96 protein-coding genes, 1 tRNA gene and 7 pseudogenes (2 of these 104 only partly in view) are annotated in these 115,343 nt (G+C 51.4%); 60 read left to right on the forward strand and 44 right to left on the reverse strand.

Annotation, left to right across the window (positions count from 1 at the left end):
- The 4 genes and pseudogenes from C1P89_RS02770 to C1P89_RS02785 form a co-directional block, all read left to right on the forward strand.
- Positions 1-624, forward strand: a protein-coding gene (locus C1P89_RS02770) for an IS1-like element IS1A family transposase (protein ID WP_094096600.1) whose coding sequence is annotated in 2 segments (ribosomal slippage) — positions 1-176 and positions 176-624 — 699 coding nt in all; it begins 74 nt to the left of the window's first position. Because the reading frame shifts where the segments join, the coding sequence is not laid out codon by codon here.
- Positions 625-639: 15 nt separating this feature from the next.
- A pseudogene (locus C1P89_RS02775) lies at positions 640-2,355 on the forward strand (alpha-2-macroglobulin family protein); the annotation flags it as partial.
- Positions 2,356-4,005 carry a YfaQ family protein gene (locus C1P89_RS02780; RefSeq protein WP_001104533.1) on the forward strand — a complete coding sequence of 550 codons (1,650 nt, stop codon included), beginning with the start codon at positions 2,356-2,358 and terminating at the stop codon, positions 4,003-4,005.
- A gap of 4 nt (positions 4,006-4,009) precedes the next feature.
- Positions 4,010-4,786 (forward strand): YfaP family protein, encoded by a 777-nt coding sequence (locus C1P89_RS02785; RefSeq protein WP_001225862.1) that lies wholly within the window; start codon positions 4,010-4,012, stop codon positions 4,784-4,786.
- 73 nt (positions 4,787-4,859) lie between these two features.
- Here the strand turns inward: C1P89_RS02785 and atoB are convergent, their stop codons facing one another.
- The 5 genes from atoB to atoC form a co-directional block, all read right to left on the reverse strand.
- A complete protein-coding gene (gene atoB, locus C1P89_RS02790) occupies positions 4,860-6,044 on the reverse strand; it encodes an acetyl-CoA acetyltransferase (protein ID WP_000786516.1) in 1,185 nt (394 codons plus the stop codon).
- A 30-nt stretch (positions 6,045-6,074) separates the two neighbouring features.
- Positions 6,075-7,397: a TIGR00366 family protein gene (locus tag C1P89_RS02795; protein WP_000580283.1), complete on the reverse strand. Its 1,323-nt coding sequence runs from the start codon at positions 7,395-7,397 to the stop codon at positions 6,075-6,077.
- Positions 7,394-8,044: an acetate CoA-transferase subunit beta gene (gene atoA, locus C1P89_RS02800; protein ID WP_000339067.1), complete on the reverse strand. Its 651-nt coding sequence runs from the start codon at positions 8,042-8,044 to the stop codon at positions 7,394-7,396. Before atoA ends, C1P89_RS02795 begins: the two co-directional genes overlap by 4 nt.
- A complete protein-coding gene (gene atoD, locus C1P89_RS02805) occupies positions 8,044-8,706 on the reverse strand; it encodes an acetate CoA-transferase subunit alpha (protein ID WP_000850540.1) in 663 nt (220 codons plus the stop codon). The genes atoA and atoD overlap by 1 nt, the downstream gene beginning before the upstream one ends.
- Positions 8,707-8,901: 195 nt before the next feature.
- Positions 8,902-10,287 (reverse strand): acetoacetate metabolism transcriptional regulator AtoC, encoded by a 1,386-nt coding sequence (gene atoC / locus C1P89_RS02810; RefSeq protein ID WP_000125280.1) that lies wholly within the window; start codon positions 10,285-10,287, stop codon positions 8,902-8,904.
- Positions 10,288-10,450: 163 nt separating this feature from the next.
- Between atoC and C1P89_RS02815 the strand changes: the two genes are divergently transcribed.
- Positions 10,451-11,578, forward strand: a complete 1,128-nt coding sequence (locus C1P89_RS02815) for an IS110-like element ISSso6 family transposase (protein WP_001063816.1) — start codon at positions 10,451-10,453, stop codon at positions 11,576-11,578.
- 258 nt (positions 11,579-11,836) lie between these two features.
- Here the strand turns inward: C1P89_RS02815 and atoS are convergent, their stop codons facing one another.
- Positions 11,837-13,630, reverse strand: coding sequence for a two-component system sensor histidine kinase AtoS (gene atoS, locus C1P89_RS02820; RefSeq protein ID WP_000559121.1), 1,794 nt, complete (start codon positions 13,628-13,630; stop codon positions 11,837-11,839).
- A gap of 166 nt (positions 13,631-13,796) precedes the next feature.
- On the opposite strand from atoS, the gene rcsC reads away from it, so the two are divergent.
- Entirely contained in the window at positions 13,797-16,646 is a 2,850-nt protein-coding gene (gene rcsC, locus C1P89_RS02825; protein ID WP_000876014.1) for a two-component system sensor histidine kinase RcsC, read from the forward strand.
- Positions 16,647-16,845: 199 nt separating this feature from the next.
- On the opposite strand, the gene rcsB is transcribed toward rcsC, so the two are convergent.
- The gene (gene rcsB, locus C1P89_RS02830; RefSeq protein ID WP_001061917.1) at positions 16,846-17,496 is read right to left on the reverse strand and encodes a response regulator transcription factor RcsB; all 651 of its coding nucleotides are present in this window, start codon (positions 17,494-17,496) and stop codon (positions 16,846-16,848) included.
- Positions 17,497-17,512: 16 nt separating this feature from the next.
- Entirely contained in the window at positions 17,513-20,185 is a 2,673-nt protein-coding gene (rcsD, locus tag C1P89_RS02835) for a phosphotransferase RcsD (protein WP_001249139.1), read from the reverse strand.
- 563 nt (positions 20,186-20,748) lie between these two features.
- Between rcsD and C1P89_RS02840 the strand changes: the two genes are divergently transcribed.
- From C1P89_RS02840 to mqo, 7 genes are all read left to right on the forward strand, one after another.
- Positions 20,749-21,446 (forward strand): IS1-like element IS1A family transposase gene (locus tag C1P89_RS02840; protein ID WP_094096600.1). Its coding sequence is split into 2 segments (ribosomal slippage): positions 20,749-20,998 and positions 20,998-21,446, totalling 699 coding nucleotides; the frame shifts between segments, so codons are not numbered across the junction.
- 253 nt (positions 21,447-21,699) lie between these two features.
- Positions 21,700-22,806, forward strand: coding sequence for a porin OmpC (gene ompC / locus C1P89_RS02845; RefSeq protein WP_000865610.1), 1,107 nt, complete (start codon positions 21,700-21,702; stop codon positions 22,804-22,806).
- Between the two features lie 111 nt (positions 22,807-22,917).
- The gene (apbE, locus tag C1P89_RS02850; protein ID WP_000406095.1) at positions 22,918-23,973 is read left to right on the forward strand and encodes an FAD:protein FMN transferase ApbE; all 1,056 of its coding nucleotides are present in this window, start codon (positions 22,918-22,920) and stop codon (positions 23,971-23,973) included.
- A gap of 73 nt (positions 23,974-24,046) precedes the next feature.
- Positions 24,047-25,111, forward strand: a complete 1,065-nt coding sequence (ada, locus tag C1P89_RS02855; protein ID WP_000786374.1) for a bifunctional DNA-binding transcriptional regulator/O6-methylguanine-DNA methyltransferase Ada — start codon at positions 24,047-24,049, stop codon at positions 25,109-25,111.
- Positions 25,111-25,761 (forward strand): DNA oxidative demethylase AlkB, encoded by a 651-nt coding sequence (gene alkB, locus C1P89_RS02860; protein ID WP_000884956.1) that lies wholly within the window; start codon positions 25,111-25,113, stop codon positions 25,759-25,761. The genes ada and alkB overlap by 1 nt, the downstream gene beginning before the upstream one ends.
- A gap of 75 nt (positions 25,762-25,836) precedes the next feature.
- Entirely contained in the window at positions 25,837-27,480 is a 1,644-nt protein-coding gene (gene yojI / locus C1P89_RS02865; protein ID WP_000422167.1) for a microcin J25 efflux ABC transporter YojI, read from the forward strand.
- Positions 27,481-27,697: 217 nt separating this feature from the next.
- Positions 27,698-29,344, forward strand: a complete 1,647-nt coding sequence (gene mqo, locus C1P89_RS02870) for a malate dehydrogenase (quinone) (protein ID WP_000758063.1) — start codon at positions 27,698-27,700, stop codon at positions 29,342-29,344.
- 308 nt (positions 29,345-29,652) lie between these two features.
- On the opposite strand, the gene eco is transcribed toward mqo, so the two are convergent.
- Entirely contained in the window at positions 29,653-30,162 is a 510-nt protein-coding gene (gene eco / locus C1P89_RS02875; protein WP_000712254.1) for a serine protease inhibitor ecotin, read from the reverse strand.
- A 113-nt stretch (positions 30,163-30,275) separates the two neighbouring features.
- Positions 30,276-30,440: a protein YojO gene (gene yojO / locus C1P89_RS25750; RefSeq protein ID WP_001296837.1), complete on the reverse strand. Its 165-nt coding sequence runs from the start codon at positions 30,438-30,440 to the stop codon at positions 30,276-30,278.
- Between the two features lie 108 nt (positions 30,441-30,548).
- Here yojO and napF point away from each other — a divergent pair, with 108 nt between their 5' ends.
- Genes napF through ccmH form a run of 15 tightly spaced genes read left to right on the forward strand, consistent with a single transcriptional unit; the run spans position 30,549 to position 42,688 of the window.
- On the forward strand, positions 30,549-31,043 hold the full coding sequence (gene napF, locus C1P89_RS02880) for a ferredoxin-type protein NapF (RefSeq protein WP_000686723.1): 495 nt from the start codon (positions 30,549-30,551) through the stop codon (positions 31,041-31,043).
- Positions 31,033-31,296 (forward strand): chaperone NapD, encoded by a 264-nt coding sequence (gene napD, locus C1P89_RS02885; RefSeq protein WP_000557378.1) that lies wholly within the window; start codon positions 31,033-31,035, stop codon positions 31,294-31,296. The genes napF and napD overlap by 11 nt, the downstream gene beginning before the upstream one ends.
- Positions 31,293-33,779, forward strand: a complete 2,487-nt coding sequence (gene napA, locus C1P89_RS02890) for a periplasmic nitrate reductase subunit alpha (protein ID WP_000778067.1) — start codon at positions 31,293-31,295, stop codon at positions 33,777-33,779. Before napD ends, napA begins: the two co-directional genes overlap by 4 nt.
- A gap of 6 nt (positions 33,780-33,785) precedes the next feature.
- Positions 33,786-34,481, forward strand: a complete 696-nt coding sequence (gene napG / locus C1P89_RS02895) for a ferredoxin-type protein NapG (RefSeq protein WP_000091291.1) — start codon at positions 33,786-33,788, stop codon at positions 34,479-34,481.
- Positions 34,468-35,331 (forward strand): quinol dehydrogenase ferredoxin subunit NapH, encoded by an 864-nt coding sequence (gene napH / locus C1P89_RS02900; protein WP_000013521.1) that lies wholly within the window; start codon positions 34,468-34,470, stop codon positions 35,329-35,331. The genes napG and napH overlap by 14 nt, the downstream gene beginning before the upstream one ends.
- Positions 35,328-35,777: a nitrate reductase cytochrome c-type subunit gene (napB, locus tag C1P89_RS02905; protein WP_000835174.1), complete on the forward strand. Its 450-nt coding sequence runs from the start codon at positions 35,328-35,330 to the stop codon at positions 35,775-35,777. Before napH ends, napB begins: the two co-directional genes overlap by 4 nt.
- 9 nt (positions 35,778-35,786) lie before the next feature.
- The gene (gene napC / locus C1P89_RS02910; RefSeq protein ID WP_000528376.1) at positions 35,787-36,389 is read left to right on the forward strand and encodes a cytochrome c-type protein NapC; all 603 of its coding nucleotides are present in this window, start codon (positions 35,787-35,789) and stop codon (positions 36,387-36,389) included.
- Between the two features lie 12 nt (positions 36,390-36,401).
- Positions 36,402-37,025: a cytochrome c biogenesis heme-transporting ATPase CcmA gene (ccmA, locus tag C1P89_RS02915; RefSeq protein ID WP_000525582.1), complete on the forward strand. Its 624-nt coding sequence runs from the start codon at positions 36,402-36,404 to the stop codon at positions 37,023-37,025.
- Positions 37,022-37,684, forward strand: coding sequence for a heme exporter protein CcmB (gene ccmB, locus C1P89_RS02920; RefSeq protein WP_000971730.1), 663 nt, complete (start codon positions 37,022-37,024; stop codon positions 37,682-37,684). The genes ccmA and ccmB overlap by 4 nt, the downstream gene beginning before the upstream one ends.
- Positions 37,685-37,725: 41 nt before the next feature.
- On the forward strand, positions 37,726-38,463 hold the full coding sequence (gene ccmC / locus C1P89_RS02925; protein ID WP_001295447.1) for a heme exporter protein CcmC: 738 nt from the start codon (positions 37,726-37,728) through the stop codon (positions 38,461-38,463).
- Positions 38,460-38,669: a heme exporter protein CcmD gene (gene ccmD, locus C1P89_RS02930; protein ID WP_000186540.1), complete on the forward strand. Its 210-nt coding sequence runs from the start codon at positions 38,460-38,462 to the stop codon at positions 38,667-38,669. The genes ccmC and ccmD overlap by 4 nt, the downstream gene beginning before the upstream one ends.
- On the forward strand, positions 38,666-39,145 hold the full coding sequence (gene ccmE / locus C1P89_RS02935; protein WP_001026410.1) for a cytochrome c maturation protein CcmE: 480 nt from the start codon (positions 38,666-38,668) through the stop codon (positions 39,143-39,145). The genes ccmD and ccmE overlap by 4 nt, the downstream gene beginning before the upstream one ends.
- On the forward strand, positions 39,142-41,085 hold the full coding sequence (gene ccmF, locus C1P89_RS02940) for a cytochrome c-type biogenesis heme lyase CcmF (protein ID WP_000982410.1): 1,944 nt from the start codon (positions 39,142-39,144) through the stop codon (positions 41,083-41,085). Before ccmE ends, ccmF begins: the two co-directional genes overlap by 4 nt.
- Positions 41,082-41,639 (forward strand): thiol:disulfide interchange protein DsbE, encoded by a 558-nt coding sequence (gene dsbE / locus C1P89_RS02945; protein ID WP_000824439.1) that lies wholly within the window; start codon positions 41,082-41,084, stop codon positions 41,637-41,639. Before ccmF ends, dsbE begins: the two co-directional genes overlap by 4 nt.
- Entirely contained in the window at positions 41,636-42,688 is a 1,053-nt protein-coding gene (gene ccmH / locus C1P89_RS02950; RefSeq protein WP_001211546.1) for a cytochrome c-type biogenesis thiol:disulfide oxidoreductase CcmH, read from the forward strand. Before dsbE ends, ccmH begins: the two co-directional genes overlap by 4 nt.
- Positions 42,689-42,722: 34 nt before the next feature.
- On the opposite strand, the gene narP is transcribed toward ccmH, so the two are convergent.
- The gene (narP, locus tag C1P89_RS02955) at positions 42,723-43,370 is read right to left on the reverse strand and encodes a nitrate/nitrite response regulator protein NarP (protein ID WP_001113637.1); all 648 of its coding nucleotides are present in this window, start codon (positions 43,368-43,370) and stop codon (positions 42,723-42,725) included.
- 319 nt (positions 43,371-43,689) lie between these two features.
- Here narP and C1P89_RS02960 point away from each other — a divergent pair.
- Positions 43,690-44,073: pseudogene (locus C1P89_RS02960) on the forward strand (autotransporter outer membrane beta-barrel domain-containing protein); the annotation flags it as partial.
- Positions 44,074-44,150: 77 nt separating this feature from the next.
- Positions 44,151-44,794: pseudogene (locus tag C1P89_RS02965) on the forward strand (transposase); the annotation flags it as partial.
- A 48-nt stretch (positions 44,795-44,842) separates the two neighbouring features.
- Here the strand turns inward: C1P89_RS02965 and istB are convergent.
- Both istB and istA read right to left on the reverse strand, forming a co-directional pair.
- A complete protein-coding gene (gene istB / locus C1P89_RS02970; protein ID WP_000544828.1) occupies positions 44,843-45,640 on the reverse strand; it encodes an IS21-like element IS21 family helper ATPase IstB in 798 nt (265 codons plus the stop codon).
- Entirely contained in the window at positions 45,640-46,812 is a 1,173-nt protein-coding gene (gene istA, locus C1P89_RS02975; protein WP_000952362.1) for an IS21-like element IS21 family transposase, read from the reverse strand. Before istA ends, istB begins: the two co-directional genes overlap by 1 nt.
- 92 nt (positions 46,813-46,904) lie before the next feature.
- On the opposite strand from istA, the pseudogene C1P89_RS02980 reads away from it, so the two are divergent.
- Together C1P89_RS02980 and yejO are read left to right on the forward strand one after the other, a co-directional pair.
- Positions 46,905-47,513, forward strand: a pseudogene (locus tag C1P89_RS02980) (integrase core domain-containing protein); the annotation flags it as partial.
- An 11-nt stretch (positions 47,514-47,524) separates the two neighbouring features.
- Positions 47,525-49,749: pseudogene (yejO, locus tag C1P89_RS02985) on the forward strand (autotransporter YejO); the annotation flags it as partial.
- A gap of 102 nt (positions 49,750-49,851) precedes the next feature.
- On the opposite strand, the gene C1P89_RS02990 reads toward yejO, so the two are convergent.
- From C1P89_RS02990 to C1P89_RS03000, 3 genes are all read right to left on the reverse strand, one after another.
- Positions 49,852-49,928, reverse strand: a tRNA-Pro gene (locus tag C1P89_RS02990).
- A 74-nt stretch (positions 49,929-50,002) separates the two neighbouring features.
- Positions 50,003-51,763, reverse strand: coding sequence for an LPS biosynthesis-modulating metalloenzyme YejM (gene yejM / locus C1P89_RS02995; RefSeq protein WP_000256193.1), 1,761 nt, complete (start codon positions 51,761-51,763; stop codon positions 50,003-50,005).
- Between the two features lie 19 nt (positions 51,764-51,782).
- Entirely contained in the window at positions 51,783-52,010 is a 228-nt protein-coding gene (locus C1P89_RS03000) for a YejL family protein (RefSeq protein ID WP_001135667.1), read from the reverse strand.
- Positions 52,011-52,191: 181 nt separating this feature from the next.
- On the opposite strand from C1P89_RS03000, the gene yejK reads away from it, so the two are divergent.
- A complete protein-coding gene (gene yejK / locus C1P89_RS03005) occupies positions 52,192-53,199 on the forward strand; it encodes a nucleoid-associated protein YejK (protein WP_000050796.1) in 1,008 nt (335 codons plus the stop codon).
- A 138-nt stretch (positions 53,200-53,337) separates the two neighbouring features.
- Here yejK and rplY read toward each other — a convergent pair whose 3' ends face one another.
- Both rplY and radD read right to left on the reverse strand, forming a co-directional pair.
- A complete protein-coding gene (rplY, locus tag C1P89_RS03010; RefSeq protein WP_000494183.1) occupies positions 53,338-53,622 on the reverse strand; it encodes a 50S ribosomal protein L25 in 285 nt (94 codons plus the stop codon).
- A 124-nt stretch (positions 53,623-53,746) separates the two neighbouring features.
- The gene (radD, locus tag C1P89_RS03015) at positions 53,747-55,507 is read right to left on the reverse strand and encodes a DNA repair helicase RadD (RefSeq protein ID WP_000578042.1); all 1,761 of its coding nucleotides are present in this window, start codon (positions 55,505-55,507) and stop codon (positions 53,747-53,749) included.
- Between the two features lie 149 nt (positions 55,508-55,656).
- On the opposite strand from radD, the gene rsuA reads away from it, so the two are divergent.
- From rsuA to C1P89_RS03030, 3 genes and pseudogenes are all read left to right on the forward strand, one after another.
- Positions 55,657-56,352, forward strand: a complete 696-nt coding sequence (gene rsuA, locus C1P89_RS03020; protein ID WP_001234851.1) for a 16S rRNA pseudouridine(516) synthase RsuA — start codon at positions 55,657-55,659, stop codon at positions 56,350-56,352.
- A gap of 27 nt (positions 56,353-56,379) precedes the next feature.
- Positions 56,380-57,500, forward strand: a pseudogene (locus C1P89_RS03025) (Bcr/CflA family multidrug efflux MFS transporter).
- Positions 57,501-57,832: 332 nt separating this feature from the next.
- Complete coding sequence (locus C1P89_RS03030; protein WP_000202791.1) at positions 57,833-58,177, forward strand: YejG family protein; 345 nt, start codon at positions 57,833-57,835, stop codon at positions 58,175-58,177.
- 3 nt (positions 58,178-58,180) lie between these two features.
- On the opposite strand, the gene yejF is transcribed toward C1P89_RS03030, so the two are convergent.
- The 10 genes from yejF to yeiP all read right to left on the reverse strand — a co-directional run bounded on the left by yejF (position 58,181) and on the right by yeiP (position 70,620).
- On the reverse strand, positions 58,181-59,770 hold the full coding sequence (yejF, locus tag C1P89_RS03035) for a microcin C ABC transporter ATP-binding protein YejF (RefSeq protein ID WP_000194920.1): 1,590 nt from the start codon (positions 59,768-59,770) through the stop codon (positions 58,181-58,183).
- A 1-nt stretch (position 59,771) separates the two neighbouring features.
- Positions 59,772-60,797, reverse strand: coding sequence for an ABC transporter permease (locus C1P89_RS03040; RefSeq protein WP_000088916.1), 1,026 nt, complete (start codon positions 60,795-60,797; stop codon positions 59,772-59,774).
- The gene (locus tag C1P89_RS03045; protein WP_000501604.1) at positions 60,797-61,891 is read right to left on the reverse strand and encodes a microcin C ABC transporter permease YejB; all 1,095 of its coding nucleotides are present in this window, start codon (positions 61,889-61,891) and stop codon (positions 60,797-60,799) included. Before C1P89_RS03045 ends, C1P89_RS03040 begins: the two co-directional genes overlap by 1 nt.
- Complete coding sequence (locus C1P89_RS03050) at positions 61,892-63,706, reverse strand: extracellular solute-binding protein (protein WP_005142955.1); 1,815 nt, start codon at positions 63,704-63,706, stop codon at positions 61,892-61,894. It abuts the gene before it with no gap.
- Between the two features lie 81 nt (positions 63,707-63,787).
- Positions 63,788-65,344: a cyclic di-GMP phosphodiesterase gene (locus tag C1P89_RS03055; RefSeq protein ID WP_000470573.1), complete on the reverse strand. Its 1,557-nt coding sequence runs from the start codon at positions 65,342-65,344 to the stop codon at positions 63,788-63,790.
- 180 nt (positions 65,345-65,524) lie between these two features.
- On the reverse strand, positions 65,525-66,091 hold the full coding sequence (gene mepS / locus C1P89_RS03060; RefSeq protein ID WP_000241011.1) for a bifunctional murein DD-endopeptidase/murein LD-carboxypeptidase: 567 nt from the start codon (positions 66,089-66,091) through the stop codon (positions 65,525-65,527).
- A 411-nt stretch (positions 66,092-66,502) separates the two neighbouring features.
- On the reverse strand, positions 66,503-67,216 hold the full coding sequence (gene lpxT, locus C1P89_RS03065; RefSeq protein ID WP_001296828.1) for a Kdo(2)-lipid A phosphotransferase: 714 nt from the start codon (positions 67,214-67,216) through the stop codon (positions 66,503-66,505).
- Between the two features lie 38 nt (positions 67,217-67,254).
- Complete coding sequence (yeiR, locus tag C1P89_RS03070) at positions 67,255-68,241, reverse strand: zinc-binding GTPase YeiR (protein WP_000198791.1); 987 nt, start codon at positions 68,239-68,241, stop codon at positions 67,255-67,257.
- Positions 68,242-68,358: 117 nt separating this feature from the next.
- A complete protein-coding gene (locus tag C1P89_RS03075; RefSeq protein ID WP_000848206.1) occupies positions 68,359-69,825 on the reverse strand; it encodes a mannitol dehydrogenase family protein in 1,467 nt (488 codons plus the stop codon).
- Positions 69,826-70,047: 222 nt separating this feature from the next.
- Positions 70,048-70,620 carry an elongation factor P-like protein YeiP gene (gene yeiP / locus C1P89_RS03080; protein ID WP_001136827.1) on the reverse strand — a complete coding sequence of 191 codons (573 nt, stop codon included), beginning with the start codon at positions 70,618-70,620 and terminating at the stop codon, positions 70,048-70,050.
- Between the two features lie 154 nt (positions 70,621-70,774).
- Here yeiP and C1P89_RS03085 point away from each other — a divergent pair, with 154 nt between their 5' ends.
- Positions 70,775-71,029 (forward strand): YkgJ family cysteine cluster protein, encoded by a 255-nt coding sequence (locus tag C1P89_RS03085; RefSeq protein WP_000389030.1) that lies wholly within the window; start codon positions 70,775-70,777, stop codon positions 71,027-71,029.
- Here the strand turns inward: C1P89_RS03085 and setB are convergent.
- The gene (gene setB, locus C1P89_RS03090; RefSeq protein WP_000551972.1) at positions 71,026-72,207 is read right to left on the reverse strand and encodes a sugar efflux transporter SetB; all 1,182 of its coding nucleotides are present in this window, start codon (positions 72,205-72,207) and stop codon (positions 71,026-71,028) included. The two genes, C1P89_RS03085 and setB, sit on opposite strands and share 4 nt — an antisense overlap.
- A gap of 367 nt (positions 72,208-72,574) precedes the next feature.
- Here setB and fruB point away from each other — a divergent pair, with 367 nt between their 5' ends.
- From fruB to C1P89_RS03120, 6 genes are all read left to right on the forward strand, one after another.
- Positions 72,575-73,705 (forward strand): fused PTS fructose transporter subunit IIA/HPr protein, encoded by a 1,131-nt coding sequence (fruB, locus tag C1P89_RS03095; RefSeq protein WP_000487258.1) that lies wholly within the window; start codon positions 72,575-72,577, stop codon positions 73,703-73,705.
- Entirely contained in the window at positions 73,705-74,643 is a 939-nt protein-coding gene (gene fruK, locus C1P89_RS03100) for a 1-phosphofructokinase (RefSeq protein WP_000091255.1), read from the forward strand. Before fruB ends, fruK begins: the two co-directional genes overlap by 1 nt.
- A gap of 16 nt (positions 74,644-74,659) precedes the next feature.
- Positions 74,660-76,351, forward strand: coding sequence for a PTS fructose transporter subunit IIBC (fruA, locus tag C1P89_RS03105; protein ID WP_000854444.1), 1,692 nt, complete (start codon positions 74,660-74,662; stop codon positions 76,349-76,351).
- 457 nt (positions 76,352-76,808) lie between these two features.
- Positions 76,809-77,750: a pseudouridine kinase gene (locus C1P89_RS03110; protein WP_001368055.1), complete on the forward strand. Its 942-nt coding sequence runs from the start codon at positions 76,809-76,811 to the stop codon at positions 77,748-77,750.
- Positions 77,738-78,676: a pseudouridine-5'-phosphate glycosidase gene (psuG, locus tag C1P89_RS03115; protein ID WP_001293148.1), complete on the forward strand. Its 939-nt coding sequence runs from the start codon at positions 77,738-77,740 to the stop codon at positions 78,674-78,676. The genes C1P89_RS03110 and psuG overlap by 13 nt, the downstream gene beginning before the upstream one ends.
- Positions 78,677-78,769: 93 nt before the next feature.
- On the forward strand, positions 78,770-80,020 hold the full coding sequence (locus C1P89_RS03120) for a NupC/NupG family nucleoside CNT transporter (RefSeq protein WP_000353871.1): 1,251 nt from the start codon (positions 78,770-78,772) through the stop codon (positions 80,018-80,020).
- 66 nt (positions 80,021-80,086) lie between these two features.
- Here the strand turns inward: C1P89_RS03120 and C1P89_RS03125 are convergent, their stop codons facing one another.
- Positions 80,087-80,785, reverse strand: a complete 699-nt coding sequence (locus C1P89_RS03125) for a transcriptional regulator YeiL (protein ID WP_000658575.1) — start codon at positions 80,783-80,785, stop codon at positions 80,087-80,089.
- 129 nt (positions 80,786-80,914) lie between these two features.
- On the opposite strand from C1P89_RS03125, the gene rihB reads away from it, so the two are divergent.
- Both rihB and C1P89_RS03135 read left to right on the forward strand, forming a co-directional pair.
- Positions 80,915-81,856, forward strand: a complete 942-nt coding sequence (rihB, locus tag C1P89_RS03130) for a ribosylpyrimidine nucleosidase (protein ID WP_000415433.1) — start codon at positions 80,915-80,917, stop codon at positions 81,854-81,856.
- Positions 81,857-81,955: 99 nt separating this feature from the next.
- Positions 81,956-83,206 (forward strand): NupC/NupG family nucleoside CNT transporter, encoded by a 1,251-nt coding sequence (locus C1P89_RS03135; RefSeq protein ID WP_000382943.1) that lies wholly within the window; start codon positions 81,956-81,958, stop codon positions 83,204-83,206.
- Positions 83,207-83,261: 55 nt separating this feature from the next.
- Here the strand turns inward: C1P89_RS03135 and C1P89_RS03140 are convergent, their stop codons facing one another.
- From C1P89_RS03140 to C1P89_RS03150, 3 genes are all read right to left on the reverse strand, one after another.
- The gene (locus tag C1P89_RS03140; RefSeq protein ID WP_000999819.1) at positions 83,262-84,350 is read right to left on the reverse strand and encodes a sugar kinase; all 1,089 of its coding nucleotides are present in this window, start codon (positions 84,348-84,350) and stop codon (positions 83,262-83,264) included.
- Positions 84,351-84,353: 3 nt separating this feature from the next.
- On the reverse strand, positions 84,354-85,211 hold the full coding sequence (gene nfo, locus C1P89_RS03145) for a deoxyribonuclease IV (RefSeq protein WP_000873890.1): 858 nt from the start codon (positions 85,209-85,211) through the stop codon (positions 84,354-84,356).
- Positions 85,212-85,284: 73 nt separating this feature from the next.
- A complete protein-coding gene (locus tag C1P89_RS03150) occupies positions 85,285-86,334 on the reverse strand; it encodes a YeiH family protein (RefSeq protein ID WP_000182058.1) in 1,050 nt (349 codons plus the stop codon).
- A gap of 98 nt (positions 86,335-86,432) precedes the next feature.
- Between C1P89_RS03150 and yieE the strand changes: the two genes are divergently transcribed.
- From yieE to cirA, 3 genes are all read left to right on the forward strand, one after another.
- Positions 86,433-87,314 (forward strand): DNA-binding transcriptional regulator YeiE, encoded by an 882-nt coding sequence (yieE, locus tag C1P89_RS03155; RefSeq protein WP_000548294.1) that lies wholly within the window; start codon positions 86,433-86,435, stop codon positions 87,312-87,314.
- A gap of 204 nt (positions 87,315-87,518) precedes the next feature.
- Positions 87,519-88,988, forward strand: coding sequence for a lysine-specific permease (gene lysP, locus C1P89_RS03160; protein ID WP_000534384.1), 1,470 nt, complete (start codon positions 87,519-87,521; stop codon positions 88,986-88,988).
- A gap of 291 nt (positions 88,989-89,279) precedes the next feature.
- On the forward strand, positions 89,280-91,271 hold the full coding sequence (gene cirA, locus C1P89_RS03165; RefSeq protein WP_000489296.1) for a catecholate siderophore receptor CirA: 1,992 nt from the start codon (positions 89,280-89,282) through the stop codon (positions 91,269-91,271).
- Between the two features lie 31 nt (positions 91,272-91,302).
- On the opposite strand, the gene yeiG is transcribed toward cirA, so the two are convergent.
- A complete protein-coding gene (yeiG, locus tag C1P89_RS03170) occupies positions 91,303-92,139 on the reverse strand; it encodes an S-formylglutathione hydrolase (protein ID WP_000425441.1) in 837 nt (278 codons plus the stop codon).
- A gap of 257 nt (positions 92,140-92,396) precedes the next feature.
- On the opposite strand from yeiG, the gene folE reads away from it, so the two are divergent.
- The 6 genes from folE (at position 92,397) to mglC (ending at position 99,306) form a co-directional block, all read left to right on the forward strand.
- A complete protein-coding gene (folE, locus tag C1P89_RS03175; protein WP_001139613.1) occupies positions 92,397-93,065 on the forward strand; it encodes a GTP cyclohydrolase I FolE in 669 nt (222 codons plus the stop codon).
- Positions 93,066-93,081: 16 nt separating this feature from the next.
- A complete protein-coding gene (gene yeiB, locus C1P89_RS03180) occupies positions 93,082-94,239 on the forward strand; it encodes a DUF418 domain-containing protein YeiB (protein ID WP_000440910.1) in 1,158 nt (385 codons plus the stop codon).
- A gap of 183 nt (positions 94,240-94,422) precedes the next feature.
- Positions 94,423-95,421 (forward strand): HTH-type transcriptional regulator GalS, encoded by a 999-nt coding sequence (gene galS, locus C1P89_RS03185; protein ID WP_000246891.1) that lies wholly within the window; start codon positions 94,423-94,425, stop codon positions 95,419-95,421.
- A 279-nt stretch (positions 95,422-95,700) separates the two neighbouring features.
- A complete protein-coding gene (gene mglB, locus C1P89_RS03190; protein ID WP_001036964.1) occupies positions 95,701-96,699 on the forward strand; it encodes a galactose/glucose ABC transporter substrate-binding protein MglB in 999 nt (332 codons plus the stop codon).
- Between the two features lie 60 nt (positions 96,700-96,759).
- On the forward strand, positions 96,760-98,280 hold the full coding sequence (gene mglA, locus C1P89_RS03195; RefSeq protein ID WP_000255017.1) for a galactose/methyl galactoside ABC transporter ATP-binding protein MglA: 1,521 nt from the start codon (positions 96,760-96,762) through the stop codon (positions 98,278-98,280).
- Positions 98,281-98,295: 15 nt separating this feature from the next.
- Positions 98,296-99,306 (forward strand): galactose/methyl galactoside ABC transporter permease MglC, encoded by a 1,011-nt coding sequence (gene mglC, locus C1P89_RS03200; RefSeq protein ID WP_001275118.1) that lies wholly within the window; start codon positions 98,296-98,298, stop codon positions 99,304-99,306.
- Positions 99,307-99,432: 126 nt separating this feature from the next.
- On the opposite strand, the gene preA is transcribed toward mglC, so the two are convergent.
- The 7 genes and pseudogenes from preA to C1P89_RS03235 all read right to left on the reverse strand — a co-directional run bounded on the left by preA (position 99,433) and on the right by C1P89_RS03235 (position 105,309).
- Positions 99,433-100,668, reverse strand: a complete 1,236-nt coding sequence (gene preA / locus C1P89_RS03205) for an NAD-dependent dihydropyrimidine dehydrogenase subunit PreA (RefSeq protein ID WP_000956071.1) — start codon at positions 100,666-100,668, stop codon at positions 99,433-99,435.
- A pseudogene (gene preT, locus C1P89_RS03210) lies at positions 100,662-101,900 on the reverse strand (NAD-dependent dihydropyrimidine dehydrogenase subunit PreT). The gene preA and the pseudogene preT overlap by 7 nt, the downstream one beginning before the upstream one ends.
- A gap of 193 nt (positions 101,901-102,093) precedes the next feature.
- Positions 102,094-102,333, reverse strand: coding sequence for a DUF2542 family protein (locus C1P89_RS03215; protein ID WP_000383096.1), 240 nt, complete (start codon positions 102,331-102,333; stop codon positions 102,094-102,096).
- A gap of 2 nt (positions 102,334-102,335) precedes the next feature.
- The gene (sanA, locus tag C1P89_RS03220) at positions 102,336-103,055 is read right to left on the reverse strand and encodes an outer membrane permeability protein SanA (RefSeq protein WP_000920066.1); all 720 of its coding nucleotides are present in this window, start codon (positions 103,053-103,055) and stop codon (positions 102,336-102,338) included.
- Between the two features lie 149 nt (positions 103,056-103,204).
- The gene (gene cdd / locus C1P89_RS03225) at positions 103,205-104,089 is read right to left on the reverse strand and encodes a cytidine deaminase (RefSeq protein ID WP_000553555.1); all 885 of its coding nucleotides are present in this window, start codon (positions 104,087-104,089) and stop codon (positions 103,205-103,207) included.
- Between the two features lie 129 nt (positions 104,090-104,218).
- Entirely contained in the window at positions 104,219-104,914 is a 696-nt protein-coding gene (locus C1P89_RS03230) for a CidB/LrgB family autolysis modulator (protein ID WP_000968208.1), read from the reverse strand.
- Positions 104,911-105,309, reverse strand: coding sequence for a CidA/LrgA family protein (locus C1P89_RS03235; protein WP_001295452.1), 399 nt, complete (start codon positions 105,307-105,309; stop codon positions 104,911-104,913). The genes C1P89_RS03230 and C1P89_RS03235 overlap by 4 nt, the downstream gene beginning before the upstream one ends.
- 238 nt (positions 105,310-105,547) lie before the next feature.
- Between C1P89_RS03235 and dusC the strand changes: the two genes are divergently transcribed.
- A complete protein-coding gene (dusC, locus tag C1P89_RS03240) occupies positions 105,548-106,495 on the forward strand; it encodes a tRNA dihydrouridine(16) synthase DusC (RefSeq protein WP_001264854.1) in 948 nt (315 codons plus the stop codon).
- Between the two features lie 372 nt (positions 106,496-106,867).
- On the opposite strand, the gene yohP is transcribed toward dusC, so the two are convergent.
- A complete protein-coding gene (gene yohP, locus C1P89_RS26385) occupies positions 106,868-106,951 on the reverse strand; it encodes a small membrane protein YohP (RefSeq protein WP_000691708.1) in 84 nt (27 codons plus the stop codon).
- A gap of 223 nt (positions 106,952-107,174) precedes the next feature.
- Between yohP and mdtQ the strand changes: the two genes are divergently transcribed.
- Positions 107,175-108,611, forward strand: coding sequence for a multidrug resistance outer membrane protein MdtQ (mdtQ, locus tag C1P89_RS03250; RefSeq protein WP_001078141.1), 1,437 nt, complete (start codon positions 107,175-107,177; stop codon positions 108,609-108,611).
- A 52-nt stretch (positions 108,612-108,663) separates the two neighbouring features.
- Complete coding sequence (locus C1P89_RS03255; protein ID WP_000079551.1) at positions 108,664-109,425, forward strand: SDR family oxidoreductase; 762 nt, start codon at positions 108,664-108,666, stop codon at positions 109,423-109,425.
- A gap of 129 nt (positions 109,426-109,554) precedes the next feature.
- Here the strand turns inward: C1P89_RS03255 and C1P89_RS03260 are convergent, their stop codons facing one another.
- Positions 109,555-110,133 carry a DedA family protein gene (locus C1P89_RS03260; protein ID WP_001296821.1) on the reverse strand — a complete coding sequence of 193 codons (579 nt, stop codon included), beginning with the start codon at positions 110,131-110,133 and terminating at the stop codon, positions 109,555-109,557.
- 169 nt (positions 110,134-110,302) lie between these two features.
- Between C1P89_RS03260 and C1P89_RS03265 the strand changes: the two genes are divergently transcribed.
- Together C1P89_RS03265 and pbpG are read left to right on the forward strand one after the other, a co-directional pair.
- Complete coding sequence (locus C1P89_RS03265; RefSeq protein WP_001295454.1) at positions 110,303-110,890, forward strand: Yip1 family protein; 588 nt, start codon at positions 110,303-110,305, stop codon at positions 110,888-110,890.
- 173 nt (positions 110,891-111,063) lie between these two features.
- Positions 111,064-111,996 carry a D-alanyl-D-alanine endopeptidase gene (gene pbpG / locus C1P89_RS03270; RefSeq protein ID WP_001295432.1) on the forward strand — a complete coding sequence of 311 codons (933 nt, stop codon included), beginning with the start codon at positions 111,064-111,066 and terminating at the stop codon, positions 111,994-111,996.
- Between the two features lie 38 nt (positions 111,997-112,034).
- Here the strand turns inward: pbpG and dld are convergent, their stop codons facing one another.
- Complete coding sequence (gene dld / locus C1P89_RS03275) at positions 112,035-113,750, reverse strand: D-lactate dehydrogenase (RefSeq protein WP_000097362.1); 1,716 nt, start codon at positions 113,748-113,750, stop codon at positions 112,035-112,037.
- A 195-nt stretch (positions 113,751-113,945) separates the two neighbouring features.
- Here dld and bglX point away from each other — a divergent pair, with 195 nt between their 5' ends.
- Positions 113,946-115,343 carry the 5' portion of a beta-glucosidase BglX gene (gene bglX / locus C1P89_RS03280; protein ID WP_000871512.1) on the forward strand. It continues 900 nt past the right edge of the window, so only the first 1,398 of its 2,298 coding nucleotides appear in the window; it begins with the start codon at positions 113,946-113,948; the stop codon falls past the right edge of the window.

Genomic DNA, 115,343 nt, shown 5'->3' on the forward strand with positions numbered 1-115,343 from the left:
CGGACATCAGCGCTATCTCTGCTCTCACTGCCGTAAAACATGGCAACTGCAGTTCACTTACACCGCTTCTCAACCCGGTACGCACCAGAAAATCATTGATATGGCCATGAATGGCGTTGGATGCCGGGCAACTGCACGCATTATGGGCGTTGGCCTCAACACGATTTTACGTCACTTAAAAAACTCAGGCCGCAGTCGGTAACCTCGCGCATACAGCCGGGCAGTGACGTCATCGTCTGCGCGGAAATGGACGAACAGTGGGGCTATGTCGGGGCTAAATCGCGCCAGCGCTGGCTGTTTTACGCGTATGACAGTCTCCGGAAGACGGTTGTTGCGCACGTATTCGGTGAACGCACTATGGCGACGCTGGGGCGTCTTATGAGCCTGCTGTCACCCTTTGACGTGGTGATATGGATGACGGATGGCTGGCCGCTGTATGAATCCCGCCTGAAGGGAAAGCTGCACGTAATCAGCAAGCGATATACGCAGCGAATTGAGCGGCATAACCTGAATCTGAGGCAGCACCTGGCACGGCTGGGACGGAAGTCGCTGTCGTTCTCAAAATCGGTGGAGCTGCATGACAAAGTCATCGGGCATTATCTGAACATAAAACACTATCAATAAGTTGGAGTCATTACCGGCGCTGAGATGCGCCAGACGCTGACGCTGCACAAAGGGGCGAATTATATTTCGCTGGCGCAGAACATTCAGCAATCTGGCTTGTTAAGCGCAGAACTGCAACAAAATGGGCAAGTGCAGGACAGCATTAGCACAAAACTGTCTTTTGTGGATAACAGCTGGCCCGTTGAACAGCAGAAAAATGTCATGCTCGGCGGTGGCGAGAACGCGCTGATGTTGCCCGAGCAGGCTAGCAATATCCGGCTACAAAGTAGCGAAACGCCGCAGGAGATTTTCCGCAACAATCTTGATGCGTTAGTCGATGGACCATGGGGTGGCGTGATCAACACCGGTAGCCGTCTGATCCCGCTCAGTCTCGCCTGGCGTTCGCTTGCCGATCATCAAAGTGCCGCCGCTAACGACATTCGTCAGATGATTCAGGATAACCGTCTGCGGCTGATGCAACTGGCGGGGCCCGGAGCGCGCTTTACCTGGTGGGGTGAAGATGGCAATGGTGACGCCTTCCTTACGGCATGGGCATGGTACGCCGACTGGCAGGCCAGCCAGGCGCTCGGCGTAACGCAACAACCGGAATACTGGCAGCATATGCTCGACAGTTATGCCGAGCAGGCGGATAACATGCCGTTATTGCATCGGGCGCTGGTGCTGGCGTGGGCACAGGAGATGAATCTGCCGTGCAAAACGTTGTTGAAAGGGTTGGATGAAGCTATCGCCCGGCGCGGAACTAAAGATGAAGATTTCTCTGAGGAAGACATCCGCGATATCAATGACAGCCTGATCCTCGATACACCGGAATCTCCACTGGCAGATGCGGTGGCAAACGTCTTAACCATGACGTTGCTGAAAAAAGCGCAGTTGAAGTCCACGGTGATGCCACAGGTTCAGCAATATGCGTGGGATAAAGCGGCAAACAGCAATCAGCCGCTGGCGCACACGGTTGTGCTGCTCAATAGCGGTGGTGACGCTACCCAGACGGCCGCTATTTTAAGTGGTTTGACCGCTGAGCAATCCACTATTGAGCGCGCGCTGGCCATGAACTGGCTGGCGAAATATATGGCGACAATGCCTCCAGTTGTTTTGCCTGCGCCTGCGGGCGCATGGGCTAAACATAAGTTAACTGGAGGGGGCGAAGACTGGCGTTGGGTTGGTCAGGGTGTGCCGGACATTCTCTCTTTTGGTGACGAATTATCGCCGCAAAATGTGCAGGTCCGCTGGCGTGAACCGGCAAAAACGGCTCAACAAAGTAACATTCCGGTGACCGTTGAACGCCAGTTGTATCGGCTTATCCCCGGTGAAGAAGAGATGAGCTTTACTCTGCAGCCGGTGACCAGCAATGAGATTGACAGCGATGCGCTGTATCTCGATGAAATTACGCTTACCAGCGAGCAGGATGCAGTTCTGCGCTATGGTCAGGTGGAAGTACCGCTCCCGCCGGGAGCCGACGTTGAGCGCACAACATGGGGCATTTCAGTCAATAAACCCAACGCCGCGAAACAGCAGGGGCAATTGCTGGAAAAAGCGCGTAATGAAATGGGCGAACTGGCCTATATGGTGCCGGTGAAAGAACTGACGGGAACGGTCACTTTCCGCCATTTGCTGCGCTTCTCGCAAAAAGGGCAATTCGTTCTGCCTCCTGCTCGTTATGTGCGTTCCTATGCACCTGCGCAGCAAAGTGTTGCGGCAGGGAGTGAATGGACCGGGATGCAGGTGAAATAAGTGAACTGGCGCAGAATCGTCTGGCTATTGGCGTTGGTTACTCTGCCAACGCTTGCGGAGGAGACGCCGTTACAACTGGTGCTGCGCGGTGCGCAGCACGATCAACTGTATCAGCTGTCGTCATCAGGCGTGACCAAAGTCTCAGCATTACCTGACTCGCTCACCACGCCGTTAGGGAGTTTGTGGAAACTGTATGTTTACGCCTGGCTGGAGGATACCCATCAACCGGAGCAGCCCTACCAGTGTCGCGGAAACTCCCCGGAAGAGGTTTATTGTTGTCAGGCTGGGGAGAGCATAACGCGCGATACCGCGCTGGTACGTTCCTGTGGGCTCTATTTTGCGCCGCAGCGGTTGCATATTGGCGCAGATGTGTGGGGGCAATACTGGCAACAGCGTCAGGCACCTGCGTGGTTAGCGTCTCTTACAACGCTGAAGCCAGAAACCTCGGTAACGGTTAAATCGCTGCTCGATTCATTAGCGACGTTACCTGCGCAAAACAAAGCTCAGGAAGTCTTACTGGATGTGGTGCTGGACGAGGCGAAAATCGGTGTCGCATCCATGCTCGGTAGTCGGGTACGGGTGAAAACCTGGAGCTGGTTTGCCGATGATAAACAGGAAATCCGCCAGGGTGGTTTTGCTGGCTGGTTAACCGATGGTACACCGCTGTGGGTTACTGGCAGTGGCACCAGCAAAACGGTACTAACCCGTTATGCGACGGTGCTTAATCGGGTTTTGCCAGTGCCGATGCAGGTTGCCAGTGGGCAATGTGTAGAGGTGGAGCTGTTTGCCCGCTATCCGCTGAAGAAAATCACAGCGGAAAAGAGTACGACGGCAGTAAAACCCGGCGTACTTAATGGGCGCTATCGTGTGACGTTTACTAATGGTAACCACATTACGTTTGTCAGCCACGGTGAGACGACCTTACTGAGCGAAAAGGGCAAACTGAAATTGCAGTCGCATCTCGATCGTGAAGAGTACGTTGCCAGAGTTCTGGATCGCGAGGCGAAAAGTACGCCACCTGAGGCAGCGAAAGCCATGACCGTGGCGATACGTACTTTTTTACAGCAAAACGCCAATCGGGAAGGTGATTGCCTGACCATCCCCGACAGCAGCGCCACGCAGCGTGTTTCTGCTTCGCCAGCGACCACGGGGGCGCGAACGATGACCGCTTGGACGCAGGATCTCATCTATGCAGGCGATCCGGTTCATTATCATGGCAGTCGCGCTACCGAAGGGACACTTTCCTGGCGGCAAGCCACGGCCCAGGCGGGGCAGGGGGAGCGTTACGACCAGATACTCGCGTTTGCTTATCCCGACAACAGCCTTAGCCGCTGGGGAGCTCCACGCTCAACCTGCCAGTTATTACCCAAAGCGAAAGCCTGGCTGGCGAAAAAAATGCCGCAGTGGCGGCGTATATTACAAGGCGAGACGGGGTACAACGAACCAGACGTGTTTGCGGTCTGTCGTTTAGTCTCAGGTTTCCCCTATACCGATCGGCAGCAGAAACGGCTGTTTATTCGTAACTTCTTTACGCTTCAGGATCGGCTGGATTTAACCCATGAGTATCTGCACCTGGCCTTTGATGGTTATCCCACCGGGCTTGATGAGAACTATATCGAAACGCTGACCCGACAATTATTAATGGACTAATGCTATGCGAAAGATTTTTCTTCCGTTGTTACTGGTGGCACTTTCGCCTGTCGCTCACAGTGAAGGTGTGCAGGAAGTCGAGATTGACGCACCGCTCTCTGGCTGGCATCCGGCAGAGGGCGAAGATGCCAGTTTTTCACAATCGATCAATTACCCGGCGTCGTCCGTCAACATGGCAGATGATCAAAATATCTCAGCGCAGATCCGCGGCAAAATAAAGAATTATGCTGCGGCGGGTAAAGTTCAGCAGGGCCGGCTGGTGGTCAACGGTGCCAGTATGCCGCAGAGAATTGAATCCGATGGTTCATTTGCACGCCCTTATATTTTCACTGAAGGCAGCAACAGCGTGCAGGTCATCAGCCCGGATGGGCAAAGCCGGCAAAAAATGCAGTTTTACTCAACGTCGGGTATAGGAACGATTCGTGCACGTTTACGGCTGGTTCTCTCGTGGGATACGGACAATACCGATCTCGATCTCCATGTTGTCACGCCCGATGGCGAACACGCCTGGTACGGTAACACCGTGCTGAAAAACAGTGGTGCACTGGATATGGATGTCACGACGGGGTACGGACCCGAGATTTTCGCCATGCCAGCACCAGTTCACGGGCGCTATCAGGTGTATATCAACTACTATGGTGGGCGCAGCGAAACGGAATTGACGACCGCCCAACTGACGCTGATCACCGATGAAGGATCGGTCAATGAGAAACAGGAAACATTTATTGTACCGATGCGTAATGCTGGCGAGCTGACGCTGGTGAAAAGTTTTGACTGGTGATTAATGGGGTTACCTTCGCCGTCGATGTTCAAGAAAACGCCCGATAACTTTCGCTATCGGGTGTTTTTATTGATTAATTCAACCGTTCAATCACCATCGCAATTCCCTGGCCGCCACCAATGCACAGTGTTGCCAGCCCCAGCGTTTTATCGCGTGCCTGCATGGCATGTAATAGTGTGACCAGAATACGAGCACCACTGGCACCGATAGGATGCCCGAGCGCGATGGCCCCGCCGTTGACATTCACTTTCTCAGAATCAAAGCCCAGGGTTTTCCCAACGGCGAGGAACTGTGCAGCAAATGCTTCATTAGCTTCGATGAGATCAATGTCTGCCAGTTGCAGCCCCGCCAGTTGTAACGCTTTTTGCGTGGCAGGTACTGGCCCCATACCCATCAATGCGGGAGGCACGCCACCGCTGGCATAACTTTTAATGCGAGCCAGGGGGGTAAGGCCTGCTGCCAGCGCCGCAGATTCTTCCATAATCACCAGAGCGGCAGCACCGTCGTTAATACCAGACGCGTTCCCAGCGGTGACTGTTCCTGCTTTATCGAAGGCCGGGCGCAATGCACCTAACGCTTCAGCCGTTGAATTCGCTTTCGGGAATTCGTCTTGACTGAAGACGAAGGTTTTCTTCCGAGTGACAACATTTACCGGGACGATTTCGGCTGTAAAAGCACCGGACTCAATTGCGGCTGCCGCTTTACGCTGTGAATGTAGCGCCAGTTCATCCTGCATTTCACGGGTAATTCCGTACTCTTTAGCCACGTTTTCGGCGGTAATCCCCATATGATAACCATGGGTGGCGCACATCAGGCCATCGCGCAGGATTACGTCATAAACCTGTCCGTCTCCAAGACGATAACCAGAGCGTGCTTTTGCATCGAGTAAGTAGGGCGCTAAACTCATATTTTCCATACCCCCCGCCACAATGCTCTTCGCCTGACCTGCCTGAATTGCCTGGGCGGCAAGCGCCACACTTTTAAGACCCGAACCACACACTTTATTGACCGTGAATCCGCACACCGTTTCTGCCAGCCCGCTTTTTAACAGTGCCTGACGTGCCGGATTTTGCCCCAACCCGGCTTGCAACACGTTACCCATAATCACTTCATCAATGTGTAGTGAATCGATTTTTGCACGTTCAATGGCGGCTTTAATTACTGTCGCCCCCAGGTCGATGGCGCTGGTGGAAGCGAGTGAACCGTTAAAACTACCGATAGCAGTACGTACCGCACTGACGATGACACAATTTTTCATTTTATATTCCTTCTGTCTGTAGGGTTGCCGTCAGAACAGCGTTAAACCAATGACGAAAATGACGCCGGAGAAGAGCAGGGCAGTGATGCAATAGCCCATGATGTCGCGGACACCGAGTCCGGCGATTGCCAGTGCTGGCAGCGCCCAGAATGGTTGTTCCATGTTCATCCATTGCTCGCCGTAGGCGATCGCCATTACCGATTTACCGAGATCAGCGCCCAGCGCCTGGGCTGCGGGTATCACGAAAGGTCCCTGAATAACCCAGTGACCGCCGCCAGACGGAACGGCGAAGTTAATCAGTGCAGAACTAAAAAAGGTCATTACCGGGAAGGTGTCTTTGTTCGCAACATTGATGAAGAATTCGGTAATGAGTCCACCCAGACCAGAATGCTCCATCATCAGTTGGATCCCAGCGTAGAAGGGGAATTGCACCAGAATACCGGCAGTACTGCGTGCTGCCGCGCTGATAGCACGCATATAAGCCATTGGCGTTTTATGTAGCAACAGACCCGCAATCATAAACATCAGGTTGACGGTATTGATGGTGATGTTGAAGCCATGTTCGCTGAAGTACATCGCCAGGTAAGCGATACCGAGTGCGCCGATGATCAACGTCAGAATGCGGCTTTCTTCCAGTCGCTCGGATGGTGGGGCATCTTTCGGTAGCTGCTTTTGAAAATCAGCCTCTTCCATGAGTAGTTCCGGATCGATACTCACCACGTCAGACGGTTTTGGCATCATCATGCGGGTGATAAATGGCATCACCACAATCAACGTCACAGTGATGAAAATGTTAAAACCACTGAACAGAGTATCGCCCACCGGGATCAGCCCGGCGATATGCTCAACCGGGTTGCCCGGTGTTGCAGCCAACAGAGGCATTGATCCAGAGAAGCCGCCACCCCAGGTGAGAAAACCAATGTAGGCGCAGGCAATGAGCAACGGATAATCAGAACCGGGGACTCGCCGGGCGACTTCACGGGCAAACATTGCGCCGACAACCAAACCAAATCCCCAGTTGATGACACAAGCGACTGAACCGAAGAAAGTGACCAGCATGACGCCCTGTACGGGCGTCTTTGCGGCGGAGGCGGCAGTACGCAGCAAACTTTTCACCGGAGCAGAGCTGGCAAGGGCATGACCGGTAACGATGATAAGCGCCATCTGCATACCAAACGCCAGCAAGTTCCAGAAACCGTCACCCCACATTTTCACCATGCTGATCGGCGTTTGTGGTGTTAACCAAAGCGCGATCACGAATGTTAGCAATGTCAGCAACATGGCAAAGATCAGTGGATCGGGAAGCCATCGGCTGACAAAACGCGTCATAAAACGCGATATGCGACCAATCATAAATCACCCCGTTGCGTATTCAGATCGGCGGCGACTTCAAACCGAGCTTCTGTTTTGGCACGCACGGTGGCTAAATCACACCCGTCGGCAATTTCGGTGAGCCACATTTTGCCGTCAATAAAACGAAAGACAGCCAGTTCAGTAACCAGCATATGCACCGCATGTTGCGCAGTGAGTGGCATGGTGCAGCTGCGCAAAATTTTTGCTGAACCATCTTTGGCGCAATGTTCCATGGCGATGATCACTTTGCGCGACCCGGTCACCAGATCCATCGCGCCACCCATACCGGGCACCATTTTCCCAGGCACTACCCAGTTCGCGAGGTTTGCTTCTTCGTCTACTTGCAAACCGCCGAGCACGCAGGCATCAATATGACCGCCACGGATTAGCGCAAATGACATGGCGCTATCAAACATGGCTGCACCGGGTAAAACACCGCACGGTTGCCCGCCAGCGTTCACCAGATCTGGATGCGCTGTCGTGACCGGGCCTAAACCGAGGAAGCCGTTTTCCGATTGCAGAGTGATATGAATACCCTCCGGTAAATAATTGGCGACCATTGTGGGTAAACCGATCCCTAAGTTAACGATGTCACCATCACGAAGCTCTTGCGCCACACGGCGCGCAATACGTTGTTTCGCATCCATTATTTGCTCTCCTGTGAAACGATGATGTGGTCGATAACGGCACCAGGGGTGACAATATGGTCAGGTTGCAGCTCGCCGGTTTCGACCAGTTCATCTGGCTCTACCAGCGTGATATCAGCCGCAAGGGCTATCAGGGGGTTAAAGTTGCGGGCGCTAAGTTGATAGGTCAGGTTGCCAAGTGTGTCGCAACGATGAGCGCGAATTAGCGCCAGGTCGGCGCGCAGTGGGCGTTCGAGCAGCCAGGTTTTACCGTCGAGTGTCAGTGTCTGTTTGCCTTCCTCTACGACGGTGCCGACACCCGTTGGGGTGAGAAAACCACCAAGTCCAGCTCCACCACAGCGAATTTGCTCGATTAGCGTACCTTGCGGCACCAGAACGACGTCCATCTCACCAGATATCATGCGCCGACCTGTTTCCGGGTTGGTGCCGATATGTGAAGCAATCACTTTGCGGACTCGACCATTGACGATGAGCGGACCGATGCCGGTATCAACAAACGCGGTATCATTGGCTATCAATGTCAGGTCGCGAACACCAGATTCCAGTAATGCTTCAACCAGGCGGGATGGAGTGCCAATCCCCATAAATCCGCCCACCATGATGGTCATGCCGTCACGAAAGAAGCCGGTGGCGTCTTGTAATGTCATCAATTTTGTTTTCATTTTTTATCCCTCTTGCATACACCGTTGTGGGTACAGTCAGGCAATAGCAAGGGGAGTGCCAGAATGAGATTATTGGATTTAGTTATTTAACTAATTGAATATGAAGGGATAAATTGGATGGGGATTTATAAGGAGAATGAGCGGCTATGCAGAAAATTGCGCACTGTGCAAATTTCTGCATAGCAAGTTTTGGTGTTATACATCCGCCGGATCGATACCGTATTCCTGGAGTTTATACATCAATGCACGGCGACTGATGCCCAGCATTAAAGCAGTGCGGGTTCGGTTTCCTTCTTGTTGTTCCAGCACTTCCATAATGATGCGTTTTTCGACGCGTTTAATTTCCTCTTTTAAATTACGCTCACCGACAGAGGCTGTTTTTACCTCGCCAGCATTACAGACTGGCTGACGAATCTGTGGCGGAAGATCCTCAGAAAAAATGATCGGGCCTGAATTCATCACGACGGCGCGTTCAATAACGTTAGAAAGCTCTCGAATATTTCCCGGCCATGACCAGGCGGTAAGCAGTGACATTGCCATCGGATCGATGTCGATAATATCGCGCTGATTCTCACTACTGAATTTTTGCAAAAAGTGATTAGCTAACAGGGAAATATCTTCCCGGCGATCGCGCAGAGGCGGCAGTATTAAATGAATAACGTTAAGGCGATAAAAGAGATCTTCACGGAAGGTGCCTTCTTTTACCATTGCCTGCAAGTCACGGTTGGTGGCAGCAATGATGCGGATATCAACTTTTATGGTCTGATGGCCGCCAATCCGTTCAAATTCCCGTTCCTGTAGAATGCGTAGTAATTTGGCTTGTAGTACCAGCGGCATTTCGCCAATTTCGTCGAGGAGCAGAGTACCTTCGTTGGCTCGTTCAAATAATCCCTGACGCAAGGTTTGTGCACCAGTAAATGCACCTTTTTCATGACCAAACAGTTCACTTTCGAGCAACGATTCCGGCAGCGCCGCGCAGTTGACTTTAATGAACGGCCCCTTTGCCCGCCGCGAATTGTAGTGAATCGCTCTGGCAATCAACTCTTTCCCGGTGCCGCTTTCACCGCTAATCAAGACGCTGGCCTGAGAAAGGGCAATTTTGGCGGTGTCTTTGCAGATGTCCATCATCGCCGGGCTGTTGGTGAGAATGTGCCCCCATTGCCAGCTGGCGCTCAGTGCCTGGTGCAGATGACGGATCTCTTTTTTCATTGACTGGAGTTGTAAAGCGCGCTGAACGATTAAATTCAACTCATCGAGATCAAACGGTTTAATAACATAGTCGAAGGCTCCGCAGCGTAGCGCTTCGACGGCGGTTTCCACTTCCGCATAGGCCGTCATCAGAATAACGGGTGTCCGGGTCTCATGGCTGCGCATCTCCTTTAGTGCCTTGATGCCGTCCATCTCTGGCATGCGGATATCCATCAACACCACATCAGGGTGAATATCGGCAAACAGGTGTAATGCTGTGCGTCCGTTGTTCGCACAATGTGTTTCGAATCCTTGTAGTGCAAAAGCGGTGCTCAGCATACGGCGAACATTATCTTCATCATCCACAATAAGGATGCGATTAATAGCAGTCATACAGTCTGATTTCCCTGCGGGTTGATCGGTAAAATAAGGCAGTATGACTTTCCGTGAGACAGATGCTGGCCAACGTGGGATATTTAACGTGGGTTAACATCGTTGTCAGAGCCGCATGGGTGAGCTGTTGCTACACCCCGGTATTTCCACCACGGAGGCCAGCATGAACAACAATAACACATTGTACGTCGGGTTAGATGTTCACAAAGAATCGATTACTGTCGCTTATGCTATCAATTCAGAACCTGTTGAACTGATGGGTAAAATTGGCACATCACCTACTGATATTCAGAATCTTTGTAAACGTCTCAGGTCAAAGTCATCGCAGGTCAGTATCGTTTATGAAGCGGGGCCCTGTGGTTATGGACTTTATCGTCGGCTGGTGAAATCCGGTTTTGACTGCATGGTCTGCGCCCCCTCACTTATCCCGAAAAAACCGGGGGAGCGGGTTAAAACCGATCGCCGTGATGCCATCAGACTTGTGCGTTCACTGCGTGCAGGAGATCTTTCTGCTGTCTACGTACCCGGCATTGAAGATGAGGCATTCCGGGATTTGGCCCGGGCATGGGCATCTGCCCGCGATGATTTACGGCATGCAAGGCAACGTCTGAAATCGTTTCTTCTGGTTCATGGGGTCCATTATGTCGGGCGAGCAGATTGGGGCCCTGCACACCGACGCTGGCTCAGCAAATACTCATTCGAAAGTCCCTGGCGACAATTAGCTTTTGACGAACACCGTCGTACAATAGAAGACCGGCAGGCACAATGTGAACGGCTGGAATCCGCCCTGAAGGAGGCCGTTACCGAATGGAGGCTGTATCCGGTAGTAGAGGCGCTGCAAGCCATGCGAGGGATTCAGTTTATTACTGCGGTTGGATTAATTTCTGAACTGGGTGATCTGACCCGTTTTGAACATCCACGACAACTGATGTCATGGTTTGGTATCACGCCATCAGAATATTCATCGGGTGGAAGCAGACATCAGGGCAGCATTACCAAAGCCGGAAACAGCTATGCCAGAAAGCTATTGGTCGAGGCAGCGTGGAGTTACCGTCATCCGGCACGCATCAGTCCGGCAATACAAAAAAGGCAGGAAAATTTACCCCGCCCCGTCATTGACAGAGCATGGGATGCTCAACTCAGGCTTTGTAAGAGGTATCGAAAACTTCAGGCCAAAGGAAAGAATGTCAATATTACAATTGTTGCTGTTGCACGTGAGCTGGCGGGTTTTATCTGGGATATGGGCCGAATAGCAATGTCTGTCGCACAACAACCACAATGTCACAAATAAAAAATGAGAATAACCAGTTCCCTGAAGGCGACGTAGCCCGGTACAAGAGTAACCCACGTTAGCGCTTGGCGACGGCGGAACAAAGCTGATTCGCGACGTAAGAAAGTGGCAGGCTCATATGACGGACCTCTGTAATGCGGTATCCAACCCGCGAATATCAGCGTGATTCACCGTCGGATTTACTGCTACGTCGCCCTCAGGGAATTAAACCTAAAAAGAAAATCGTCAAAATTAGAGATTCCGGTTTGACACGGAAAGTCATATCAGCGTGAAGGTTGCGCCGTAGCCCGGCAAACTGGCGACGCGAATATCACCCTGATGGGCATTAATGATGCGTTGACTTAACGCCAGACCAAGCCCGGTTCCTGAGGCTTTGGTGGTGAAAAAGGGATCGAAGATCTTTTTTTGCAGCGAGAGATCAATGCCACAGCCGTTGTCCTCTATCGAAATGGCCTGTTGTGAGTCGCTGTATTGCCAGGTTTGAATGCGAATTTTCCCTCGTGCGCTGATAGCCTGGACGGCATTGATCAGGATATTCAGTAGTACCTGTTTGAGCAGTTCACGATCGGCGTTAATCGGGCTTAATTCATTATCCAGTTCGCTTATGAAGTCGACCCGCGCTTGTACGCCGGCGGTTTGTACCAGTACCAGAGTTTCTTCAACCAATGCATTGAGGCTGACTTGTTGCCATTGACTGTGGCGTGGACGTGAAAATTCGAGCAATTGCTGAATAACTTTGTTAATTGAATCGATTTCTTTGAGTACTACGGACAGATATTCCTGATGTATTGGGTCACTGGTTTGTTGGCGCAAGATCTGTACATAACCACGAATAGCCGTTAACGGATTACGTACTTCATGCGCGACGCCAGCCATCAGCTCACCCAGTGTGGCGAGGCGTTCTGCTTGCGCCATGCGGCGCTGGGTTTCTTTGCGGGCAGTTAAATCAGAGAAAATCACCAAAGCACCTATCATTTCACCGTGCGTGTTATGAATACGACTGGTAGTGACACTGAGTTCAATGGTGCGGTCACGACCTGGAAAACTGATCTCCAGCGCCACATGTTCGGTGCCATGTTCCAGCGTATCCAGTACTGGACTGTAGAACTGAGTATTGTCGAACAACATGGAGTAAGGCTGCCCTACCAGTTCATGGCGTTGATAGCCAGTGATAACTTCTGCTGCTGGGTTCATGGTGGTTACATCACCCTGGCGGTCAATGGCAATGACGCCATCGGCAGCGTTTTCAATAATCAGATCGTTAAGTGTCCGCGTTTCACGCAGTGCCTGGGCGAGGTTATTAACACTCTGACTGATTTGCCCCATTTCACCGGGCAATTGTGGTAATCGAGTGGGAATATTTTGTGCCAGAGTCGAGAGGCCATCGGTGATGATATCAATATTGGCGCTCAGGCGACGGGAGAAAAGGACAATCAATAGCAGGCTTATCAGCAAATCGGCGGTGAGCACAATGATAATCCTCACATCCATTTTCCAGGCCTGGCGGCGAATATCTTCGGTTAATTCATTGGCCCAGATATAGCCGAGGATTTCACCATTACGCTCAATGGGGAGCATTGAATTCAAAATATCGCCGCGCACCTGCCTGCCTGAATAAACCAAAGGGGTATTTGTACGCATGACTTCGCGACCAGGGTGATCTGCGGCAATGGTAACGCCGACATTATTCTGATATAGCGCTGAAGGCGCGTAGGTGATTATCGCATCCAGCATTTTGTTGTAATAACCAGCACCTATGCCAGGGAAGGCGTGAGTGATATTTTCGGTAATGGGGGCAAGTTCTGCATTTAATGCGCGGATACGCTCCTCACGTGGTAAGTCGATGTAGAGATCATAGCGATCGCCTAGTGCCTGATTAAGCAGGTTGACCACGGCAGAAAGTTTTTTCTCTTTTTCAGATAAGACTGCTGAACGTCCTTCCGTTTCTACGATATAACCAATAGTAAGCGTTGGGACAATGACCATCAGGATTGCCATCAGGATCATTTGATTGCGTAAGCGGCGTGGATAAATCCACTTCATATAATGCATGCTGAAATCCACTAGTCTTGTCCGGTATATGACGATTATCAGAGGTTAAGGTGATGATTTCTCGGCGGTGTATCATATTCCAGAGAAGAGAGAACATTGCGGTAACACGCTTTTACCGCTACCTTAACCACACTCCATCGGTCACCTGAGGCGGAGCTTCGCCCCTTTGAAATACCTTGCTTCTTTTCGTACAACCCTGAAAGCCTCGCGCTACATGTTCAGAGCATTGGCGTTAGTGCTCTGGCTGTTGATTGCTTTTTCATCCGTTTTTTACATCGTTAATGCGTTACATCAGCGAGAATCGGAAATTCGTCAGGAATTTAATCTGAGTTCCGATCAGGCTCAGCGCTTTATTCAACGCACCTCTGATGTGATGAAAGAGCTGAAGTACATCGCCGAAAATCGCTTATCGGCAGAAAACGGTGTGCTTTCCCCGCGTGGACGAGAAACGCAGGCGGATGTGCCTGCGTTTGAACCGCTGTTTGCCGACTCCGATTGTTCCGCAATGAGTAACACCTGGCGAGGTTCTCTGGAGTCATTGGCGTGGTTTATGCGCTACTGGCGCGATAATTTTTCTGCGGCTTACGATCTAAACCGGGTATTTTTAATCGGCAGCGATAACCTCTGCATGGCCAATTTCGGTCTGCGTGATATGCCAGTGGAACGCGATACCGCGTTGAAAGCTTTGCATGAACGCATCAATAAATATCGAAATGCACCACAAGATGATAGCGGCAGTAACCTCTACTGGATCAGCGAAGGTCCGCGCCCTGGCGTCGGGTATTTTTACGCGTTGACGCCAGTTTATCTGGCGAACCGGTTGCAGGCGCTTTTGGGTGTCGAGCAGACCATCCGGATGGAGAACTTTTTCTTACCGGGTACGTTGCCGATGGGGGTTACCATTCTTGATGAAAATGGTCATACCCTGATTTCGCTTACCGGACCAGAAAGTAAAATTAAGGGCGATCCTCGCTGGATGCAGGAACGCTCCTGGTTTGGCTATACGGAAGGGTTCCGGGAGCTGGTGCTGAAGAAAAATCTGCCACCCTCATCGCTAAGCATCGTGTATTCGGTGCCGGTTGATAAGGTGCTGGAACGCATTCGCATGTTGATCCTTAACGCAATTTTGCTGAATGTGCTTGCCGGAGCTGCATTGTTTACTCTCGCACGGATGTACGAGCGACGTATTTTCATTCCGGCGGAAAGCGACGCCCTGCGACTGGAAGAACATGAGCAGTTCAATCGCAAGATTGTCGCCTCCGCGCCAGTGGGTATCTGCATTTTGCGTACCGCTGATGGCGTCAATATTTTAAGTAACGAACTGGCGCATACCTATCTCAATATGCTTACGCATGAGGACCGCCAACGACTGACGCAAATTATCTGTGGGCAGCAGGTCAATTTTGTTGATGTCCTGACCAGCAACAATACCAATCTGCAAATCAGCTTCGTCCATTCGCGCTATCGTAATGAAAACGTGGCCATTTGTGTGCTGGTGGATGTTTCTTCGCGCGTGAAGATGGAAGAGTCGTTGCAGGAGATGGCACAAGCAGCGGAACAGGCGAGCCAGTCAAAATCGATGTTCCTTGCCACCGTCAGTCATGAGCTGCGAACGCCGCTGTATGGCATTATCGGTAACCTGGATCTGTTGCAAACCAAAGAGTTACCGAAAGGCGTCGATCGGCTGGTGACGGCAATGAACAACTCTTCCAGCCTGTTGTTGAAAATTATCAGCGATATTCTCGATTTCTCGAAGATTGAATCGGAACAGTTGAAGATCGAACCGCGTGAGTTTTCACCGCGTGAAGTGATGAACCACATCACCGCCAACTATTTACCGCTGGTGGTACGCAAGCAGTTAGGCTTGTACTGCTTTATTGAACCGGATGTGCCAGTGGCCTTAAATGGCGACCCGATGCGTTTACAGCAGGTCATCTCCAACCTGTTGAGTAACGCCATAAAATTCACCGATACCGGCTGTATAGTTTTGCATGTCCGCGCTGATGGCGATTATCTCTCTATCCGTGTTCGCGATACCGGCGTGGGGATTCCGGCGAAAGAAGTGGTGCGCTTGTTTGATCCCTTCTTCCAGGTCGGAACGGGCGTACAGCGAAACTTCCAGGGGACCGGTCTGGGTCTGGCGATTTGTGAAAAACTGATCAGCATGATGGACGGCGATATCTCGGTAGATTCAGAACCGGGAATGGGCAGCCAGTTTACCGTGCGTATTCCGTTGTACGGCGCTCAGTACCCGCAGAAAAAAGGCGTGGAAGGGTTGAGTGGTAAACGCTGCTGGCTGGCGGTCCGCAATGCGTCGCTCTGTCAGTTCCTGGAAACCAGTTTGCAGCGCAGCGGCATCGTCGTTACAACATACGAAGGGCAGGAACCGACTCCCGAAGATGTGTTAATTACTGACGAGGTAGTGAGTAAAAAATGGCAGGGTAGAGCGGTAGTGACCTTCTGTCGTCGCCATATTGGTATTCCGCTGGAGAAAGCGCCAGGGGAGTGGGTACACAGTGTGGCTGCCCCGCATGAGCTACCGGCATTGTTGGCGCGTATTTATTTGATCGAGATGGAGAGCGACGATCCTGCTAACGCTCTGCCGTCGACGGACAAAGCGGTCAGCGATAATGACGATATGATGATTCTGGTCGTGGATGATCATCCGATTAACCGACGTCTGCTGGCAGATCAGTTGGGATCGTTGGGCTATCAATGTAAAACCGCGAATGATGGTGTCGATGCGCTTAATGTACTTAGCAAGAATCATATTGATATCGTGCTTAGCGACGTCAACATGCCAAATATGGATGGTTACCGCTTGACGCAACGCATTCGTCAGTTGGGACTGACGTTGCCGGTAATCGGAGTAACTGCTAATGCGTTGGCTGAAGAGAAGCAGCGGTGTCTGGAGTCCGGTATGGACAGCTGCCTGTCGAAGCCGGTAACGCTGGATGTGATAAAACAGACGCTGACGGTATATGCCGAGAGGGTCAGGAAATCGCGGGAATCGTAGGACGGATAAGGTGTTTATGCCGCATCTGGCATTCAGTGCAAATGCCAGATGCGACGCTGACGCGTCTTATCTGGCCTACTTTGATGTAATCTGTTGAAATAATGGGAATCGTAGGACGCATAAGGCGTTTACGCCGCATTCGGCAATCGGTGCAAATGCCAGATAAGACACTAACGCGTCTTATCTGGCCTACAGGTGATTAGTCTTTATCTGCCGGACTTAACGTCACTGAAGAGAGATAATTCAGCAGGGCGATATCGTTCTCGACACCCAGCTTCATCATCGCAGATTTCTTCTGGCTACTGATGGTTTTAATACTGCGGTTCAGCTTTTTAGCGATCTCGGTCACCAGGAAGCCTTCCGCAAACAGGCGCAGAACTTCACTCTCTTTTGGCGAGAGACGCTTGTCACCGTAACCACCAGCACTGATTTTTTCCAACAGGCGAGAAACGCTTTCCGGGGTAAATTTCTTCCCTTTCTGCAGCGCGGCGAGAGCTTTCGGCAGATCGGTCGGTGCACCTTGTTTCAGCACGATCCCTTCGATATCCAGATCCAATACCGCACTAAGAATCGCCGGGTTGTTGTTCATAGTCAGAACAATGATCGACAGGCTTGGGAAATGGCGCTTGATGTACTTGATTAAGGTAATGCCATCGCCGTACTTATCGCCAGGCATGGAGAGATCGGTAATCAACACATGCGCATCCAGTTTCGGCAGGTTGTTGATCAGTGCTGTAGAGTCTTCAAATTCGCCGACAACATTCACCCACTCAATTTGCTCAAGTGATTTGCGAATACCGAACAAGACTATCGGATGGTCATCGGCAATAATTACGTTCATATTGTTCATGTAATAGGCTACCTTGCTACAGCAAGCTCTTGACATAACTGTCAATGTCGCTGATGTATTTTTCTATTCCTGGAACATCCTTCTCACGAATCAGATGTTCCAGCGTTTCACATAACTGCTTGCCGGGTACCAGATTTAGCATGGCAAATACGCCTTTAAGACGATGAGCCGTTTGGGCTAACGCAGCAAAGTCACTGGTTGCTGCTTCAGTATACAGCCTCTTAACATCATCCGGTACTGTGTCTACAAAGAGCGCATAATAGCCGCTGGCATGGAGTTGCGCATTTTCATCTCCGCCCAGAGGCGATTCTGTCACCTCTTCCTGCGCCAGTTGCACTTCAATTAATTGTAAGACCGCTTCCTGCATAGCGTTGCTCATATTGAAGTTGACGCACAATTGACCAGGCCCAATTTCCCGTACGCCAGACTCATCATCGCTTAAAAGCAAGCCAGAGGCAGTAAGATTAGACGGATTATCCGTTAAAAAGATATCATAATCTTGACTAATTAATCTTTCATCGGGTGTGATACAGGTTGCACCCCAATTTTCTAACTGGCGAGTGACAATATTCCGAATTTCTGCCGAAGTAACATCCACCATTACGCAGACATCATCCAGTAAACGCTCTTCTTCCTCTTCAACTTCCGGGCCAGCGGCGAGCATTTTGATATGCACAGAGTAGCGTGTACCAAGCCCATCCCGCGTTTTGATGTTTAAATGACCGCCCAGTTTACGTGCCAGTTGATCGCTCAGCCAGAATGCCAGCGGGTCCGCCTTTCCATAACGATCGTTTTGGGTCTGGTTGATAAACGGGAAGTGCAAATTATCCATTTCATGAATACTTACGCCTTCTCCGGTGTCCAGAATGCGGAATGTCAGGCGGTCTTCAGAGGACTCATCCTGATCAACCTCAAGGGTGATTTTTCCCAATTGCGTTGAGGTCACGGCATATTGCATCAGTAGCAGCAAAATACGTCGTAAGGCATCGCGATCGCCGCGGCGCATATCGTGTGCTTTCAGATGATTGTTAATCAGCAGTTGCAGACCTTTACGCTTGATGGCAGGCAACACTGAAGGCACAACTTCATCAATTAAATCCTGCACGGAGAACAGCACCGTCTCACTTTTCCAGCTATCGTCCGCAAGCATGTTCGCTAACTGTATTTCATCGACCAGCCGCACCAGCACATCTGCCTGATTCGCCAGTTGTTTGCTTTCCGGGGCGTTGAGTTTAGCCGCGCTCTCCGCCAGGGACTGTGCAGGTTCTTTCAGCGCATCGCCAATGTTTTTCATAAAGGTCATCCGGCCCTGCTGGTTTTTCTCATACAGACGCTGCGCCTGCTTGAGTTTCTTGTTTACCAGCACTTCGCGATCCTGATCGCGAATAATGAAAATTTGTGTGCGCGGCGCGACCTGGCTGCGGAACATGCGGATCTCATACAGCTCGTTATTGATCGTCGCCTGAATAATCCCCTGATGCTGTTCCGCCATGGTGGTGATGTTTTGCAGATTCAAATGCGGCAGCAAATGATCGGCAATTTTGTTACTTATGACAGTGCGGTTCGATTCCTGATCGTGAACCAGCAGGCCGAGCGGCAGCAGTGAGACTATCTCTTCATTGATTGCCCGTAAAATGCGCAATTCGTTATTGACCGCCGTGTTGGGTAGACTTTCTGTACTGCGACTGGAGAAATGGCGGAATGTGGTATAGCCAAATAACGCCAGCGCCAGCAAACCGATGTTCAGCAGCAGTGGCAGCAGAATGTTTTGCAACGTATCCAGCAATAAGGTGCCATAAGGAACCTGCCAGACCAGGCGCATATCGGTAGAGTTGAGTGCCGAGGAGATTTCAATCTTCGTACTGTTAAAGTGGATACTGACGCTATCCGTTCCTTCTTTCTCATTATCATTGTCTCCCGTTGCCGTCGTGTCTGGCTCAAGGCGGAAACTGTCCAGCGGCATACCCGGTGGGATCAAATCATTAATCGGCAGATCAAAAGCCACGACCGTTGCCAGATGTCCCGGCTGGTTGAACGTGGTACGCAAGGTAAAGTAATGACCGTTCTGCCAGGCCAGGCGGCGCATGTTAGAAAAACTTTCGCGTTCATCGAGGGCGTTGGCCTGTTGCAACATTTCTGCACGACGTGAATCAACAATGTCACTGACGGTCGATTCTTTAAATCCGGAGGTGAGATCTTTGAGGGGCAGGGTTGAGATCAGTACCAGACTGTTATCCTGACCATTCAGGTAATACATCGACCACGGTACATTTTCTGCACCCCACAATGTATCCAGATAAGTGGACATCCGCTGAGTCATCTCAAGCGTTGAGTTGTCGTGAGAGCCAAAGATTAACGCTTCCGTTTTGCGGCGTGGTTTCTCCAGATAGTAGACATCCTGTTTCAGGCGCGTCTCTTGTAAACCTTCGCCGGAGGAGGGGGAGGTCGTCGCGGCAATGTTGTCGTAGATCTGCCAGGTCACGTAACGCCAGGTATCGACGCGCTTTTGGATTGCGTGGGTAATGTCGACAATCTGGTAACTTTTATCTTTCAGCCAGGCGTTAACGGCGCTTTGTACCATTACCCCCATCGTCACCAGTAACACAATGATCAACAGTAAAAAGAAGCGGGTAATGCTCCCCGGTAGGAGTGAAAAGCGGGTCGTGGCCGTTGTCTCTTTCTGACGCATTCGTGTTTATGACCTGTTAAAACTTCGCGAAGTGATAGGGCAGTATAAAGGGTACAGTGTGAAATTCCAGACTCTTACCTGATTGATGATTCTCTATTCTCCCGTGATATTTATCATCCTGCATTGGGGGAAATAGATGTACAAGCGCCATTTTGCTGTACAAATAACCTACAAAAAGCCCAACGAAATTAATTGCAAATAAACGAAGATTGCTGGAAATTATGCTGATGTTAATTATTTGTGAAATAGTTGACAAGAGTTATAGTTTTTCTGTGGTAGCACAGAATAATGAAAGTGTGTAAAGAAGGGTAAAAAAAACCGGATGCGAGGCATCCGGTTGAAATAGGGGTAAACAGACATTCAGAAATGAATGACGGTAATAAATAAAGTTAATGATGATAGCGGGAGATATTCTAGTTGCGAGTGAAGGTTTTGTTTTGACATTCAGTGCTGTCAAATACTTAAGAATAAGTTATTGATTTTAACCTTGAATTATTATTGCTTGATGGGTGATGCTGCCAACTTACTGATTTAGTGTATGATGGTGTTTTTGAGGTGCTCCAGTGGCTTCTGTTTCTATCAGCTGTCCCTCCTGTTCAGCTACTGACGGGGTGGTGCGTAACGGCAAAAGCACTGCCGGACATCAGCGCTATCTCTGCTCTCACTGCCGTAAAACATGGCAACTGCAGTTCACTTACACCGCTTCTCAACCCGGTACGCACCAGAAAATCATTGATATGGCCATGAATGGCGTTGGATGCCGGGCAACTGCACGCATTATGGGCGTTGGCCTCAACACGATTTTACGTCACTTAAAAAACTCAGGCCGCAGTCGGTAACCTCGCGCATACAGCCGGGCAGTGACGTCATCGTCTGCGCGGAAATGGACGAACAGTGGGGCTATGTCGGGGCTAAATCGCGCCAGCGCTGGCTGTTTTACGCGTATGACAGTCTCCGGAAGACGGTTGTTGCGCACGTATTCGGTGAACGCACTATGGCGACGCTGGGGCGTCTTATGAGCCTGCTGTCACCCTTTGACGTGGTGATATGGATGACGGATGGCTGGCCGCTGTATGAATCCCGCCTGAAGGGAAAGCTGCACGTAATCAGCAAGCGATATACGCAGCGAATTGAGCGGCATAACCTGAATCTGAGGCAGCACCTGGCACGGCTGGGACGGAAGTCGCTGTCGTTCTCAAAATCGGTGGAGCTGCATGACAAAGTCATCGGGCATTATCTGAACATAAAACACTATCAATAAGTTGGAGTCATTACCTGCTTGATGTTAGGTGCTTATTTCGCCATTCCGCAATAATCTTAAAAAGTTCCCTTGCATTTACATTTTGAAACATCTATAGCGATAAATGAAACATCTTAAAAGTTTTAGTATCATATTTGTGTTGGATTATTCTGCATTTTTGGGGAGAATGGACTTGCCGACTGATTAATGAGGGTTAATCAGTATGCAGTGGCATAAAAAAGCAAATAAAGGCATATAACAGAGGGTTAATAACATGAAAGTTAAAGTACTGTCCCTCCTGGTCCCAGCTCTGCTGGTAGCAGGCGCAGCAAACGCTGCTGAAGTTTACAACAAAGACGGCAACAAATTAGATCTGTACGGTAAAGTAGACGGCCTGCACTATTTCTCTGACAACAAGTCAGAAGACGGCGACCAGACCTATGTACGTCTTGGTTTCAAAGGCGTAACTCAGGTTACTGACCAGCTGACCGGTTACGGCCAGTGGGAATATCAGATCCAGGGCAATACCTCTGAAGACAACAAAGAAAACTCCTGGACCCGTGTGGCATTCGCAGGTCTGAAATTCCAGGATGTGGGTTCTTTCGACTACGGTCGTAACTACGGCGTTGTTTACGACGTAACTTCTTGGACCGACGTACTGCCAGAATTCGGTGGCGACACCTACGGTTCTGACAACTTCATGCAGCAGCGTGGTAACGGCTTCGCGACCTACCGTAACACTGACTTCTTCGGTCTGGTTGACGGCCTGAACTTTGCTGTTCAGTACCAGGGTAAAAACGGTAGCGTAAGCGGCGAAGGCATGACCAACAACGGTCGTGGTGCTCTGCGTCAGAACGGCGACGGCGTTGGCGGATCTATCACTTATGATTACGAAGGCTTCGGTATCGGTGGTGCGATCTCCAGCTCCAAACGTACTGATGATCAGAACAGCCCGCTGTACATCGGTAACGGCGACCGTGCTGAAACCTACACCGGTGGTCTGAAATACGACGCTAACAACATCTACCTGGCTGCTCAGTACACCCAGACCTATAACGCAACTCGCGTAGGTTCCCTGGGTTGGGCGAACAAAGCACAGAACTTTGAAGCTGTTGCTCAGTACCAGTTCGACTTCGGTCTGCGTCCGTCTGTAGCATACCTGCAGTCTAAAGGTAAAAACCTGGGTACCATCGCTGGTCGTAACTACGACGACGAAGATATCCTGAAATATGTTGATGTTGGTGCTACCTACTACTTCAACAAAAACATGTCCACCTACGTTGACTACAAAATCAACCTGCTGGACGACAACCAGTTCACTCGTGACGCTGGCATCAACACTGATAACATCGTAGCTCTGGGTCTGGTTTACCAGTTCTAATCTCGATTGATATCGAACAAAGGGCCTGCGGGCCCTTTTTTCATTGTTTTCAGCGTACAAACTCATTTTTTTGGTGTACTCTTGCGACCGTTCGCATGAGGATAATCACGTATGGAAATAAGCTTTACCCGCGTGGCACTGCTGGCTGCCGCGCTCTTCTTTGTTGGTTGCGATCAAAAACCACAACCCGCCAAAACCCACGCTACTGAAGTTACCGTTCTAGAAGGCAAAACCATGGGTACCTTCTGGCGTGCCAGCATCCCGGGCATTGATGCCAAACGCAGTGCCGAACTTAAAGAAAAGATTCAGACCCAGCTGGACGCCGACGATCAGCTGCTTTCGACCTATAAAAAAGATTCCGCGCTGATGCGCTTTAACGATTCGCAAAGTTTATCGCCGTGGCCGGTAAGTGAAGCGATGGCCGATATCGTCACCACCTCGCTGCGCATTGGCACGAAGACCGATGGCGCGATGGATATAACCGTCGGGCCGCTGGTGAATCTGTGGGGCTTTGGCCCGGAACAACAGTCGGTTCAAATTCCGAGCCAGGAACAGATCGATGCGATGAAAGCCAAAACCGGCTTACAGCACCTGACGGTCATTAATCAGTCGCATCAGCAATATCTGCAAAAAGACCTGCCGGATTTAAATGTCGATCTCTCCACCGTCGGTGAAGGTTATGCGGCGGATCACCTGGCACGCTTGATGGAGCAGGAAGGGATTTCCCGCTATCTGGTGTCGGTGGGCGGCGCGCTGAACAGCCGTGGTATGAACGGTGAAGGCCTGCCGTGGCGGGTAGCGATTCAAAAACCAACCGATAAAGAAAACGCGGTTCAGGCTGTGGTGGATATCAACGGTCATGGGATTAGCACCTCTGGCAGCTACCGTAACTATTACGAACTGGACGGCAAACGTCTTTCCCATGTTATCGATCCGCAAACCGGGCGTCCCATCGAACACAATCTGGTATCCGTGACGGTGATTGCTCCGACGGCGCTGGAAGCCGATGCCTGGGATACTGGCTTGATGGTACTCGGGCCGGAGAAAGCCAAAGAGGTTGTTCGCCGGGAAGGGCTGGCGGTTTATATGATCACCAAAGAAGGCGATAGCTTTAAAACCTGGATGTCACCACAGTTTAAAAGCTTCCTTATCAGCGAAAAAAATTAAAGCGCAAGATTGTTGGTTTTTGCGTGATGGTGACCGGGCAGACTAAAGGCTATCCTTAACCAGGGAGCTGATTATGAAAAACGCCACATGCTTAACTGACGATCAACGCTGGCAATCTGTCTTAGCCCGCGACCCGAATGCCGACGGCGAATTCGTTTTCGCCGTGCGCACCACGGGTATCTTTTGCCGTCCGTCTTGCCGCGCCAGACATGCCTTGCGGGAAAATGTCTCCTTCTACGCAAATGCCAGCGAGGCACTCGCCGCCGGATTTCGCCCCTGCAAACGTTGTCAGCCAGACAAAGCCAATCCCCGGCAACATCGGTTGGATAAAATCACCCACGCGTGTCGACTGCTGGAACAGGAAACGCCTGTAACGCTGGAAGCCTTAGCCGACCAGGTGGCGATGAGTCCATTTCATCTACATCGGTTGTTTAAAGCGACTACCGGAATGACGCCTAAAGCCTGGCAACAGGCCTGGCGCGCTCGCCGTTTGCGCGAATCGCTGGCGAAAGGGGAGAGCGTGACGACGTCTATTCTTAACGCCGGATTCCCCGACAGCAGCAGTTACTACCGCAAAGCCGATGAAACGCTGGGCATGACGGCTAAACAATTCCGTCACGGTGGCGAAAATCTGGCGGTGCGTTACGCGCTGGCTGATTGTGAGCTGGGTCGTTGCCTGGTGGCAGAAAGCGAGCGGGGGATTTGCGCGATATTGCTGGGCGATGATGACGCGACATTAATCAGCGAGTTGCAGCAGATGTTTCCCGCTGCCGACAACGCGCCTGCCGATCTGACGTTTCAGCAACATGTGCGTGAAGTGATCGCCAGCCTCAATCAACGCGATACGCCGCTGACGTTACCGCTGGACATTCGCGGCACTGCTTTTCAGCAACAAGTCTGGCAGGCACTGCGCACGATACCTTGTGGTGAAACCGTCAGTTATCAGCAACTGGCTAACGCCATCGGCAAACCGAAAGCGGTACGGGCCGTTGCCAGCGCCTGTGCCGCCAACAAGCTGGCTATCGTAATACCCTGTCATCGAGTGGTCCGTGGTGATGGCACACTTTCCGGTTACCGCTGGGGCGTGTCGCGTAAAGCGCAACTGCTGCGCCGCGAAGCTGAAAATGAGGAGAGGTAATGTTGGATCTGTTTGCCGATGCTGAACCGTGGCAAGAGCCACTGGCGGCTGGTGCGGTAATTTTACGGCGTTTTGCTTTTAACGCTGCGGAGCAACTGATCCGCGATATTAATGACGTTGCCAGCCAGTCGCCGTTTCGCCAGATGGTCACCCCCGGGGGATATACCATGTCGGTGGCGATGACCAACTGTGGGCATCTGGGCTGGACGACCCATCGGCAAGGTTATCTCTATTCGCCCATTGATCCGCAAACAAATAAACCGTGGCCCGCCATGCCACAAAGCTTTCATGATTTATGTCAACGTGCGGCTACGGCGGCGGGCTATCCAGATTTCCAGCCAGATGCTTGTCTTATCAACCGCTACGCTCCTGGCGCGAAACTGTCGCTGCATCAGGATAAAGACGAACCGGATCTGCGCGCGCCGATTGTTTCTGTTTCTCTTGGCTTACCCGCGATTTTTCAATTTGGTGGCCTGAAACGTAATGATCCGCTCAAACGTTTGTTGTTGGAACATGGCGATGTGGTGGTATGGGGCGGTGAATCGCGGCTGTTTTATCACGGCATTCAACCGCTGAAAGCGGGGTTTCATCCACTCACCGGCGACTGCCGTTACAACCTGACATTCCGTCAGGCAGGTAAAAAAGAATAAAAATAAGAATTATTATTGCTGTGCGCGCGAAGATGTTTAAACTGCGGGCTGTAATTCATTGTCCGGGTTTTCTGCATGGAACTTCTTGTACTTGTCTGGCGGCAGTATCGCTGGCCATTTATCAGTGTGATGGCGCTAAGCCTCGCCAGTGCGGCTTTAGGCATTGGCTTAATTGCTTTTATCAATCAGCGCCTTATCGAAACGGCGGATACCAGTCTGCTGGTGTTGCCGGAGTTTCTGGGATTATTGCTGCTGTTGATGGCAATCACTCTCGGATCGCAACTGGCGCTCACCACTTTGGGGCATCACTTCGTTTACCGACTGCGTAGTGAATTTATCAAGCGGATTCTCGATACCCACGTCGAGCGCATTGAACAACTCGGTAGCGCCTCGTTGCTGGCGGGATTAACCAGCGATGTGCGCAATATCACCATTGCTTTTGTGCGTCTGCCGGAACTGGTGCAGGGGATCATTCTCACTATCGGTTCAGCGGCGTATCTGTGGATGCTGTCGGGCAAAATGTTGCTGGTAACGGCTATCTGGATGGCGGTCACCATCTGGGGCGGTTTTGTGCTGGTGGCGCGGGTGTACAAACATATGGCGACCCTGCGTGAAACCGAAGATAAGCTGTACACGGATTTTCAAACCGTACTCGAAGGGCGCAAAGAGCTGACTCTGAACCGTGAACGCGCCGAGTATGTGTTTAACAACCTCTACATTCCTGATGCGCAAGAGTATCGCCATCATATTATCCGCGCAGACACCTTCCATCTTAGTGCCGTGAACTGGTCAAACATCATGATGCTGGGCGCTATCGGCCTGGTGTTCTGGATGGCGAACAGCCTCGGTTGGGCTGATACCAACGTTGCTGCGACCTATTCGTTGACGCTGTTATTCCTGCGTACGCCGCTGCTTTCGGCGGTTGGCGCATTGCCGACGCTGCTGACGGCGCAGGTGGCGTTTAACAAGCTGAACAAATTCGCGCTCGCGCCTTTCAAAGCAGAGTTTCCGCGCCCGCAGGCGTTTCCCAACTGGCAAACGCTGGAGCTGCGTAATGTGACGTTTAGCTATCAGGATAACGCGTTTTCCGTTGGGCCGATTAACCTCACCATTAAACGTGGCGAGCTGCTGTTTCTGATTGGTGGCAACGGTAGTGGAAAATCGACGCTGGCGATGTTGCTGACGGGCTTGTACCAGCCACAAAGCGGCGAAATCTTGCTGGATGGCAAACCTGTCAGCGGCGAACAACCGGAAGATTATCGCAAACTGTTTTCGGCAGTGTTTACCGATGTCTGGCTGTTTGATCAACTGCTGGGGCCGGAGGGGCAACCCGCTAACCCGCAACTGGTTGAGAAGTGGCTGGCGCAGCTGAAAATGGCTCATAAGCTTGAGTTAAGCAACGGGCGTATTGTTAACCTGAAGTTATCAAAAGGGCAGAAAAAACGCGTGGCGCTGTTGCTGGCGCTGGCAGAAGAACGCGATATTATCCTGCTGGATGAATGGGCGGCGGATCAGGATCCACACTTCCGTCGTGAGTTTTATCAGGTGTTGCTGCCGCTGATGCAGGAGATGGGTAAAACTATTTTCGCCATCAGTCATGATGATCATTACTTTATCCACGCCGACCGCCTGCTGGAAATGCGCAATGGGCAACTTAGCGAGCTGACGGGCGAAGAGCGCGATGCCGCTTCGCGTGATGCCGTTGCCCGGACGGCATAATATTACGACGCTGACCTGGCGGACTGCTGCCGCCAGGTCAATATTCTAAAAATCCCTTCATTTCTAATAACCCTATAATTAATCAACGAAATTATAATGTTTCTAAAATTAGAATATAATTTATAAACATTATTTAAATGTTGTTACTTTAGTGTTACCGTTGATGCCGCGCAAATCTCACCTGCAATAAAGCGACTAAAAGTAAGGCATTAACAAGATGAAAAAAGTGACTGCCATGCTCTTCTCGATGGCCGTGGGGCTTAATGCCGTTTCGATGGCGGCAAAAGCGAAAGCGTCCGAGGAGCAGGAAACTGATGTACTGTTGATTGGCGGCGGCATTATGAGCGCCACGTTGGGGACCTATTTACGCGAGCTGGAGCCTGAATGGTCGATGACCATGGTGGAGCGCCTGGAGGGTGTCGCGCAGGAGAGTTCGAACGGCTGGAACAACGCCGGAACCGGGCATTCTGCACTGATGGAACTGAACTACACCCCGCAAAACGCCGATGGCAGTATCAGTATTGAAAAAGCAGTCGCCATTAACGAAGCATTTCAGATTTCCCGCCAGTTCTGGGCGCACCAGGTCGAGCGCGGCGTGCTGCGTACTCCGCGTTCATTTATCAATACCGTTCCGCATATGAGCTTTGTCTGGGGCGAGGATAACGTTAATTTCCTGCGCGCCCGTTACGCCGCGTTGCAACAAAGCTCGCTGTTTCGCGGTATGCGTTACTCTGAAGATCACGCGCAGATCAAAGAGTGGGCACCGTTAGTGATGGAAGGGCGCGATCCGCAACAGAAAGTGGCAGCCACGCGTACGGAAATTGGTACCGATGTGAACTACGGCGAGATCACCCGCCAGTTAATTGCTTCCTTGCAGAAGAAATCTAACTTCTCGCTGCAACTCAGCAGCGAAGTCCGCGCCCTAAAGCGTAATGACGATAACACCTGGACCGTTACCGTTGCCGATCTGAAAAATGGCACTGCACAGAACATTCGTGCCAAATTTGTCTTTATCGGCGCGGGCGGTGCGGCGCTGAAGCTGTTACAGGAATCGGGGATTCCGGAAGCGAAAGACTACGCCGGTTTCCCGGTGGGCGGACAGTTCCTTGTTTCGGAAAACCCGGACGTGGTTAATCACCATCTGGCGAAGGTTTACGGTAAAGCATCCGTTGGCGCACCACCGATGTCGGTTCCGCATATCGATACCCGCGTTCTGGACGGTAAACGCGTAGTGCTGTTTGGGCCATTTGCCACCTTCTCAACCAAATTCCTCAAAAACGGTTCATTGTGGGATCTGATGAGTTCCACCACCACCTCTAACGTGATGCCGATGATGCACGTCGGGCTGGATAATTTCGATCTGGTGAAATACTTGGTGAGTCAGGTGATGTTGAGTGAAGAGGATCGTTTTGAAGCGTTGAAAGAGTACTATCCGCAGGCGAAAAAAGAGGACTGGCGTTTGTGGCAAGCGGGGCAGCGTGTGCAGATTATCAAGCGTGATGCCGATAAAGGTGGTGTACTGCGTCTGGGTACTGAAGTGGTCAGTGACCAGCAAGGGACCATTGCCGCGCTGCTGGGGGCATCGCCAGGGGCGTCAACCGCTGCGCCGATTATGTTGGATCTGCTGGAAAAAGTATTTGGCGATCGCGTTTCCAGCCCGCAATGGCAGGCTACGTTGAAAGCGATCGTTCCATCTTATGGACGCAAGCTGAACGGTGATGTAGCGGCAACAGAACGCGAGTTGCAGTACACCAGCGAAGTGCTGGGCCTGAAATACGACAAGCCGCAGGCAGCAGATAGTACGCCGAAACCGCAGTTGAAACCGCAACCCGTTCAAAAAGAAGTGGCGGATATTGCGTTGTAATGATGTGCCACATCCGGCATGGTATGCCGGATGTGGCGTAACCGCCTTATCCGACCTACGGGGTGGAGCACTTCACAGCGGTGTAGGCCTGATAAGACGCGTCAGCGTCGCATCAGGCAACCGGCTCGGGCGTTAGATGTCGGATGCGGCGTAACCGCCTTATCCAACCTACGGGGTGGAGCACTTCACAGCGGTGTAGGCCTGATAAGACGCGCCAGCGTCGCATCAGGCAACCGGCTTGGGCGTTAGATGTCGGATGCGGCGTGACCGCCTTATCCGACCTACGGGGTGACGCACTTCACAGCAGTTTAGCGAACTACCGCGTTGTCAATTTTCTCTTCCGCCTTCCAGACGCGGTACTTCACATCTACATTGTCTGGCGTATACACCACGATCGGCAGCTTGCTGTTGTAACGCAGCATTCCAGCATCGCCCAGATACGCGGTGACAAATTTCTTCTCTTTCTTGCCATCCGGGCAGGCCATCATCGTGGAAACCGGCGAGCTAACTTTATCAAAGACATAATAATCATAGCCCCAGCCTTCCAGCGTTTTGTTTTCCAGCTTCCCGCCGAGACGATGCAAATTGCAATCGACTTCCAGCGTCTGACCGGTTAACAGTTCTACTTTCAGGGTAGATTCATCTTCTTGCGGGGTTAACTGAATCACCTGACGCTTCATCCCTTTTTCAGCTTGTGGATAAGGCGCGATTTTTTCCAGTGGCTGGACGCTTTCTGCCGCCCAGGCGGAAGTGGTGGCGAAAGCGGCAAACAATACTGCAGGTAGAATGGTCTTCATTTTTTTGCTTTCCTTCTTCATTTATAGGTTTTCACCGATGATGTCGCTGAAGGTTAACATATTCATCAGATTTATTAATTTGCTTTATGAATAACTTAAAGAACATTCAGACAATTTTACCTGCTCTTTTAGTGTTAAATTCTGATGAGGGAGCAAACCAGCAGAAATATCTCTGGTGAATTAATCGCTATATAAATATGTTTATAACCATTTGAAATGTGAGCAAAAGCCCGTTTTTGCCACGCTTCCCGCCACTCTTTTGATCCTGCTACAGGTTTTACCCCGATCGGGGTATGCATCTTTGACACATCCTTTAATATCTTAGCGGCTATAAAAATGGCTTATTAATTATGCGGTTTATTTGGTCGCTCTCAATTTTCAGAGCGCGTTAATGATGGAAGGTCAATGTGAAGATTGATGCATCCCGTCGGGGCATACTCACTGGTCGCTGGCGCAAAGCCAGTAACGGTATCCGTCCGCCCTGGTCCGGTGATGAATCTCATTTTCTGACCCATTGCACCCGTTGCGACGCCTGTATTAATGCTTGTGAAAACAACATTCTGCAACGCGGCGCGGGCGGCTATCCGAGCGTTAATTTCAAAAATAACGAGTGCAGCTTCTGTTACGCCTGCGCGCAGGCTTGCCCCGAATCGCTATTTTCTCCGCGCCACACCAGGGCCTGGGATTTGCAGTTCACCATTGGGGACGCGTGCCTGGCGTATCAGTCAGTTGAATGCCGCCGCTGTCAGGATAGCTGTGAGCCAATGGCAATTATCTTTCGCCCGACGCTCTCCGGGATCTACCAGCCGCAACTTAATAGCCAACTTTGCAACGGATGTGGAGCATGTGCAGCCAGCTGTCCGGTATCAGCCATAACTGCGGAGTATCTCCATGCACACTAACTGGCAAGTTTGCAGCCTGGTCGTGCAGGCCAAAAGCGAACGAATTTCAGACATCAGCACCCAACTGAACGCCTTTCCCGGCTGTGAAGTTGCTGTCAGCGACGCGCCGAGCGGTCAGTTGATTGTGGTGGTGGAAGCAGAAGACAGCGAAACGCTGATCCAAACCATTGAGTCAGTACGCAACGTAGAGGGCGTGCTGGCGGTGTCGCTGGTTTATCACCAGCAGGAAGAGCAAGGTGAGGAAACACCATGAAACTCAGTCGTCGTAGCTTTATGAAAGCTAACGCCGTTGCGGCCGCTGCGGCGGCTGCCGGTCTCAGCGTGCCGGGCGTTGCCCGCGCCGTTGTTGGTCAGCAGGAAGCCATTAAATGGGATAAAGCGCCGTGCCGTTTCTGCGGTACTGGTTGCGGCGTTCTGGTCGGAACGCAGCAGGGGCGTGTGGTGGCCTGTCAGGGCGACCCGGACGCACCGGTTAACCGTGGCCTGAACTGCATTAAGGGCTATTTCCTGCCCAAGATCATGTACGGTAAAGACCGTTTGACGCAGCCGCTGCTGCGTATGAAAAACGGTAAATATGACAAAGAAGGCGAATTTACCCCAATCACCTGGGATCAGGCCTTCGATGTGATGGAAGAGAAATTCAAAACCGCCCTGAAAGAAAAAGGGCCGGAATCGATCGGTATGTTCGGTTCTGGTCAGTGGACTATCTGGGAAGGTTATGCCGCGTCCAAGCTGTTTAAAGCGGGCTTCCGTTCGAACAACATCGACCCGAACGCGCGTCACTGTATGGCGTCGGCAGTAGTTGGCTTTATGCGTACCTTTGGTATGGATGAGCCGATGGGCTGCTATGACGACATCGAGCAGGCTGACGCGTTTGTGCTGTGGGGCGCAAACATGGCGGAGATGCACCCGATCCTCTGGTCGCGCATCACTAACCGTCGTCTCTCTAATCAGAACGTCACCGTGGCGGTGCTTTCTACCTACCAGCATCGTAGCTTCGAGCTGGCGGATAACGGCATCATCTTTACGCCACAGTCTGACCTGGTGATCCTGAACTACATCGCCAACTATATCATTCAAAACAATGCGATAAATCAGGACTTCTTCAGCAAACACGTTAACCTGCGCAAAGGGGCGACGGACATCGGCTACGGTTTACGTCCGACCCATCCGCTGGAAAAAGCAGCGAAGAATCCAGGTTCTGACGCCTCCGAACCGATGAGCTTTGAAGATTACAAAGCCTTCGTTGCCGAGTATACGCTGGAAAAAACCGCTGAAATGACCGGCGTGCCGAAAGACCAGTTAGAACAACTGGCGCAGCTGTATGCCGATCCGAACAAGAAAGTCATCTCCTACTGGACGATGGGCTTCAACCAGCATACTCGTGGCGTGTGGGCTAACAACCTGGTCTACAACCTGCACCTGCTGACCGGCAAAATTTCCCAGCCGGGTTGCGGTCCGTTCTCCCTGACCGGGCAACCTTCTGCGTGTGGTACTGCGCGTGAAGTGGGCACCTTTGCTCACCGTCTGCCTGCGGACATGGTGGTGACCAACGAGAAACACCGTGATATCTGCGAGAAGAAGTGGAATATCCCGAGCGGCACCATTCCGGCGAAAATCGGTCTGCACGCGGTGGCACAAGACCGTGCGCTGAAAGACGGCAAACTGAATGTTTACTGGACCATGTGTACCAACAACATGCAGGCCGGGCCGAACATCAATGAAGAGCGTATGCCGGGCTGGCGCGATCCGCGCAACTTCATCATCGTCTCCGATCCGTATCCGACAGTCAGTGCGCTGGCCGCCGACTTGATCCTGCCGACCGCAATGTGGGTAGAGAAAGAGGGTGCTTACGGTAACGCCGAACGCCGTACTCAGTTCTGGCGTCAGCAGGTACAGGCACCGGGCGAAGCGAAATCGGATCTCTGGCAGTTAGTCCAGTTCTCCCGCCGCTTCAAAACTGAAGAAGTGTGGCCGGAAGAGCTGCTAGCGAAGAAACCGGAACTGCGTGGCAAAACGCTGTACGAAGTGCTTTATGCCACACCGGAAGTGAGCAAATTCCCGGTATCCGAACTGGCGGAAGATCAGCTGAACGATGAATCCCGCGAGCTGGGCTTCTATCTGCAAAAAGGGCTGTTCGAAGAGTACGCATGGTTTGGTCGCGGTCACGGTCACGATCTCGCGCCGTTCGATGACTACCACAAAGCGCGCGGTCTGCGCTGGCCGGTGGTGAACGGTAAAGAAACGCAGTGGCGTTACAGCGAAGGTAACGACCCGTACGTGAAAGCGGGCGAAGGCTATAAGTTCTACGGTAAACCGGATGGTAAAGCGGTGATCTTCGCGCTGCCGTTCGAACCGGCGGCGGAAGCACCGGATGAAGAGTACGACCTGTGGCTCTCTACCGGACGCGTTCTGGAGCACTGGCACACTGGCAGTATGACTCGCCGTGTGCCGGAACTGCACCGCGCCTTCCCGGAAGCGGTCTTGTTTATTCACCCGCTGGATGCGAAAGCGCGCGATCTGCGCCGTGGCGACAAAGTGAAAGTGGTTTCTCGCCGTGGCGAAGTGATCTCGATTGTTGAAACGCGCGGTCGTAACCGTCCGCCACAGGGCCTGGTGTACATGCCGTTCTTCGACGCCGCACAGCTGGTTAACAAACTAACGCTGGACGCGACCGATCCGCTCTCGAAAGAGACGGACTTCAAGAAGTGCGCAGTCAAACTGGAGAAGGTGTAAGCCATTATGTCCCGGTCAGCGAAACCTCAAAATGGTCGCCGCCGCTTTCTGCGCGATGTTGTTCGCACAGCAGGCGGGCTGGCTGCCGTGGGTGTGGCGCTGGGGTTACAACAGCAAACCGCACGCGCATCTGGCGTGCGGTTGCGCCCGCCCGGAGCCATAAACGAGAACGCCTTTGCCAGTGCCTGTGTGCGTTGCGGTCAGTGTGTTCAGGCTTGCCCTTACGACACCTTAAAACTGGCGACGCTGGCTTCTGGCCTGTCGGCGGGCACGCCATATTTTGTCGCACGGGATATTCCTTGCGAAATGTGTGAGGACATTCCGTGCGCCAAAGTGTGCCCGAGTGGTGCGCTGGATCGTGAGATCGAATCGATCGACGACGCGCGGATGGGGCTGGCGGTGCTGGTGGACCAGGAAAACTGTCTCAACTTTCAGGGGCTGCGCTGCGATGTTTGTTATCGCGAATGCCCGAAAATTGATGAGGCCATCACCCTGGAGCTGGAGCGCAACACGCGTACCGGTAAGCACGCCCGCTTTCTGCCGACGGTTCACAGCGACGCCTGTACCGGCTGCGGTAAGTGCGAAAAAGTGTGCGTGCTGGAACAACCGGCAATCAAGGTGTTACCGCTGTCACTGGCGAAAGGGGAGTTAGGTCACCATTACCGCTTCGGCTGGCTGGAGGGGAACAATGGCAAATCGTAAACGTGACGCCGGGCGCGAGGCGCTGGTGAAAAAAGGCTGGTGGCGCAGTCACCGTTGGCTGGTGTTACGTCGCCTTTGTCAGTTCTTCGTGCTGGGGATGTTTTTGAGCGGTCCGTGGTTTGGTGTGTGGATCTTACACGGCAACTACAGCTGTAGCCTGTTATTCGACACCGTTCCGCTGACCGATCCGCTGATGACGCTGCAAAGTCTTGCCAGTGGTCATCTGCCTGCCACGGTGGCGTTGACCGGTGCGGTGATAATCACTGTGCTCTACGCCCTGGCAGGAAAGCGATTATTTTGCAGCTGGGTCTGCCCGCTGAACCCGATTACCGACTTAGCGAACTGGTTACGCAGGCGCTTTGACCTCAATCAGTCTGCGACGATCCCTCGCCACATTCGCTACGTGCTGTTGGTGGTCATTCTGCTGGGATCAGCCTTAACCGGCACGCTCATCTGGGAATGGATCAACCCCGTTTCCCTGATGGGGCGTAGCCTGGTAATGGGCTTCGGCAGCGGCGCGCTGCTTATTCTCGCGCTGTTTTTATTTGATCTACTGGTCGTTGAACACGGCTGGTGCGGGCACATTTGTCCGGTTGGCGCGCTGTATGGCGTGCTGGGTAGCAAAGGTGTGATTACCGTTGCGGCCAGCGATCGGCAGAAATGTAACCGCTGTATGGATTGTTTTCATGTTTGCCCGGAACCGCATGTGCTACGTGCCCCGGTGCTGGATGAACAAAGCCCGGTGCAGGTCACCAGCCGCGATTGCATGACGTGCGGTCGCTGCGTGGATGTCTGTTCTGAGGATGTATTTACAATAACTACACGATGGAGTTCGGGAGCGAAATCATGAAAAGCCATGACCTGAAGAAAGCGCTGTGTCAATGGACGGCGATGCTGGCCCTGGTGGTAAGCGGCGCGGTTTGGGCGGCTAATGGCGTCGATTTTAGCCAGTCGCCGGAAGTATCCGGGACGCAGGAAGGGGCCATTCGGATGCCAAAAGAGCAGGATCGGATGCCGCTGAACTATGTGAATCAGCCGCCAATGATCCCGCATAGCGTTGAAGGTTATCAGGTAACGACCAATACCAACCGCTGCTTGCAGTGCCACGGTGTCGAAAGCTATCGCACCACTGGCGCGCCGCGTATCAGTCCTACTCACTTTATGGACAGCGACGGCAAAGTGGGCGCGGAAGTGGCTCCGCGTCGTTATTTCTGTCTGCAATGTCACGTACCGCAGGCCGATACCGCGCCAATCGTGGGGAATACCTTTACCCCATCAAAAGGTTACGGGAAATAAGAGGTTATTATGGGAAATTCTGACCGTAAGCCTGGTCTGATTAAGCGCCTGTGGAAATGGTGGCGTACCCCCAGCCGTCTGGCGCTGGGAACGCTGCTGTTGATCGGTTTTGTCGGCGGCATCGTCTTCTGGGGCGGCTTTAACACCGGAATGGAAAAAGCCAATACCGAAGAGTTCTGCATTAGCTGCCACGAAATGCGTAACACGGTGTATCAGGAATACATGGATTCCGTGCACTACAACAACCGTAGCGGCGTCCGTGCGACCTGTCCGGATTGTCACGTTCCGCACGAGTTTGTGCCGAAGATGATACGCAAGCTCAAAGCAAGTAAAGAGCTGTATGGTAAAATTTTTGGCGTTATTGACACGCCGCAGAAATTTGAAGCTCATCGTCTGACAATGGCACAGAATGAGTGGCGGCGCATGAAGGACAATAACTCGCAGGAGTGCCGTAACTGTCACAACTTCGAGTATATGGATACAACCGCCCAGAAATCGGTTGCCGCGAAGATGCATGACCAGGCGGTGAAAGATGGGCAAACCTGTATTGATTGCCATAAAGGGATAGCGCACAAGCTGCCCGATATGCGTGAAGTCGAGCCAGGTTTTTAACAGGGTTATTGCGTGGGTATGCTTGAAGCCAGAGAGTTACTTTGTGAGCGGGATGAACGAACCTTATTTAGTGGCTTGTCATTTACGCTGAACGCAGGAGAGTGGGTACAAATCACCGGTAGCAACGGCGCGGGGAAGACAACGCTTCTCCGTTTGCTGACGGGGTTGTCTCGCCCTGACGCAGGCGAGGTTCTCTGGCAAGGGCAGCCCTTGCATCAGGTACGCGACAGCTACCATCAAAACCTGTTATGGATAGGCCATCAGCCGGGGATCAAAACCCGGCTGACGGCGTTAGAAAATCTGCACTTTTATCATCGCGATGGCGATACCGCACAATGTCTGGAAGCCCTGGCGCAGGCCGGGCTTGCCGGATTCGACGATATTCCGGTAAATCAACTTTCTGCCGGGCAACAACGCCGCGTCGCTTTAGCGCGTCTGTGGCTGACCCGTGCCACGTTATGGATCCTCGACGAGCCTTTTACCGCGATTGACGTTAACGGCGTCGATCGTCTGACCCAGCGTATGGCGCAGCATACGGAGCAGGGGGGGATTGTGATTCTGACTACCCACCAGCCGCTCAACGTTGCTGAAAGTAAAATTCGCCGCATTTCACTGACGCAAACGAGGGCCGCATGATGTTCTGGCGCATTTTCCGTCTTGAGCTGCGTGTAGCGTTTCGCCATAGCGCCGAAATCGCCAACCCGCTGTGGTTCTTCCTGATTGTAATTACCCTTTTTCCGCTCAGTATCGGTCCGGAGCCGCAACTGCTGGCGCGTATTGCACCGGGCATTATCTGGGTTGCTGCGCTGCTTTCATCCTTGCTGGCGCTGGAACGACTGTTCCGTGACGATTTGCAGGACGGCAGTCTTGAACAATTGATGTTGTTGCCGTTACCCTTGCCCGCCGTTGTGCTGGCGAAGGTGATGGCGCACTGGATGGTAACCGGTCTGCCGTTACTCATCCTTTCGCCACTGGTAGCAATGCTACTGGGAATGGATGTTTATGGCTGGCAAGTGATGGCGCTGACGCTGCTGCTGGGAACGCCTACGCTTGGCTTTCTCGGTGCACCGGGTGTGGCGTTGACAGTGGGACTTAAGCGCGGTGGTGTGCTGCTCAGCATACTGGTGTTACCGCTGACTATCCCATTACTCATCTTTGCCACCGCCGCGATGGACGCGGCTTCCATGCATTTGCCCGTTGACGGGTATCTGGCAATTTTAGGCGCGTTGCTGGCAGGCACCGCGACATTAAGTCCTTTTGCGACGGCGGCAGCGTTACGAATCAGCATTCAATAACGCTGGATTACTGATTTTTGTTCGAGTCTGGTATCGAAACTATGTGGAAAACACTGCATCAACTGGCGATCCCACCACGGCTGTATCAAATCTGTGGCTGGTTTATACCGTGGCTGGCAATTGCCAGTGTGGTCGTGCTTACCGTCGGCTGGATCTGGGGATTCGGCTTTGCTCCGGCTGATTATCAGCAGGGAAATAGCTACCGCATTATCTACCTGCATGTGCCTGCGGCGATCTGGTCGATGGGCATTTATGCATCAATGGCAGTGGCAGCGTTTATTGGCCTTGTCTGGCAGATGAAAATGGCCAACCTGGCGGTGGCGGCGATGGCCCCCATTGGTGCCGTGTTTACCTTTATTGCCCTGGTTACCGGCTCTGCATGGGGAAAACCGATGTGGGGCACCTGGTGGGTATGGGATGCACGTCTGACTTCTGAACTGGTGCTGCTGTTTTTGTATGTGGGTGTGATTGCCCTGTGGCACGCCTTCGACGACCGCCGTCTGGCGGGCCGTGCGGCAGGTATCCTGGTGCTGATTGGCGTGGTGAATCTGCCGATTATTCATTACTCCGTGGAGTGGTGGAACACCCTGCATCAGGGATCAACGCGGATGCAGCAAAGTATCGATCCGGCGATGCGTTCGCCGCTGCGCTGGTCGATTTTTGGCTTCCTGCTCCTGTCTGCCACGCTGACGCTGATGCGGATGCGTAATTTGATTTTGCTGATGGAAAAACGCCGTCCGTGGGTGAGTGAACTGATACTGAAAAGAGGCCGTAAATGACCCCTGCATTTGCTTCCTGGAATGAATTTTTCGCAATGGGCGGTTACGCCTTTTTTGTCTGGCTGGCGGTGGTGATGACCGTTATTCCGCTGGTGGTTTTGGTCGTGCACTCGGTGATGCAACATCGCGCAATTCTGCGTGGTGTGGCGCAACAGCGGGCGCGTGAGGCGCGTTTACGTGCTGCGCAACAGCAGGAGGCTGCATGAATATTCGCCGTAAAAACCGCTTGTGGATTGCCTGTGCCGTGTTGGCAGGGCTGGCGCTGACTATCGGTCTGGTGCTATATGCGCTGCGCTCGAATATCGATCTCTTTTATACGCCGGGGGAAATTCTCTACGGCAAGCGTGAAACTCAGCAAATGCCGGAAGTCGGTCAGCGTCTGCGCGTTGGCGGGATGGTGATGCTGGGTAGTGTGCAGCGCGATCCCAATTCGCTGAAAGTGACCTTCACTATTTACGATGCTGAAGGCTCAGTGGATGTCTCTTACGAAGGCATTTTGCCGGATCTGTTCCGTGAAGGGCAGGGCGTTGTGGTGCAGGGCGAGCTGGAAAAAGGCAATCATATCCTCGCGAAAGAAGTGCTGGCGAAACACGACGAAAACTACACGCCGCCAGAAGTTGAGAAAGCGATGGAAGCTAACCACCGTCGCCCGGCGAGTGTTTATAAGGACCCAGCATCATGATGCCGGAAATTGGAAACGGGCTGCTGTGTCTGGCGTTAGGGATTGCGCTGCTGCTGTCCGTGTATCCGCTATGGGGCGTGGCGCGCGGAGATGCGCGCATGATCGCGTCTTCCCGCTTGTTTGCCTGGCTGCTGTTTATGTCTGTGGCTGGCGCATTTCTGGTGCTGGTCAATGCTTTCGTGGTCAACGACTTTACCGTCACCTATGTTGCCAGCTACTCCAATACCCAGCTTCCGGTGTGGTATCGCGTGGCGGCTACCTGGGGCGCGCATGAAGGCTCGCTACTGCTGTGGGTGCTGCTGATGAGCGGCTGGACCTTTGCGGTGGCGATTTTTAGTCAGCGTATTCCGCTGGATATTGTGGCCCGCGTACTGGCGATAATGGGGATGGTCAGCGTCGGCTTTTTGCTGTTCATTCTCTTTACCTCTAACCCATTCTCACGCACGCTGCCGAACTTCCCGATTGAAGGGCGCGATCTTAACCCGCTGTTACAGGACCCGGGGCTGATCTTCCATCCGCCTCTGCTTTATATGGGGTACGTGGGTTTCTCGGTGGCGTTTGCTTTTGCCATTGCTTCTTTGCTGAGCGGGCGTCTGGACAGCACTTATGCGCGTTTTACTCGCCCGTGGACGCTGGCGGCGTGGATTTTCCTGACGCTCGGCATTGTGCTCGGTTCCGCATGGGCCTATTACGAACTCGGCTGGGGGGGCTGGTGGTTCTGGGATCCGGTAGAAAACGCCTCGTTTATGCCGTGGCTGGTGGGGACTGCGCTGATGCACTCACTGGCGGTCACTGAACAACGCGCCAGCTTCAAAGCGTGGACATTACTGCTGGCAATCAGTGCCTTCTCGTTGTGTCTGTTGGGGACTTTCCTCGTGCGTTCCGGCGTGCTGGTATCGGTACACGCGTTTGCGTCTGATCCGGCGCGCGGTATGTTTATCCTCGCCTTTATGGTGCTGGTGATTGGAGGTTCGCTGCTGCTGTTTGCCGCGCGTGGACACAAAGTTCGCTCACGCGTAAACAATGCGCTGTGGTCGCGGGAATCTCTGCTGTTAGCGAACAACGTTTTGCTGGTCGCCGCGATGCTGGTGGTGTTGCTGGGGACGCTGCTGCCGCTGGTGCACAAGCAACTGGGACTGGGCAGTATTTCGATTGGCGAACCGTTCTTCAACACCATGTTTACCTGGCTGATGGTGCCGTTTGCGCTACTGCTGGGTGTCGGTCCTCTGGTGCGCTGGGGGCGCGATCGCCCACGTAAAATCCGCAATTTATTGATTATCGCCTTCATCTCAACGCTGGTGCTGTCTCTGCTGTTGCCGTGGCTGTTTGAGAGCAAAGTTGTGGCGATGACGGTGCTCGGCCTGGCAATGGCCTGCTGGATTGCGGTGCTGGCAATTGCGGAAGCTGCGCTGCGTATTTCACGCGGCACGAAAACCACCTTCAGTTATTGGGGGATGGTGGCTGCTCACCTGGGGCTGGCAGTGACAATTGTTGGCATTGCTTTTAGCCAGAACTATAGCGTTGAGCGTGATGTGCGCATGAAGTCCGGCGATAGCGTCGATATTCATGAATATCGCTTCACCTTCCGTGATGTCAAAGAGGTGACTGGCCCGAACTGGCGTGGCGGTGTGGCGACTATCGGCGTAACGCGAGAGGGTAAACCGGAAACAGTGCTGTATGCGGAAAAACGTTATTACAACACTGCCGGGTCGATGATGACCGAAGCGGCGATTGACGGTGGCATCACGCGTGACCTGTACGCCGCGCTCGGTGAAGAGCTGGAAAACGGCGCGTGGGCTGTGCGTCTTTACTACAAACCATTTGTTCGCTGGATTTGGGCGGGCGGGCTGATGATGGCGTTGGGCGGACTGCTGTGTCTGTTTGATCCTCGCTATCGTAAGCGCGTGAGTCCGCAAAAAACTGCGCCGGAGGCTGTATGAAGCGCAAAGTATTGTTAATTCCGTTGATTATCTTCCTGGCGATTGCCGCGGCGCTGCTGTGGCAGCTGGCGCGTAATGCCGAAGGGGATGATCCGACCAATCTGGAATCGGCGCTCATTGGCAAGCCAGTGCCGAAGTTTCGCCTCGAATCACTGGACAATCCGGGGCAGTTTTATCAGGCGGATGTGCTGACTCAGGGCAAACCAGTGCTGCTTAACGTCTGGGCGACCTGGTGTCCGACCTGCCGTGCGGAACATCAATATCTGAATCAGCTTTCTGCGCAGGGCATCCGCGTAGTCGGCATGAACTATAAAGACGATCGCCAGAAGGCAATCAGCTGGCTGAAAGAGCTGGGCAATCCTTACGCGCTAAGCCTGTTTGATGGCGATGGCATGTTAGGGCTGGATCTCGGTGTCTATGGCGCGCCAGAAACGTTCCTTATTGACGGCAACGGCATCATTCGCTATCGCCATGCGGGCGATCTCAATCCTCGCGTCTGGGAAGAAGAGATCAAGCCGCTGTGGGAGAAATACAGTAAGGAGGCCGCACAATGAGGTTTTTATTGGGCATGCTGATGCTGATGATCTCCGGCTCAGCGCTGGCGACCATCGACGTGTTGCAGTTTAAAGATGAAGCACAGGAACAACAGTTCCGTCAGCTCACTGAAGAACTGCGCTGCCCGAAATGCCAGAACAACAGCATTGCCGATTCCAACTCGATGATTGCCACCGACCTGCGCCAGAAAGTGTATGAACTGATGCAGGAAGGTAAAAGTAAAAAAGAGATTGTCGATTATATGGTGGCGCGTTACGGCAACTTCGTCACTTACGATCCGCCGTTAACGCCGCTGACCGTGCTGCTGTGGGTGCTGCCAGTAGTAGCTATTGGCATTGGCGGTTGGGTCATATACGCCCGCTCGCGGCGTCGGGTACGCGTGGTGCCGGAAGCGTTTCCTGAACAAAGCGTGCCGGAAGGTAAGCGTGCCGGATATGTCGCTTATTTGCCGGGCATTGTGGTGGCGTTAATTGTGGCTGGCGTCAGCTACTACCAGACCGGAAATTATCAACAGGTGAAAATCTGGCAGCAGGCCACGGCACAGGCTCCGGCGTTGCTGGACAGGGCGCTGGATCCGAAAGCTGATCCGCTCAACGAAGAAGAGATGTCGCGCCTTGCGCTGGGGATGCGTACTCAACTGCAAAAAAATCCGGGAGATATAGACGGCTGGATTATGTTGGGCCGCGTTGGCATGGCGCTGGGTAACGCCAGTATCGCCACCGATGCATACGCTACTGCGTATCGCCTCGATCCGAAAAACAGTGATGCCGCACTGGGTTATGCTGAAGCGTTGACACGTTCATCTGATCCCAACGACAACCGCCTCGGCGGCGAACTGCTACGTCAGCTGGTGAGAACGGACCATAGCAATATCCGTGTGCTAAGCATGTATGCGTTTAATGCCTTTGAGCAGCAGCGATTTGGCGAAGCCGTTGCCGCGTGGGAGATGATGTTGAAACTCTTACCTGCCAACGATACTCGCCGTGCGGTGATTGAACGTAGTATCGCGCAGGCGATGCAACATTTGTCGCCGCAGGAGAGTAAATAAAAAGAGGCCCGATGGTGATGCCATCGGGCTATTTTTATTGTGCCCCGCGTTGTTGCAGGAACAGAATGGTGGCCGCCACGCGTGAGCGGACATTGAGTTTACGCAGCAGATTTCGAATATGAACTTTTACTGTCTGCTCGGAAATATTCAACACAGAGGCAATCTGTTTATTTGACAGCCCCTGTGCCAGCTCGTGCAGAACATCCAGCTCGCGCTCCGTCAGCACGCTGAAGGGATCTTCTTCCGCGCCAAACATTTCACGTTCACGTAAGTACTGATTGACGCGTTCGCTAAAGACTTTGCTGCCTTTCGCTCCGGCACGAATCGCTTCCAGCAACACTTCCGGGTCGCTGTCTTTCAGCAGATAACCGTCTGCGCCTGCGTCTATCAGCGCAAAGACATCGCTGGAGGCATCGGATACGGTCAGGATAATAATTTGCGCGGTAACGCCATCCCTGCGCAAGGCATTGAGGGTATCCAGGCCACTCATACCTTTCATATTGAGATCCAGCAAGATCACGTCGATATCCAGTCTATTCGCCAGATCGATCGCGCTCGCGCCGTCGCCCGCTTCGGCGACCACTTCAAAGCCAGGATCAAGCTCCAGTAACTGACGAACACCGCGTCGCATAAGTGGATGATCATCCACAATCATCACCTGAAAAGGCGTTGCTTCAGGCATAGTAGTCTCCTGAGGTTTTATTAGAATCATTATGTTTGAGCGTAGCGTTGGTAACGCTACCAGGCGCGTGAATGTTACCCCATTTTATGTATGGACATGTAGTGAAAACTACAACCTTGCCGTTCGCTTTGGCATCATTTTCATTATAAAGACGGAATTTTGCATCAGCTTCTCATCAAGAAAAACAACTAAAAAATCAATCACAATACTTGTGCATTTCTTTAAACAGTTTTTAAAAACTGACTCCGGGTATGGAGCTATGGGTATTTTCTGTACCCAATGCTTTTAACAGCAATTAATTTCATAGGATGAAAGCTCAATGCATCAATCTGGTTCTGTTTCTCTTTGTCGTTCCGCAATATCTGTTCTGGTGGCTACAGCGTTATATTCACCCATAGCATTGGCATCAACAGTTGAGTATGGTGAGACAGTTGATGGTGTTGGCCTGGAAAAAGATATCCAGCTGGTTTATGGGACCGCCAATAATACGAAAATCAATCCTGGCGGAGAACAGCATATAAAAGAATTTGGTGTAAGTAGTAATACTGAAATTAACGGCGGGTATCAGTACATTGAAATGAATGGCACTGCAGAATACTCAGTATTAAATGATGGTTATCAAATTGTTCAAATGGGTGGCGCGGTAAACCAGACTACGCTCAATAATGGAGTGCTACAGGTTTATGGCGCTAGACTGGCCCCTGAATCTCCAGACAACCAGTATCACTTATTTAAGTGATAGTCTTAATACTAGTTTTTAGACTAGTCATTGGAGAGCAGATGATTGATGTCTTAGGACCGGAGAAACGCAGACGGCGTACCACACAGGAAAAGATCGCAATTGTTCAGCAGAGCTTTGAACCGGGGATGACGGTCTCCCTCGTTGCCCGGCAACATGGTGTAGCAGCCAGCCAGTTATTTCTCTGGCGTAAGCAATACCAGGAAGGAAGTCTTACTGCTGTGGCCGCCGGAGAACAGGTTGTTCCTGCCTCTGAACTTGCTGCCGCCATGAAGCAGATTAAAGAACTCCAGCGCCTGCTCGGCAAGAAAACGATGGAAAATGAACTCCTCAAAGAAGCCGTTGAATATGGACGGGCAAAAAAGTGGATAGCGCACGCGCCCTTATTGCCCGGGGATGGGGAGTAAGCTTAGTCAGCCGTTGTCTCCGGGTGTCGCGTGCGCAGTTGCACGTCATTCTCAGACGAACCGATGACTGGATGGATGGCCGCCACAGTCGTCACACTGATGATACGGATGTGCTTCTCCGTATACACCATGTTATCGGAGAGCTGCCCACGTATGGTTATCGTCGGGTATGGGCGCTGCTTCGCAGACAGGCAGAACTTGATGGTATGCCTGCGATCAATGCCAAACGTGTTTACCGGATCATGCGCCAGAATGCGCTGTTGCTTGTGTCAACGCCACGATGTTTGACCGTTATTTGCCATTTTCATGCCCGCTAAATACTTTCGTTACTGATGCTGTCCGCTTTCCACCATTTCATCATCACTGATTGGCGTTGTGTTTTTGGTCAGCACTCCAGCTTTACGTTTCTCTTTTAACCGGTAACTCTCTCCTTTGATATTCAGCGTGGTTGAGTGATGTAGCAGCCGATCCAGGATCGCTGTTGCCAGTACGTGATCTCCGAACATTTCTCCCCAGTCTGCGAACCCTTTGTTTGACGTCAGTATGATGCTCGCTTTTTCATATCGACGGTTCAGTAGCCGGAAGAACAGACTGGCTTCCTCTCTGTTCATCGGCAGATAGCCTATTTCATCCAGGATCAACACCCGGGCATAACTCAGTTGCTGTAGCTGACGCTCCAGCCGGTTTTCCTGTTTCGCTTTCATCAGTGTCGCGATCAGTCTGTCCAGTGGCATAAACAGTACCCGATGTCCCGCATCCACCGCTTTCACGCCAAGAGCTATGGCCAGATGAGTTTTTCCGACACCAGGAGGGCCCAGCAGGATCACGTTTTCGCTGCGCTCCACGAACGCCAGACCAGCCAGTTCCCGGACAACCTTACGGTCGATGCCCGGCTGGAAGGTAAAGTCGAACTGCTCCAGCGTTTTGACCCACGGCAGACGAGCCTGCTTCAGCCTGGACTCCATACCGCGCTGATGCCTGCCGTTCCATTCCTGCTGTAGCGCCATGCACAGGAACTCCCGGTAGTTCAGCTCTTTTTTAGCTGCCTGTTCCAGCAGGCTTTCAACGTGATAACTCAGATGCTCCATTTTCAGGCGACTCAGCAGGACTTCCAGTTCATGCATCACAACAGCTCCTCATAGGCACTCAGTGGTCGATGTTCCACCTGACTGACCTGCTGCCAGAGCGGGGCGTGATGCTCCGGCACTGTCTGCCAGCCAGACGATGCTGAACAGAGGCGATGTGAGGCCACCAGTTTCTCATTACTGTAGATCCGCAACTCGTCATCCAGCGATATTCGTATCGATACCGGCTGACCACACAGCGCTTCGGGAACGCTGTAACGATTACCACCAACCTCGATATAGCTGTCCCAGGACACATGGCGGATATCGAAGTAACTGGTATCGAAGTCTGTATCCGGTAACGGCTGCAGATGTTCCTGCTCCAGCGCGAAGCGCTGTTCCGGCGTTTCTTTGAACTGGCGAAGCTCCCGTTTGTCAGCCACATCGGCTATCCATTGCTCCAGTTGTTGATTGACATGAGTGAAGCTGTCGAACCTGCGGTACCGGACGAAGAAGTTCTCCTTGAGGTATTTCACCATCCGCTCAACCTTACCTTTTGTTCTGGCCCTGCGTGGACGGCATGCCCGTGGCAGGAAGTTATAGTGGTCAGCCAGCAACAGGAATCCGGAGTTGAACACGACTTTCCCGTTGTTATTCTTCAGCACCGCAGCCTTCTGGTTATCAACCAGCACCGTTTTCACACAACCACCGAAGTAGCGGAAGGCGCGAACCAGTGATTCGTAGGTATGCTCAGCATCCTGTTTTGGTGCGGCGAAGACATGGAAGCTGCGGGAGAACCCCAGCGTATTAACCGCAAAGTTAACTTTGCACCGTTGCCCGGCAACCTCCACCTCAACTTCGCCCCAGTCATGCTGGAGCTGGTATCCAGGCTGAGTTTCGAAGCGAACTGTTCTTTTTGACGGACGCATTTTACGTTTGGGCTGGATGTAGTAACGCAGCATGGAACGTCCGCCCGTATAACACATTGCCTTAATCTCCGCGAAGATAACCTCGCTATTCCAGACATTCTCTGCCAGGCGCATGTCGATGTAATCCATAAACGGTTTCAGCTTAACCATTTTGTGGCGGGTCTTTCTGGCTGGCGGTTCAGGGTATTTGAGGTAGCGTCTGACCGTCCGTTCAGAGCAACCAATCTGAGTCGCAATATCGACGATGTACGCGCCCTGCTGGCGCATTTGCTTTATCATGTAAAAGTCCTCTCTGCTCAGCATGTTGATGTCCTTTCTGGTGTGAGAACCTTAAGGAAACAACATGTTGGGTGGAGCGGACAATCCAAATGGCGAATTACCGTCTTATATCACTGGCGCTGACACTTGAGCGAAAACCTGCTGTACCGCCATCGAAACGGGCACATACAGGCAGAGTGGCTGTGAAAGAAAGTAATCAGCGATGGTGCTCTGACGGGTTCGAGTTCCGCTGTGATAACGGAGAAAAACTGCGAGTCACGTTCGCGCTGGACTGCTGTGACCGTGAGGCACTGCACTGGGCGGTCACTACGGGCGGCTTCAACAGTGAAACAGTACAGGACGTCATGCTGGGAGCGGTGGAACGCCGCTTCGGCAACGAGCTTCCGGCGTCTCCAGTAGAGTGGCTGACGGATAATGGTTCATGCTACCGGGCTAATGAAACACGGCAGTTTGCCCGGATGTTGGGGCTTGAACCGAAGAGCACGGCGGTGCGGAGTCCGGAGAGTAACGGCATAGCAGAGAGCTTCGTGAAAACGATAAAGCGTGACTACATCAGTGTCATGCCCAAACCAGACGGGTTAACGGCAGCAAAGAACCTTGCAGAGGCGTTCGAGCATTATAACGAATGGCATCCGCATAGTGCACTGGGTTATCGCTCGCCACGGGAATATCTACGGCAGCAAGCCAGTAATGGGTTAAGTGATAACAGGTGTCTGGAAATATAGGGGCAAATCCAGGCGCGGCGAATGATCCCACGATTAAAGGCGGGCGCTTAATTGTTGAAAAAGATGGGATTGCCGTCTTTGCCGCTATCGAAAAGGGAGGATTACTGGAGGTTAAAGACGGGGGATTAGCATTTGCGGTAGATCAGAAAGCAGGCGGTGCTATTAAAACAACCACGCGGGTCATGGAGGTATTCGGAACAAACCGTCTCGGTCAGTTCGAAATCAAGAATGGTATTGCTAACAATATGCTGTTGGAAAACGGCGGAAGTTTGCGAGTTGAAGAAAATGACTTCGCTTATAATACCACTGTGGATAGTGGCGGCTTACTGGAGGTTATGGATGGCGGGACTGCAACTGGCGTTGATAAAAAAGCAGGCGGGAAATTAATTGTCTCAACGAATGCGCTGGAAGTGAGTGGTACAAACAGTAAAGGCCAATTTAGTATAAAGGATGGTGTGTCAAAAAATTATGAACTGGATGATGGCTCCGGGCTCATTGTTATGGAGGACACTCAGGCCATTGACACTATCCTTGATGAGCATGCCACTATGCAATCGCTGGGAAAGGATACTGGTACGAAAGTGCAGGCAAATGCTGTATATGATCTCGGTCGATCAGATCAGAATGGAAGTATCACGTATTCCTCTAAAGCCATCTCTGAAAATATGGTTATCAACAATGGCCGCGCTAATGTCTGGGCTGGCACAATGGTTAACGTGTCAGTCAGAGGGAATGATGGCATTCTTGAGGTCATGAAGCCGAAAATAAATTATGCACCCGCTATGTTGGTGGGTAAGGTAGTGGTTTCTGAGGGCGCTTCTTTTAGAACGCATGGTGCCGTGGATACCAGCCAAGCGGACGTTTCGCTCGAAAATAGCGCATGGACCATCATTGCCGATATCACTACGACGAACCAAAACACTCGCCTCAACTTAGCCAACCTTGCGATGTCCGGCGCAAATGTGATTATGATGGCTGAGCCAGTGACTCGTTCATCTGTGACGGCAAGTGCGGAAAATTTCATTACGTTGACCACCAATACCCTGTCGGGAAACGGCAATTTTATATGCGTACCGATATGGCTAATCATCAGAGCGATCAGCTCAACGTCATCGGTCAGGCAACAGGTGATTTCAAAATATTCGTGACGGACACGGGGGCCAGCCCGGCAGCAGGAGATAGCCTTACACTGGTAACGACGGGCGGCGGTGATGCTGCATTCACGTTGGGCAATGCCGGAGGCGTTGTTGATATCGGTACGTATGAATATACCTTGCTGGATAATGGCAACCATAGCTGGAGCCTCGCAGAGAATCGCGCGCAAATTACCCCTTCAACCACTGATGTGCTGAACATGGCAGCAGCACAACCGCTGGTATTTGATGCAGAACTGGACACCGTGCGTGAGCGTCTTGGTAGCGTAAAAGGCGTTAATTACGATACGGCGATGTGGAGTTCGGCAATTAACACCCGCAACAACGTGACCACTGATGCGGGAGCTGGCTTTGAGCAAACATTGACGGGCCTGACGCTCGGTATCGATAGCCGTTTCTCCCGTGAAGAAAGCAGCACAATTCGCGGCTTGTTCTTTGATTACTCTCATTCTGATATTGGTTTTGATCGCGGCGGCAAAGGCAATATTGATAGCTACACCCTGGGGGCTTATGCCGGTTGGGAGCATCAGAACGGTGCCTATGTTGATGGGGTGGTGAAAGTTGACCGTTTTGCCAACACCATCCATGGCAAGATGAGTAATGGGGCAACAGCGTTTGGCGATTACAATAGTAACGGCGCGGGTGCTCATGTTGAGAGCGGGTTCCGTTGGGTTGACGGATTGTGGAGTGTTAGCCCCTATCTCGCCTTTACCGGCTTTACCACAGATGGTCAGGACTACACGTTATCAAACGGCATGCGCGCGGATGTGGGAAATACCCGGATATTACGCGCTGAAGCGGGAACGGCGGTAAGCTATCACATGGACCTGCAAAACGGTACGACGTTGGAACCCTGGCTGAAAGCCGCCGTGCGTCAGGAATAGGCCGATTCTAACCATGTGAAAGTTAATGACGATGGCAAATTTAATAATGATGTGGCTGGAACCCGTGGCGTTTATCAGGCTGGGATAAGGTCATCGTTTACCCCGACGTTAAGCGGTCATTTGTCAGTCAGCTATGGCAATGGCGCAGGGGTAGAATCGCCGTGGAATACTCAGGCGGGAGTGGTCTGGACGTTCTGATAACAGAAAATAAACAGGCTGTGATGTGTCACGGTCTGTTTATCAAATTAATTGCAGATATAAAAAAACCAACCGTAAAGGTTGGTTTTTTCTTGGGATTTTTGGTCGGCACGAGAGGATTTGAACCTCCGACCCCCGACACCCCATGACGGTGCGCTACCAGGCTGCGCTACGTGCCGACTCGTGGCTGCTAATACTACCGTTTTCCACACCGATTGCAAGTAAGATATTTCGCTAACTGATTTATAATTAATCAGTTAGCGATAAAACGCTTCTCGTCTGTCAGCACTTGCAATAACAAACTTAACTGTGGTTTTTCATCTTTCACTCTTTCACCACGTAAGTTGTAAGTGCGGTATTTACCGTTATTGTTCAGCACCAGCGTCTTTTTCGGGGTGGTAATTGCCAGCGTATCGTTATCCGCTGCAGTAACCCAGTAATGACGGCGTTGAGGGTTGAACAAATCCTGACCTTGCGAATATTCGCTGGCAGGTGTGCTGACATGTAGCAGGCGTTGCATCAGCGTCGTCATCAGATCGGTATGATCAGTCAGCGCATTAATACGCTGCGCCGGCGTGCCTGGCCAGTGAATCACTAATGGCACCTGCAGATGACCGTGGGACCAGTCAAAGGTTTCTTCGTCTTCGCTCAGCGGAATACCCCGACCGGCAGTGATAATCACAACCGTATTGTCCAGTTTGCCAGAATCACGCAGTGCATTGAGCACGCGGTTGATCTGGTCATCGACATTGCCTGCCGCCCGGCTATATTTCCGTGCAAATGCCTGCTGATTGCTGTCGTCAATGTTAGTGCCATTGAAAGAAACCCACGAGAACCAGCGGTTATCTTCTTGTGCGTAGTGGCCCAGCCAGTTGATCCACTGCGTGGCGGTCTGCTCGTCGGATTGGGTGCGTACGCTCGGCATCGAGAAATCTGACAACAATGCCTGGCGATACAGCGGGCTGGTAAAGCCATCTGATGAGAATAACCCCAGCTGATAGCCTTGCTGATTAAGCGCAGTAATTAATGCCGCAGGCGTACGGGTCGACAGAATGCCGTCCATATAGCTCGGCGAGATACCATAGAACAGGCCAAAGATGCCGTTGTCTGTAGTGTTGCCGGAGCTCATATGGCGCGTGAACGAAATATTTTGCTCAGCAAAACCTGCCAGCGCAGGCATCTGCTTCTCGAAGCGTGAGTAGTTCAGGCCATCGACAGTAATCAACAGCACATTCTGCCCGGTGCCCATATCGCGATAGCGCAGTTCGCTTAACGGATACTGAACGGAAACGGCGTCTGGATTACCTTGCTCAATAAGACGGCGTTGATACTCCTGCGCATCAAGCAGACCATGCTTCTCAAGAAAACGTCGCGCCGTCATCGGGTACGAAAGCGGCAGGTTAGCGCGCTGCATGGTGATCGGGCGATAGAAGTTGGCATCGGCCCAGATATACACCACATGCGAGGCGATAAAGGCGATAAATAAGAATGCGGCCAGCGGGCGCGCGAAGCGTCGACGACGCGTCAGGCTGCGCAGCTTTTGCCAGCTCCACGTCGCAAACACCAGTTCAAGCAATAAAATAACCGGCACGCTGATGAACATCAGCTGCCAGTCGCGCGCCATCTCATTTTCGTCTGGGTTGATAACCAACTGCCAGACGATGGGATTAAGATGGAGATGGAAACGAGTAAAGACTTCGCTATCGATCAGTAATAGCGTCATTCCCGCCGTTGCCAGAATGACGGACAAAAACCTCATCAGCCTCTGGGAGCCGACGATAAAGGTCAGCGGGAAGAGGATCAGCAAGTAGGTGGCGAACACCAGGAAGCTGAAATGGCCGATAATGCTTACGTAGGAATAAATGCGACCAGCAAGCGTTGTCGGCCAGTCGGCGATAAACAGGTAACGGCTGCCAATGACGAGCGAAAGCAGAATATTGAACAGTGCAAACCAGTGCCCCCAACTGACCATCTGGGAGACTTTTTCACGGTAGCGCTGACGATGAGTTACCATAACCTGTTATCTGTTTCCCTTAGTGCGCTTTGTCTTCGTTGATAGAGGACTGTAAGGCGCGGGCAAAAGAGTTGGCAATTGCCTGGCGTTGGGCCGGGGCAATGCTGGTGTTGATAAGGTTAGTGACCATGTTGCCTAACACCATCAGGGAAAGGTCGGTCGGAGCCTTATGTTTTTCCAGTACGTTGAGCAGCTCTGCGAGCAATTGTTCAACCTGTTCATCACTGTAGCGGGAAATTTGTGGCATAAATCGAAATCAGTTAGTTGATGAAAGGGCAACATATTACCGTAGCAACGGTTTTTTTTCTGCTTTTTTATGCGTTAAATCATTCTCGTTACGCTGCCTTCTGTAAAATGACCGCCATCTTTTATTGCGTCGCTTAACCGGCGGTGGTTGAATACCGCCCGGTCTTAAAGGAGAGTTTATCATGAGTCTGGATATCAACCAGATTGCTCTGCACCAGCTTATCAAGCGTGATGAGCAGAACCTTGAGCTGGTGTTGCGCGATTCATTGCTGGAACCGACAGAAACCGTCGTTGAGATGGTGGCAGAACTGCATCGGGTCTATAGCGCCAAAAATAAAGCTTACGGCTTGTTTAGCGAAGAGAGTGAACTGGCGCAGACGCTGCGCTTACAGCGTCAGGGCGAAGAGGACTTTCTGGCATTTAGCCGCGCGGCAACTGGTCGCCTGCGTGACGAATTAGCGAAATATCCTTTTGCTGACGGTGGATTCGTGCTGTTTTGCCACTACCGTTATCTGGCGGTGGAGTATCTGCTGGTGGCAGTTCTGAGCAACCTGAGCAGTATGCGTGTTAACGAAAATCTCGACATCAACCCAACCCATTATCTTGATATCAATCATGCGGATATTGTTGCGCGTATCGATTTAACCGAATGGGAAACCAATCCAGAGTCCACCCGCTATCTCACTTTCCTGAAAGGGCGAGTAGGGCGCAAAGTGGCGGATTTCTTTATGGATTTCCTCGGGGCCAGCGAAGGATTGAACACGAAAGCGCAAAACCGTGGGCTGTTGCAAGCGGTTGATGATTTCACTGCCGAAGCACAACTGGATAAAGCAGAGCGACAGAACGTGCGCCAGCAGGTTTATAGCTACTGTAATGAGCAGCTGCAGGCAGGCGAAGAGATCGAACTGGAATCGCTGTCGAAAGAGCTGGCAGGCGTAAGCGAAGTGAGCTTCACGGAGTTTGCGGCTGAAAAAGGCTACGAACTGGAAGAGAGCTTCCCGGCAGACCGGAGCACACTGCGTCAGTTGACGAAGTTTGCCGGTAGCGGCGGTGGCTTGACTATTAACTTTGATGCGATGCTGTTAGGTGAACGCATCTTCTGGGAGCCGGCGACCGATACCCTGACCATTAAAGGCACGCCGCCGAATTTGCGCGACCAATTGCAGCGCCGGACGTCTGGCGGCAATTAATCGGTTTTGTGTTCTGAATGCCAGATGCGGCGTGAACGCCTTATCTGGCCTGCAAAAAATAGCAATACCGTAATCAGGCATAATCTGCAGATACAAAAAACCCCGCCGGAGCGGGGTTTTTTACAACTTATTCAGCAATTAAGCGCGAACGAAGTCGATGTGCTGCAGCTTCGGTTTGTACGGGTGACGCTGTACGTCCTGAGCTTTAACTTTGATTTCTTTACCGTCAACAACGATGGTCAGAACTTCGCTGTAGAATTCAGCTTTAGCTTGCATGTTCATGACTTTGTCGTGATCCAGCTCGATAGCCAGCGGCGCTTCTTTGCCACCGTAGATGATTGCCGGGAACTTGTTAGCGGCACGCAGGCGGCGGCTCGCACCCTTACCCTGCTCTTTACGTACTTCTGCGTTGATAGTAAACATTTCTTTCTCTCTTAAATTAATCCTGCTACAGGCGACCCAGCAACAGGTAAGTGATCTGCTTTGCGTATGCAAAAGCGGGTGAGATTCTATACTCAATCGCCTTATACATCAATCAAAACTACCATTAACCGCGTAATTCGTGCGCCCGACGAAAACGACCTTCGTAATCGAACACTTTTTCACGCACCTGCCAGTACTGGCCTTTCATGCGGGCGACGACAAAATCCGGGGGTCGCAATAAGGCTTGCTGGGCGAGGATATCGGCGGCGGTGATCCAGCGCAGCGGGATGCCCGGTGTGCGCGTATGCGGGCGGATAAAAAGCTGCTCGAAGGCGGTACGCTGGGCAGGTGTTTGCAGACGGAAACGCTCACTCACATCCGCACCGTCTTCATCGTAATAGGTGATTTTCAACCATTCGCCTTTCTCGTCGTGCCCATGCTGCAAAGACATGCCGCTACAGCGTAATACCAGCGCATCTTTCAGTCGTAGCGCCGCTTTTAACATATCATCCGGATCAACCAGTACCGTGTCACATTCGCGGCAGCGGCGAGCGGCAATATCATTTTCTGCGTTACATTGCGGGCAATTTTTAAAACGGAAACGGAAGTCACACTGTTCGCGATGACCGTCGTCATCTTCAAACCATCCCTGACAGCGGCGACCAAAGTGTTCAATCAATGTCCCGTCGGCGGTCGTTTTCCCCCAAAAGGTGTTGGCAAAACCGCAGGCAGGGCAGAAAACCTGTACCGGAACGTTGTCACTTTTGCCTTTCGGTGTACCAACTTCCGGCGCGTAGAGATCGTGAGGATTACCCGCATAATCAAGAATTAAACAATCAGTCTTGCCCGGAGCGAGACGCAGACCGCGCCCGACAATTTGTTGGTAAAGACTCACTGATTCGGTAGGGCGCAGAATGGCGATAAGATCGACGTGCGGGGCGTCAAATCCGGTGGTCAGTACCGCGACGTTGACCAGATAGCGAAAACGCTGGGCTTTAAAATTTTCAATTAACACATCGCGCTCAGCGCCGGGGGTGTCGCCAGTAATCAGTGCTGCATCTTCGGCAGGCAGTAATCCCACAATCTCTTTTGCGTGTTCGACCGTCGCGGCGAAAATCATCACTCCTTTACGCTTTTCGGCGAACTCCATAATCTGGCTGATGATGTGCGGGGTAATACGTTGCTGTTTTTTCAGCTCACGGTTGAGATCGGCTTCGCTGAACAGCCCGTTGCTCTGTGCCTGCAAGCGGCTGAAATCATATTGCACTACTGGCATATCCAGTCGTTCTGGCGGCGTCAGATAGCTGTGTTTAATCATATAACGCAGGGGCAGCTCATAAATGCAGTCACGGAAAAGGGCTTTCTCATCGCTGCGTACCATGCCGTGATAATGGAACTGGTAGATCCAACCTTTGCCCAATCGAAAAGGCGTGGCAGTCAGCCCCAGCAGGCGTAAGTGGGGATTCACTTTTGTCAGGTGAGTGAGGATTTGCTGATACTGGCTCTCTTCATCGTCACCAATACGGTGACATTCATCGACAATCAACAGCGAAAATTCACCCTGAAAGGCATCAATATTACGGGCGACCGACTGCACACTGCCAAATACCACTTTACCGTGGCTCTCTTTACGCTTCAGCCCGGCGGCAAAAATATCGGCTTCCAGCCCCAGCGCCTGATACTTTGCATGGTTTTGCGCCACCAGTTCTTTAACGTGTGCCAGCACCAGTACGCGACCACGAGCCAGCCGTGCCAGTTCCGCTATCACCAGGCTTTTACCTGCACCGGTGGGCAGCACGATAACGGCAGGGGTTTTATGACGACGAAAATGGTTGAGCGTGGCATCCACGGCTTCTTGCTGATATGGGCGAAGTGTAAAAATCATGGTCTCGCGTAGGTAGATTATTCTGCTAATAGTATGCCACGGATCTTTTTCCCTTGAGGGATGTTATTAGACCGCTATACTGGGCAGACAACAGTTCAGATATTCGGGTCATTACCCGACCTCCGTTTTTTACAGGCAAAATCACACACATGCGACTTGATAAATTTATCGCACAGCAACTCGGCGTTAGCCGTGCTATTGCCGGGCGTGAAATCCGCGGCAATCGTGTCACCGTCGATGGCGAAATCGTCCGTAATGCAGCGTTCAAACTGCTTCCTGAACATGATGTCGCTTACGATGGCAACCCGCTGGCGCAGCAACACGGTCCACGTTACTTCATGCTCAATAAGCCTCAGGGTTATGTTTGCTCCACGGACGACCCTGATCACCCAACGGTGCTCTATTTTCTAGATGAACCGGTAGCGTGGAAACTGCACGCCGCAGGGCGGCTGGATATCGATACCACCGGTCTGGTACTAATGACAGATGATGGTCAGTGGTCGCACCGCATTACTTCTCCGCGCCATCATTGCGAGAAGACCTATCTGGTGACGCTGGTATCACCCGTAGCTGACGATACGGCAGAACAATTTGCTAAAGGCGTGCAGCTGCATAACGAAAAAGATCTCACTAAGCCGGCGGTGCTGGAAGTGATTACCCCAACGCAGGTTCGTCTGACCATCAGCGAAGGGCGTTATCATCAGGTGAAACGCATGTTCGCCGCCGTGGGTAACCATGTGGTTGAGCTGCATCGTGAACGTATTGGCGGCATTACGCTGGATGCTGATTTAGCCCCCGGTGAATATCGTCCGTTAACTGAAGAAGAAATTGCCAGCGTCGTCTAACTTTTCAATGACTTTCAGGAGCCCGTTGTGACCACCCGACAGCATTCGTCGTTTGCTATTGTTTTTATCCTTGGCCTGCTGGCCATGTTGATGCCGCTGTCGATTGATATGTATCTGCCCGCGCTACCGGTAATTTCAGCGCAGTTTGGCGTACCGGCGGGCAGTACGCAGATGACCCTGAGTACTTATATTCTGGGCTTTGCGTTGGGGCAGTTAATCTACGGGCCGATGGCAGACAGCTTCGGGCGTAAGCCGGTGGTTCTTGGCGGTACGCTGGTGTTTGCCGCCGCCGCGGTGGCGTGTGCGTTGGCACAAACCATCGATCAGCTGATTGTGATGCGTTTCTTCCACGGGCTGGCTGCGGCTGCGGCCAGCGTGGTTATCAACGCTTTGATGCGTGATATTTACCCGAAAGAAGAGTTCTCGCGGATGATGTCGTTTGTCATGCTGGTGACGACCATTGCACCGCTGATGGCACCGATAGTTGGCGGCTGGGTGCTGGTGTGGCTGAGCTGGCATTACATCTTCTGGATCCTCGCCAGCCTTTTCACATTCGTACCACTATTGGTAACTTTGCGGCGCTGTTCCGTCATAAGCGTGTCCTGAGTTATATGCTGGCCAGCGGTTTCAGCTTTGCCGGAATGTTCTCGTTCCTGAGCGCCGGACCGTTTGTCTACATTGAAATCAACCACGTTGCACCGGAAAACTTTGGTTATTACTTTGCGCTAAACATTGTTTTTCTGTTCGTGATGACCATCTTTAACAGCCGCTTCGTCCGCCGCATTGGCGCGTTAAATATGTTCCGCTCGGGGTTGTGGATACAATTTATTATGGCAGCGTGGATGGTCATCAGTGCGCTGCTGGGGCTGGGATTCTGGTCGCTGGTGGTTGGCGTTGCGGCGTTTGTGGGCTGCGTGTCTATGGTGTCATCCAATGCGATGGCGGTCATTCTTGATGAGTTTCCCCATATGGCGGGAACGGCATCTTCGCTGGCAGGAACCTTCCGTTTTGGCATAGGGGCAATTGTTGGCGCATTGCTTTCTCTTGCGACCTTTAACTCTGCATGGCCGATGATTTGGTCAATTGCATTCTGCGCAACCAGCTCCATTCTCTTCTGTCTGTACGCCAGTCGACCGAAAAAACGGTGATCTATTGCACAACGAGGAAGCTAAAAGGCTTCCTTTGTTGATGCATGTCAACCACAAATCTATCATTCCCCCGATATATGTTTATTTTATGTAAAATCAATTTATGTAAAAAGTCACATCATTGTAGTTAAAAAGGTTGAGTTAGATCGCAGAAACGGGTACATATAGCCCCGCAAACGTGACCACGCCCGCAGATATTACTTAAATCAGAGCCATAGAGGCCATGCAGGCGAGGCATCAATCTTTACGATCTGTATAAAGACGGATTGTTGATGATGTGTTAAAATTGATGTAAATAAATTGTGAAGTAAATGTGCTTCCGGGGAAAATAAGTGACTTCATTACAACTCTCAATCGTCCATCGTCTACCGCAGAACTTTCGCTGGTCTGCTGGTTTCGCAGGTTCGAAGGTTGAACCGATTCCGCAAAATGGACCGTGCGGTGACAACAGCCTGGTGGCGCTTAAATTGCTTAGCCCGGATGGTGATAATGCATGGTCGGTGATGTATAAACTAAGCCAGGCGTTAAGCGACATCGAAGTTCCATGTTCGGTGCTGGAGTGTGAAGGTGAGCCGTGCCTGTTTGTAAATCGCCAGGACGAGTTTGCTGCAACATGCCGATTGAAAAATTTTGGTGTGGCAATTGCCGAACCCTTTTCAAACTACAATCCTTTTTAAGCGTCAGCTCAACGCCAGTAGCTGACGCGTATACTCCTGCTGCGGTGCGGCAAACACGCGCGCGCACGGTCCTTGTTCCACTACTTCCCCTTGTCGCAGTACGATAACCTGATGACATAACGCGTGGACAACGTGCAAATCGTGGCTGATAAACAAATAGGCCAGTTGATGCTTTTGTTGCAATGATTTCAATAGCGTCAATATTTGCGCCTGTACCGTTTTGTCGAGTGATGATGTCGGTTCATCAAGTATGATCAGTGAGGGCTTAAGAATTAATGCCCTGGCAATCGCAATACGTTGTCGCTGACCACCAGAGAACTCCGCCGGATAACGGTGGCGTGTTTCAGGATCTAATCCCACTTCATGCATCACGGCTATCACTTGTTGTTCGCGTTGTGCGGCAGAAAGCGTCGGCTGGTGAACCCGTAAGCCTTCCTCAATAATCTGCAAAACGTTGAGTCGTGGGTTGAGCGAGGAGTTTGGATCCTGAAATACCACCTGAATACGATGACGAGTAGGTAACAGCTGGCGGCGATTTAAATCTTGCAGTGGCTGACCGTCAAAGACGATGCTGCCCTGAGAGGTAATCAGTCGCAGCAGCGCCAGTCCCGTCGTGCTTTTCCCGGAACCAGACTCGCCCACTAAACCCAGTGTTTCACCCGCCCGTAGCGTAAAACTGATGTTTTTCACCACCACATTATGATCCACAATGCGCTTCAAAATCCCTTTGCGAATGGGGAAGGCAACCTGAAGCTGTTCAACATCCAGCAACGTTGAGGCAGGTTCTGGCAACGGTACCGGATCGCCTGACGGTTCACTGTTGAGTAGCTTTTGTGTGTAAGGATGAGTGGGTGAGGCAAATAGCGTAGCGGCGTTATTTTGCTCGACACAGCGACCGTTTTGCATTACCGCCACGCGGTGGGCCAGTTTTCTGACAATGCTGAGGTTATGAGTAATAAACAGCATGCCCATATTCAGCTCGCCTTGCAGTTCGCGCAACAGCTGTAAAATCTGCGCCTGGACAGAGACGTCCAGTGCGGTGGTCGGTTCATCGGCAATTAATAATTCCGGTCGCGTTAACAGCGCCATCGCAATCATCACCCGCTGGCGTTCGCCGCCGGAGAGCTGATGCGGATAATCTGTCAGCCGTTTTGCCGCCTGGCGGATACCGACGCGATCAAGGCAGTTAAGAATTTCGCCACGAGCCGCTTCCCGACGCATCCCGCGGTGGAGTGAAAGCACTTCATAAAGCTGTTTTTCCAGGGTATGCAATGGATTTAACGACACCATCGGTTCCTGAAAAATCATGGCGATCTTATTACCGCGTACACCGCGCAACGTTTGATCGCTGGCATGAAGCAGCGATTCGCCATGAAAACGAATATCGCCGGAGAGATATTCAACCGGCGGGGAAGGGAGCAGGCGTAAAATTGACAGCGCGGTAACGCTTTTGCCTGAACCTGACTCACCCACCAGCGCCAGCGTTTCGCCAGCCTCAATCTGTAGTGAAACATCATTGACTACTGTACGTACGGTTTGCTGATGGCGAAAACCCACCGACAAATTTTCAATCGCTAACAGAGTTTGCGTCATGCTACACCGCCTTATTAGGATCAAATGCGTCGCGGACGGCTTCACCAATAAAGATCAGCAAAGACAATAATATCGCCACCGACAAGAAGGCGGTGATCCCAAGCCACGGGGCCTGAAGGTTATTTTTCCCTTGTAACAGCAGTTCACCGAGTGACGGTGAACCGAGCGGTAGACCGAAGCCGAGGAAATCGAGCGAGGTCAGGGTGGTTATCGAACTACATAAAATAAACGGTAAAAAGGTGAGGGTCGCGACCATGGCATTAGGCAACATATGACGCAGGATGATACTGCGATCGCTGACGCCAAGCGCCTGTGCCGCACGAATGTAGTCGAAATTACGAGTACGTAAAAACTCCGCCCGCACCACGCCGACCAGACTCATCCAGCCAAACAAGACAGTAATTGCCAGCAGCCACCAGAAGTTAGGCTGTACGACGCTGGAAAGTAAAATAATCAAAAACAGCGTCGGCATCCCCGACCATACTTCAATAAAGCGTTGTCCCCAGAGATCGACTTTACCGCCGTAATAGCCTTGTAGCGCCCCCGCCAGCACGCCCATCACGCTGGAACAGAGAGTCAGCATCAGGCCAAACAGAACCGAGATCCGCGTGCCATAGAGAATGCGTGCCAGCACATCGCCGCCGTTGGCATCCGTTCCCAGCCAGTTTTGCCGGGAGGGTGGAGAAGGGAAGGGCTTATCGGTAGCAAAGTTGATACTGGTAGCACCAAAGCGAATCGGTGCCCACAGTACCCAGCCGTTATTTTCCAGCCGTTGTTTCAGCCACGGGTCCTGATAATCAGCCTGACTTGCCAGCGGGCCGCCAAAATCGCTTTCGCTGTAGTTTTTCAACAACGGGAAATACCAACTGCCGTCATAACGCACCAGCAACGGTTTATCGTTAGCGATAAGTTCAGAACACAAACTCAAACCAAACAAAACGAGGAAAATCCATAACGACCAGTAGCCGCGACGGTTATGACGAAAACGCGCCCAACGGGCCTGATTGACGGGGCTGAGTCGCGACATTAACGTCCCTCAAAATCTATACGCGGATCAACCAGCGTATAGCTGATATCACTGACAATATTCAGCAGCAGGCCAATCAGGGTGAAAATATACAAGGTACCAAACATTACAGGATAATCGCGCGAGACGGTCGCTTCGTAGCCCAGTAAGCCAAGACCATTGAGTGAAAACATCACCTCAATCAGCAGCGAGCCGGTAAAAAACATGCTGATAAACGTCGCCGGAAAACCGGCAATCACCAGCAGCATGGCGTTGCGGAACACATGTTTCCAGAGAATGTTTTTCTCACTTACCCCTTTCGCACGCGCGGTCACCACGTATTGCTTGCGCACTTCATCAAGGAATGAGTTTTTGGTCAGCATGGTCAGCGCCGCAAAGCCACCAATCACTGTCGCCAGCACCGGTAGCGTGATATGCCACAGATAATCGGTGATTTTCTGATACCACGGCAGCGAATCAAAGTTAGCGGAAACCAGGCCGCGTAGAGGGAACAGGTCGAAATAGCTGCCGCCCGCGAAGAAGACAATCAGCAGGATGGCAAACAAAAAGGCCGGAATGGCGTAGCCGATGATGATAAATGCGCTACTCCAGACGTCAAAGCGACTCCCATTATAAACAGCTTTGCGAATGCCTAACGGAATCGACACCAGATAGATAATCAGCGTGCTCCACAATCCGAGGGTGATGGAAACCGGCAGACTGTCTTTAATCAGCGTCAGCACCGAGGCGCTGCGAAACAGGCTATCACCAAAATCAAAGCGGATGTAGTCCCAGAGCATTTTGAAGTAACGTTCGTGGATCGGCTTATCGAAACCGTAGCGATGAGTGATCTCAGCGATCACTTCTGGGTCTAATCCGCGTCCGCCACGGTAATTACTGTCGCTGATATTGCCGACACCCGTTTGCGCATGGCTGGCACGAACACCTTCACCGCCTGCGCCGGGTAATACTCCGGCATTACCAAACTCAATGGCGGCGATGGCCTGATCGACCGGACCGCCAGGCGCAATTTGCACGATGAAAAAGTTGATAGTGATAATAGCCCATAACGTTGGGATCACCAGCAACAGACGGCGAATCAGGTAAGCGCCCATCTACTCTCCCTGTTGTCTGGCTGACGGCAGTTTGGCCGCTTTATTAACGTCATACCACCAGGTATCGATACCCAGGCTGTAAACAGGGCGTACAGCGGGTTGGGAGAATTTATCCCACCAGGCGAGACGGTCTTCCGCCATGTACCACATTGGCAGCATGTAATAATTCCACGTTAATACGCGATCCAGTGCTCGCCCCAACGGCAGTAATTTTTCTTTATTTCCCTGCGCGGCAATAATTTGGTTGATCAGCGAGTCGATAACCGGGCTTTGCACGCCGGGGGCATTATAAGTGGAATTGATATATTCCGATGACCAGGAAATCTGTAAATCGGAACTGGGCCACGGCATCGCCCGCCATAGGCGCGGCATCATGTCATAGTCGCGACTGCGCATGCGGTTAGTGATTTGCGAGTTATCCACCTTGCGAATGTCCATATTGATACCCAGCCGTTGCAGGCTGTGCTGGAACGGCAATACCCACTGACTATTGCTGCTTGCGGGAAGCAATAATTCAAAGCTGAGCGGCTGACCCGTTGTGGCATTAACGCGTTGCTGACCCTTCAGCACCCAGCCCGTTTCGTTGAGAAGTTTGTCGGCTTTTAACAGGTTGTCACGATCGTAGCCATCGCCTTTAGATACCGGCGGCTGGTAGATTTGTGTGAAGACTTCTGGCGGTAGATCTTTTTTCATTGGTGCCAGAAGCACCAGCTCCGCGGCGTCGGGGTAATTTCTGGCCGCGTATTCGGTATTCTGAAAATAACTGTTCGTGCGACTCCAGGCGTTGTAAAACAACGCCTTGTTCATCCATTCAAAGTCAAAGGCGAGAGTGATTGCTTCCCGGACCCGGCGATCGCTGAATACCGGACGTTGGATATTAAACGCCAGCCAGCGCGTATCCTGGGCTGATTCGTTCTTTTGCTCATCTTTGATGATGTATTTTTTATCGAAATTTTTACCGGTATAACGCGTGGCCCAGTTTTTAGCGTCGTTTTCCATACGCAAATCAAAGGCACCTGCTTTAAACGCTTCAAAGGCGACATTATCATCGAGGTAATAATCGTAGCGAATGGTGTCGAAATTCCAGCGTCCACGGTTTACCGGTAAGTTTGCTGCCCAGTAATCTTTCACGCGGGAATAGACAATATTTTGCCCCATTTTCCAGGACGTAACGCGGTACGGACCACTGGCAAGCGGAGGCGTGGCGAGCGGGTCGCTAAGTTTGTGATCCTTCCAGTACTTTTCTGGAAATATCGGCAGCGAAAACAGACTCAGCATATCTTCTTTGCTGGGTTTAGCTAACTCAATGCGCACGGTTAACGGTGCAATGGCTTTGACGGTGGTGCCTTTGTAGACCAGACGAAATTGCGGCACGCCTTCGGTCATAAATTTTTGAAAAGTAAACTCTACATCGCGGGCAGTAATGGGCGAACCATCATGAAAACGGGCGCGCGGATTAATAGCGACCTCCACCCAGGAATAATCGTCAGCATAGCGTGCGCTTTCAGCAATCAGCGGGTAATAACTGCCTGGTTCGTCATCGGAAGTCGTAAATAGCGTGTCGTACAGCTGCTCGGTGCGTGCGCCCGGGTTGCCGCGCAGTGCATAGCGGTTGAAATTATCGAAGGTGCCGAGGGCTGACAACGTTATCTGCCCACCTTTTGGCGCGGCGGGGTTCACATAATCAAAATGGTTGAAATTAAACGCGTACCGGGGTTCGCCCAGCACGGCAAAGGCATAGCTTTCCTTGATAGCCTGCGCCTGCACACCAAAGGTGAACAGAGCGATAAACAGCAGCAGTATGCGCACAATCATCTGCAATGGATTTCCTTTTACTCATCATTAGCCGCAATCCGGCATGCTTTCACTATGAATAATAAGGGACGTAAGCACACCTTACCACTGCGGCGTATACGGTTTCTTCAGCCAGCGGACAAAATCGTCCAGCGGTAAAGGGCGACTAATCCAGTAGCCTTGCATGAAATTAACGCCGCGTTCGCTTAGCCATCGCGCCTGTTCCGGCGTTTCGACCCCTTCAGCAACCGTCAGCATATTGAGGCGTTTCGCCAGCGTCAGCACCGCGTCAAGTACGGGTGAAGTGATCGTTTCCGTACCGATGGCGTTGATAAATCCACGGTCAATTTTCAGATAATCGAGCGTAAAACGCTCAAGATAGATAAGCGCGCTGTGCCCGGTGCCGAAGTCATCAATAGCAATTTCTACGCCGACCGAGTGCAGCCAGGCGAAGAGTTGTGTGGCTTCTTGCTCTTTCAGCATATCGCGCTCGGTAATTTCCAGCACAATCTGGAAATGGTGTGCGGGCAGGGAAGTGAGCAGTTTCTGGATATCTGCTTTAAAGCTTTCGCTGTGCAGATGGTCCGGCGCAATGTTAATACCAAATTTGACGCCTACTGGCAGCACTTTTTCTAATTCTGCGGCATCGCGGGCAATTAACTCAAACAGGTGCTGAGTCAGCGGCACAATCATCTTTTGCGATTCGGCAAAGTTAATGAAGGCATCCGGGGGAATTTCTCCCGCGACAGGATGCCGCCAGCGTAGCAGTACTTCCAGGCCCGTTACTCGCAAAGCTTGTGTATCCACCACCGGTTGATACGCCACGTAAAATTGTTCGCGCTTGATGGCGGTCATGATTTCTCTGCCGGGGCGCATACGTACGCTCATCAGGTAATAGCAGAGCAGGCCAACGACAGTTCCACTCATGCCGCCCAGTAAAAATGCGTACCACACATCGTTCCATGTCCAGTCATCCGCATAAAGCCGAACGGTCAGAGGAATGCCCGCAATTTTAGTTTCACGGACCGGCATGTCGGTTAATTCATTAACGTTCATCAAACGTGAAGAAAAGGTAGATAGCGCAGTATTGCCAATAATGAGGGCGACGCCATCGTAATCTTCCTGCCGTGAACTATAAAAGAGAGAAGGCGTCAGGTTGAGATTCAGAGCGGCAAACACACCGCTATTTTTCAGCAAAGGGTTGCGATACCAGATGACGATTGCGGGTTTGTTCGGCACCATCGGCGTGCCGGGTAAGATCGCCATATCGACGTTTTTATTAATGTCGAGCGCCGGAATCAATTCATTGAGTGGAATGTCCATCTCACCAGTCGCAGATGAACAGAATGTTTTTTTATCTTTCACCAGCACAAACGTACGGACATTCATGCTAAACGCCGCGCGAGCGGTCAGTTCGGGGTTAGCCTGCTGGCAGGTATCTAAGGTCAGCGGCTGAAGCCGGTCAGTAGTGGATTTCAGGTCGGCAAAATAGGTATCGAGATACTTTTGTACGTCGATAATCAGTGTGTCGTATTTGACTTCGTGCTTATGCCAGGCCACTAAAAACTGAAGGCAGCTAACCAGTATCGCAATCATCACGCCTGCTACAATGCAGGTAAGCAGGAGCTTACGTCCAGAATTGGGAGCGCGTATGAACATGATTCCGTTAATTTCCTGAAATTACGACAACATTTAAAAGATAACAATGACCGGACTATAGCCTGGATCAAGACGCGGAAACATCATTTTCTCTGATGAATGAAAACAAAAAAGCACTGCCTAAGCAGTGCTTTCAGTTAACTCGTCAGGATAGCCAAGGGATTGCATCCAAACGGTTTATTAGCTGCGGCTGAGAACCCGGCGTGCTTCGTTGTAACGCTTCTTCCAGTACGGTTCATTCATGCTGGAAATAATAACACCACTGCTGGTGGAAGCATGGACAAACTGATTGTTGCCGATATAAATACCGACATGGCGTCCCGTTGAACCGGCACGGAACAGAACTAAATCACCCGTACGCAAATTACTGCGGGAAACAGATTTACCCATTTCCTGCTGTTCGTAAGTCGAACGCGGAAGTTCTAAGCCAAATTGCTCACGGAATGTACGTTGTACAAAACCAGAACAATCGATACCTTTTTTAGTGCTGCCGCCCAGACGATAACGTACGCCTTTCCAGTCAGCATACTGATCCATAATTCGCGATTTTACGTCGACATTACGAACCAGGTTTTCAAATTCATCCTGAGAAGCTTGCAGTGATGATGTTTCACTACCCACTGCACGTGTCTCAGGATGCATATTCTTTGCGGTGTTATTTGCACTACATGCAGAAAGCAGAACCGCTACTGCAATCGCGGGGATCCCGCGCAAGATATATCTCAAAATCGGTTGAGATTTGACCATGTTGTTTGTTTTCCCTTGAAGTCCTTAACGACAAATATCGTTATAAAAAAATGCCAAGCGGCACGAGACTAATTACCTGGGCATGTTGAAACAATTCCTTAAGGCCAAATCTGTGGACTAACGCACAAAATTATATGCTGTGAGGATAATCTACCGCCGAGGCAAAACGAGTTCGAGATTACCCGATTGGTGCGGTCTTGGCGAGCGGTTTTACATGATTTTTTATAAGAAAAAGTGATACAGAAAGTTAATAAGCGGGATTGGTCAATTAAAGTACGATTGAGTGAAACGCATGCAATCCATTCATTTACTTAGAGAATGATTTTTGCGCGCGATGGATGAAAGCACGGTGCGCATCATCAGGATTATCCTCACTATAAAAATAAGCCTGATGATGTTAATTACTGTGAGTTATTTGTTTTGGAAATGTTTGTTTTTTCCCGGTAGTGATTTGTCAAAAAAGGTGATTAATCGATCACTTAATGGCGTCAGCAACACCCAGGGCAAACCGATCAATATCACGGTCATCGAACCGACAATGATGTCAGTAAACCAGTGTGCGCCAATCATTACTCTGGGAAATGCAAAAACCACAAAAATAATAAGGGCGATAAGGCCTGCAACTTTGCCGAAATAACGCCACATGAATGCCGAAAAAATAAGCAGCATCATGCCGTGATCGCCGGGAAAGCTATCTCGTGAGGCATCTTTCGTGGGAACAGAGAGCAGTTCGCTGACGCGGTTAATATCGGTAAAAGTCAATGTTGGGCTGGCCCGTTTTACAGGAATTAATGCCTGACCCAGCTGGTTTAATACCACTGCAGTTAATAGCATGACCAGACCCATAATCACGATACGTCGTCTGCCAGGGGCGTTTTCTTTCAGCCAGAAACTCAGCATCAACATTCCCATCGCCAGCAGAGAACAACCGTCGAAAGCGCGATTGTTGGTCAATGCAACCAGCCACAAAAAGGCCTTACTTTCGACCAGTTTCTGATTAAAGAAATAAAAAATATCCGCATCAATCGGCAACCAGAATCCATGATTAACGGGAATATACCAGGAAAGAAACAGCGCGAGGCCGACAATATTCAACAACACTATTTGCGGCAAATTTTTAATCATATTTTCTCTAATTATCTTACTGAAAAACGCAGGCAACCTTACGCGGTAGTCGCTAAACGAAGCTTCAACAGCGCGCTCTGCAAAGCATTCCAGTCAGCTTCGCTGCTGGAAATCAGCTCAATACGGCTGTCCGGTGGCGCAACGTTTTGCGTTTCAATGTGCAGGTCATCGCCCTGACGGTTGATTCGTACCAGCCCTTCGGGAATACGCAGCACGCCTTTGACGCGTTCCACCGGTGCAAGTCGCGCCCATTCCAGAATGCCAATGGTGTCGAATACCGTATCAGCGTCGAATATCCAGCCGCAGGCCTGATATCCTTGCCCGCTGTTCAGACTGCGACGCCAGCGTTGATGCTCTGGCAGGCTTAACGCTGCTAACCCTTTTTTCACGACATGCTGATGAGAATGCGCGGCGCTGGCGGGCAACTCGGCTAAATTGCGACGCGGCAAATCCAGAAGATGACCGTCAACTTTCCCATGCTCACTGTGAATTAATTGTCGATCGCCACCATTTTGCTGCCACCAACGCTGTAGCGCTTGCTCACTTTCGGGCGTCGCACGGTCGGATTTATTGGCGACAATGATGTCTGCGGCAGCCAGCTGGTCACGGAAGTTTTCATTGCTGGCGCTTTTTTCGTCCAGCAGCAGGCGTGGATCGAGAATGCACAAGGTGGCGCGCAGATCTATCCACAGTTCATAGACTGGTGCGGTTAACAGATCGAGGATCTGTTTCGGATGGCCCAGCCCGGTCGGCTCTATCAACAAGCGGTCTGGTTTTCCCTGACGCAGTAAGGTATTCAACCCTACCTGCATGGGTAAACCATTAACGCAGCACATGCAGCCGCCGGGGATCTCTTTCAGCAATGCGCCGCTATCGGCGAGCAAAGCACCATCAATTCCGACTTCCCCAAATTCATTAACCAGTACCGCCCATTTTTCGTTGGGATCTTTATGGGCTAACAGATGAAGAATCGACGTGGTTTTCCCGCTGCCGAGAAAACCGGTGATGAGGTTGGTCCTGGTCACAACGGCTCCGCAATACTCTGGTAAGTTAACTGAGCGTTAATCCTGGCTAAAAAAGGCAGAAAAGAGAAGGGGAGAGCGGACGAAGGTGAGCTTCATCCGCTTTAACCGCAGAAATCGTTAAATTTTGAGGGTGTTTAATAGCGCCTGATGTGCGCCGAATTGTACGATTTGTTGCCAGGCTTGTTCGATGGCCTGCACAAAATGCGGGTTATCTGGCAGATCATCACCGAAAACTTCACGCAGGGAAAGCAGGGCGGTTACGCGTTGTTCACTGCTGCTGCCCGCAACAAGTTCGCGAATTTTATCGCTAAGCGGATCGCGAACATCAATGGCATTTCCGGCATCATCAACGCCGCTGACGTAACGCATCCAGCCAGCAACGCCTAATGCCAGCAACGACCAGTCCGTTTCACGCCCCAGATGTATGCGAATACCTGCCAGCATACGTTGCGGTAATTTCTGGCTGCCATCCATCGCGATTTGCCAGGTCTTATGTTTCAGCGACGGATTAGCAAAACGTGCAATTAACTTATCCGCATATTGTGTTAAATCGACATCTTTAATTTGCAGTGTCGGCGCTTGCTCATCCAGCATTAATGTTCTGGCAGCATGGCGAAATACGCGATCCTGCATGCAATCACTGATATGGACGAATCCTGAGAGGTAACCCAGATAAGCGAGAAAAGAGTGGCTGCCATTAAGCATACGCAGTTTCATCTCTTCCCATGGCAGGACATCATTCACCATTTGTACACCTGCGACTTCCCAGGCAGGACGCCCAGCGATGAAGTTATCTTCAACCACCCACTGGATAAACGGTTCGCAGCTAATCGCGCAGGGATCATTTACCCCCAGATGCTGGCTGATTTCTGCCAGTGATTCGTCGGTTGCAGCCGGAACAATGCGGTCGACCATGGTTCCCGGAAAACTGACGTGTTCTTTTATCCACCCGGCGAGTTCTGGCGAACATTTTTCTGCCATTCCCAGCACCGCGTTTTTCACCACATGGCCATTGTCGGGAATATTGTCGCAGGAGAGCACGGTAAACGGTGTAAGGCCGCGCTCACGGCGGCGTTTCAGTGCTTCGACGAGAATACCCGGTGCGGAGTGAGGTTCTTCAGGGGTTTGTAGATCGTGAATAATCCGCGGATTACTGGTGTCGAGTGCACCGGTGGCCGGGTCAATACAATAGCCTTTTTCGGTAATCGTCAGGGAAACAATTGCCACCTGTGGCTCGCAAAATTTCTCAATAATTGCCGCTAAGGAATCCAGTTTTGCATTAAGGCATTCGTGAACGGCACCGACAATTATCACCTGATTGCCGTCCGCACCTTTCTCCAGCACGGTATATAAATGGTTCTGTGCGCGGAGCTGGCTCATCAGTTGATCACCGCTGAACAAGCTGATTTCACAGATCCCCCAGTCGCCGCCCTGGGCATTCAGCACACGATCGGTCAGTAACGCCTGATGAGCGCGGTGAAAGGCGCCAAAGCCAAAATGAACGATACGTGATTGCAACTGCTGGCGATCGTAGCGTGGAGCGTGTACATGATGCGGGAGCGTAACGGAGGCAATTGTCTTCATAGGAGTCACGTCTTAGTAACGATAAATTAACAATGACAGTGTAAAGTTATATGACAGCAATTGAAATTGGTCTGGATTGTTAATGCGATGAAGTGTGAGGGCGATCAATCAACGAGTGAAAATTGAGGGCGTAAGGTGTTCAGGAAGCGCAAAATAGAAGATTGGTATAATAAATTAAAAAAGGGACAGCCTGAGCTATCCCTTTTCTGCATGCGGCTGAAGTTAGTCAGCACGCCCCATATAACGGCGTTCTTCGATATGGATACGAATTTTTTCGCCCGGGCTTAAGTATTCTGGTACCTGAATCACCAGACCAGTGCTCAATGTCGCCGGTTTGTTACGGGCGCTGGCAGATGCCCCTTTGATGCCTGGTGCGGTTTCAACGATTTCCAGATCAACGGTCTGCGGCAGCTCAAGCGCCAGCAGTTGACCGTCCCAGGTCAGCACCTGCATGTCCGGCATGCCGCCCTCTGGCATAAACAGCAACTCTTCTTCAATCTGATCTTTGGTGAAGGTATACGGGGTATAGTCTTCTTTATCCATAAAGACATATTCGTTGCCATCGACATAGGAGAAGTCAACGTAACGGCGGGTCAGCGTCACGGTGTCAACGATATCATCACCTTTGAAACGCTCTTCTACTTTCAGCCCGGTACGGACATCAGAAAAACGCATTTTGTACAGCGTAGCGGCACCGCGGGCAGTGGGCGACTGAATATCAATATCCTTAACCAGCAGCAGTTTGCCGTTGTAATTCAGTACCATACCTTTTTTAATTTCGTTCGCTCTTGGCATCGAAAAATTCCTGTAGTCGAAAATGTCAAAAATATCGCGACAAAGTACTCGCGACGGGCCTTTCGGGCAAGTGGTATTCGCACTTTTGCTGGTGCAAAAAAGGTGGTACTGTGCGCGCTCATCAATCCGGTGGTTAACCTTAAGAGAACAACGTATGGAATGCCGTCCGGGTTGCGGGGCGTGTTGCACTGCCCCTTCAATTTCCAGCCCTATTCCCGGTATGCCAGATGGCAAGCCCGCCAATACGCCCTGCATTCAGCTTGATGAACAGCAACGCTGTAAAATTTTCACCTCGCCACTGCGACCGAAAGTCTGTGCAGGCTTACAAGCCAGCGCTGAAATGTGCGGTAACTCGCGTCAGCAGGCCATGACCTGGCTTATCGATCTGGAAATGCTGACCGCGCCTTAAACATCTTTAATCCGCAGTAAGCAAAACAGAGTGGCGATAATCATCACCATCGCAAACCAGAACACAGCGTGATAATTCCAGATTTCGGCGACGATGCCCGCCACTGATCCTGCGATGATCCAGCCCACGCGCGAAGTGTTGGTATAGAGCGTGGTGGCTGAACCCGCCTGACCGGGCATCAGATCCTGAAAATAGAGCATCCCGATGCCGCCCAGAATGCCAATAAAAATAGCATTTAGCAGCTGCAAGCCCAACAGAATGACAGGTGAATGCGCCATCAGCATTCCTGCGTAAAAACAGACGCCACCCACGGCAGCAACGCGCATTAAGAAACGCTTACCCAGACGTTTGGCGAAATATCCGGCAATCAACATCGTCGGGATTTCCAGCCCGGCGGCGGTCCCCATCATCACATCGGCCAGTTTCTCGGGAAGATGCAGTTCGTTGATAATAAATAGCGGCATGTTGATGATGTACAGGCTGTTCGAGCCCCACATCAATGTACAAATGACAAACAGCAGTAGCGTATCGCGACGGTTACGGCGCGGCGCTTCAACCGTGCCGGTCGCCAGCGGAAGCTCTTTTTGCATCGACGGTAAAAACAGCCACACCATCACGCCGCAAACAATAAACGCTACCGCTGCGCTCAGATACATTACCGTAAAGCTGAAACCCATCGCTAACGCATAAGCCAGCGGTGGGCCAATGACCCATGCCAGTGAAACCTGAGCGCGTAAAAAAGAGCTGAACATCACCGCCTCACGTCCGGTTTTGTCGGCATGTTCACGGGCAAGGGCAAACATTTGCGGGTTAGCGGTCGAGCCAAAGCTGCTAAGAAAGACGCCAACGAATAGCAAAACAAAGTAGTTGCGATTCCAGGCAAAAAGGGTGCAGGCCAGCACGCCTAACAGGCAGCAAAAGACAATCAGCGATTTGCGATCGCCGCGCTTATCAGAGCGCCCAGCGAGAAACTGACTTACCAGAATCCCAATGACAGCGCTGCCGGTAAAGAAGAATCCCACCATCGCCGGACGGGCATGTACTTCATCGGTAAGGAAAATACTGAGTGTCGGGGTTTGCAGAGCACCCGCAATACCGGTGAGAAAGGCAACGATTAAAAACGCCGTCGAGGTCAGGTCAAACGATTTCGCGCTGGAGACTGCGGGGGAGTTATGCATGCAGGTCGATCACTGGAAGAGGAAGACGCGGAGTTTACGCTGCTTGTCAGAAAATAAACAGACAGCGAAATCAAAAGCGCCACGAATAATCAAAATGCCATTTCACTGTTGCTGATTGGCTGCTGACGCTGCTGAAATGAAATTGCTGATAACGGATTTTCCCATCAGCAATTAGGAAAAATGACAAAAAATTGTGCAGCACATCAAACTTTTGCTCATAACTTTACGGCTTTCCTTGCGTGCTGAAACAGAAGTATTATGCTTTCTTGAAACGTTTCAGCGCGATCTTGTCTTTAACCCTAAGCCAGGTTGGCGCTTTTTTTCTCATAGAGGCTGAATCGTTTCAATTCAGCAAGAGAGGAGAACTATGTTCCAGTTATCCGTACAGGACATCCATCCGGGCGAAAAGGCCGGAGACAAAGAAGAGGCGATTCGCCAGGTCGCTGCGGCGCTGGTGCAGGCCGGTAATGTAGCAGAAGGCTACGTCAATGGCATGCTGGCGCGCGAACAGCAAACCTCAACGTTCCTCGGCAATGGTATTGCTATTCCACACGGCACTACCGACACCCGCGATCAGGTGCTGAAAACCGGCGTTCAGGTATTTCAGTTCCCGGAAGGCGTCACCTGGGGTGACGGTCAGGTAGCGTACGTGGCAATCGGTATTGCTGCCAGCTCGGATGAACATCTGGGCCTGCTACGCCAGCTGACCCACGTACTGAGCGATGATTCCGTTGCTGAACAACTGAAGTCAGCAACAACAGCAGAAGAACTTCGCGCATTACTGATGGGCGAAAAGCAGAGTGAGCAGCTGAAGCTCGACAACGAAATGCTGACGCTGGATATCGTCGCCAGCGATCTGCTGACTCTTCAGGCGCTGAACGCTGCGCGTCTGAAAGAGGTGGGGGCAGTTGACGCCACTTTCGTCACCAAAGCCATCAATGAACAACCGCTGAATCTCGGACAGGGTATCTGGCTGAGCGATAGCGCCGAAGGCAATCTGCGTAGCGCGATTGCGGTAAGCCGTGCGGCAAATGCTTTTGATGTGGACGGCGAAACGGCAGCCATGCTGGTGAGTGTGGCGATGAATGACGATCAGCCCATCGCGGTTCTTAAGCGTCTCGCTGATTTATTGCTCGACAATAAAGCTGACCGCTTGCTGAAAGCGGATGCGGCAACGTTGCTGGCGCTGCTGACCAGCGATGATGCGCCGACCGACGACGTGTTAAGCGCGGAGTTTGTGGTGCGCAATGAACACGGCCTGCATGCTCGTCCAGGTACCATGCTGGTCAATACCATTAAACAATTTAACAGTGATATTACCGTGACAAACCTTGATGGCACCGGCAAACCGGCAAACGGACGTAGTCTGATGAAAGTTGTGGCACTTGGCGTTAAGAAAGGTCATCGCCTACGCTTTACCGCCCAGGGTGCAGATGCTGAACAGGCGCTGAAAGCCATTGGCGACGCTATCGCTGCTGGTCTTGGGGAGGGCGCATAATGAGCAGACGTGTTGCTACGATCACCCTTAATCCGGCTTATGACCTTGTTGGTTTCTGCCCGGAAATTGAACGCGGCGAAGTGAACCTGGTGAAAACCACCGGTCTGCATGCGGCGGGTAAAGGCATCAACGTGGCCAAAGTATTAAAAGACCTGGGAATTGATGTCACCGTTGGCGGCTTCCTGGGTAAAGACAATCAGGATGGTTTTCAGCAACTGTTCAGCGAGCTGGGCATTGCCAACCGTTTCCAGGTTGTACAGGGGCGCACCCGAATTAACGTTAAGCTGACGGAAAAAGACGGCGAAGTGACCGACTTCAACTTCTCGGGTTTTGAAGTCACCCTCGCCGACTGGGAACGCTTTGTGACTGATTCTCTGAGCTGGCTCGGTCAGTTCGATATGGTCTGTGTCAGCGGAAGCTTACCGTCAGGCGTCAGCCCGGAAGCGTTCACCGACTGGATGACTCGCCTGCGTAGTCAGTGTCCTTGCATTATCTTTGATAGTAGCCGTGAAGCGTTAGTAGCAGGTTTGAAAGCGGCACCGTGGCTGGTGAAACCTAACCGCCGCGAGTTGGAAATCTGGGCAGGCCGTAAACTGCCTGAAATGAAAGATGTGATTGAAGCTGCACATGCGCTACGTGAACAAGGTATTGCGCATGTTGTTATTTCACTGGGTGCCGAAGGCGCGCTTTGGGTTAATGCCTCCGGCGAATGGATCGCCAAACCACCGTCAGTCGATGTCGTAAGCACCGTTGGCGCAGGGGATTCTATGGTTGGTGGCCTGATTTATGGCTTGCTGATGCGTGAATCCAGTGAACACACACTGCGTCTGGCGACAGCTGTTGCAGCCCTGGCGGTAAGTCAAAGCAATGTGGGTATTACCGATCGTCCGCAGTTGGCCGCAATGATGGCGCGCGTCGACTTACAACCTTTTAACTGACAGCAGGAGAGGCATAATGAAAACGCTGCTGATTATTGACGCTAATCTCGGTCAGGCACGCGCCTATATGGCGAAGACCCTGCTGGGCGCGGCGGCGCGAAAAGCAAAACTGGAAATCATCGACAATCCGAACGACGCAGAAATGGCGATTGTTCTCGGTGATTCCATCCCGAATGACAGCGCGCTGAACGGTAAAAATGTCTGGCTGGGTGATATTTCCCGGGCAGTTGCGCACCCTGAGCTGTTCCTGAGTGAAGCCAAAGGCCATGCGAAACCTTACACTGCGCCGGTCGCTGCGACAGCACCGGTTGCTGCCAGCGGTCCGAAACGCGTAGTTGCGGTGACTGCTTGCCCGACTGGCGTAGCACACACCTTTATGGCGGCTGAAGCCATTGAAACCGAAGCGAAAAAACGTGGCTGGTGGGTGAAAGTTGAAACCCGTGGTTCTGTTGGCGCGGGCAATGCAATCACCCCTGAAGAAGTCGCAGCAGCGGATCTGGTGATTGTGGCGGCAGATATCGAAGTGGATCTGGCGAAATTTGCTGGTAAACCGATGTATCGCACCTCTACCGGTCTGGCGCTGAAGAAAACTGCGCAGGAACTGGATAAAGCGGTTGCTGAAGCAACGCCGTATGAACCAGCGGGCAAAGCTCAAACAGCGACCACTGAAGGTAAGAAAGAGAGTGCAGGCGCTTACCGTCACTTGCTGACGGGCGTCTCTTACATGCTGCCGATGGTTGTTGCAGGTGGTCTGTGTATCGCGCTTTCTTTTGCTTTTGGTATCGAAGCGTTTAAAGAGCCGGGTACGTTGGCAGCGGCGCTGATGCAGATTGGTGGTGGTTCAGCCTTTGCGCTGATGGTGCCGGTACTGGCAGGTTATATTGCCTTCTCCATTGCCGATCGTCCGGGCCTCACACCGGGTCTGATTGGCGGTATGCTGGCGGTCAGCACCGGTTCTGGCTTTATTGGCGGTATAATTGCTGGCTTCCTGGCTGGTTACATTGCGAAGTTAATCAGTACGCAATTGAAACTGCCACAGAGTATGGAGGCGCTGAAACCGATCCTGATCATTCCGCTAATTTCCAGTCTGGTGGTCGGTCTGGCGATGATCTACCTAATCGGTAAACCGGTTGCTGGCATTCTCGATGGGTTGACTCACTGGCTGCAGACCATGGGGACTGCGAATGCGGTTCTGCTGGGGGCGATCCTCGGTGGCATGATGTGTACTGACATGGGCGGTCCGGTAAACAAAGCAGCGTACGCATTCGGTGTGGGTCTGCTGAGTACTCAAACCTATGGCCCGATGGCGGCGATTATGGCGGCAGGTATGGTGCCACCGCTGGCAATGGGTCTGGCAACAATGGTGGCGCGTCGCAAATTCGACAAAGCGCAGCAGGAAGGTGGCAAAGCCGCTCTGGTACTTGGTCTGTGCTTTATTTCGGAAGGTGCAATTCCGTTTGCTGCTCGTGATCCGATGCGTGTGCTACCGTGCTGTATCGTTGGTGGGGCGCTGACTGGCGCAATCTCAATGGCGATTGGTGCGAAACTGATGGCACCACACGGTGGTCTGTTTGTTCTGCTGATCCCTGGCGCTATTACGCCGGTATTGGGTTACCTGGTAGCAATTATTGCCGGTACGCTGGTGGCGGGTTTGGCCTATGCCTTCCTGAAACGCCCGGAAACACAAATAGTAGAAAAAAACGCATAATTTATCTTCATTATCGGGGATGAGACATCTCTGCCCCGATGATGACAAACGCAAAATTGCCTGATGCGCTATGCTTATCAGACCTACATGAACCCTGCAATATATTGAATTTTTTGCGCTTTTGTAGGTCGGATAAGGCGTTTACGCCACATCCAGGATGAACAAAGCGCGCGTTGTCAACAATCTGGAGGGCAGAAACATCTCTGCCCTTTTTCTTGCCTGCCATATTGTGTGTTACACATCACAACTTTCTCTTTTGTTGCTGCATAAATAGACAAACTTTGTGACCGCCTTCATATCTGGCCGATTTCGTTTTTTCTGATCGATTTACATTACGTTAAATATGCTTATTATGAACATGTGTTTAAATCTGAACACGTGCTCTAATAGTCTTATTGACTGTAATGGCTATTTTACCCAATTTCTTCGTTGGCAATTTATTGCCAGGGGGCGTGCTATGCGCGAAAAGGACTACATAGTAATTATTGGTTCGGCGAATATTGATGTGGCTGGGTATTCACATCATCCATTGAATTATGCGGATTCGAATCCCGGAAAAATTAAATTTACCCCAGGTGGCGTGGGAAGGAATATCGCTCATAATCTGGCGTTACTGGGGAAAAATGCCTGGCTTTTAAGTGCAGTAGGTGGTGATTTTTATGGGCAATCATTACTGGCGCAAACTAATCAATCCGGTGTTTATGTCGATAAATGCTTAATTGTTCCGGGTGAGAATACATCCAGCTATTTATCACTGCTCGATAATACAGGAGAAATGCTTGTCGCGATAAATGATATGAGTATTAGTGACTGTATTTCTGCAGAATTTCTTGCCCAGCATCAGGAGTTTATTCGCGGTGCAAAGGTTATTGTCGCGGATTGCAACCTTAGTGAAGAGGCGCTGGTCTGGGTTCTGGAAAATAGCGGGGAAACGCCTGTATTTATTGATCCGGTATCGGCATGGAAATGCGTCAAAATCCGCGATCATCTGAGCAAAATCCATACGTTAAAACCTAACCGTCTTGAAGCCGAAACGTTGAGCGGAATTGCACTTTCCGGACGTGAAGATGTCGCAAAGGTCGCCGCCTGGTTTCATCAACACGGCCTGAACCGCTTGGTGCTGAGCATGGGAGGGGATGGCGTTTACTACAGTGATATCAACGGTGAAAGTGGGTGGTCGGCCCCTATTAAAACGAATGTCATCAATGTTACTGGGGCAGGCGACGCCATGATGGCGGGGCTGGCCTCCTGTTGGGTAGACGGTATGCCGTTTATCGATTCTGTTCGATTTGCGCAGGGATGTTCGTCAATGGCACTTGCCTGTGAATATACCAACAACCCTGAATTATCAATTGCCAATGTTAGATCGTTAGTGGAGAACACAGAATGTCTGAATTAACTCTGTCCCCTGAATTATTACAAATATCCGCTGAAGTACAGGATGCTTTAAAAAATAAAAAACCGGTTGTTGCGCTGGAATCGACCATAATTTCTCACGGAATGCCATTCCCACAAAATGCCCAAACCGCAATTGAAGTAGAAGAAACAATTCGTAAACAGGGCGCAGTACCAGCCACTATCGCCATTATTGGCGGTGTGATGAAAGTGGGCTTAAGTAAAGAAGAAATCGAATTGCTGGGCCGTGAAGGACATAACGTGACGAAAGTTAGTCGTCGTGATTTACCTTTTGTCGTTGCTGCAGGGAAAAATGGCGCGACTACCGTTGCATCAACCATGATTATTGCAGCACTGGCTGGGATTAAAGTTTTTGCAACCGGAGGTATTGGTGGTGTGCATCGCGGAGCGGAACATACCTTCGATATTTCTGCCGATTTACAGGAACTGGCAAATACCAATGTCACTGTTGTTTGTGCGGGGGCAAAATCTATTCTCGATTTAGGATTAACAACAGAATATTTAGAAACCTTCGGTGTACCGTTAATTGGTTATCAGACAAAAGCGCTGCCTGCGTTTTTCTGCCGAACCAGCCCATTTGAAGTCAGCATTCGTCTTGACAGTGCCCGCGAAATTGCTCGCGCGATGGCAGTGAAGTGGCAAACCGGTTTGAACGGCGGCCTGGTGGTAGCGAACCCGATCCCGGAACAGTTTGCGATGCCAGAAGAAACCATCAATGCAGCAATTGATCAAGCCGTTGCTGAAGCCGAAGAACAGGGTGTTATTGGGAAAGAGAGTACACCGTTCCTGCTGGCGCGTGTTGCGGAGCTAACCGGCGGTGATAGCCTGAAATCCAATATTCAACTGGTCTTTAATAACGCCATTCTGGCGAGCGAAATTGCCAAAGAATATCAGCGTCTCGTGGGTTAATTTCTGGCGGGCAGAAAGCCGTCGCCCGTACTCATCAAACATACCAAAACCTGGCGCTGACGCCGGGTTTACTGGCATGAAGGGAAAATCATTATGGATATAATGAGAAGTGTTGCGGGGATGGTGGTATTGCTGGCAATTGCCTTTGTGTTGTCGGTAAATAAAAAGAGCATCAGCTTGCGCACGGTTGGCGCTGCGCTGCTGCTGCAAATTGCCATTGGTGGCATCATGCTCTATTTTCCCCCGGGAAAATGGGCAGTAGAGCAGGCGGCATTAGGCGTCCATAAAGTGATGTCCTACAGTGACGCAGGAAGTGCCTTTATTTTTGGTTCGCTGGTCGGTCCCAAAATGGATGTTCTGTTTGACGGTGCGGGCTTTATCTTCGCCTTTCGCGTACTCCCGGCGATTATTTTCGTTACCGCGCTTATCAGCTTGCTGTACTACATTGGCGTAATGGGGCTGCTGATTCGTATTCTTGGCAGTATTTTTCAGAAAGCCCTCAACATCAGCAAAATCGAATCTTTTGTCGCAGTCACCACTATTTTCCTCGGGCAAAATGAGATCCCGGCGATCGTTAAACCTTTTATTGATCGCATGAATCGCAACGAGCTATTTACGGCTATTTGTAGCGGCATGGCGTCTATTGCGGGTTCGATGATGATTGGCTATGCCGGAATGGGCGTGCCGATTGACTATTTGTTAGCCGCTTCGCTGATGGCTATTCCTGGCGGTATCCTGTTTGCACGTATTCTTAGTCCGGCGACGGAACCTTCGCAAGTTACGTTTGAAAATCTGTCGTTTAGCGAAACACCGCCAAAAAGCATTATTGAAGCTGCGGCGAACGGTGCAATGACCGGGCTGAAAATCGCCGCCGGTGTGGCGACGGTGGTAATGGCATTTGTAGCGATCATTGCGCTGATCAACGGCATTATTGGTGGAGTTGGCGGCTGGTTTGGTTTTGCCAATGTCTCTCTGGAAAGCATTTTCGGCTATGTGCTGGCCCCGTTGGCATGGATTATGGGGGTGGACTGGAGTGATGCAAATCTTGCCGGAAGTTTGATTGGGCAGAAACTGGCGATTAATGAGTTTGTTGCTTATCTCAATTTCTCGCCCTATCTGCAAACGAGCGGCACGCTGGATGTCAAGACCATTGCCATTATCTCGTTCGCCCTCTGTGGGTTTGCAAACTTTGGTTCTATCGGTGTTGTCGTTGGAGCGTTTTCGGCTATTTCGCCAAAACGCGCGCCGGAAATCGCCCAGCTTGGTTTACGGGCGCTGGCGGCGGCGACGCTTTCCAACCTGATGAGCGCGACCATTGCCGGGTTCTTTATTGGTTTAGCTTGAGTTTCATTGCCGGATGTACGCCTTATTAAGCGTTGCATCCGGCAATCGTGCTATTGCCAATAATTTTTACTGCATCATCCCGGAGAATTTATTCTCCGGGTCCATCTCCAGCGCCAGTCCTGACAACTGCTTTCTGTTTTTAATTAGATACCCTTTCTTGCTTTTAATTAATAAACCGTCGTGAATGAATTGCGCGAGAACATATAAAAGATGTCGATAAGAAACGCCTAAATACTCTGCCGCTTGCGTATGCTTTTCGTGATAAAGATCACCTTCCTGCGAGAGTAATATAAATGCTGCCAGGCGATTCACTAACGGAAATGATTGATTCTGAGTTAAAGAAACAATATTACGATAATTTTTATGACTTAAGGTGACGCAGAGTTTTCGTAAAAATAGCGTGTCGTTTAATAACAGCGGGCGGTAATGTTTCATAGGGAGCGCAAGGCACCAACACTCTTCAATAGCCTGCACCGCACGCGGTTCATGGTCTTTGTCGATTAACTCAATCTCGCCAATAAAACAGGGGGCGGCAAAGAAATCGATCAGCGACACGCGACCATTAGCTAGCGTGGCGTAAAGCCTGGCGCGGCCTCGCGTCAGGTAAAACAGCCAGGACGGCTGTTGCCCTTCCTGCACAATGTAGTCACGCGCTAAAAAATGAAACAGCCGCGTATCGGCTGAAACATCCGTTAAAAAGCAATCCTTAAACGCGGATTCACTCATCAATTGCTGCTTAAGATCATTATTGTGGATTTCTTTCACGATGTTTATCCGCTATGAGATTTCTCATATTTAGCATTCGTACGCTGTTGTTAAGATTCAATCATCGGCCCGATCGAAATTTCGTTGCTGTAGAAAAAATAACGCAACTGGAAACAGAGGAAATAAACAATGGAAAAGAGAAAAATTATTCTGGATTGTGATCCGGGTCATGATGATGCTATTGCTATAATGATGGCGGCGAAACATCCGGCGATTGATTTATTAGGTATCACCATTGTTGCGGGTAATCAGACGCTTGATAAAACATTAATTAATGGCCTGAATGTTTGCCAGAAACTGGAGATTAATGTTCCGGTTTATGCGGGGATGCCGCAACCCATTATGCGTCAACAAATCGTTGCCGATAATATTCACGGTGAAACCGGACTGGATGGCCCGGTATTCGAGCCGCTGACCCGCCAGGCAGAAAGTACCCACGCGGTGAAATACATCATTGATACCCTTATGGCAAGCGATGGCGATATCACTCTGGTGCCGGTTGGTCCGCTTTCAAATATCGCGGTGGCAATGCGTATGCAACCCGCAATCCTGCCCAAAATCCGTGAAATTGTGCTAATGGGCGGCGCTTACGGTACAGGCAACTTCACCCCATCTGCCGAGTTCAATATCTTTGCCGACCCGGAAGCCGCACGCGTGGTGTTCACCTCCGGCGTTCCATTAGTGATGATGGGCCTCGATCTTACCAACCAGACCGTTTGCACCCCGGACGTAATTGCACGAATGGAAAGGGCAGGCGGCCCTGCCGGAGAGATGTTCAGCGACATCATGAACTTCACTCTCAAAACGCAGTTCGAAAACTACGGCCTGGCTGGCGGCCCGGTGCACGACGCCACCTGCATCGGTTATCTGATTAACCCTGATGGCATTAAAACCCAGGAGATGTACGTCGAAGTGGACGTCAACAGTGGCCCTTGCTATGGGCGTACCGTCTGCGACGAGCTGGGCGTTCTTGGCAAGCCCGCCAATACTAAAGTCGGCATCACTATTGATACCGACTGGTTCTGGGGATTAGTCGAAGAGTGCGTACGCGGCTACATAAAAACCCATTAAGTGTTGATAACAAGCCGGGACAGTATCGCAAGATGCAGGCCCGGCTATTTCTGATGGGCAGAAAGCCGTCGCCCAAAATGACATGAAGAGATAATCACTATGGATGTCATGAGAAGTGTTCTGGGAATGGTGGTACTGCTGGCAATTGCGTTTTTACTGTCAGTAAACAAGAAGAAGATCAGCCTGCGTACCGTTGGCGCGGCGTTAGTGTTACAGGTCGTGATTGGCGGGATTATGCTTTGGTTACCGCCAGGGCGTTGGGTCGCAGAAAAAGTCGCTTTTGGCGTCCACAAAGTGATGGCGTACAGCGACGCAGGTAGCGCATTTATCTTCGGTTCTCTGGTCGGACCGAAAATGGATACCTTATTTGATGGCGCAGGATTTATCTTTGGTTTCAGGGTATTACCGGCAATTATCTTCGTCACTGCACTGGTGAGTATTCTCTACTACATCGGTGTGATGGGGATCTTAATTCGCATTCTCGGCGGTATCTTCCAGAAAGCTTTAAATATCAGCAAGATCGAGTCATTCGTCGCGGTCACCACCATTTTCCTCGGGCAAAACGAAATTCCGGCGATCGTCAAACCCTTTATCGATCGTCTGAATCGCAATGAATTATTTACAGCGATTTGTAGTGGCATGGCCTCGATTGCTGGTTCGACAATGATTGGTTACGCCGCACTGGGCGTACCTGTGGAATATTTGCTGGCGGCATCGTTAATGGCGATCCCTGGCGGGATCTTGTTTGCCCGCCTGTTAAGCCCGGCTACGGAATCTTCACAGGTTTCTTTTAATAACCTCTCTTTCACCGAAACACCGCCAAAAAGCATTATTGAAGCCGCTGCGACAGGGGCAATGACCGGGCTGAAAATCGCCGCCGGTGTAGCGACAGTTGTTATGGCATTTGTTGCAATAATTGCGTTGATTAACGGTATTATCGGCGGTGTTGGCGGCTGGTTTGGTTTTGAACATGCTTCGCTGGAGTCGATTTTAGGTTACCTGTTGGCCCCATTGGCGTGGGTGATGGGGGTTGACTGGAGTGATGCAAATCTTGCCGGGAGTTTGATTGGGCAGAAGCTGGCGATCAATGAATTTGTCGCTTATCTCAATTTCTCGCCATATCTGCAAACGGGTGGCACTCTGGATGCTAAAACCGTGGCGATTATTTCTTTCGCGTTGTGCGGTTTCGCTAACTTTGGTTCTATCGGGGTGGTGGTGGGGGCGTTTTCTGCGGTTGCGCCACACCGTGCGCCGGAAATCGCCCAACTTGGTTTACGCGCGCTGGCGGCGGCGACACTTTCTAACCTGATGAGTGCTACTATTGCAGGATTCTTTATTGGTTTAGCGTAGTGCGCAATTTATGAGCCGGATAAGATGCGGTCAAGCGTCGAATCCGGCAACATTGTTACACCATTGGCACTAATGAAAGCGCGTTATCGGCAGACAGGGTAGGGTTGTTTAAGCTGCCGCTGGCGCGCGAAATTGCCGCGCAGGCTACCGCAAAACGGGCGCTGTCGCGGAAACTGTATCCTTCAAGAAAGCTATATACCAGGCCCGCCATAAAACCATCGTCAGCACCAAAACTGTCTACTGTCGTATGCGCTGGCGCGGTCAGCAAAAATTGTTCTCCATCCTTATCGCTGCAAAATACAGATTCATCTTTCAGATAAACAAAAATGCGTTTAACACCTTGTTGATGCAGCGAATTTACAGCTCTGATGCGATCGTTGTCGTCTTTAATCGGTTGCCCCCACAAAATTTCCAGTTCATTTTGTGTTGGTTTCAGAGTGTGGATCCGGCTGTACCAGTTTTTTACTTTGTTCGCTTTAAATTCGGAAACGGTATCGACAAACATCGGAATTTCATCAGCAATGGTAAAGACCCACTCCAGGGCTTCAGGTGTGAGATTACAATCAGCCAGCACCACACCAGCATGGCGAATCAAGTCCCGTGAAGTATTGAGCAGTTGAGGCGTTAGCTGTTGCAGAATATGTGTGTCATTGATTGCCAGGATAGTTTCTTCCTGCTTATTAGCGATAGCGAGATAAGTTGCAGTGCTGTGTCCATGCAGACGAATGCAGTTTGAAACGTTCACGCCCGCGCGGCGCGTTTCTTCCAGTAATGTCTCGCCGTAAAAATCGTTGCCAATAGCTGATATTAAATGCACATCCCGACCAAGCAGAGCCAGGTTATGCGCGATATTACGTCCGACGCCGCCTGCGGAACAGTGAACAGAACCTGGATGAGAGGCTGCTTGCGGGTAACGGATATCCGCCATTCCGCGAATATCCATATTGATTGCACCCACAACCACACAGTAATCCTGCTCGGTAAGGATATATCCTTTGCCTTTAATCAAACCCTTGCGCATCAAATCCATAATATGAGCGGCAACACGTGAGCGGCTGATTTGCAGAATATCGGCGATTTCATTCTGTTGAATCAGCGGGTTACGCCGTAAAATTTTAAGAATCTGCTTTTCCCTGTCGTTCATCGATCAGGCCACCGCTTTTTCAGTTTGTTGCGCTTTCAGCCAGGCGATCTCTTCTGCCCAGATATCCGGGTTGATGGTTTCAAGGATCAGCGGAATGCCGTCGAAACGGTCGTCTTGCATGATCCAGCGGAACGCATCATGACCGATATTGCCTTCACCGAGGCTATGATGGCGGTCAACGCGGCTGCCAAAGGTACTTTTCGCATCGTTAAGGTGCATCCCGCGCAGATACTTAAAGCCGACAATACGGGCAAAATCAGCGAACGTTTTTTCGCATTCGGCTGGAGTACGCAAATCATACCCGGCAGCGAAAGCATGGCAGGTATCAATGCAGACGCCGACGCGGGATTTATCTTCCACGCCGTCGATAATCGCCGCGAGATGTTCGAATTTAAACCCTAAGTTACTGCCCTGACCGGCGGTGTTTTCAATCACCGCTGTTACACCTTGAGTTTTATCCAGCGCAATGTTGATGGATTCGGCAATACGCGCAAGGCAATCCTCTTCTGAAATCTGCATCAGATGGCTGCCAGGGTGGAAGTTGAGCAAAGAAAGCCCCAGTTGTTCGCAACGCTGCATTTCATCTATAAAGGCATCGCGCGATTTTTCCAGAGCTTCAGTGACCGGATGTCCGAGGTTAATCAGATAACTGTCGTGGGGAAGAATTTGCGCCGATGTGTAGTGATATTTTTCACAGGCGGCTTTGAATTCATCGATGGTTTGCGTCGTGAGCGGTGCGGCACGCCACTGACGTTGGTTTTTGGTGAACAAGGCAAACGCGGTTGCGTCGATTTCGGCGGCGCGAATTGCGGCATTTGCCAGACCGCCAGCAGCACTAACGTGCGCTCCAATGTATTTCATGCGAGGACTCCTGTTAAACCCGCTGGAGGAAAACGGTAATGATAGCGGGTTAACAGGAGCAAGATGTAGTGGTTTATGCGATGACGCTTTGAATCACATAGTTAATCGCACCACCACCAACAATCAGCCAGGCAAACAGTACCAGTGCCATCAGCAGAGGTTTCGCCCCAGCTTTTTTCAGCGCGCTGACGTGAGTGGTCAGACCCAGCGCCGCCATCGCCATTGCCAGCAGGAAGGTATCCAGCGTTACCAGCATGTTCACCACGCTCTGCGGTAACAGGTGGAACGAGTTAAAGATGGCAACGACGATGAACAAGATGGCAAACCACGGAATAGTGATTTTGCTTTTCTCGCCGCTGTTCGCCCCAGACAGCTGTTTAACACGCGCCGCCAGCAGGATGAGGAACGGAGCCAGCATCATCACGCGCAGCATTTTGGAAATAACTGCTGCGTTTTCCGCATCCGGGCTGATGGCATGACCTGCCGCCACCACCTGCGCCACTTCGTGCACAGTAGAACCAATGTAGATACCGAAAGTTTCCGGACTAAACCATTGAGACATCAGCGGATATATCGCCGGGTAGAGGAAAATCGCGACGGTCCCGAAGATAACAACGGTTGCAACAGCCACGGTTACTTTACTGGCTTCCGCTTTCACTACCGACTCAGTCGCCAGTACCGCGGCAGCACCACAGATACTGCTACCGGCACCGATCAACCAGCTGGTGTGCTTATCCAGACCAAACACTTTCTGCCCCAGGAAGCAAGCCAGCAGGAAGGTACTGGACAGCGTCAACACGTCAATGATGATCCCACTGATACCGACATCGGCAATTTGCGAGAACGTCAGACGGAAGCCATAAAGAATGATACCCAGACGTAATAAATATTGCTTGGCAAACAGCACACCACCGTCACAGCTTTTCCAGATGTGCGGATAGATGGTGTTGCCTAAAACCATCCCCAACAAGATTGCGAGGGTGAGGGCACTAAACCCGGCACCCGCAACCGCGGGAATGGAACCACCCCACAGGGCGACCCCGGTGATAACTGCACTCAGGGCTAACCCCGGAATAAAATGCCACAGTGTACGATGTTGTTTCTGTAAGGTGATATTCGTCATAACCCTCTCCTTTAACCGGGCATAAGGTTACGACTAACTGGTTTAAAAATAAAATTGATTATATATTTATAATTAATCTTTATAAGTGGTAAGCGACTATGCACATCACCCTCCGGCAGTTGGAAGTTTTTGCAGAAGTATTGAAAAGTGGATCAACCACCCAGGCGTCGGTGATGCTGGCGTTGTCGCAATCAGCAGTGAGCGCAGCCTTGACCGACCTGGAAGGGCAGCTTGGCGTGCAACTGTTTGATCGCGTGGGGAAAAGACTGGTTGTTAATGAACACGGGCGGCTGCTCTATCCGCGTGCGTTGGCATTGCTTGAACAGGCGGTTGAAATCGAACAACTGTTTCGCGAAGACAACGGCGCGATTCGTATCTATGCCAGTAGTACCATCGGTAACTACATTCTGCCTGCAGTTATCGCCCGTTATCGCCATGATTATCCGCAGTTGCCGATTGAACTTAGCGTTGGGAACAGCCAGGACGTGATGCAAGCGGTGCTGGATTTCCGCGTTGATATTGGCTTTATTGAAGGACCGTGCCACAGCACTGAAATCATTTCTGAACCGTGGCTGGAAGACGAGCTGGTGGTTTTCGCCGCGCCGACTTCGCCGTTGGCTCGTGGTCCGGTCACCTTAGAACAGCTGGCCGCTGCGCCGTGGATCCTGCGTGAACGCGGTTCCGGCACGCGGGAGATTGTCGATTATCTGTTGCTGTCACATTTACCGAAGTTTGAGATGGCGATGGAATTAGGTAACTCCGAGGCAATCAAACATGCGGTGCGTCATGGGTTGGGAATTAGTTGCCTGTCGCGACGTGTGATTGAAGATCAATTGCAGGCAGGCACATTAAGTGAAGTTGCGGTCCCTCTCCCGCGCCTGATGCGTACGTTGTGGCGTATACATCATCGGCAAAAACACCTTTCCAACGCGCTACGGCGCTTTCTGGACTATTGCGATCCCGCGAATGTACCGCGTTAAGGTGCTGTACAAGAACATGCTGGTGCTGTGTCGATTTCGTGACGCAGCGCCCTCAGCATGCATTCGCCAGAAAAGAGATTGGCTGCTTTACTTATAATCCCTGGGCGATCATGAAGGTGTCTTATAACCGTGTATTTCTGCCGGAAGGATTGCCAATCGTCTGCTACAATCGCGCCTCATTTTTAAGATGGATAGCATTTTTGTATGGGTTCCGAAACTAAAACTACAGAAGCGCCGGGCTTACGCCGTGAATTAAAGGCGCGTCACCTGACGATGATTGCCATTGGCGGTTCCATCGGTACAGGTCTTTTTGTTGCCTCTGGCGCAACGATTTCTCAGGCAGGTCCGGGCGGGGCATTGCTCTCGTATATGCTGATTGGCCTGATGGTTTACTTCCTGATGACCAGTCTCGGTGAATTGGCTGCATATATGCCGGTTTCCGGTTCGTTTGCCACTTACGGTCAGAACTATGTTGAAGAAGGCTTTGGCTTCGCGCTGGGCTGGAACTACTGGTACAACTGGGCGGTGACTATTGCCGTTGACTTGGTTGCAGCACAGCTGGTCATGAGCTGGTGGTTCCCGGATACACCGGGCTGGATCTGGAGTGCGTTGTTCCTCGGCGTTATCTTCCTGCTGAACTACATCTCAGTTCGTGGCTTTGGTGAAGCGGAATACTGGTTTTCACTGATCAAAGTCACGACAGTTATTGTCTTTATCATCGTTGGCGTGCTGATGATTATCGGTATCTTCAAAGGCGCGCAGCCTGCGGGCTGGAGCAACTGGACAATCGGCGAAGCGCCGTTTGCTGGTGGTTTTGCGGCGATGATCGGCGTAGCTATGATTGTCGGCTTCTCTTTCCAGGGAACCGAGCTGATCGGTATTGCTGCAGGCGAGTCCGAAGATCCGGCGAAAAACATTCCACGCGCGGTACGTCAGGTATTCTGGCGAATCCTGTTGTTCTATGTGTTCGCGATCCTGATTATCAGCCTGATTATTCCGTATACCGATCCGAGCCTGCTGCGTAACGATGTTAAAGACATCAGCGTCAGTCCGTTCACCTTGGTGTTCCAGCACGCGGGTCTGCTCTCTGCGGCGGCGGTGATGAACGCAGTTATTCTGACGGCGGTGCTGTCAGCAGGTAACTCCGGTATGTATGCGTCTACTCGTATGCTGTACACCCTGGCGTGTGACGGTAAAGCGCCGCGCATTTTCGCTAAATTGTCGCGTGGTGGCGTGCCGCGTAATGCGCTGTATGCGACGACGGTGATTGCCGGTTTGTGCTTCCTGACCTCCATGTTTGGCAACCAGACGGTATACCTGTGGCTGCTGAACACCTCCGGGATGACGGGTTTTATCGCCTGGCTGGGGATTGCCATTAGCCACTATCGCTTCCGTCGCGGTTACGTATTGCAGGGACACGACATTAACGATCTGCCGTACCGTTCAGGTTTCTTCCCACTGGGGCCGATCTTCGCATTCATTCTGTGTCTGATTATCACTTTGGGCCAGAACTACGAAGCGTTCCTGAAAGATACCATTGACTGGGGCGGCGTAGCGGCAACGTATATTGGTATCCCGCTGTTCCTGATTATTTGGTTCGGCTACAAGCTGATTAAAGGAACTCACTTCGTACGCTACAGCGAAATGAAGTTCCCGCAGAACGATAAGAAATAAGTTTCCTCCCTTCCTTGCTAAGCCCTCTCAACCGAGAGGGCTTTTTCAATTCCATTTCCCTGACAAATCATGCGGATATAAAATTTAACATTTGGATTGATAACTGTTATCGTTTGCATTATCGTTACGCTACAATCAAAAAAGGCTGACAAATCAGAGGCTGGTCCGGCTTTCTGGGATGATCACCTGCATACAAATAAGTCCACCGCGATGCTGCCGTACGCAAGGGGACGTAAAGAAGATGTGAGCGATACCCATTTTATTTTCGTAGTTACCTCATGGAGATATGGAATGTTTAGGTTGAACCCTTTCGTACGGGTCGGGCTGTGTTTGTCCGCTATTTCTTGTGTATGGCCTGTGTTAGCGGTCGATGACGATGGCGAAACGATGGTTGTCACTGCATCTTCCGTTGAACAAAACCTTAAAGATGCACCCGCCAGTATCAGCGTCATTACCCAGGAAGATCTGCAGCGAAAACCGGTACAGAATCTGAAGGATGTCCTCAAAGAAGTGCCTGGCGTACAACTGACGAACGAAGGGGATAACCGTAAGGGCGTTAGTATTCGTGGTCTGGACAGCAGCTATACCCTGATTCTCGTCGACGGTAAACGCGTGAACTCCCGCAATGCCGTCTTCCGCCACAATGATTTCGATCTGAACTGGATCCCGGTCGATTCCATCGAACGTATTGAAGTGGTCCGTGGCCCGATGTCGTCGCTGTACGGTTCCGATGCGCTCGGCGGTGTAGTGAATATCATCACCAAAAAAATCGGTCAGAAATGGTCGGGTACCGTTACCGTCGATACCACCATTCAGGAACATCGCGATCGCGGTGATACCTATAACGGTCAGTTCTTTACCAGTGGACCATTAATTGATGGTGTGCTGGGAATGAAAGCTTACGGCAGCCTGGCAAAACGTGAAAAGGATGACCCGCAAAACTCAACGACCACCGATACCGGAGAAACGCCGCGTATTGAAGGATTCTCCAGCCGCGACGGCAATGTCGAATTTGCCTGGACACCGAATCAAAATCACGATTTTACTGCCGGATACGGTTTCGACCGTCAGGATCGTGATTCCGACTCGCTGGACAAAAACCGCCTGGAACGCCAGAACTACTCCGTCAGCCATAATGGGCGTTGGGATTACGGCACCAGCGAACTGAAATACTACGGTGAGAAAGTCGAGAACAAAAACCCTGGCAACAGCAGCCCGATAACTTCCGAAAGCAATACGGTCGACGGCAAATACACGTTGCCGCTGACGGCGATTAATCAGTTTCTCACGGTTGGCGGTGAATGGCGTCACGACAAACTTAGCGATGCGGTGAACCTGACCGGGGGAACCAGCTCCAAAACGTCTGCCAGCCAGTACGCGCTGTTTGTGGAAGATGAATGGCGGATCTTCGAGCCGCTGGCGCTGACGACCGGCGTGCGTATGGACGATCACGAAACCTACGGTGAACACTGGAGTCCGCGTGCCTACCTGGTTTATAACGCCACCGACACCGTAACGGTGAAAGGGGGCTGGGCGACGGCATTTAAAGCACCTTCTCTGTTGCAACTTAGCCCTGACTGGACGAGCAATTCCTGCCGTGGCGCATGTAAGATTGTGGGTAGCCCGGATCTGAAACCAGAAACCAGCGAAAGTTGGGAGCTGGGGCTTTACTACATGGGTGAAGAAGGCTGGCTGGAAGGGGTTGAATCCAGCGTTACCGTTTTCCGTAACGATGTGAAAGATCGTATCAGCATCAGCCGTACGTCTGACGTCAACGCTGCACCGGGCTACCAAAACTTTGTTGGTTTTGAGACGGGCGCTAACGGACGGCGCATACCGGTATTTAGCTACTACAACGTTAACAAAGCTCGTATTCAGGGCGTGGAAACCGAACTGAAAATTCCGTTCAACGATGAATGGAAACTGTCGATCAACTACACCTACAACGATGGTCGTGATGTCAGCAACGGCGAAAACAAACCGCTATCCGATCTGCCGTTCCATACTGCTAACGGTACGCTGGACTGGAAACCGCTGGCGCTGGAAGACTGGTCATTCTATGTTTCTGGTCACTATACCGGGCAGAAACGCGCCGACAGCGCGACGGCTAAAACACCGGGCGGTTATACCATCTGGAATACCGGCGCGGCCTGGCAGGTGACTAAAGACGTCAAACTGCGCGCAGGCGTGCTGAACCTTGGCGACAAGGATCTCAGTCGTGACGACTACAGCTATAACGAAGACGGACGTCGTTACTTTATGGCAGTGGATTATCGCTTCTGATGAGAAGATGCCCGGCGAACCGGGCGGACTTTCACTTCAGTAAATACTGCGCATGGAAGCGCAGGTGATCCTCTATAAAAGAGGCGATGAAGTAGTAACTGTGATCATATCCCGGCTGAATACGCAGCGTCATCGGCCACGCTTTCTGGCGCGCGGCTTCTGCCAATACCGCAGGTTGCAACTGGTCGGCAAGAAACTGATCATTATCGCCCTGATCGATAAGCGTCGGGATCGCATCCTGCGCGTTACTGGCATACATCAGCGCGCAACTATCCCATTCCAGCCATGCATTTTTGTCCTCACCTAAATAGGTGCTAAACGCTTTGATTCCCCACGGGACGCTGCACGGATTCACAATTGGCGCAAAGGCCGAAACGCTGGTGTATTTACCCGGATTTTTCAGCGCCATAATCAGCGCACCGTGACCACCCATTGAGTGACCGCTAATGGCGCAGCGGTCGCTGACATTAAATTGCGACTGAACCAGCGCCGGTAATTCATCGCGCAGATAATCATACATCCGGTAATGCGTCGCCCACGGCGGTTGCGTGGCATTAAGATAAAAGCCTGCGCCCTGGCCTAAATCGTAGCCATCGTCGTTGGCAACCTTTTCGCCGCGCGGGCTGGTGTCTGGCATCACCAGTACAATCCCCAGTTCTGCCGCCACGCGCTGGGCACCCGCCTTGGTGGTGAAGTTCTCGTCATTGCAGGTTAATCCGGAAAGCCAGTACAGCACTGGTGGCGGGGTGTGATCACGAGGGGGTGGGAGAAAGATACTGAACGTCATCGGGCAGTTTAAGGTACTGGAGTCGTGTCGCCAGCGTTGCTGCCAGCCTTCAAAACAGCGGTGCTCTTCGAGCATTTCCATGCGTGGCTCCTTGTTGTGTTGTTTGCAATTTCTTCATCATACCGTTTATTCAATGTGCTGTGAGTAACTTTCACTTCCGTATTTGCATAACGATGTTTTAACATCTGCTGATGAAAGTCAGCGGCAATTACAATAATTATCGCTGTGAATACTGGATTATGTGCGCCGCCTCACGCACAATAATCAGGCTGTAAATCAGCTTAATAACTTTGCCCCCACGCAGGGCGGAGGCGTCACACCTGCAGGAGAAATCATAAATGCCATCACTCAGTAAAGAAGCGGCCCTGGTTCATGAAGCGTTAGTTGCGCGAGGACTGGAAACACCGCTGCGCCCGCCCGTGCATGAAATGGATAACGAAACGCGCAAAAGCCTTATTGCTGGTCATATGACCGAAATCATGCAGCTGCTGAATCTCGACCTGGCTGATGACAGTTTGATGGAAACGCCGCATCGCATCGCTAAAATGTATGTCGATGAAATTTTCTCCGGTCTGGATTACGCCAACTTCCCGAAAATCACCCTCATTGAAAACAAAATGAAGGTCGATGAAATGGTCACCGTGCGCGATATCACTCTGACCAGTACCTGTGAACACCATTTTGTTACCATCGATGGCAAAGCGACGGTGGCTTATATCCCGAAAGATTCGGTGATCGGTCTGTCAAAAATTAACCGTATCGTGCAGTTCTTTGCCCAGCGTCCGCAGGTGCAGGAACGTCTGACGCAGCAAATTCTTATTGCGCTACAAACGCTGCTGGGCACCAATAACGTGGCTGTCTCCATTGATGCGGTGCATTACTGCGTGAAAGCGCGTGGCATCCGCGATGCAACCAGTGCCACAACAACGACCTCTCTTGGTGGATTGTTCAAATCCAGTCAGAATACGCGCCACGAGTTTCTGCGCGCTGTGCGTCATCACAACTGATTAAAAGGCAGGAACCATGGAGCGCAACGTAACGCTCGATTTTGTTCGCGGCGTCGCCATTCTGGGGATCCTGCTATTAAACATCAGCGCCTTTGGGCTACCAAAGGCGGCTTATCTCAATCCCGCCTGGTACGGCGCTATTACGCCGCAGGATGCATGGACCTGGGCATTTCTCGATCTCATCGGCCAGGTGAAATTCCTCACGCTTTTTGCGCTGCTGTTTGGTGCGGGCCTGCAAATGTTGCTGCCCCGTGGCAGACGCTGGATCCAGTCGCGGTTAACGCTGTTAGTCTTGCTGGGTTTTATTCACGGTTTATTGTTCTGGGACGGCGATATTCTGCTGGCTTACGGGCTGGTGGGCTTAATCTGCTGGCGGCTGGTGCGCGATGCGCCATCGGTAAAAAGCCTGTTTAATACAGGCGTCATGCTTTATCTGGTGGGGCTTGGCGTTTTGCTGTTATTGGGGCTGATTTCCGACAGCCAGACCAGCCGCACCTGGACGCCGGATGCATCGGCTATTTTGTATGAAAAATACTGGAAGCTTCACGGCGGCGTTGAAGCGATCAGTAATCGTGCCGATGGTGTTGGCAACAGTTTACTGGCACTGGGCGCACAGTATGGCTGGCAACTGGCAGGGATGATGCTCATTGGTGCGGCGCTGATGCGCAGCGGCTGGCTGAAAGGGCAGTTCAGCTTACGTCACTATCGTCGTACTGGTTTTGTGCTGGTGGCGATTGGGGTGACCATTAACCTTCCTGCCATCGCCCTGCAATGGCAGCTGGACTGGGCGTATCGCTGGTGTGCCTTCTTACTTCAAATGCCGCGGGAACTGAGTGCGCCGTTTCAGGCGATTGGCTATGCGTCGCTGTTTTATGGCTTCTGGCCGCAATTGAGCCGCTTTAAGCTGGTGCTTGCGATCGCCTGCGTCGGACGGATGGCGCTGACCAACTATCTATTGCAAACGCTGATTTGTACCATGCTTTTTTACCACCTCGGTTTGTTTATGCATTTTGACCGCCTGGAGCTGCTGGCGTTTGTTATTCCGGTATGGCTGGCGAATATCCTCTTCTCTGTTATCTGGCTGCGTTACTTCCGCCAGGGGCCGGTGGAATGGCTCTGGCGTCAGTTAACTTTGCGTGCTGCCGGAACGGCAATATCTAAAACATCAAGATAACGATCTGGATCACATTCGTTAACAAAACGGCTGTAACCGTTTCCATTGCTGTGACTCGATTCACGAAGTCCTGTATTCAGTGCTGACAAAATAGCCGCCAGCAAGCAGTCATTTACTGCAATCTCATAACAGGTAGTGAATATGATCACCATTCGTGATGTAGCGCGTTAGGCTGGCGTCTCTGTGGCAACGGTTTCCCGGGTGCTCAATAACAGCACGCTGGTCAGTGCCGACACGCGTGAAGCAGTAATGAAAGCCGTGAGTGAGCTGGATTATCGGCCAAACGCCAATGCCCAGGCGCTGGCAACTCAGGTTAGCGACACCATTGGCGTGGTGGTGATGGACGTTTCTGATGCGTTTTTCGGCGCGCTGGTAAAAGCGGTGGATCTAGTCGCTCAGCAGCATCAGAAATACGTGCTAATCGGCAATAGCTATCATGAAGCGGAAAAAGAGCGTCACGCCATTGAGGTGTTAATTCGCCAGCGTTGTAATGCGTTGATTGTTCACTCAAAAGCATTGAGTGACGATGAACTGGCGCAATTTATGGATAACATTCCCGGTATGGTGTTAATCAACCGCGTTGTGCCGGGGTACGCCCATCGTTGCGTTTGCCTGGATAATCTCAGCGGTGCCCGAATGGCGACGCGCATGTTGCTGAATAACGGTCATCAACGTATTGGTTATCTTTCTTCCAGTCACGGCATTGAAGATGACGCCATGCGTAAAGCAGGCTGGATGAGTGCGTTGAAAGAGCAGGATATTATTCCGCCGGAAAGCTGGATTGGCACTGGTACGCCGGACATGCCGGGCGGTGAGGCGGCGATGGTTGAACTGCTGGGGCGCAATCTACAACTTACCGCTATATTTGCTTATAACGACAATATGGCCGCTGGCGCACTGACAGCATTAAAAGATAATGGCATTGCGATTCCGTTACATCTCTCAATCATCGGTTTCGATGATATTCCCATCGCCCGTTACACCGACCCGCAATTAACGACCGTGCGTTATCCCATTGCTTCAATGGCTAAATTAGCCACCGAACTGGCCTTGCAGGGGGCAGCAGGCAATATTGATCCTCGTGCCAGCCACTGTTTTATGCCGACGTTAGTGCGTCGCCATTCTGTCGCAACGCGCCAGAATGCGGCGGCGATCACTAACTCAACAAATCAGGCGATGTAACCGCTTTCAATCTGTGAGTGATTTCACAGTATCTTAACAATGTGATAGCTATGATTGCACCGTTTTAACGTTGTAACCCGTATGTAACAGTGAATAATCACTTTCACCGAGGTAATAGCGTCATAACAACAATTAAAGCCGTTTTCTGGAGCGTTACCGGGCATGGAAGAACGAATTTAAAAAAGTGAGCTTCGGCGTTCAGTAACACTTCATTAACTCTACTGCCCCGCCGAGCATTTATCTCAAGCACTACCCTGCATAAGAAAAACCGGAGATACCATGAATAAGAAGGTGTTAACCCTGTCTGCTGTGATGGCCAGCATGTTATTCGGTGCCGCTGCACACGCTGCTGATACTCGCATTGGTGTAACAATCTATAAGTACGACGATAACTTTATGTCTGTAGTGCGCAAGGCTATTGAGCAAGATGCGAAAGCCGCGCCAGATGTTCAGCTGCTGATGAATGATTCTCAGAATGACCAGTCCAAGCAGAACGATCAGATCGACGTATTGCTGGCGAAAGGGGTGAAGGCACTGGCAATCAACCTGGTTGACCCGGCAGCTGCGGGTACGGTGATTGAGAAAGCGCGTGGGCAAAACGTGCCGGTGGTTTTCTTCAACAAAGAACCGTCTCGTAAGGCGCTGGATAGCTACGACAAAGCCTACTACGTTGGCACTGACTCCAAAGAGTCCGGCATTATTCAGGGCGATTTGATTGCTAAACACTGGGCGGCGAATCAGGGTTGGGATCTGAACAAAGACGGTCAGATTCAGTTCGTACTGCTGAAAGGTGAACCGGGCCATCCGGATGCAGAAGCACGTACCACTTACGTGATTAAAGAATTGAACGATAAAGGCATCAAAACTGAACAGTTACAGTTAGATACCGCAATGTGGGACACCGCTCAGGCGAAAGATAAGATGGACGCCTGGCTGTCTGGCCCGAACGCCAACAAAATCGAAGTGGTTATCGCCAACAACGATGCGATGGCAATGGGCGCGGTAGAAGCACTGAAAGCACACAACAAGTCCAGCATTCCGGTGTTTGGCGTCGATGCGCTGCCAGAAGCGCTGGCGCTGGTGAAATCCGGTGCACTGGCGGGCACAGTACTGAACGATGCTAACAACCAGGCGAAAGCGACCTTTGATCTGGCGAAAAACCTGGCCGATGGCAAAGGTGCGGCTGATGGCACCAACTGGAAAATCGACAACAAAGTGGTCCGCGTACCTTATGTTGGCGTAGATAAAGACAACCTGGCTGAATTCAGCAAGAAATAAGACTGATTGGGCGCAGTCGTTTACTGCGCCCTTATTGTATGGCCAACAAGGTAAAATTATATGGTCAGCTCAACGACTCCGTCTTCCGGGGAATACTTGTTGGAAATGAGCGGTATCAACAAGTCCTTTCCTGGTGTTAAGGCACTTGATAACGTTAATTTAAAATTCCGGCCACATTCTATCCATGCATTAATGGGGGAAAACGGTGCAGGAAAATCGACATTATTAAAATGCCTGTTTGGTATTTATCAAAAAGACTCCGGCACCATTTTATTCCAGGGTAAAGAGATCGATTTCCATTCCGCCAAAGAGGCACTGGAAAATGGTATTTCGATGGTACACCAGGAGTTAAACCTGGTATTACAACGTTCGGTGATGGATAACATGTGGCTGGGGCGATATCCCACCAAAGGCATGTTTGTCGATCAGGACAAAATGTACCGCGAAACCAAAGCGATTTTTGATGAACTGGATATTGATATCGATCCGCGTGCGCGCGTCGGCACATTATCCGTTTCGCAAATGCAGATGATCGAAATCGCCAAAGCGTTTTCCTATAACGCGAAAATTGTGATTATGGATGAACCGACTTCTTCGTTAACCGAAAAAGAGGTCAATCATCTGTTCACTATTATTCGTAAATTAAAAGAGCGCGGCTGCGGTATTGTTTATATCTCGCATAAAATGGAAGAAATCTTCCAGTTATGTGATGAAGTTACCGTATTGCGCGACGGTCAGTGGATCGCCACCGAACCGCTGGCAGGACTGACGATGGACAAGATCATCGCCATGATGGTTGGGCGTTCTCTTAATCAGCGTTTTCCTGACAAAGAAAACAAGCCGGGCGAAGTCATCCTCGAGGTGCGTAACCTAACGTCACTGCGCCAGCCGTCGATTCGCGATGTCTCGTTTGATCTGCATAAAGGGGAGATCCTCGGTATTGCCGGGCTGGTGGGGGCGAAACGTACCGATATTGTTGAGACGTTATTTGGTATTCGCGAGAAATCGGCTGGCACCATTACGTTGCACGGCAAACAGATCAATAACCATAATGCCAACGAAGCCATAAACCACGGATTTGCACTGGTAACTGAGGAGCGCCGCTCAACGGGAATTTATGCCTATCTGGATATTGGTTTTAACTCGTTAATTTCCAATATTCGCAACTACAAAAATAAAGTTGGTTTACTGGATAACTCGCGGATGAAAAGCGATACCCAGTGGGTGATTGATTCGATGCGGGTAAAAACGCCGGGTCATCGGACGCAAATTGGTTCGCTCTCCGGTGGTAATCAGCAAAAGGTGATTATTGGTCGCTGGCTACTAACGCAACCAGAAATATTAATGCTCGATGAACCGACGCGCGGTATTGATGTCGGGGCGAAGTTTGAAATTTATCAGTTAATTGCCGAACTGGCGAAGAAAGGCAAGGGGATTATTATTATCTCCTCTGAAATGCCTGAGTTGTTAGGGATAACAGACCGTATTCTGGTCATGAGCAATGGTCTCGTTTCCGGAATTGTCGATACAAAAACAACAACGCAAAACGAAATTCTGCGTCTTGCGTCTTTGCACCTTTAAGATTAGGGGCTTCCCATGAGTGCGTTAAATAAGAAAAGTTTTCTTACTTACCTGAAAGAGGGCGGTATTTACGTCGTTCTTTTAGTTTTGCTGGCGATTATTATTTTCCAGGACCCAACATTTTTAAGTCTGTTGAACTTAAGTAATATTCTCACCCAGTCATCGGTGCGTATTATTATCGCGCTCGGTGTGGCAGGGTTAATTGTCACCCAGGGGACCGATCTTTCTGCTGGTCGTCAGGTAGGGCTGGCGGCAGTGGTGGCTGCGACATTATTGCAGTCCATGGATAACGCCAACAAAGTGTTCCCGGAAATGGCGACGATGCCGATTGCGCTGGTTATTCTGATTGTCTGTGCCATTGGTGCGGTGATCGGTTTGATCAACGGTCTGATTATCGCTTATCTCAACGTGACGCCGTTCATTACCACGCTCGGCACGATGATCATCGTCTATGGCATCAACTCGCTCTATTACGACTTTGTCGGGGCGTCGCCAATTTCTGGTTTTGACAGTGGCTTCTCTACCTTTGCTCAGGGCTTTGTCGCGCTGGGGAGTTTCCGTCTCTCTTACATCACCTTCTACGCGTTGATTGCGGTGGCGTTCGTCTGGGTGTTGTGGAACAAAACCCGCTTCGGTAAGAACATTTTTGCCATTGGCGGTAACCCGGAAGCGGCAAAAGTATCTGGTGTCAACGTCGGCCTGAACCTGCTGATGATCTACGCGTTGTCTGGCGTGTTCTATGCCTTTGGCGGGATGTTAGAAGCCGGACGTATCGGCTCTGCCACCAACAACCTCGGCTTTATGTATGAGCTGGATGCTATCGCGGCGTGCGTGGTAGGCGGTGTATCGTTCAGCGGCGGTGTGGGGACGGTGATTGGCGTGGTGACCGGGGTGATTATTTTTACCGTCATCAACTATGGCCTGACGTATATCGGCGTAAACCCATACTGGCAGTACATCATCAAAGGGGCGATTATTATCTTCGCCGTAGCGCTGGATTCACTGAAATACGCGCGTAAGAAATGATGTGAATGTGGTCCGCATTCGGTCATAAACGCACATAACATCATGATCTGTGTGGTTTTGTAGGCCGGATAAGGCGTTCACGCCGCATCCGGCAACAGGAACCAAATGCCGGATGTGACGCGGGTTCTACAACGTTACCGGGTGTTCTTTCTCGCCTTTCTTAAACTTCACTTCCCCGAGCTCAATACAACCCACCGGGCAGACGTGACCACAAAGCAGACAACCCACACATTTCTCGGTATTACAATGCGGTGTGCGGGTTTTCTCGCTCCATTCCATCGCCTGGTGACCGCCGTCGTAACAGGAAATATAACAGCGTCCACAGCCAACACATTTGTCAAGATTGATACGGGGATAGACAATATAACTGCGGTCTAAATCTTCCGCCGGGACAATATTGTTATTCGCCAGACCTACCATCTCCTGCAACGAATCAAATCCCTGATCGGCGAGATAATGCGATAACCCGCTCGCCATATCTTCTACGATGCGATAGCCGTACTGCATAATGCCGGTGGTGACCTGTAACGTTGCTGCGCCGAGCAATAAAAACTCCGCCGCATCCTCCCAGGTTTCAATGCCGCCGATACCGCTGATTGGGAAATCGCGCAGTTCTGGATGGGTGCGCATTTGCTGAATGAAGCGCAGGGCGATCGGTTTTACCGCTTTACCGGAATATCCGGAAATACTTGATTTTCCGTTAACGATCGGCATACCGATTTTCTGATTAAGATCGATATTGGTGATGGATTTAACGGTGTTAATCGCCGCAATGCCATCTGCGCCGCCGCGCTTCGCCGCCAGCGCCACTTCGCACATATCACCGATATTCGGCGTCATCTTCGCCAGCATTGGCAGCGTGGAACCCCGTTTCACTGCCCGACAATATTTTTCTACCAGCTCCGGGCTTTGCCCGACATCGCTACCCATCGCATGAGAAGTCATTTGCGGACAGGAGAAGTTACACTCGATCATATCCGCGCCAGCTTCTTGCACCAGGCGCGCCAGCTCCTCCCATTGCTGCTCATTTTCCCCCATGATCGAAGCGATCAATACTTTGTCCGGGTAATCTTCTTTCAGCCGACGCAGGGCGGCCAGATTCTCCTCCAGCGGATGCTCGGCAATCTGCTCCATATTTTTGAAGCCGATAAAACCGGTATCTTCTTTCACCAGATGATCAAAACGCGGCGAGACTTCGTTGGCGATAAAAAAGCCGATCGTTTTAAACACCACACCGCCCCAACCTGTGTCGTAGGCTTTGGCACACATCTCATAGCAGTTGCCTACCGGCGAAGAAGAGAGGCAGAACGGGTTGGGAAACTTCACGCCGCAAAAAGTAATCGAAAGATCTTTCGTTAACATGAGCAAGCTCCCTCTAAATAGTGATGAATCGCCTCGGCGGCTTCTTTCCCGGTTTTCACGGCATAGACCACGGTTTTGTCTCCCTCAACAATATCGCCAGCAGCAAAGACTTGCGGGTCGCGGGTCTGGTAATTTTGTGTTTTGATGGTGTTACGCTGCGGCTCTAACTCCGCAAAGGCATCTAGTCTGGCATGCTGACCGACGGCGAGAATAATTTTATCTGCCGCCATCGTCAGTTCGCCCGATAACCGTACATGCTTAAACGTGACTTTATTGCCTTCCACGGCTACTGGCGTGAATCCATCGATGATCGAAACGCCCAGCTCCCGGGCGCTGGTAAACTCTTTTTCGCTTGCCGGAAACTCATCTAACTCTTCACGCGCTACGCAAGTTACCGCCTGACAGCCGAGAACTTTCAGCGTGCTGGCTACGTCCATCGCGACATCACCGCCGCCGATAATTAATGCGCTTTGTGGAATGCTGATATCGCCTTGCGCCTGTCGTGCACGTTGCAAGAAGTCGACGGCAATCTCAACGTCACTATGCTCAAACAGCGGTAGCCCGGAACCGCTTGATAACCCCACGGTGACCAGTACCGCGCGGTTTTCTGCTTTCAGCTGCTCAAGGGTGAGTGTGTTACCGACTTCGTTGTTGCACTTAATGGTCACGCCCATTTTTTCAATACGGGCGATCTCTGCATCCAGTACTGATTGCGGTAACCGGAATTGCGGAATGCCGTTACGCAATCAGCCACCGGGTTGTGCTTCTTTCTCATAGATCGTGACGTCATAACCCTGGTTTGTCAGTGTCACACTGGCCTGCAATCCGGCAGGACCTGCGCCAATAATCGCGACTTTGCCGAGCGTTTTAGTACCGGGCTGATAAATTTCCATCCCGGTTTGTTGTTCAAAATCAGTAACAAAACGCTGTAAGCGGCCGATATCAATGGGAGCATCAACACCGGCACGGGTACAACCGCTTTGGCATAATTTCTCCGTCGGGCACACTCTGGCACAAACGGCACCGAGGGCATTATTTTCGCGAATTGTCTCGGCAGCGCCTTTAAAATTACGAAAGTAGATTGAGCGAATAAATTTCCCCGGATCGGTCTGTGCCGGGCAAGCCTGACTACAGGGAGCGTCATGACATAATAAACAGCGAGAGGCTTCTTTAATCGCCAGTAAAGGCGTAAAAGCCGGAGTGAGTTCATCCAGATAATTTTGTTGCGGCATGTGATCTTCCTTAATGCTATGAGTAATTAAGGCGAACGCTAAATAAATATTGCGTGCTGATATTAAGGCTAAGCGTGTGGGGAAATTTAAACTGTGAAAGGATTCACAAATAGCTGCGGTTCAGAATGTTATATCCGCAGCTTATTGAGTGAAGTAATAATTATTCTCAATAATTAACAGAAAAGAGAAAATATTAACGATAGAAAATAAGATAAACAATCATGCCGATAGATAAAATTCCGAAGCCGATATATGCCACCATATAAGCGAAAAAGAGTCCGGGATTTTTTGCTCGCCAGACATACACCGGTTCCGGTGCATTTTTAACCCGTTTATCAATCGCGCCTGCGCGCCAGCCTTTCCATGCTTCGCGGAAACAAAATATCGGGATAAGGAAAAAAACGGCAACGACAAAAAACTGCTGTACATCCATAACTACTTTCCTTGTTTCTTTTGTAATTCAAGTAACTGTTCGGGTGTGACGGCGGGATACCCCTGCGCATCTTCCGGCACCTGGTGCATAGCCGGAATAGGGACCAGCGGCCCTAAAAAACGCGGTTCACGTCTAAAAATATAAAGGTCAGCCAGCGCACCGAAACGGGCGGCAAATTCGCGAATACGTACTGACAGCATATCTTTCGGTGACGGTACGGCATAACACTGAGCCTGAATCCCCATATGCAGCGCAATAAATAATGCCCGCTCACAGTGGAAACGTTGGGTGATAATAATGAAATCATTAGTATCGAACACTTTGCGTGTACGCACGATGGAATCCAGCGTACGAAAGCCTGCGTAATCGAGAACAATATCTGATGGGTCGACACCAGCAGCGATTAAATCTTTGCGCATGGTCATCGGCTCATTATAACTTTGCAATGCGTTATCGCCGCTCAGTAATAGATAATTTACCTTACCGCTGTTATAGGCATTAATCGCTCCTTGAATGCGGTAGCGATAATACTGATTAATTACGCCAGTACGATAATATTTTGCTGTGCCGAGCACCACGCCGACCTGGCGGTAGGGGAGATCCTGCAATTCGTCGTAGATATAAGGCGCGGTTTTCCAGCTCATCCAGCGATCGAGGCCGAGCACAGTCAACAGCAGCAAGCCGATCAGGACTAACAGGCTGAGGAACACGCGCTTTAACATGCAGGAGACTCGATCTAAGGAAAATTTCCATCAGGCTACTTTACCCGCTGGTTTTGCGCAAGAAACGGCAAACTGTTTGCCGGGAATTTCGACACCAGGAGAGGGCTGGCAAGCCGGACAAGGCGTTCACGCCGCATCCGGCACCAGGCTTAAGCGAGAAGCACGCGGTCGATACTGTGACAGCCGAGAGCTTTCAGCGTTGCGGAGGTGGCATCCCACTGAATCAACGGCGCATCGGCTTTTTCTGCCAGAACCGCGCGCTGGATATCCGGGTAATCATAACCCTTGAGATTCAACAGAATTAACGCCCCCTGCAACGGTGGCAGAGTCGGGTTGAATGCGGCGTTTTCAGCGTAGCTGCCGCTGAAAATACGACCGTCTTTACATTCCAGCGCGACACCGCTTGGCGACTTACTGTAAGGCATGTGCGAACGGTTTGCCGCCGCAATCGCTGCCTGAGAAAGCGCATCACCCGTCAGCGCATAGCCGTGATCCTGTTCGTCCATCAGCAGCGTTTTAATCTCCAGATCTTTCGGCCCAAAGGCATCCGGCAGATAGTCACGCAGCGCGTGTGCCTCGCGGCCCGGCAGATGAATACGCAGATCCAGACCGCTGTTCAGTTCATTCATAAACTGACGGCAGTGACCACAAGGCGTATAGTTAACGGTGATGGCTGCAAGCGCTTTTTCACCACTCAACCAGGCGTGGCTGATCGCGCTTTGTTCGGCATGAACGGTTTGCTGCATTGTTGCACCAATAAATTCCATATTGGCACCGAAATACCAGGTTCCGCTCACACCGCGCGCAATTGCGCCAACATTAAAATTCGACAATGGCGTACGCGCACAGGCCGCCGCCAGTGGAAGTAGTGCGAATGCCAGCGCGTCTTCGTCCAGCCCCGTTGCGCTCTTCAGCGATGAGACTTGCTCCCCGGTCAACAAAGCGGGGAAGTACTTGTCTGCCAGAATAGGTTCCAGTGCAGATTGCAAGTTATCCGCAAGTTGGGCAAAAGCGGTTTGAAAACGTGGATGCATGGCGTTGCCTCATAATCATGTAATGGGATAACAGTTTACGAACCCGTTATGGCTTTATATGTGATCTGAATCTCATTAATTATGCAACGCGTGAAACTTACATCAAAAATGCGCGACGCATCGCAAATTTTAGCCCATTACTGCCAGAATAATCGGGAAAAGGAACGGTGCGATCAGCGAAGTAATTATCCCGCATAACACCAGCGCCAGCGAACTAAATGCACCTTCCTGATAATCCAGCTCGGCGCAGCGCGCCGTACCGAGGGCGTGCGAGGCTGTCCCCATTGCCAGACCGCGCGCAGCTTTGGTACGAATACGCATCGCATTAAGCAATGTATGGCCAAATACCGCGCCGAGGATGCCGACGAAAATCACGCAAACTGCGCTGATTGCCGGAATACCGCCAATACTGCCGCCAACCGCCATTGCAATAGGCGTGGTGACTGATTTCGGCAGGATTGACGCGGCGATTTCCGGTGAAGCGCCCATCAACAATGCCACGGAAGTCCCCGTCACCATCGCAACCACGCTGCCGATAAAACAGATGGTGATGATCGATTTCCAGCGCGCGCGGATCTGGTGTAGCTGCTCATATAAAGGATAGGCCAGCGCGACGACCGCCGGTTGCAGCAGATCGTTTAGCACTTCGCTACCTTTAAAGTAGCTGTCGTAAGAGATGCCGGTCAGCATTAAAAAAGGAATGATCACCACCATTGCTACCAGCAACGGGTTAAGCAGGGGAAACTTATACCGTGCCGCCAGTTTGCGGGCGGCAAAAAAGACAATCAACGTCAGCGGTAATGACCACCAGATATTCGCCATCATTCTTCTGATCCTTTCTGACCTACGACTTTACGTTCACCGTGTACCAGTTGTGAACTCCAGCTCACCACCAGAAAAACCACCAGCGTACTGACTGCACAGGAAACCACTACCGGGCCAAACTGTGCGCGGAGCAAATCAAAATATTGCATGACGCCTACGCCAATCGGCACAAACAATAGCGCCATATAGCGAATCAGTACGTAGCACCCCGGATTGACCCATTTTGCCGGAAGAATTTGCAAGGCCAGCAGGACAAACAGGATCAGCATCCCGATGATGCTGCCCGGAATGGTTACCGGTAGCAGGGAAGCAATGAAAATGCCTGCATACAGGCAGGCATAAATCAGGACGAAAGCGCGTAAATATTGCCAGATAATGTTCAGTGTCTTACTCATAATCAACACCCCAGATGAGATGGATTCATCATACAATTAATTCGTAAAACGTGCTACCGATCACATTAAGAAATCAGCGCTTATTTTTTCGCTCCCCGGCATTACGCAATGCGCAACGAACTCAGGCATACATCAAGCATAGAGAGGGATTACAGTTTGCAGCAATCCCTCTTTGCAGACCTTTAATCCGTTGACCATAGGCGCTAACATAGCGCCTCATTTTTTTCCGGGTGAAGATATGCGTGTGTTACTGGCTCCGATGGAGGGTGTGCTTGACTCTCTGGTGCGAGAATTGCTGACCGAAGTTAACGACTACGATCTGTGCATCACCGAGTTTGTCCGCGTGGTGGATCAACTGCTGCCGGTAAAAGTCTTTCATCGCATTTGCCCTGAGCTACAAAACGCCAGCCGGACACCATCCGGTACGCTGGTGCGCGTTCAGTTGTTAGGTCAGTTCCCACAATGGCTGGCAGAGAACGCCGCCCGTGCGGTGGAATTAGGTTCCTGGGGCGTGGATCTCAATTGCGGCTGCCCGTCGAAAGCGGTTAACGGCAGCGGCGGCGGGGCGACGTTACTCAAAGATCCTGAACTCATCTACCAGGGTGCAAAAGCGATGCGTGAAGCTGTACCGGCGCATTTGCCCGTCAGCGTGAAAGTGCGTCTGGGCTGGGACAGCGGTGAGAAGAAATTTGAAATCGCCGATGCGGTTCAACAGGCTGGTGCTACGGAGCTGGTGGTGCATGGACGGACAAAAGAGCAGGGTTACCGCGCGGAGCATATTGACTGGCAGGCGATTGGCGAGATTCGCCAGCGGCTGAATATTCCGGTGATTGCCAACGGCGAAATCTGGGACTGGCAGAGCGCGCAACAATGCATTGCGATCAGCGGCTGCGACGCAGTGATGATTGGTCGCGGGGCGCTCAATATTCCCAACCTGAGCCGGGTAGTAAAATATAACGAACCGCGAATGCCGTGGCCGGAGGTGGTTGCTTTGCTGCAAAAATATACCCGTCTGGAAAAGCAGGGCGATACCGGGTTATATCACGTTGCGCGGATTAAACAGTGGTTGAGTTATTTGCGTAAAGAATACGATGAAGCAACGGAATTATTTCAGCATGTTCGGGTGTTGAATAATTCCCCTGATATTGCAAGGGCTATTCAGGCAATTGATATCGAGAAACTCTAAAAAACCATAGTGATGTTTTTTGACAATGTGTTAGCTCTTTATCAATAGGCCGCACGGTTGTTTGGTGGCGTCAAAATTGCCGAGGCGTTCCCTGAAGGCCGGGGCAGCCCACATGGATGTGGGCTGAGGGCGCGTTTTACAGGGATGTTACCTCGCGCCCGACCCGGTAGCCGTAAGGGATAAGCCGAGGGCACCGCGCAGCGGCGATTTTGTTCGCCAGAGCCCGGGGGTGCAGGGGGCGGCGGCGATTGGCCGCCCCCTGCGCGCTCCTTGCGCCAGTGATTATATGAAGCAATGCACATGACAGGAGCGCAACAGGATGAGAGACTGAAATATTCTCGTTATTTTCGGACCTGATGACATTAATTAATTTTAAAATATCATCTTAAATACGCCAGTCACCACCAGTAGCCCAATCAGGAAAATAATCAATACAGCCCAGAGTATAATTTTCATTGGCGTTCCTTTATTTGTGAGTGCTGAATAAGTATAGGAAAAAACGAAGCCCTTTGCCGTTATCCATAAACGATTAAGATAAATCGGAAGATATCATTTACTTAGTCTATATTTTTCTGGGTATGTCGTTTTATTGCTACTGATGTATTGCCACGCGAAACTAAAAAATATATCGCAACACACGGTAATCTCCGCGCACCGTTTCTTACCTGATTATTCCCCCATGAATCGTGATTCCTTTTATCCAGCCATCGCCTGTTTTCCGCTGTTACTGATGCTGGCCGGGTGTGCGCCTATGCATGAAACCCGCCAGGCGTTAAGCCAGCAAACGCCCGCTGCACAAGTTGACACCGCATTACCCACGGCGCTGAAAAATGGTTGGCCAGACAGCCAATGGTGGCTGGAGTATCACGATAATCAGCTCACTTCATTAATTAACAATGCACTACAGAACGCACCGGATATGCAGGTGGCTGAACAGCGCATTCAGCTAGCTGAAGCCCAGGCGAAGGCAGTTGCCACTCAGGATGGTCCGCAGATCGACTTTTCGGCGGATATGGAGCGGCAAAAAATGTCGGCAGAAGGCTTAATGGGGCCGTTTGCTCTGAACGATCCGGCCGCAGGTACGACCGGCCCGTGGTACACCAACGGTACTTTTGGCTTAACGGCGGGCTGGCATCTCGATATCTGGGGAAAGAATCGGGCGGAGGTTACTGCCCGCCTGGGTACGGTTAAAGCACGGGCGGCGGAACGCGAGCAAACCCGCCAATTGCTGGCTGGCAGCGTAGCCCGCCTGTACTGGGAGTGGCAAACCCAGGCGGCGTTAAACACGGTCTTGCAGCAAATAGAAAAAGAGCAGAACACCATTATCGCGACTGATCGCCAGCTATATCAGAACGGGATTACTTCTTCAGTTGAAGGTGTGGAAACCGATATTAATGCCAGCAAAACCCGGCAGCAGCTCAACGATGTCGCGGGGAAAATGAAAATTATTGAGGCACGGTTAAGCGCACTTACAAATAACCAGACAAAGTCATTGAAGCTTAAACCGGTCGCGTTGCCGAAAGTGGCAAGCCAGCTTCCTGATGAACTGGGGTACTCCTTACTGGCCCGGCGGGCAGATTTGCAGGCGGCGCACTGGTACGTTGAGTCATCGCTAAGCACCATTGATGCGGCAAAAGCGGCATTTTATCCTGACATCAACCTGATGGCCTTCCTGCAACAGGATGCGTTGCACTTAAGCGATCTGTTCCGTCATTCCGCGCAGCAAATGGGCGTTACGGCAGGCCTGACGCTACCCATTTTCGATAGTGGTCGTCTTAACGCCAATCTCAATATCGCAAAAGCCGAAAGCAACTTGTCTATCGCCAGCTACAACAAAGCGGTGGTTGAAGCGGTGAATGACGTGGCGCGGGCAGCCAGTCAGGTTCAGACACTTGCGGAGAAAAACCAGCATCAGGCGCAAATTGAGCGCGATGCCTTGCGTGTGGTAGGTCTTGCGCAGGCGCGCTTTAACGCGGGCATCATTGCTGGTTCCCGCGTCAGCGAAGCCAGAATCCCCGCGCTGCGTGAGCGGGCCAATGGCCTGTTATTGCAAGGGCAGTGGCTGGATGCTTCTATTCAACTCACTGGTGCGTTGGGCGGGGGTTACAAACGCTGATGATATGCGCCTTCTATACTTAACGTTTATTCAGCGTTAAGTGGAGAACTTGATGGCACAGGTTGCGATTATTACCGCCTCCGATTCGGGGATCGGCAAAGAGTGCGCGTTATTACTGGCGCAGCAGGGGTTTGATATTGGCATTACCTGGCACTCAGATGAAGAAGGGGCAAAAGATACCGCGCGTGAGGTAGTTAGCCACGGCGTACGTGCGGAGATCGTGCAGCTGGAGCTCGGTAAACTGCCAGAAGGTGCGCAGGCGCTGGAGAAACTCATTCAACGGCTGGGGCGTATTGATGTGCTGGTGAATAATGCGGGCGCAATGACCAAAGCGCCGTTTCTTGATATGGCTTTCGATGAGTGGCGCAAGATTTTTACCGTTGATGTCGATGGTGCATTTTTATGCTCACAAATTGCGGCCCGCCAGATGGTGAAACAAGGGCAGGGCGGTCGTATCATCAACATTACGTCGGTACATGAACATACGCCGCTGCCGGATGCCAGCGCTTACACAGCCGCTAAACATGCGCTCGGCGGGTTAACCAAAACGATGGCGCTGGAGCTGGTCAGGCATAAGATTTTGGTGAACGCAGTCGCGCCTGGGGCGATCGCCACGCCAATGAATGGCATGGATGACAGCGACGTGAAGCCCGACGCGGAGCCTTCGATTCCTCTGCGGCGTTTTGGCGCAACGCATGAGATTGCCAGCCTGGTAGCGTGGCTGTGCTCAGAGGGCGCAAATTACACCACCGGGCAGTCGTTGATAGTGGATGGCGGCTTTATGTTGGCGAATCCGCAGTTCAACCCAGAATAGCGCAGTGAGGTGCGTGGTTATTTCAATGGGTAAAATTTTGGTAGGCATGATAAGACGCACAAGCGTCGCATCAGGCATGGTGCACCGGATGTCGGATGCGGCGCGAACGCCTTACCCAGGGCAATGGTTTTACGCCTGATGATCCGGCTTTTTCTTCCCGCGCCGTTTCAGCCACCAGCGCACGCCCACCACCAGAACCACGACCAGAATCAACCAGACCCAGTGCTTCAAATGCTGGTCGAGATTGTGCAACCACGGCGCAATCACCTGACCACCAGCGTAACCAATAGTGGTAAAAATCAACGCCCAGGCAAATGCGCCGAGAATATTCAGCGGCAGAAAGATTTTCGGCGGCAGCTGGCTGGCACCAATCAGCGTCGGGCCAATCACCCGAAAGCCATACATAAAGCGCGTACCAATGACAAACAGATACGGATGGCGTTGGATAAGTTTCTGCGCCCGCTCAATTTTATCCTGATGTTTCGAGAAACGGCGTAACAGCTTGCCGCCAAACCGCCGCCCGCACAGATAAAGCACCTGGTCGCCAATCATGCCGCCAAGCGCCACAGAAAGTACCACCAGCGGGAACTTTAATAGCCCCTGATGTGCCGCAACGCCTCCCAGCAAAGTCACGGTTTCACCTTCCGCCAGGCTACCGATCACCAGCGCGGCATAACCATATTGTGAGATGAGTGTATTGAGATCCATAGGCCAGTCTGTCTCCCTTTGGTTGCCTGTAAGCATACACCCTGGAAATCATTCACGCTGAAAAAGGACGTACATCAGACGGTGCAAATTACATGAGCGAACAAAAAATAATCACAAGCTGACTTATACTTGAACTGTCAGGTTCATGAACTCACAACAAGGGGGCGGTATGAGCCATGTCTGGGGACTGTTTTCCCATCCCGATCGTGAAATGCAGGTGATTAATCGCGAAAACGAAACGATTTCTCACCATTACACCCACCACGTTTTGCTGATGGCGGCGATTCCGGTGATTTGCGCCTTCATTGGCACTACACAGATTGGCTGGAATTTTGGCGATGGCACTATCCTGAAGTTATCCTGGTTTACCGGACTGGCGCTGGCTGTCCTGTTTTATGGCGTTATGCTGGCTGGGGTTGCGGTAATGGGGCGGGTCATCTGGTGGATGGCGCGTAATTATCCGCAGCGTCCGTCACTTGCGCACTGCATGGTCTTCGCGGGCTACGTTGCAACTCCGCTGTTTTTAAGCGGTCTGGTGGCGCTTTATCCACTGGTCTGGTTGTGTGCGCTGGTCGGCACGGTGGCGCTGTTTTACACCGGCTACCTGCTTTACCTTGGTATTCCGAGCTTCCTGAATATCAACAAAGAGGAAGGCCTTAGCTTCTCTAGTTCGACGCTGGCGATTGGCGTGCTGGTACTGGAAGTGCTGCTCGCCCTAACCGTTATACTATGGGGCTACGGTTATCGTTTGTTCTAGAAAGTTCTTTGACGTTGCATTGCTGGCGTAAATGTCAGCAATGCAGCATTTCCTCACGATTCTCCTTTGACGATCGCACTTTTTGCTCGTTATGATGGCGTCGCTAGCCTCAGTAAATCCTTACTCCGGCGGTGCGCAACCTGTGCGCGTGAACCACTATCTGAATGCTCATCATGCCGAAATTTCGAGTTTCTTTATTTAGCCTGGCCCTGATGCTGGCTGTGCCTTTGGCACCGCAGGCCGTTGCGAAAACGGCAGCCGCTACCACCGCTTCACAACCTGAAATTGCCTCCGGTAGCGCGATGATTGTTGATCTGAATACCAACAAAGTGATCTACTCGAACCACCCGGATCTGGTGCGTCCGATTGCGTCTATCAGCAAATTAATGACCGCGATGGTTGTGCTGGATGCACGACTGCCGCTGGATGAAAAACTAAAAGTGGATATCAGCCAGACGCCGGAGATGAAAGGGGTCTATTCGCGCGTACGACTGAATAGCGAAATCAGCCGTAAAGATATGCTGTTGCTGGCGCTGATGTCTTCAGAAAACCGCGCGGCGGCAAGCCTTGCACACCATTATCCCGGTGGTTACAAAGCCTTTATTAAGGCAATGAATGCGAAAGCGAAATCGCTCGGAATGAACAACACGCGCTTTGTTGAACCTACCGGATTGTCGGTGCATAACGTTTCAACTGCCCGTGACTTAACCAAACTGCTCATTGCCAGCAAACAATATCCGTTGATCGGGCAGTTAAGTACTACCCGGGAAGATATGGCAACCTTCTCTAACCCGACGTATACGCTGCCGTTCCGCAATACTAACCATCTGGTGTATCGCGATAACTGGAATATTCAGTTAACCAAAACCGGTTTTACCAATGCGGCGGGCCATTGTCTGGTGATGCGTACGGTTATCAATAATAAACCGGTGGCGCTGGTAGTGATGGATGCGTTTGGCAAATATACCCATTTTGCCGATGCCAGCCGCCTGCGTACCTGGATTGAAACCGGTAAAGTGATGCCTGTTCCAGCAGCAGCGTTGAGCTATAAAAAACAAAAAGCCGCCCAAATGGCGGCGGCGGGGCAGACGGCACAGAACGATTAAGTGAATGACGGATGGCGATACTATGCCATCCGTAATTTTTACTCCACTTCCTGCCAGTTTTTCCGCTTACTGGTTTTACCGATCCCCGGATTCATACTGTTGGTCGGATCGTTCTCGCGATAAAACTTCTGCAACGTCTCCGGTGCTTTATACAAATGACCGACGTTATGCTCGGCAGGGTATTGCGCGCCACGCTGCTGTAGCAGTTCCAGCATCTGTTCTTTCAACGCATGCACATCCACGCCTTTTTTCACTATGTAATCCTGATGGAAGACATAGCACATAAAATGGCCGTAATAGAGCTTGTGCACCAGCTGGCTGTCGATCTCCGGCGGTAAATGCTCATACCACTCGGTGTCGTTACGCCGCAGAGCGATATCCAACGCCAGAATGTCTTCGACTTCATCGGAATGCACCGCCTGATAACGAATTGCTGCGCCCGCAGCGGCGAAACGGTGTAAAAACGCTTTGCTGCCTTCCTCCGGCGTACAGACAAAGAAATCGCCTTCGGCCTGTTTGAAATAATCCACCAGCCACGATTTGGCTTCGCCCACGCCATCGCCCGCCATTTTTAACAGCAGATGATGCTCGTATTTATCGCGCCAGTTTTTCATGCGCGGCGGTAAATGGCTGGGGAACAGGTGACCGAATTTTTGCATCGCACGGTCAGTAAAATGCGGACGGAAGAATTTCACTTTCTCCAGCATCGCATCGGTGCGTCCCTTGAGATTAAAGAAGAACGGCATCTTGTCGGTGCCTAACTTATCAATCATCAGGAAGGTGTCTTTGCCGTATTTTTCCGCAATATCGTAGATATCCCGGTGTATATATTCCCCGGCAACCGGCAGATTTTCGAAGTTAGCCAGAATATGACGGCGGATTTCGGTCAGCACTTCCGGCTGGTTGGTGCCGATATAAAACACCTGCTGATTTTTTTCCGCTTCGAAGGTATCTAGACGTACAGCAAAGACCGCCAGCTTCCCGGCGCAACCAGAAGATTCAAATAACCGATCAGGATCGGCGTTATAACGTGCGGGCGTGTCGGCTTCAATATCACGAACGCGGTGGACATAGTCATAATCGTGGGCGTGACGACCATCGTGACGCACATCGTCATCTTTGATGCGATCATCATCCAGCTTGCTAAGGATCTGCTCCGGCGTTTCGCCCAGATCAATCCCCAGATGGTTCACCAGCGTCAGTTTGCCGTCTTCATTTATACGCGCGAATAACGACATTTCGGTATACGCCGGGCCACGTTGCACCAGCGAGCCGCCGGAGTTGTTACAAATACCGCCGATGACCGATGCGCCTATACACGATGATCCAATCACTGAGTGCGGTTCGCGTCCCAGCGGTTTGAGGGCTTTTTCCAGCGAATAGAGCGTGGTGCCCGGATAGGCCAGCACCTGTTCGCCCTTGCCAAGAACGTGCAGCTTGTCGAGACGCAGGGTGCTGATGATCACGATATCGCGATCATAGTCGTTACCGTTTGGCGTCGATCCTTCGGTCAGGCCTGTATTGGCAGCCTGCATCAGAATAATTTTGTCGGCGGTGACACAGGCTTTCAGCACCCGCCACAATTCCAGTAGTGAGCCAGGGAAAACGACAGCCAGCGCGTCGCCCTGACCAGAACGGAAGCCCTTGCGATAGCGGGCCGTTTTTGCGGGATCGGTGAGCAGGTGTGAATGACCGACCAGACGGGCAAGTTCATTCAAAAAGGCTTTATTATCAGTTGTTGTCATGGAAGACATTTTCCACTCCTTGTGGTGGCGAAAAAATATCACAAACTAGAATAGCGCCTTGTATGACAATTCAGCGAGTGAATATTTTGAAAATTCAGACAATAAACTGAGCATTCTTTTTCTCTCTCCATCATGCTTATGGCAAACTACGGTTTTTGCACCATTTTCGCTGCCTCGTCGGGCAACAGAGGAAGAAAAATCCATATGAAATGGCTATGTTCAGTAGGAATCGCGGTGAGTCTGGCCCTGCAGCCAGCACTGGCGGATGATTTATTCGGCAACCATCCATTAACGCCCGAAGCGCGGGATGCGTTCGTCACCGAACTGCTTAAGAAAATGACAGTTGATGAGAAAATTGGTCAGCTGCGCTTAATCAGCGTCGGTCCGGATAACCCGAAAGAGGCGATCCGCGAGATGATCAAAGACGGTCAGGTTGGGGCGATTTTCAACACCGTAACCCGTCAGGATATCCGCGCCATGCAGGATCAGGTGATGGAATTAAGCCGCCTGAAAATTCCTCTTTTCTTTGCTTACGACGTGCTGCACGGTCAGCGCACGGTGTTCCCGATTAGCCTCGGTCTGGCCTCGTCTTTTAACCTCGATGCAGTGAAAACGGTCGGACGTGTCTCTGCTTATGAAGCGGCAGATGATGGCCTGAATATGACCTGGGCACCGATGGTCGATGTCTCGCGCGATCCGCGCTGGGGACGTGCTTCCGAAGGTTTTGGCGAAGATACGTATCTCACCTCAACAATGGGTAAAACCATGGTGGAAGCGATGCAGGGTAAAAGCCCGGCAGATCGCTACTCGGTGATGACCAGCGTCAAACACTTTGCCGCATACGGCGCGGTAGAAGGCGGTAAAGAGTACAACACCGTCGATATGAGTCCGCAGCGCCTGTTTAATGATTATATGCCGCCGTACAAAGCGGGGCTGGACGCAGGCAGCGGCGCGGTGATGGTGGCGCTGAACTCGCTGAACGGCACGCCAGCCACCTCCGATTCCTGGCTGCTGAAAGATGTTCTGCGCGACCAGTGGGGCTTTAAAGGCATCACCGTTTCCGATCACGGTGCAATCAAAGAGCTGATTAAACATGGCACGGCGGCAGACCCGGAAGATGCGGTGCGCGTGGCGCTGAAATCCGGAATCAACATGAGTATGAGCGACGAGTATTACTCGAAGTATCTGCCTGGGTTGATCAAATCCGGCAAAGTGACGATGGAAGAGCTGGACGATGCTGCCCGCCATGTACTGAACGTTAAATATGATATGGGATTGTTTAACGACCCATACAGCCATTTGGGGCCGAAAGAGTCTGACCCGGTGGATACCAATGCCGAAAGCCGCCTGCACCGTAAAGAAGCGCGTGAAGTGGCGCGCGAAAGCCTGGTGTTGCTGAAAAACCGTCTCGAAACGTTACCGCTGAAAAAATCGGCCACCATTGCGGTGGTTGGGCCACTGGCGGACAGTAAACGTGACGTGATGGGCAGCTGGTCCGCAGCCGGTGTTGCCGATCAATCCGTGACCGTACTGACCGGGATTAAAAATGCCGTCGGTGAAAACGGTAAAGTGCTGTATGCCAAAGGGGCGAACGTTACCAGT

This window comes from Shigella sonnei (assembly GCF_002950395.1).
GTDB lineage: Bacteria > Pseudomonadota > Gammaproteobacteria > Enterobacterales > Enterobacteriaceae > ECMA0423.

Coding starts and splice junctions, on each gene's coding strand:
- rsuA (WP_001234851.1), top strand. CDS start 55,657: ATGCGACTTGATAAATTTATCGCACAGCAACTCGGCGTTAGCCGTGCT.
- C1P89_RS03040 (WP_000088916.1), bottom strand. CDS start 60,797: ATGTCGCGACTCAGCCCCGTCAATCAGGCCCGTTGGGCGCGTTTTCGT.
- atoA (WP_000339067.1), bottom strand. CDS start 8,044: ATGGATGCGAAACAACGTATTGCGCGCCGTGTGGCGCAAGAGCTTCGT.
- ompC (WP_000865610.1), top strand. CDS start 21,700: ATGAAAGTTAAAGTACTGTCCCTCCTGGTCCCAGCTCTGCTGGTAGCA.
- C1P89_RS03050 (WP_005142955.1), bottom strand. CDS start 63,706: ATGATTGTGCGCATACTGCTGCTGTTTATCGCTCTGTTCACCTTTGGT.
- C1P89_RS03230 (WP_000968208.1), bottom strand. CDS start 104,914: ATGATGGCGAATATCTGGTGGTCATTACCGCTGACGTTGATTGTCTTT.
- C1P89_RS03110 (WP_001368055.1), top strand. CDS start 76,809: ATGCGCGAAAAGGACTACATAGTAATTATTGGTTCGGCGAATATTGAT.
- fruK (WP_000091255.1), top strand. CDS start 73,705: ATGAGCAGACGTGTTGCTACGATCACCCTTAATCCGGCTTATGACCTT.
- C1P89_RS03120 (WP_000353871.1), top strand. CDS start 78,770: ATGGATATAATGAGAAGTGTTGCGGGGATGGTGGTATTGCTGGCAATT.
- pbpG (WP_001295432.1), top strand. CDS start 111,064: ATGCCGAAATTTCGAGTTTCTTTATTTAGCCTGGCCCTGATGCTGGCT.
- istB (WP_000544828.1), bottom strand. CDS start 45,640: ATGCATGAACTGGAAGTCCTGCTGAGTCGCCTGAAAATGGAGCATCTG.
- mepS (WP_000241011.1), bottom strand. CDS start 66,091: ATGGTCAAATCTCAACCGATTTTGAGATATATCTTGCGCGGGATCCCC.
- dld (WP_000097362.1), bottom strand. CDS start 113,750: ATGTCTTCCATGACAACAACTGATAATAAAGCCTTTTTGAATGAACTT.
- napH (WP_000013521.1), top strand. CDS start 34,468: ATGGCAAATCGTAAACGTGACGCCGGGCGCGAGGCGCTGGTGAAAAAA.
- C1P89_RS02815 (WP_001063816.1), top strand. CDS start 10,451: ATGAACAACAATAACACATTGTACGTCGGGTTAGATGTTCACAAAGAA.
- setB (WP_000551972.1), bottom strand. CDS start 72,207: ATGCATAACTCCCCCGCAGTCTCCAGCGCGAAATCGTTTGACCTGACC.
- C1P89_RS03140 (WP_000999819.1), bottom strand. CDS start 84,350: ATGAACGACAGGGAAAAGCAGATTCTTAAAATTTTACGGCGTAACCCG.
- atoS (WP_000559121.1), bottom strand. CDS start 13,630: ATGCATTATATGAAGTGGATTTATCCACGCCGCTTACGCAATCAAATG.
- mqo (WP_000758063.1), top strand. CDS start 27,698: ATGAAAAAAGTGACTGCCATGCTCTTCTCGATGGCCGTGGGGCTTAAT.
- yeiG (WP_000425441.1), bottom strand. CDS start 92,139: ATGGAAATGCTCGAAGAGCACCGCTGTTTTGAAGGCTGGCAGCAACGC.
- mglC (WP_001275118.1), top strand. CDS start 98,296: ATGAGTGCGTTAAATAAGAAAAGTTTTCTTACTTACCTGAAAGAGGGC.
- ccmH (WP_001211546.1), top strand. CDS start 41,636: ATGAGGTTTTTATTGGGCATGCTGATGCTGATGATCTCCGGCTCAGCG.
- folE (WP_001139613.1), top strand. CDS start 92,397: ATGCCATCACTCAGTAAAGAAGCGGCCCTGGTTCATGAAGCGTTAGTT.
- dusC (WP_001264854.1), top strand. CDS start 105,548: ATGCGTGTGTTACTGGCTCCGATGGAGGGTGTGCTTGACTCTCTGGTG.
- C1P89_RS03255 (WP_000079551.1), top strand. CDS start 108,664: ATGGCACAGGTTGCGATTATTACCGCCTCCGATTCGGGGATCGGCAAA.
- atoB (WP_000786516.1), bottom strand. CDS start 6,044: ATGAAAAATTGTGTCATCGTCAGTGCGGTACGTACTGCTATCGGTAGT.
- C1P89_RS03235 (WP_001295452.1), bottom strand. CDS start 105,309: ATGAGTAAGACACTGAACATTATCTGGCAATATTTACGCGCTTTCGTC.
- rcsB (WP_001061917.1), bottom strand. CDS start 17,496: ATGAACAATATGAACGTAATTATTGCCGATGACCATCCGATAGTCTTG.
- C1P89_RS03215 (WP_000383096.1), bottom strand. CDS start 102,333: ATGGATGTACAGCAGTTTTTTGTCGTTGCCGTTTTTTTCCTTATCCCG.
- cirA (WP_000489296.1), top strand. CDS start 89,280: ATGTTTAGGTTGAACCCTTTCGTACGGGTCGGGCTGTGTTTGTCCGCT.
- eco (WP_000712254.1), bottom strand. CDS start 30,162: ATGAAGAAGGAAAGCAAAAAAATGAAGACCATTCTACCTGCAGTATTG.
- atoC (WP_000125280.1), bottom strand. CDS start 10,287: ATGACTGCTATTAATCGCATCCTTATTGTGGATGATGAAGATAATGTT.
- yojI (WP_000422167.1), top strand. CDS start 25,837: ATGGAACTTCTTGTACTTGTCTGGCGGCAGTATCGCTGGCCATTTATC.
- C1P89_RS03260 (WP_001296821.1), bottom strand. CDS start 110,133: ATGGATCTCAATACACTCATCTCACAATATGGTTATGCCGCGCTGGTG.
- istA (WP_000952362.1), bottom strand. CDS start 46,812: ATGCTGAGCAGAGAGGACTTTTACATGATAAAGCAAATGCGCCAGCAG.
- ccmD (WP_000186540.1), top strand. CDS start 38,460: ATGACCCCTGCATTTGCTTCCTGGAATGAATTTTTCGCAATGGGCGGT.
- napC (WP_000528376.1), top strand. CDS start 35,787: ATGGGAAATTCTGACCGTAAGCCTGGTCTGATTAAGCGCCTGTGGAAA.
- C1P89_RS03265 (WP_001295454.1), top strand. CDS start 110,303: ATGAGCCATGTCTGGGGACTGTTTTCCCATCCCGATCGTGAAATGCAG.
- napD (WP_000557378.1), top strand. CDS start 31,033: ATGCACACTAACTGGCAAGTTTGCAGCCTGGTCGTGCAGGCCAAAAGC.
- psuG (WP_001293148.1), top strand. CDS start 77,738: ATGTCTGAATTAACTCTGTCCCCTGAATTATTACAAATATCCGCTGAA.
- yieE (WP_000548294.1), top strand. CDS start 86,433: ATGCACATCACCCTCCGGCAGTTGGAAGTTTTTGCAGAAGTATTGAAA.
- alkB (WP_000884956.1), top strand. CDS start 25,111: ATGTTGGATCTGTTTGCCGATGCTGAACCGTGGCAAGAGCCACTGGCG.
- yejM (WP_000256193.1), bottom strand. CDS start 51,763: ATGGTAACTCATCGTCAGCGCTACCGTGAAAAAGTCTCCCAGATGGTC.
- rcsD (WP_001249139.1), bottom strand. CDS start 20,185: ATGCGTCAGAAAGAGACAACGGCCACGACCCGCTTTTCACTCCTACCG.
- ccmC (WP_001295447.1), top strand. CDS start 37,726: ATGTGGAAAACACTGCATCAACTGGCGATCCCACCACGGCTGTATCAA.
- ccmE (WP_001026410.1), top strand. CDS start 38,666: ATGAATATTCGCCGTAAAAACCGCTTGTGGATTGCCTGTGCCGTGTTG.
- C1P89_RS02785 (WP_001225862.1), top strand. CDS start 4,010: ATGCGAAAGATTTTTCTTCCGTTGTTACTGGTGGCACTTTCGCCTGTC.
- C1P89_RS03055 (WP_000470573.1), bottom strand. CDS start 65,344: ATGTTCATACGCGCTCCCAATTCTGGACGTAAGCTCCTGCTTACCTGC.
- sanA (WP_000920066.1), bottom strand. CDS start 103,055: ATGTTAAAGCGCGTGTTCCTCAGCCTGTTAGTCCTGATCGGCTTGCTG.
- preA (WP_000956071.1), bottom strand. CDS start 100,668: ATGTTAACGAAAGATCTTTCGATTACTTTTTGCGGCGTGAAGTTTCCC.
- yeiB (WP_000440910.1), top strand. CDS start 93,082: ATGGAGCGCAACGTAACGCTCGATTTTGTTCGCGGCGTCGCCATTCTG.
- cdd (WP_000553555.1), bottom strand. CDS start 104,089: ATGCATCCACGTTTTCAAACCGCTTTTGCCCAACTTGCGGATAACTTG.
- yejF (WP_000194920.1), bottom strand. CDS start 59,770: ATGACGCAAACTCTGTTAGCGATTGAAAATTTGTCGGTGGGTTTTCGC.
- yeiP (WP_001136827.1), bottom strand. CDS start 70,620: ATGCCAAGAGCGAACGAAATTAAAAAAGGTATGGTACTGAATTACAAC.
- mglA (WP_000255017.1), top strand. CDS start 96,760: ATGGTCAGCTCAACGACTCCGTCTTCCGGGGAATACTTGTTGGAAATG.
- yohP (WP_000691708.1), bottom strand. CDS start 106,951: ATGAAAATTATACTCTGGGCTGTATTGATTATTTTCCTGATTGGGCTA.
- fruA (WP_000854444.1), top strand. CDS start 74,660: ATGAAAACGCTGCTGATTATTGACGCTAATCTCGGTCAGGCACGCGCC.
- fruB (WP_000487258.1), top strand. CDS start 72,575: ATGTTCCAGTTATCCGTACAGGACATCCATCCGGGCGAAAAGGCCGGA.
- rihB (WP_000415433.1), top strand. CDS start 80,915: ATGGAAAAGAGAAAAATTATTCTGGATTGTGATCCGGGTCATGATGAT.
- ada (WP_000786374.1), top strand. CDS start 24,047: ATGAAAAACGCCACATGCTTAACTGACGATCAACGCTGGCAATCTGTC.
- C1P89_RS03085 (WP_000389030.1), top strand. CDS start 70,775: ATGGAATGCCGTCCGGGTTGCGGGGCGTGTTGCACTGCCCCTTCAATT.
- C1P89_RS03000 (WP_001135667.1), bottom strand. CDS start 52,010: ATGCCACAAATTTCCCGCTACAGTGATGAACAGGTTGAACAATTGCTC.
- narP (WP_001113637.1), bottom strand. CDS start 43,370: ATGCCTGAAGCAACGCCTTTTCAGGTGATGATTGTGGATGATCATCCA.
- radD (WP_000578042.1), bottom strand. CDS start 55,507: ATGATTTTTACACTTCGCCCATATCAGCAAGAAGCCGTGGATGCCACG.
- nfo (WP_000873890.1), bottom strand. CDS start 85,211: ATGAAATACATTGGAGCGCACGTTAGTGCTGCTGGCGGTCTGGCAAAT.
- atoD (WP_000850540.1), bottom strand. CDS start 8,706: ATGAAAACAAAATTGATGACATTACAAGACGCCACCGGCTTCTTTCGT.
- ccmB (WP_000971730.1), top strand. CDS start 37,022: ATGATGTTCTGGCGCATTTTCCGTCTTGAGCTGCGTGTAGCGTTTCGC.
- napG (WP_000091291.1), top strand. CDS start 33,786: ATGTCCCGGTCAGCGAAACCTCAAAATGGTCGCCGCCGCTTTCTGCGC.
- C1P89_RS02795 (WP_000580283.1), bottom strand. CDS start 7,397: ATGATTGGTCGCATATCGCGTTTTATGACGCGTTTTGTCAGCCGATGG.
- lysP (WP_000534384.1), top strand. CDS start 87,519: ATGGGTTCCGAAACTAAAACTACAGAAGCGCCGGGCTTACGCCGTGAA.
- dsbE (WP_000824439.1), top strand. CDS start 41,082: ATGAAGCGCAAAGTATTGTTAATTCCGTTGATTATCTTCCTGGCGATT.
- C1P89_RS03135 (WP_000382943.1), top strand. CDS start 81,956: ATGGATGTCATGAGAAGTGTTCTGGGAATGGTGGTACTGCTGGCAATT.
- napA (WP_000778067.1), top strand. CDS start 31,293: ATGAAACTCAGTCGTCGTAGCTTTATGAAAGCTAACGCCGTTGCGGCC.
- lpxT (WP_001296828.1), bottom strand. CDS start 67,216: ATGATTAAAAATTTGCCGCAAATAGTGTTGTTGAATATTGTCGGCCTC.
- rplY (WP_000494183.1), bottom strand. CDS start 53,622: ATGTTTACTATCAACGCAGAAGTACGTAAAGAGCAGGGTAAGGGTGCG.
- napB (WP_000835174.1), top strand. CDS start 35,328: ATGAAAAGCCATGACCTGAAGAAAGCGCTGTGTCAATGGACGGCGATG.
- C1P89_RS03075 (WP_000848206.1), bottom strand. CDS start 69,825: ATGAAGACAATTGCCTCCGTTACGCTCCCGCATCATGTACACGCTCCA.
- ccmF (WP_000982410.1), top strand. CDS start 39,142: ATGATGCCGGAAATTGGAAACGGGCTGCTGTGTCTGGCGTTAGGGATT.
- mdtQ (WP_001078141.1), top strand. CDS start 107,175: ATGAATCGTGATTCCTTTTATCCAGCCATCGCCTGTTTTCCGCTGTTA.
- yejK (WP_000050796.1), top strand. CDS start 52,192: ATGAGTCTGGATATCAACCAGATTGCTCTGCACCAGCTTATCAAGCGT.
- yojO (WP_001296837.1), bottom strand. CDS start 30,440: ATGCATACCCCGATCGGGGTAAAACCTGTAGCAGGATCAAAAGAGTGG.
- C1P89_RS03150 (WP_000182058.1), bottom strand. CDS start 86,334: ATGACGAATATCACCTTACAGAAACAACATCGTACACTGTGGCATTTT.
- apbE (WP_000406095.1), top strand. CDS start 22,918: ATGGAAATAAGCTTTACCCGCGTGGCACTGCTGGCTGCCGCGCTCTTC.
- C1P89_RS03045 (WP_000501604.1), bottom strand. CDS start 61,891: ATGGGCGCTTACCTGATTCGCCGTCTGTTGCTGGTGATCCCAACGTTA.
- mglB (WP_001036964.1), top strand. CDS start 95,701: ATGAATAAGAAGGTGTTAACCCTGTCTGCTGTGATGGCCAGCATGTTA.